Origin of the sequence: Mycobacterium mantenii (assembly GCF_010731775.1) — a bacterium.
Lineage (GTDB): Bacteria > Actinomycetota > Actinomycetes > Mycobacteriales > Mycobacteriaceae > Mycobacterium > Mycobacterium mantenii.
Genome location: NZ_AP022590.1, coordinates 4,071,042 through 4,183,760, shown reverse-complemented (window position 1 = coordinate 4,183,760; position 112,719 = coordinate 4,071,042). Strand labels below are relative to the sequence as shown.

110 protein-coding genes and 3 pseudogenes (2 of these 113 running past the window's edge) are annotated in these 112,719 nt (G+C 66.8%); 74 read left to right on the top strand and 39 right to left on the bottom strand.

The window, feature by feature from the left end:
- Window positions 1–1,743 carry the 3' portion of an NRAMP family divalent metal transporter gene (locus G6N50_RS18930; protein WP_083094668.1) on the top strand. Its footprint begins 57 nt before the window's first position, so the window shows 1,743 of its 1,800 coding nt (coding positions 58–1,800); its start codon lies off the left edge, out of view; its stop codon occupies window positions 1,741–1,743.
- Here the strand turns inward: G6N50_RS18930 and G6N50_RS18925 are convergent.
- Complete coding sequence (locus G6N50_RS18925) at window positions 1,735–2,679, bottom strand: NADP-dependent oxidoreductase (protein ID WP_083094766.1); 945 nt, start codon at window positions 2,677–2,679, stop codon at window positions 1,735–1,737. The genes G6N50_RS18930 and G6N50_RS18925 overlap by 9 nt on opposite strands.
- A gap of 181 nt (window positions 2,680–2,860) precedes the next feature.
- Between G6N50_RS18925 and G6N50_RS18920 the strand changes: the two genes are divergently transcribed.
- Entirely contained in the window at window positions 2,861–3,478 is a 618-nt protein-coding gene (locus G6N50_RS18920; RefSeq protein WP_142275507.1) for a hypothetical protein, read from the top strand.
- A gap of 10 nt (window positions 3,479–3,488) precedes the next feature.
- Here G6N50_RS18920 and car read toward each other — a convergent pair whose 3' ends face one another.
- Together car and G6N50_RS18910 are read right to left on the bottom strand one after the other, a co-directional pair.
- Window positions 3,489–7,070, bottom strand: a complete 3,582-nt coding sequence (gene car, locus G6N50_RS18915) for a carboxylic acid reductase (RefSeq protein WP_142275506.1) — start codon at window positions 7,068–7,070, stop codon at window positions 3,489–3,491.
- A gap of 139 nt (window positions 7,071–7,209) precedes the next feature.
- Window positions 7,210–7,965 carry a L,D-transpeptidase gene (locus G6N50_RS18910; protein WP_083094667.1) on the bottom strand — a complete coding sequence of 252 codons (756 nt, stop codon included), beginning with the start codon at window positions 7,963–7,965 and terminating at the stop codon, window positions 7,210–7,212.
- A 392-nt stretch (window positions 7,966–8,357) separates the two neighbouring features.
- Between G6N50_RS18910 and G6N50_RS18905 the strand changes: the two genes are divergently transcribed.
- The gene (locus G6N50_RS18905; protein ID WP_083094763.1) at window positions 8,358–9,290 is read left to right on the top strand and encodes a LysR family transcriptional regulator; all 933 of its coding nucleotides are present in this window, start codon (window positions 8,358–8,360) and stop codon (window positions 9,288–9,290) included.
- Here G6N50_RS18905 and oxc read toward each other — a convergent pair.
- Entirely contained in the window at window positions 9,274–11,025 is a 1,752-nt protein-coding gene (gene oxc / locus G6N50_RS18900) for an oxalyl-CoA decarboxylase (RefSeq protein WP_083094666.1), read from the bottom strand. The two genes, G6N50_RS18905 and oxc, sit on opposite strands and share 17 nt — an antisense overlap.
- A gap of 240 nt (window positions 11,026–11,265) precedes the next feature.
- On the opposite strand from oxc, the gene G6N50_RS18895 reads away from it, so the two are divergent.
- Window positions 11,266–12,870: a FadD7 family fatty acid--CoA ligase gene (locus G6N50_RS18895; protein WP_083094665.1), complete on the top strand. Its 1,605-nt coding sequence runs from the start codon at window positions 11,266–11,268 to the stop codon at window positions 12,868–12,870.
- Window positions 12,871–12,893: 23 nt separating this feature from the next.
- Here the strand turns inward: G6N50_RS18895 and G6N50_RS18890 are convergent, their stop codons facing one another.
- Window positions 12,894–15,053 (bottom strand): elongation factor G-like protein EF-G2, encoded by a 2,160-nt coding sequence (locus G6N50_RS18890; RefSeq protein ID WP_083094664.1) that lies wholly within the window; start codon window positions 15,051–15,053, stop codon window positions 12,894–12,896.
- A gap of 143 nt (window positions 15,054–15,196) precedes the next feature.
- Window positions 15,197–15,622 carry a TIGR03668 family PPOX class F420-dependent oxidoreductase gene (locus G6N50_RS18885; RefSeq protein ID WP_083094663.1) on the bottom strand — a complete coding sequence of 142 codons (426 nt, stop codon included), beginning with the start codon at window positions 15,620–15,622 and terminating at the stop codon, window positions 15,197–15,199.
- Window positions 15,623–15,795: 173 nt separating this feature from the next.
- Here G6N50_RS18885 and G6N50_RS18880 point away from each other — a divergent pair, with 173 nt between their 5' ends.
- The 4 genes from G6N50_RS18880 to G6N50_RS18865 all read left to right on the top strand — a co-directional run bounded on the left by G6N50_RS18880 (window position 15,796) and on the right by G6N50_RS18865 (window position 20,881).
- On the top strand, window positions 15,796–16,878 hold the full coding sequence (locus G6N50_RS18880) for a S1C family serine protease (RefSeq protein WP_083094662.1): 1,083 nt from the start codon (window positions 15,796–15,798) through the stop codon (window positions 16,876–16,878).
- A gap of 121 nt (window positions 16,879–16,999) precedes the next feature.
- Window positions 17,000–18,772: a maltose alpha-D-glucosyltransferase gene (gene treS / locus G6N50_RS18875; protein WP_083094762.1), complete on the top strand. Its 1,773-nt coding sequence runs from the start codon at window positions 17,000–17,002 to the stop codon at window positions 18,770–18,772.
- The gene (locus G6N50_RS18870) at window positions 18,769–20,124 is read left to right on the top strand and encodes a maltokinase N-terminal cap-like domain-containing protein (RefSeq protein WP_083094661.1); all 1,356 of its coding nucleotides are present in this window, start codon (window positions 18,769–18,771) and stop codon (window positions 20,122–20,124) included. Before treS ends, G6N50_RS18870 begins: the two co-directional genes overlap by 4 nt.
- Window positions 20,125–20,194: 70 nt before the next feature.
- Complete coding sequence (locus tag G6N50_RS18865) at window positions 20,195–20,881, top strand: YoaK family protein (protein ID WP_083094761.1); 687 nt, start codon at window positions 20,195–20,197, stop codon at window positions 20,879–20,881.
- Window positions 20,882–20,939: 58 nt separating this feature from the next.
- Here G6N50_RS18865 and ag85C read toward each other — a convergent pair whose 3' ends face one another.
- The 7 genes from ag85C to G6N50_RS18830 form a co-directional block, all read right to left on the bottom strand.
- The gene (ag85C, locus tag G6N50_RS18860; protein ID WP_083094660.1) at window positions 20,940–21,965 is read right to left on the bottom strand and encodes a diacylglycerol acyltransferase/mycolyltransferase Ag85C; all 1,026 of its coding nucleotides are present in this window, start codon (window positions 21,963–21,965) and stop codon (window positions 20,940–20,942) included.
- A 234-nt stretch (window positions 21,966–22,199) separates the two neighbouring features.
- Window positions 22,200–23,018 carry an ABC transporter permease gene (locus G6N50_RS18855; protein ID WP_083094659.1) on the bottom strand — a complete coding sequence of 273 codons (819 nt, stop codon included), beginning with the start codon at window positions 23,016–23,018 and terminating at the stop codon, window positions 22,200–22,202.
- On the bottom strand, window positions 23,008–23,838 hold the full coding sequence (locus tag G6N50_RS18850) for an ATP-binding cassette domain-containing protein (RefSeq protein WP_083094658.1): 831 nt from the start codon (window positions 23,836–23,838) through the stop codon (window positions 23,008–23,010). The genes G6N50_RS18855 and G6N50_RS18850 overlap by 11 nt, the downstream gene beginning before the upstream one ends.
- On the bottom strand, window positions 23,835–24,287 hold the full coding sequence (locus G6N50_RS18845) for a MarR family winged helix-turn-helix transcriptional regulator (protein WP_083094657.1): 453 nt from the start codon (window positions 24,285–24,287) through the stop codon (window positions 23,835–23,837). Before G6N50_RS18845 ends, G6N50_RS18850 begins: the two co-directional genes overlap by 4 nt.
- Before the next feature lie 67 nt (window positions 24,288–24,354).
- Window positions 24,355–24,852, bottom strand: coding sequence for a metallophosphoesterase family protein (locus tag G6N50_RS18840; protein ID WP_083094656.1), 498 nt, complete (start codon window positions 24,850–24,852; stop codon window positions 24,355–24,357).
- Between the two features lie 24 nt (window positions 24,853–24,876).
- Window positions 24,877–27,795, bottom strand: coding sequence for an MMPL/RND family transporter (locus tag G6N50_RS18835; RefSeq protein WP_083094655.1), 2,919 nt, complete (start codon window positions 27,793–27,795; stop codon window positions 24,877–24,879).
- Window positions 27,792–28,223: an MmpS family transport accessory protein gene (locus G6N50_RS18830; RefSeq protein WP_083094654.1), complete on the bottom strand. Its 432-nt coding sequence runs from the start codon at window positions 28,221–28,223 to the stop codon at window positions 27,792–27,794. Before G6N50_RS18830 ends, G6N50_RS18835 begins: the two co-directional genes overlap by 4 nt.
- A 233-nt stretch (window positions 28,224–28,456) precedes the next feature.
- Here G6N50_RS18830 and G6N50_RS18825 point away from each other — a divergent pair, with 233 nt between their 5' ends.
- The 4 genes from G6N50_RS18825 to G6N50_RS18810 all read left to right on the top strand — a co-directional run bounded on the left by G6N50_RS18825 (window position 28,457) and on the right by G6N50_RS18810 (window position 30,624).
- Window positions 28,457–28,777: a metal-sensitive transcriptional regulator gene (locus G6N50_RS18825; protein WP_083094653.1), complete on the top strand. Its 321-nt coding sequence runs from the start codon at window positions 28,457–28,459 to the stop codon at window positions 28,775–28,777.
- Between the two features lie 32 nt (window positions 28,778–28,809).
- The gene (locus G6N50_RS18820) at window positions 28,810–29,424 is read left to right on the top strand and encodes a mycothiol-dependent nitroreductase Rv2466c family protein (RefSeq protein ID WP_083094652.1); all 615 of its coding nucleotides are present in this window, start codon (window positions 28,810–28,812) and stop codon (window positions 29,422–29,424) included.
- A gap of 58 nt (window positions 29,425–29,482) precedes the next feature.
- A complete protein-coding gene (locus G6N50_RS18815; RefSeq protein ID WP_067913956.1) occupies window positions 29,483–29,884 on the top strand; it encodes a DUF302 domain-containing protein in 402 nt (133 codons plus the stop codon).
- A 77-nt stretch (window positions 29,885–29,961) separates the two neighbouring features.
- Window positions 29,962–30,624, top strand: a complete 663-nt coding sequence (locus G6N50_RS18810; protein ID WP_083094651.1) for a GAP family protein — start codon at window positions 29,962–29,964, stop codon at window positions 30,622–30,624.
- Window positions 30,625–30,652: 28 nt separating this feature from the next.
- Here G6N50_RS18810 and G6N50_RS28865 read toward each other — a convergent pair whose 3' ends face one another.
- Together G6N50_RS28865 and G6N50_RS29915 are read right to left on the bottom strand one after the other, a co-directional pair.
- A complete protein-coding gene (locus G6N50_RS28865) occupies window positions 30,653–30,826 on the bottom strand; it encodes a hypothetical protein (protein ID WP_169926952.1) in 174 nt (57 codons plus the stop codon).
- A gap of 85 nt (window positions 30,827–30,911) precedes the next feature.
- A pseudogene (locus tag G6N50_RS29915) lies at window positions 30,912–31,499 on the bottom strand (alpha/beta fold hydrolase); the annotation flags it as partial.
- Between the two features lie 162 nt (window positions 31,500–31,661).
- On the opposite strand from G6N50_RS29915, the gene G6N50_RS18800 reads away from it, so the two are divergent.
- Window positions 31,662–32,117, top strand: a complete 456-nt coding sequence (locus G6N50_RS18800) for a MaoC family dehydratase (protein ID WP_007769381.1) — start codon at window positions 31,662–31,664, stop codon at window positions 32,115–32,117.
- Window positions 32,118–32,127: 10 nt separating this feature from the next.
- On the opposite strand, the gene G6N50_RS18795 is transcribed toward G6N50_RS18800, so the two are convergent.
- From G6N50_RS18795 to G6N50_RS18785, 3 genes are all read right to left on the bottom strand, one after another.
- Window positions 32,128–33,420 (bottom strand): acyl-CoA dehydrogenase family protein, encoded by a 1,293-nt coding sequence (locus tag G6N50_RS18795; protein ID WP_083094760.1) that lies wholly within the window; start codon window positions 33,418–33,420, stop codon window positions 32,128–32,130.
- 94 nt (window positions 33,421–33,514) lie between these two features.
- Window positions 33,515–34,216 (bottom strand): GAF and ANTAR domain-containing protein, encoded by a 702-nt coding sequence (locus tag G6N50_RS18790; RefSeq protein WP_083094650.1) that lies wholly within the window; start codon window positions 34,214–34,216, stop codon window positions 33,515–33,517.
- 282 nt (window positions 34,217–34,498) lie between these two features.
- Window positions 34,499–35,596, bottom strand: coding sequence for a F420-dependent hydroxymycolic acid dehydrogenase (locus tag G6N50_RS18785; RefSeq protein WP_083094649.1), 1,098 nt, complete (start codon window positions 35,594–35,596; stop codon window positions 34,499–34,501).
- 51 nt (window positions 35,597–35,647) lie between these two features.
- Between G6N50_RS18785 and G6N50_RS18780 the strand changes: the two genes are divergently transcribed.
- Together G6N50_RS18780 and G6N50_RS18775 are read left to right on the top strand one after the other, a co-directional pair.
- Complete coding sequence (locus G6N50_RS18780; RefSeq protein ID WP_083094648.1) at window positions 35,648–36,253, top strand: GNAT family N-acetyltransferase; 606 nt, start codon at window positions 35,648–35,650, stop codon at window positions 36,251–36,253.
- A gap of 64 nt (window positions 36,254–36,317) precedes the next feature.
- Window positions 36,318–36,671, top strand: coding sequence for a hypothetical protein (locus G6N50_RS18775; RefSeq protein ID WP_083094647.1), 354 nt, complete (start codon window positions 36,318–36,320; stop codon window positions 36,669–36,671).
- A 34-nt stretch (window positions 36,672–36,705) separates the two neighbouring features.
- Here the strand turns inward: G6N50_RS18775 and G6N50_RS18770 are convergent, their stop codons facing one another.
- Window positions 36,706–37,380, bottom strand: a complete 675-nt coding sequence (locus G6N50_RS18770; RefSeq protein ID WP_067834473.1) for a TetR family transcriptional regulator — start codon at window positions 37,378–37,380, stop codon at window positions 36,706–36,708.
- 70 nt (window positions 37,381–37,450) lie between these two features.
- Between G6N50_RS18770 and G6N50_RS18765 the strand changes: the two genes are divergently transcribed.
- Genes G6N50_RS18765 through G6N50_RS18750 form a run of 4 tightly spaced genes read left to right on the top strand, consistent with a single transcriptional unit; the run spans window position 37,451 to window position 41,321 of the window.
- Window positions 37,451–38,554: a ferredoxin reductase gene (locus tag G6N50_RS18765; protein WP_083094646.1), complete on the top strand. Its 1,104-nt coding sequence runs from the start codon at window positions 37,451–37,453 to the stop codon at window positions 38,552–38,554.
- Between the two features lie 42 nt (window positions 38,555–38,596).
- The gene (locus G6N50_RS18760) at window positions 38,597–39,703 is read left to right on the top strand and encodes a fatty acid desaturase family protein (protein ID WP_083094645.1); all 1,107 of its coding nucleotides are present in this window, start codon (window positions 38,597–38,599) and stop codon (window positions 39,701–39,703) included.
- Window positions 39,704–39,747: 44 nt separating this feature from the next.
- Entirely contained in the window at window positions 39,748–40,272 is a 525-nt protein-coding gene (locus tag G6N50_RS18755; protein ID WP_179970034.1) for an SRPBCC family protein, read from the top strand.
- On the top strand, window positions 40,272–41,321 hold the full coding sequence (locus G6N50_RS18750) for an LLM class flavin-dependent oxidoreductase (RefSeq protein ID WP_083094643.1): 1,050 nt from the start codon (window positions 40,272–40,274) through the stop codon (window positions 41,319–41,321). Before G6N50_RS18755 ends, G6N50_RS18750 begins: the two co-directional genes overlap by 1 nt.
- A gap of 52 nt (window positions 41,322–41,373) precedes the next feature.
- Here G6N50_RS18750 and G6N50_RS18745 read toward each other — a convergent pair whose 3' ends face one another.
- Window positions 41,374–42,489: a DUF1214 domain-containing protein gene (locus G6N50_RS18745; RefSeq protein ID WP_083094642.1), complete on the bottom strand. Its 1,116-nt coding sequence runs from the start codon at window positions 42,487–42,489 to the stop codon at window positions 41,374–41,376.
- Window positions 42,486–43,061 (bottom strand): TetR/AcrR family transcriptional regulator, encoded by a 576-nt coding sequence (locus G6N50_RS18740; RefSeq protein ID WP_083094641.1) that lies wholly within the window; start codon window positions 43,059–43,061, stop codon window positions 42,486–42,488. Before G6N50_RS18740 ends, G6N50_RS18745 begins: the two co-directional genes overlap by 4 nt.
- A 28-nt stretch (window positions 43,062–43,089) precedes the next feature.
- Between G6N50_RS18740 and G6N50_RS18735 the strand changes: the two genes are divergently transcribed.
- Window positions 43,090–44,319, top strand: coding sequence for a sulfotransferase family protein (locus G6N50_RS18735; RefSeq protein WP_083094640.1), 1,230 nt, complete (start codon window positions 43,090–43,092; stop codon window positions 44,317–44,319).
- A 29-nt stretch (window positions 44,320–44,348) separates the two neighbouring features.
- Window positions 44,349–45,233: an alpha/beta fold hydrolase gene (locus tag G6N50_RS18730; RefSeq protein WP_083094639.1), complete on the top strand. Its 885-nt coding sequence runs from the start codon at window positions 44,349–44,351 to the stop codon at window positions 45,231–45,233.
- A 1-nt stretch (window position 45,234) separates the two neighbouring features.
- On the opposite strand, the gene G6N50_RS18725 is transcribed toward G6N50_RS18730, so the two are convergent.
- Together G6N50_RS18725 and G6N50_RS18720 are read right to left on the bottom strand one after the other, a co-directional pair.
- Entirely contained in the window at window positions 45,235–45,447 is a 213-nt protein-coding gene (locus tag G6N50_RS18725; protein ID WP_083094759.1) for a TOBE domain-containing protein, read from the bottom strand.
- 105 nt (window positions 45,448–45,552) lie between these two features.
- Window positions 45,553–46,170, bottom strand: coding sequence for a TetR/AcrR family transcriptional regulator (locus G6N50_RS18720; protein ID WP_083094638.1), 618 nt, complete (start codon window positions 46,168–46,170; stop codon window positions 45,553–45,555).
- Window positions 46,171–46,312: 142 nt separating this feature from the next.
- Between G6N50_RS18720 and G6N50_RS18715 the strand changes: the two genes are divergently transcribed.
- Window positions 46,313–47,632 (top strand): cytochrome P450, encoded by a 1,320-nt coding sequence (locus G6N50_RS18715; protein ID WP_083094758.1) that lies wholly within the window; start codon window positions 46,313–46,315, stop codon window positions 47,630–47,632.
- A 12-nt stretch (window positions 47,633–47,644) separates the two neighbouring features.
- Here G6N50_RS18715 and G6N50_RS18710 read toward each other — a convergent pair whose 3' ends face one another.
- The 3 genes from G6N50_RS18710 to msrA form a co-directional block, all read right to left on the bottom strand.
- On the bottom strand, window positions 47,645–48,010 hold the full coding sequence (locus G6N50_RS18710) for a PucR family transcriptional regulator (RefSeq protein ID WP_142275504.1): 366 nt from the start codon (window positions 48,008–48,010) through the stop codon (window positions 47,645–47,647).
- A 160-nt stretch (window positions 48,011–48,170) separates the two neighbouring features.
- Window positions 48,171–49,784: a benzoylformate decarboxylase gene (gene mdlC, locus G6N50_RS18705; protein WP_083094636.1), complete on the bottom strand. Its 1,614-nt coding sequence runs from the start codon at window positions 49,782–49,784 to the stop codon at window positions 48,171–48,173.
- A 181-nt stretch (window positions 49,785–49,965) separates the two neighbouring features.
- Window positions 49,966–50,478 (bottom strand): peptide-methionine (S)-S-oxide reductase MsrA, encoded by a 513-nt coding sequence (gene msrA, locus G6N50_RS18700; RefSeq protein WP_083094635.1) that lies wholly within the window; start codon window positions 50,476–50,478, stop codon window positions 49,966–49,968.
- A gap of 73 nt (window positions 50,479–50,551) precedes the next feature.
- On the opposite strand from msrA, the gene G6N50_RS18695 reads away from it, so the two are divergent.
- The 4 genes from G6N50_RS18695 to G6N50_RS18680 are packed head-to-tail and all read left to right on the top strand — an operon-like array spanning window position 50,552 to window position 53,392.
- A complete protein-coding gene (locus G6N50_RS18695; RefSeq protein ID WP_083094634.1) occupies window positions 50,552–51,058 on the top strand; it encodes a nuclear transport factor 2 family protein in 507 nt (168 codons plus the stop codon).
- A gap of 14 nt (window positions 51,059–51,072) precedes the next feature.
- Window positions 51,073–52,116 (top strand): NAD-dependent epimerase/dehydratase family protein, encoded by a 1,044-nt coding sequence (locus G6N50_RS18690; RefSeq protein ID WP_083094633.1) that lies wholly within the window; start codon window positions 51,073–51,075, stop codon window positions 52,114–52,116.
- A gap of 53 nt (window positions 52,117–52,169) precedes the next feature.
- Complete coding sequence (locus G6N50_RS18685; protein WP_083094757.1) at window positions 52,170–52,952, top strand: class I SAM-dependent methyltransferase; 783 nt, start codon at window positions 52,170–52,172, stop codon at window positions 52,950–52,952.
- 59 nt (window positions 52,953–53,011) lie between these two features.
- Window positions 53,012–53,392 (top strand): DUF427 domain-containing protein, encoded by a 381-nt coding sequence (locus tag G6N50_RS18680; RefSeq protein WP_083094632.1) that lies wholly within the window; start codon window positions 53,012–53,014, stop codon window positions 53,390–53,392.
- Here the strand turns inward: G6N50_RS18680 and G6N50_RS18675 are convergent.
- Window positions 53,386–53,787 (bottom strand): nuclear transport factor 2 family protein, encoded by a 402-nt coding sequence (locus G6N50_RS18675; protein ID WP_067834502.1) that lies wholly within the window; start codon window positions 53,785–53,787, stop codon window positions 53,386–53,388. The genes G6N50_RS18680 and G6N50_RS18675 overlap by 7 nt on opposite strands.
- 58 nt (window positions 53,788–53,845) lie before the next feature.
- Between G6N50_RS18675 and G6N50_RS18670 the strand changes: the two genes are divergently transcribed.
- Both G6N50_RS18670 and G6N50_RS18665 read left to right on the top strand, forming a co-directional pair.
- Complete coding sequence (locus tag G6N50_RS18670) at window positions 53,846–54,757, top strand: DNA-3-methyladenine glycosylase family protein (RefSeq protein ID WP_083094631.1); 912 nt, start codon at window positions 53,846–53,848, stop codon at window positions 54,755–54,757.
- Window positions 54,758–54,844: 87 nt separating this feature from the next.
- On the top strand, window positions 54,845–55,393 hold the full coding sequence (locus G6N50_RS18665; protein ID WP_067834506.1) for a Dps family protein: 549 nt from the start codon (window positions 54,845–54,847) through the stop codon (window positions 55,391–55,393).
- Window positions 55,394–55,403: 10 nt separating this feature from the next.
- Here G6N50_RS18665 and G6N50_RS18660 read toward each other — a convergent pair whose 3' ends face one another.
- Window positions 55,404–57,365 (bottom strand): chloride channel protein, encoded by a 1,962-nt coding sequence (locus tag G6N50_RS18660; protein ID WP_083094630.1) that lies wholly within the window; start codon window positions 57,363–57,365, stop codon window positions 55,404–55,406.
- A 270-nt stretch (window positions 57,366–57,635) separates the two neighbouring features.
- Here G6N50_RS18660 and G6N50_RS18655 point away from each other — a divergent pair, with 270 nt between their 5' ends.
- The 7 genes from G6N50_RS18655 to G6N50_RS18625 all read left to right on the top strand — a co-directional run bounded on the left by G6N50_RS18655 (window position 57,636) and on the right by G6N50_RS18625 (window position 65,414).
- Complete coding sequence (locus tag G6N50_RS18655) at window positions 57,636–58,628, top strand: pirin family protein (RefSeq protein WP_083094629.1); 993 nt, start codon at window positions 57,636–57,638, stop codon at window positions 58,626–58,628.
- Between the two features lie 2 nt (window positions 58,629–58,630).
- Window positions 58,631–59,266: a TetR/AcrR family transcriptional regulator gene (locus G6N50_RS18650; protein WP_083094628.1), complete on the top strand. Its 636-nt coding sequence runs from the start codon at window positions 58,631–58,633 to the stop codon at window positions 59,264–59,266.
- 76 nt (window positions 59,267–59,342) lie between these two features.
- The gene (locus G6N50_RS18645; protein WP_083094627.1) at window positions 59,343–60,314 is read left to right on the top strand and encodes a class I SAM-dependent methyltransferase; all 972 of its coding nucleotides are present in this window, start codon (window positions 59,343–59,345) and stop codon (window positions 60,312–60,314) included.
- Complete coding sequence (locus G6N50_RS18640) at window positions 60,311–61,252, top strand: class I SAM-dependent methyltransferase (RefSeq protein ID WP_083094626.1); 942 nt, start codon at window positions 60,311–60,313, stop codon at window positions 61,250–61,252. The genes G6N50_RS18645 and G6N50_RS18640 overlap by 4 nt, the downstream gene beginning before the upstream one ends.
- Window positions 61,253–61,340: 88 nt before the next feature.
- Window positions 61,341–62,906, top strand: coding sequence for an LCP family protein (locus G6N50_RS18635; protein ID WP_083094625.1), 1,566 nt, complete (start codon window positions 61,341–61,343; stop codon window positions 62,904–62,906).
- Between the two features lie 152 nt (window positions 62,907–63,058).
- On the top strand, window positions 63,059–64,492 hold the full coding sequence (locus G6N50_RS18630) for an aldehyde dehydrogenase family protein (protein WP_083094624.1): 1,434 nt from the start codon (window positions 63,059–63,061) through the stop codon (window positions 64,490–64,492).
- Window positions 64,493–64,550: 58 nt separating this feature from the next.
- On the top strand, window positions 64,551–65,414 hold the full coding sequence (locus G6N50_RS18625) for an SDR family oxidoreductase (protein ID WP_083094623.1): 864 nt from the start codon (window positions 64,551–64,553) through the stop codon (window positions 65,412–65,414).
- A 27-nt stretch (window positions 65,415–65,441) separates the two neighbouring features.
- On the opposite strand, the gene G6N50_RS18620 is transcribed toward G6N50_RS18625, so the two are convergent.
- Window positions 65,442–66,266 (bottom strand): tyrosine-protein phosphatase, encoded by an 825-nt coding sequence (locus G6N50_RS18620; RefSeq protein ID WP_083094622.1) that lies wholly within the window; start codon window positions 66,264–66,266, stop codon window positions 65,442–65,444.
- A complete protein-coding gene (locus G6N50_RS18615) occupies window positions 66,259–67,479 on the bottom strand; it encodes an acyl-CoA dehydrogenase family protein (protein WP_083094756.1) in 1,221 nt (406 codons plus the stop codon). Before G6N50_RS18615 ends, G6N50_RS18620 begins: the two co-directional genes overlap by 8 nt.
- A 116-nt stretch (window positions 67,480–67,595) precedes the next feature.
- Between G6N50_RS18615 and G6N50_RS18610 the strand changes: the two genes are divergently transcribed.
- The 4 genes from G6N50_RS18610 (at window position 67,596) to G6N50_RS18595 (ending at window position 71,216) form a co-directional block, all read left to right on the top strand.
- Complete coding sequence (locus G6N50_RS18610) at window positions 67,596–68,057, top strand: nuclear transport factor 2 family protein (protein ID WP_083094621.1); 462 nt, start codon at window positions 67,596–67,598, stop codon at window positions 68,055–68,057.
- A gap of 227 nt (window positions 68,058–68,284) precedes the next feature.
- Window positions 68,285–69,421, top strand: a complete 1,137-nt coding sequence (locus tag G6N50_RS18605; protein ID WP_083094620.1) for a Re/Si-specific NAD(P)(+) transhydrogenase subunit alpha — start codon at window positions 68,285–68,287, stop codon at window positions 69,419–69,421.
- Between the two features lie 20 nt (window positions 69,422–69,441).
- Window positions 69,442–69,783 carry an NAD(P) transhydrogenase subunit alpha gene (locus G6N50_RS18600; RefSeq protein ID WP_083094619.1) on the top strand — a complete coding sequence of 114 codons (342 nt, stop codon included), beginning with the start codon at window positions 69,442–69,444 and terminating at the stop codon, window positions 69,781–69,783.
- A complete protein-coding gene (locus tag G6N50_RS18595; protein ID WP_083094618.1) occupies window positions 69,780–71,216 on the top strand; it encodes an NAD(P)(+) transhydrogenase (Re/Si-specific) subunit beta in 1,437 nt (478 codons plus the stop codon). The genes G6N50_RS18600 and G6N50_RS18595 overlap by 4 nt, the downstream gene beginning before the upstream one ends.
- Window positions 71,217–71,279: 63 nt before the next feature.
- On the opposite strand, the gene G6N50_RS18590 is transcribed toward G6N50_RS18595, so the two are convergent.
- The gene (locus G6N50_RS18590; protein WP_003874194.1) at window positions 71,280–71,405 is read right to left on the bottom strand and encodes a hypothetical protein; all 126 of its coding nucleotides are present in this window, start codon (window positions 71,403–71,405) and stop codon (window positions 71,280–71,282) included.
- A 158-nt stretch (window positions 71,406–71,563) separates the two neighbouring features.
- Between G6N50_RS18590 and G6N50_RS18585 the strand changes: the two genes are divergently transcribed.
- Window positions 71,564–72,199 (top strand): TetR/AcrR family transcriptional regulator, encoded by a 636-nt coding sequence (locus G6N50_RS18585; RefSeq protein WP_083094617.1) that lies wholly within the window; start codon window positions 71,564–71,566, stop codon window positions 72,197–72,199.
- Here the strand turns inward: G6N50_RS18585 and G6N50_RS18580 are convergent.
- Entirely contained in the window at window positions 72,196–73,095 is a 900-nt protein-coding gene (locus G6N50_RS18580; protein ID WP_083094616.1) for an alpha/beta hydrolase, read from the bottom strand. The two genes, G6N50_RS18585 and G6N50_RS18580, sit on opposite strands and share 4 nt — an antisense overlap.
- A 106-nt stretch (window positions 73,096–73,201) precedes the next feature.
- Between G6N50_RS18580 and G6N50_RS18575 the strand changes: the two genes are divergently transcribed.
- The 4 genes from G6N50_RS18575 to G6N50_RS18560 all read left to right on the top strand — a co-directional run bounded on the left by G6N50_RS18575 (window position 73,202) and on the right by G6N50_RS18560 (window position 77,822).
- The gene (locus tag G6N50_RS18575; protein WP_083094615.1) at window positions 73,202–74,302 is read left to right on the top strand and encodes an NAD(P)H-dependent amine dehydrogenase family protein; all 1,101 of its coding nucleotides are present in this window, start codon (window positions 73,202–73,204) and stop codon (window positions 74,300–74,302) included.
- A 17-nt stretch (window positions 74,303–74,319) separates the two neighbouring features.
- On the top strand, window positions 74,320–75,060 hold the full coding sequence (locus G6N50_RS18570; protein WP_083094614.1) for a glucose 1-dehydrogenase: 741 nt from the start codon (window positions 74,320–74,322) through the stop codon (window positions 75,058–75,060).
- Window positions 75,061–75,081: 21 nt separating this feature from the next.
- Complete coding sequence (locus G6N50_RS18565) at window positions 75,082–76,422, top strand: FAD-binding oxidoreductase (RefSeq protein WP_083094613.1); 1,341 nt, start codon at window positions 75,082–75,084, stop codon at window positions 76,420–76,422.
- Between the two features lie 299 nt (window positions 76,423–76,721).
- On the top strand, window positions 76,722–77,822 hold the full coding sequence (locus G6N50_RS18560; protein WP_197748028.1) for a patatin-like phospholipase family protein: 1,101 nt from the start codon (window positions 76,722–76,724) through the stop codon (window positions 77,820–77,822).
- Between the two features lie 28 nt (window positions 77,823–77,850).
- On the opposite strand, the gene G6N50_RS18555 is transcribed toward G6N50_RS18560, so the two are convergent.
- The 4 genes and pseudogenes from G6N50_RS18555 to G6N50_RS18540 all read right to left on the bottom strand — a co-directional run bounded on the left by G6N50_RS18555 (window position 77,851) and on the right by G6N50_RS18540 (window position 80,677).
- Window positions 77,851–78,396 (bottom strand): TetR/AcrR family transcriptional regulator, encoded by a 546-nt coding sequence (locus tag G6N50_RS18555; protein ID WP_083094611.1) that lies wholly within the window; start codon window positions 78,394–78,396, stop codon window positions 77,851–77,853.
- 52 nt (window positions 78,397–78,448) lie between these two features.
- Entirely contained in the window at window positions 78,449–79,279 is an 831-nt protein-coding gene (locus tag G6N50_RS18550) for a thioesterase family protein (protein WP_083094610.1), read from the bottom strand.
- A gap of 15 nt (window positions 79,280–79,294) precedes the next feature.
- The gene (locus G6N50_RS18545) at window positions 79,295–80,122 is read right to left on the bottom strand and encodes an SMP-30/gluconolactonase/LRE family protein (RefSeq protein ID WP_083094609.1); all 828 of its coding nucleotides are present in this window, start codon (window positions 80,120–80,122) and stop codon (window positions 79,295–79,297) included.
- A gap of 70 nt (window positions 80,123–80,192) precedes the next feature.
- A pseudogene (locus G6N50_RS18540) lies at window positions 80,193–80,677 on the bottom strand (SRPBCC family protein).
- A 131-nt stretch (window positions 80,678–80,808) separates the two neighbouring features.
- On the opposite strand from G6N50_RS18540, the gene G6N50_RS18535 reads away from it, so the two are divergent.
- The 4 genes from G6N50_RS18535 to G6N50_RS18520 all read left to right on the top strand — a co-directional run bounded on the left by G6N50_RS18535 (window position 80,809) and on the right by G6N50_RS18520 (window position 84,626).
- The gene (locus tag G6N50_RS18535; protein ID WP_179970033.1) at window positions 80,809–81,690 is read left to right on the top strand and encodes an acyl-CoA thioesterase; all 882 of its coding nucleotides are present in this window, start codon (window positions 80,809–80,811) and stop codon (window positions 81,688–81,690) included.
- A gap of 15 nt (window positions 81,691–81,705) precedes the next feature.
- Window positions 81,706–82,626, top strand: coding sequence for an LLM class F420-dependent oxidoreductase (locus G6N50_RS18530; protein ID WP_083094607.1), 921 nt, complete (start codon window positions 81,706–81,708; stop codon window positions 82,624–82,626).
- Window positions 82,626–83,783 carry an acyl-CoA dehydrogenase family protein gene (locus G6N50_RS18525; RefSeq protein WP_083094606.1) on the top strand — a complete coding sequence of 386 codons (1,158 nt, stop codon included), beginning with the start codon at window positions 82,626–82,628 and terminating at the stop codon, window positions 83,781–83,783. The genes G6N50_RS18530 and G6N50_RS18525 overlap by 1 nt, the downstream gene beginning before the upstream one ends.
- A gap of 114 nt (window positions 83,784–83,897) precedes the next feature.
- Window positions 83,898–84,626, top strand: coding sequence for a ZIP family metal transporter (locus G6N50_RS18520; protein WP_083094605.1), 729 nt, complete (start codon window positions 83,898–83,900; stop codon window positions 84,624–84,626).
- A 13-nt stretch (window positions 84,627–84,639) separates the two neighbouring features.
- On the opposite strand, the gene G6N50_RS18515 is transcribed toward G6N50_RS18520, so the two are convergent.
- The gene (locus tag G6N50_RS18515) at window positions 84,640–85,317 is read right to left on the bottom strand and encodes a DUF427 domain-containing protein (protein ID WP_083094604.1); all 678 of its coding nucleotides are present in this window, start codon (window positions 85,315–85,317) and stop codon (window positions 84,640–84,642) included.
- A 112-nt stretch (window positions 85,318–85,429) separates the two neighbouring features.
- On the opposite strand from G6N50_RS18515, the gene G6N50_RS18510 reads away from it, so the two are divergent.
- The 11 genes from G6N50_RS18510 (at window position 85,430) to G6N50_RS18460 (ending at window position 94,915) form a co-directional block, all read left to right on the top strand.
- A complete protein-coding gene (locus tag G6N50_RS18510) occupies window positions 85,430–86,599 on the top strand; it encodes a CaiB/BaiF CoA transferase family protein (protein ID WP_083094603.1) in 1,170 nt (389 codons plus the stop codon).
- 159 nt (window positions 86,600–86,758) lie between these two features.
- On the top strand, window positions 86,759–87,322 hold the full coding sequence (locus G6N50_RS18505; protein WP_083094602.1) for a hypothetical protein: 564 nt from the start codon (window positions 86,759–86,761) through the stop codon (window positions 87,320–87,322).
- 3 nt (window positions 87,323–87,325) lie between these two features.
- Window positions 87,326–88,030: an NIPSNAP family protein gene (locus tag G6N50_RS18500; protein WP_083094601.1), complete on the top strand. Its 705-nt coding sequence runs from the start codon at window positions 87,326–87,328 to the stop codon at window positions 88,028–88,030.
- 62 nt (window positions 88,031–88,092) lie between these two features.
- Entirely contained in the window at window positions 88,093–89,268 is a 1,176-nt protein-coding gene (locus tag G6N50_RS18495) for a cytochrome P450 (protein WP_169926954.1), read from the top strand.
- Window position 89,269: 1 nt separating this feature from the next.
- Window positions 89,270–90,238, top strand: coding sequence for a zinc-binding dehydrogenase (locus G6N50_RS18490; protein WP_083094599.1), 969 nt, complete (start codon window positions 89,270–89,272; stop codon window positions 90,236–90,238).
- 7 nt (window positions 90,239–90,245) lie between these two features.
- Window positions 90,246–91,004, top strand: a complete 759-nt coding sequence (locus G6N50_RS18485) for an HpcH/HpaI aldolase family protein (RefSeq protein ID WP_083094598.1) — start codon at window positions 90,246–90,248, stop codon at window positions 91,002–91,004.
- Complete coding sequence (locus G6N50_RS18480; RefSeq protein ID WP_083094597.1) at window positions 91,001–91,411, top strand: nuclear transport factor 2 family protein; 411 nt, start codon at window positions 91,001–91,003, stop codon at window positions 91,409–91,411. The genes G6N50_RS18485 and G6N50_RS18480 overlap by 4 nt, the downstream gene beginning before the upstream one ends.
- A complete protein-coding gene (locus G6N50_RS18475) occupies window positions 91,408–92,124 on the top strand; it encodes an SDR family NAD(P)-dependent oxidoreductase (RefSeq protein ID WP_083094596.1) in 717 nt (238 codons plus the stop codon). Before G6N50_RS18480 ends, G6N50_RS18475 begins: the two co-directional genes overlap by 4 nt.
- Entirely contained in the window at window positions 92,106–93,626 is a 1,521-nt protein-coding gene (locus G6N50_RS18470) for a flavin-containing monooxygenase (protein WP_083094595.1), read from the top strand. The genes G6N50_RS18475 and G6N50_RS18470 overlap by 19 nt, the downstream gene beginning before the upstream one ends.
- Window positions 93,623–94,552, top strand: a complete 930-nt coding sequence (locus G6N50_RS18465) for an alpha/beta hydrolase (RefSeq protein WP_083094594.1) — start codon at window positions 93,623–93,625, stop codon at window positions 94,550–94,552. Before G6N50_RS18470 ends, G6N50_RS18465 begins: the two co-directional genes overlap by 4 nt.
- A gap of 75 nt (window positions 94,553–94,627) precedes the next feature.
- On the top strand, window positions 94,628–94,915 hold the full coding sequence (locus tag G6N50_RS18460; protein WP_083094593.1) for an enolase C-terminal domain-like protein: 288 nt from the start codon (window positions 94,628–94,630) through the stop codon (window positions 94,913–94,915).
- Here the strand turns inward: G6N50_RS18460 and G6N50_RS18455 are convergent.
- Window positions 94,912–96,024, bottom strand: a complete 1,113-nt coding sequence (locus tag G6N50_RS18455; RefSeq protein WP_083094592.1) for an alcohol dehydrogenase catalytic domain-containing protein — start codon at window positions 96,022–96,024, stop codon at window positions 94,912–94,914. The two genes, G6N50_RS18460 and G6N50_RS18455, sit on opposite strands and share 4 nt — an antisense overlap.
- A 14-nt stretch (window positions 96,025–96,038) precedes the next feature.
- Here G6N50_RS18455 and G6N50_RS18450 point away from each other — a divergent pair, with 14 nt between their 5' ends.
- Together G6N50_RS18450 and G6N50_RS18445 are read left to right on the top strand one after the other, a co-directional pair.
- The gene (locus G6N50_RS18450) at window positions 96,039–96,536 is read left to right on the top strand and encodes an acyl-CoA thioesterase (RefSeq protein WP_142275502.1); all 498 of its coding nucleotides are present in this window, start codon (window positions 96,039–96,041) and stop codon (window positions 96,534–96,536) included.
- An 85-nt stretch (window positions 96,537–96,621) separates the two neighbouring features.
- Entirely contained in the window at window positions 96,622–97,062 is a 441-nt protein-coding gene (locus G6N50_RS18445; RefSeq protein ID WP_083094591.1) for an SRPBCC family protein, read from the top strand.
- A 199-nt stretch (window positions 97,063–97,261) separates the two neighbouring features.
- On the opposite strand, the gene G6N50_RS18440 is transcribed toward G6N50_RS18445, so the two are convergent.
- Window positions 97,262–97,939, bottom strand: a complete 678-nt coding sequence (locus G6N50_RS18440) for a GntR family transcriptional regulator (RefSeq protein ID WP_179970032.1) — start codon at window positions 97,937–97,939, stop codon at window positions 97,262–97,264.
- Window positions 97,940–98,122: 183 nt separating this feature from the next.
- Between G6N50_RS18440 and fadD5 the strand changes: the two genes are divergently transcribed.
- The 13 genes and pseudogenes from fadD5 to G6N50_RS18375 all read left to right on the top strand — a co-directional run.
- The gene (gene fadD5 / locus G6N50_RS18435) at window positions 98,123–99,718 is read left to right on the top strand and encodes a fatty-acid--CoA ligase FadD5 (RefSeq protein WP_083094754.1); all 1,596 of its coding nucleotides are present in this window, start codon (window positions 98,123–98,125) and stop codon (window positions 99,716–99,718) included.
- Between the two features lie 293 nt (window positions 99,719–100,011).
- Window positions 100,012–100,827: an MlaE family ABC transporter permease gene (locus G6N50_RS18430; RefSeq protein ID WP_083094589.1), complete on the top strand. Its 816-nt coding sequence runs from the start codon at window positions 100,012–100,014 to the stop codon at window positions 100,825–100,827.
- Between the two features lies 1 nt (window position 100,828).
- Complete coding sequence (locus G6N50_RS18425; RefSeq protein WP_083094588.1) at window positions 100,829–101,698, top strand: ABC transporter permease; 870 nt, start codon at window positions 100,829–100,831, stop codon at window positions 101,696–101,698.
- Between the two features lie 5 nt (window positions 101,699–101,703).
- Window positions 101,704–103,009, top strand: a pseudogene (locus G6N50_RS18420) (MCE family protein).
- Window positions 103,006–104,046 (top strand): virulence factor Mce family protein, encoded by a 1,041-nt coding sequence (locus G6N50_RS18415; RefSeq protein ID WP_083097591.1) that lies wholly within the window; start codon window positions 103,006–103,008, stop codon window positions 104,044–104,046. The pseudogene G6N50_RS18420 and the gene G6N50_RS18415 overlap by 4 nt, the downstream one beginning before the upstream one ends.
- The gene (locus G6N50_RS18410; protein WP_083097593.1) at window positions 104,043–105,608 is read left to right on the top strand and encodes a virulence factor Mce family protein; all 1,566 of its coding nucleotides are present in this window, start codon (window positions 104,043–104,045) and stop codon (window positions 105,606–105,608) included. The genes G6N50_RS18415 and G6N50_RS18410 overlap by 4 nt, the downstream gene beginning before the upstream one ends.
- Window positions 105,605–107,218, top strand: a complete 1,614-nt coding sequence (locus G6N50_RS18405; RefSeq protein ID WP_083097595.1) for a virulence factor Mce family protein — start codon at window positions 105,605–105,607, stop codon at window positions 107,216–107,218. Before G6N50_RS18410 ends, G6N50_RS18405 begins: the two co-directional genes overlap by 4 nt.
- Before the next feature lie 44 nt (window positions 107,219–107,262).
- On the top strand, window positions 107,263–108,420 hold the full coding sequence (locus G6N50_RS18400) for a virulence factor Mce family protein (RefSeq protein WP_083097715.1): 1,158 nt from the start codon (window positions 107,263–107,265) through the stop codon (window positions 108,418–108,420).
- The gene (locus tag G6N50_RS18395; protein ID WP_083097597.1) at window positions 108,414–109,964 is read left to right on the top strand and encodes a virulence factor Mce family protein; all 1,551 of its coding nucleotides are present in this window, start codon (window positions 108,414–108,416) and stop codon (window positions 109,962–109,964) included. Before G6N50_RS18400 ends, G6N50_RS18395 begins: the two co-directional genes overlap by 7 nt.
- Window positions 109,934–110,683, top strand: coding sequence for an Mce protein (locus G6N50_RS18390; protein ID WP_083097599.1), 750 nt, complete (start codon window positions 109,934–109,936; stop codon window positions 110,681–110,683). Before G6N50_RS18395 ends, G6N50_RS18390 begins: the two co-directional genes overlap by 31 nt.
- On the top strand, window positions 110,680–111,651 hold the full coding sequence (locus G6N50_RS18385; RefSeq protein WP_083097601.1) for an RDD family protein: 972 nt from the start codon (window positions 110,680–110,682) through the stop codon (window positions 111,649–111,651). Before G6N50_RS18390 ends, G6N50_RS18385 begins: the two co-directional genes overlap by 4 nt.
- Window positions 111,648–112,202: a mammalian cell entry protein gene (locus G6N50_RS18380; RefSeq protein ID WP_083097717.1), complete on the top strand. Its 555-nt coding sequence runs from the start codon at window positions 111,648–111,650 to the stop codon at window positions 112,200–112,202. The genes G6N50_RS18385 and G6N50_RS18380 overlap by 4 nt, the downstream gene beginning before the upstream one ends.
- On the top strand, window positions 112,169–112,719 hold the 5' portion of the coding sequence (locus G6N50_RS18375) for a mammalian cell entry protein (protein WP_083097603.1). It continues 196 nt past the right edge of the window; the window shows 551 of its 747 coding nt (coding positions 1–551); the start codon lies at window positions 112,169–112,171; its stop codon lies off the right edge, out of view. The genes G6N50_RS18380 and G6N50_RS18375 overlap by 34 nt, the downstream gene beginning before the upstream one ends.

Sequence of the window (112,719 nt, the reverse complement as noted above, 5' to 3'; positions counted from 1 at the left end):
GCGCCGGAAGGCGTACCCGGCGAGACGCAGAGCTGGACGGTGCTGGATTCCGGACACGTTGGCGACATCGTCGGCGCGTTCGGGCGCATCCGGCGCGATGGAGACGGCACCTACGGGGCGTTCAGCGGGCGTTGGCGCCGCCTGCGCACACTGGCCGTCATCACCGGTCCCGGACTGATCGTCATGGTGGGCGACAACGACGCCGGTGGCGTCGCGACCTATGCGCAGGCCGGCCAGAACTACGGCATGGGCCTGTTGTGGACGCTGGCACTGCTGATTCCGGTGCTGTACGTGAACCAGGAAATGGTGCTGCGGCTCGGTGCCGTGGCCCGGGTTGGGCACGCGCGCTTGATATTCGAGCGGTTCGGCAAGTTCTGGGGCGCCTTCAGCGTGGGTGATCTGTTGGTCCTGAACGCCTTGACGATCGTGACCGAATTCATCGGTGTCTCATTGGCTCTCGGGTACCTAGGTTGCCCGAGGATCGTCGCCGTGCCGGCCGCGGCCGTGCTGCTGTTCGCGGTGGTGGCCGGCGGGTCGTTCCGCCGCTGGGAGCGGTTGATGTTCCTGCTGATCGCGGTCAACGTGCTGATCTTCCCGATGGTTTGGCTGGTGCACCCGACCCCGAAAGCGACCGTGGCCGGCCTGATACCGCAGTTCCCGGGTGGGCTCAACTCGACGGTGCTGCTGCTGGTGGTCGCGATCGTGGGCACCACGGTCGCCCCGTGGCAGCTGTTCTTCCAGCAGTCCAACGTGGTGGACAAGCGCATCACCGCCCGCTGGATTCCCTATGGGAGAGCGGATTTGGCCATCGGAATCGTCGTGGTCATGGTCGGCGCGACGGCGCTGATGGTCGTCGCGGCGTTCGGATTGACCGGCACCGCCGATGCGGGTCACTTCACCGATGCGGGCGCGGTCGCTTCGGGATTGTCGAGGCACCTGGGCGGCACGGTGGGTGTGTTGTTCGCGATCATCCTGCTGGACGCGTCACTGATCGGCGCCAACGCCGTCGGCCTGGCGACCACCTATGCGGTCGGTGACGCCATGGGCAAGCGGCACTCGTTGCATTGGAAGATCAGCGAGGCCCCGCTGTTCTACGGCGGCTACGCGATACTGCTCGGCGTTTCGGCGGCGGTCTCCTTCAGCCCCGACCACATCCTGGGCCTGGTGACCCAGGGCGTCCAGGCGCTCGCCGGTGTCCTGCTTCCCTCGGCCACCGTGTTTCTGGTGCTGCTGTGCAACGACCGGGCGGTGCTGGGCCCGTGGGTGAACACCGTGCGGCAGAACATCATTGCGTGGACCATCGTGTGGTGTCTGGTGCTGCTGTCGCTGGCTTTGACGGCCGCCACGTTCTTCCCGGACCTGTCCACCGCCACTCTCGAGGAGGGCCTTGCCGGCGGAGCGGTGCTAGGCATCGTCGGCGGCACGATAATGATCATCGCCGGCCGGCGATGCCGCAACCTGTCCGACGCCAACGCCATCGTGCGCACGCTCGGCCTGGACCCGGAGGAGGTCGACGAACTCGACGGCGCCTCGTCGCTGACGCGTGCCGAGCGGCGGGCCATCCGTCGCCAGGACCGGGCCGGCTGGCAGACCCCCCACCTCGCGATGCTCGATCGGCCGACGATGTCGCCGATGCGCCGGGCGGGGCTATTCACGCTGCGGGGGTACCTGGTGGTGGCGGTCGCTTTCGTCATCATCAAAATCGTCCAAGCCGGTGTGGTCGGGCCGGCCACCTCATTGTGAGTTGGTCGGCAGCAGAACGATTTTCCCGTGGGTGTGCCGCTGCTCGAGCTCGGCATACGCGTCGGCGACCCGGTCCAGCGGGTAGGTCGCGGCGATGTCGAAGTCGATGGCGCCGGACGCGATCAGGTCGGCCATCTCGGCGAGCACCTGGGGTGTCGAGGCATCCATGCTGCCTTCGGTCTTGGCGCCGACCTCGCCCGCCTTCTGGAAGGAGATGATGGTGTCGATCCGCTGGGGCGCCACGCCGAGATCGACGGCGAGCTGGACGTAGTCCGGGCCGAACAGGTCGATGAACGCGTCGATTCCGTCCGGCGCCGCCTCACGCAACCGCTCGGCGAGCCCGTCACCGTAGGCGATCGGGACAACGCCGTGCGCGCGCAGCCAGTCGGCGTTACCCGGCCCCGCGATGCCGAGCACCCGCGCCTTGCGTAATACCAGAAGCTGCACGACCAGGCTGCCCACCCCGCCCGCGGCGGCCGACACGGCAATCGTCTCACCCGGTTGAGGCGCCACCGCGCGGACGGCCGCGTAGGCAGTCACACCGGCGACATAGAGTGAACCCGCTGCCTCCCAACCGAGTTGGGCGGGCTTGCGGATCAATTGGTCGACCGGAACCGCGGTGTGGGTGGCGTGGCTGGACCGGCGCAGGCTGAACCCCAGGACTTCATCGCCGACCGAGAACTCGGTGACCCCGGGGGCGACGGCGGTGACGACGCCGGCCAGATCACTGCCTTCACCGGAGGGAAAGGTGGCCGGGAACATTTCGTGCATTGCCCCCACCCGGATGCCGGCCTCGCCGGGGTTTATCCCGGCGGCGCGCACTTCGACGACCACCTCATCCGGCCCGGGGGAGGGCATCTCGATGTCGGCCACGTACAGGACCTCGGGTCCCCCGTACCGGTCGAACCGTACCGCGCGCGCCGCCGCAGCCGTCATACCGATTCCGTTCCGCGCGAGGATGCTGTCACCCACGCCAGCATAGGCACGTCAAAGCGCTACCCACCGGGGGCGCGGTGGGCATATGTTCGTAGCACGCCTGGTTCACACCAGCATTTCGCCGGCGGCGTCGGGAGCCGCGGTGCGAGCCGGATACCGATGACATGTGGAAGGAAAGTGCGTGGAGGTTGATCGGATCGGCATGGCCGGCTGGGCCGTTGTCGTCGTCGTGGTCGGCGCCGCGAGCGCCGGATGCGGCAGCGCCGACAAAGCCTCGCCGTCATCGGCGACGGCGTCGAGCACCGCCGCTTCGACCAGTTCGAGCGTGGTCACTGGGCCGCCGTCGGGCCAGCCCTCGGACTACGGCTTCTTGTTGATCAAGCCGAACGACGTCGGGGGCGGCCTCACGGCGCCGCAGTCGCCGATGCTCAATCCCAACAACGCGCCGGGGGTCGCCCAGCTGTTCGCCAACACCGACAGCAGCCGTCGGCTGTGGGACACCATCGTGGTCGCGGCGGATCCATCGTCGGCTGCGGCCGAATTGGCCACCACCCAACGCAGTTACAACGGCAAGGTGAGTGGGAGCTGGCAACCGCTTGCCGTCGGCGCCAACGGGACGATGATCTCGGGTACCTCACCGGACAACTCCCAAGCGATGACGGTCCTGGTCTTCACCGAGGGTAAGGCACTGGTCACCCTGGAATTCGACAGCGCGCCCAACGACCCGATCGATCCGGCCTTCGCCCTCGACGTCGGTCGCAAGCAGGATGCCGCGATCAAGAACGGGCTGCCCGGTTAGCTCCTCGTGATTACACCAAGCCCAGCAAGCGAAGATCCGTGACGTACTTGTCGATCAAGGCCGCCGACAGATGCGGAATATCGGCTTCTGCGCCGATTTTCGCGGCCTGCACCGCGCCACGGAAGACCTCGGTGGGGGCGGGCGCGCCGCGCAACGGTGTCTCGGGTTTCCGGTAGGCGTCCAGCAGCGGCAACACCGAATGCTGACGCTGCTTGTCCGGCAGGGCACGAAGGGCCGTGGTGAACCGGCTCAGCCATTCGTCGTAGTCGTCGATGCGCCGGATGCCGTGCCCAGCGGCGATCAACCAGTCGACGAACACATCCAGCGAGATTCCGTCGTCGTGCGGGTTCATCACGTCGAAGGAGCGGTAAGCTGCGGAATCTCCAGCGGCCGTGGCGATCTGCTCACCGAGGGTGGTCACCGCTTCGGCCACGAAGTCGGCGGGTAGGCCGTCGTAGTGGGCCACCGACCGGTTTCCCTGCGGATCGGTCTGATAGAAGGATGCCGGTGCGATCCCGGTGGTCAGCAGGCTGAATATCAAGCGGGTGAACGCATCTGGAACGTTCAGCTGCCCGGCGTACCGGCTGTGCGCCAGGATCATGTCGGACCGGAACACCGCGACCGGCAATCCGCACAGGTCGTGCGCCTCGCGCAGCAACACCTCACCGGCCCACTTGCTGGTCGCGTACCCGTTCGCATAGCTGTCATCGACCGGCCGTAACGCGCTGACGCTGCGGATGTCGCCGTCCTCGGCGAACGCGGCGGGATCGACCGACAGGGCCACCGCTACGGTCGACATATACGTGACGGGTTTGATCCGTGTCGTCACCGCCAGGCGAATCAGCTCGGCGGTCCCCACGACATTGGGGCCGAAGAGTTGGTCGTAGGGCAACACGTGGTTGACAAGTGCGGCGGGGTGCACGATCAGATCCACATCCCGTGCGAAGCGTTCCCAGGTCGCTTGTGCCAAACCAAGATTCGGCTCGCCGATATCGCCGACGATGACCTCGAGGTGGTCGGCGGCCAGCGTGTGGAACCGCTCCAGCAGTTGCGGATCCCCGCTGTCGAACACCGCCTCCAGTCGTTTGGCGGCGCCCTCGACATCGGCGGCGCGGATGATGGAGATGAGTTTCCCGCCGGTCTCGGCGAGCCTTTCCAGCCACTCCAGAACCAGGAAACGTCCGAGGTAGCCGTTGGCGCCGGTGAGCAGCACGGTTTGCGGTACGCCGGTCGCGCGCGGCAGCGCGGGGGCCGCGGCCAGGGTGGCCGCATCGATGAACTTGTCCAATGTGAGATCCGCCGCGCGGACCTGCGTTGCCCCGCGTCCGTGCACCGTTGCGAAGGTGGGTCGTCGCGACCCGGACTCGCGCTCGGACTCGATGTATTCCGCGAGCTGACCCAGATCGGTTGCCGGGCCGGTGATCATTCCCACCGGCACGTCGACGCCGAAGATGTCGTGCAGCAAGTTGGAAAAGGTCAGCGCCGACAGGGAATCGCCGCCGAGCTCGATGAACAGGGCGTTCGGCCCGGGCGGACCGCCGGCCAGGCCCAGCAGCGCCTCGGCGGCGCGGGTGAGGGTGAAGATCACCGGGTGGTCGGCCGCGCCCTCGCGCAGGGCGCGCAACTCGGTGACCCGGTTTTCGGCCAGCTCCGTGTATAGCTGTTCGAGCCGAGCGCCGTAGTGTTCCTTGAGTTTTGGCCGCAGCAGCTTGCCCACCCCGGAGAGCAGGCCGTTGTCCTCGCTGAACGGCTCGGTCTCGACCAGAAAGTCGACGGGCGCCTCGTAGGACTGCAGGTCGGCGAGTTTGGCTGACTGGCGCAGGGATGCGCTGAGCGCGGCCTTCAGTCCGGCGGCGTCGCCGGCGTACTTCGCCGCGGCATCGTCGGTCGGGACGACAACCGCCAACAGATAGGGGCGTTCGCTGTTGCCGTAGACGAAGATCTGGCGCACGAGGGCCGCACTGGAGAACACCGCCTCCAGGCGCGCCACGGCGACGAACTCACCCTGGGCCAGCTTCAGGACGTTGTTGCGACGGTCGACATAGGCGAACCGGCCCGGCTCCAGCTCGGCCATCACGTCACCGGTGCGGTAGTAGCCGTCGGGATCGAACGCCTTGGCGGTGACGTCGGGTCGCTTGAAGTATCCGGGTGTGGCGGTCAGCGACTTCACCAGCAATTCGCCTCGCGGATAAGGCTTGTCGGTGAGGAAATAACCCAACTCGGGAACATCGAGAAGCCTGTAGTCCAGCACCGGGGGCTGGGTGATCCGGCCGTCCTTGGTCACCATGCCGACCTCGGTCAGGCCGTACCCGTCCAGAACGTGCACGTCCAAACAGGTTTCGATGAACGTTCGCATCTCCGCCGCCAGTGGTGCCGTGCCACAGAAGGCCGTCACGATGCGTCCACCGAGGACCCGCTCGCGCAGCTCGGCTTGTGCCTGCGCCTCGGCGGCGGCGGTATCCGCACCCGAAACTTCGAGTCGATCGACCGCACTTTGGTACCGCTGGTACAGCATCTCCGCTACCCGCGGCACCAGCCCCAATTCGGTGGGCCGCACCAGGTTCCAGTCTTCGAACAGGGTCGACAAGTCGCTTTCCGGGACGAAATAACTGGTTCCGCCCGCCTGGAACGCCGTCGACAGCGGTATCCGGCCACCCAGATGATTCAGCGGCATGAAATTCACGTTGATCACCGGAGTGTCCGCGAAGTCGGGCATCAGTTCGGTGGTCCACAGCTTGCACAACATCCGCTCGGTGTACATCGCGCCCTTGGGCAATCCGGTGCTGCCCGACGTGTACATGATCATGGCCAGCCGCTCGTCAGTGTCGCCGGTGAACATCGGCTCCGGCGGCAGGGTTCGCCCGCGTTCGATCACCTCATCGAGGGTCTCGATGGTCACCGTGATGCCGGCACTCGACAGCTTCGCCTGCGCGCGTTCGACGGCCTCGCGCTGATCGTCGACCTCGGGCTGGTAGTCGAAAACCACCAAACGCCGCAACGACGAGCTACCCAGCGCCGCTTCGACGGCGAGGTCGAGATACTCCACGCCGGCCGCCAAAATCGATGGCTCGACCTCCTCGACGATCGGCGTCAGCCGTGACACCGTCGTGTTGTGCTGCAGTGGCACGGCCACCAGCCCGAGGTAGGCGCACACCAGATCGATGGTGAGGTACTCGGCGCTCGAGAAACCGACGGTGGCGACGAAGTCGCCGGGCGCAACGGGATTGGTGACGTCGTGTCGCCAGGCGCCAGCGATGGCGCGGACATTGGCCCACAGTTCGCGATAGGTCATGGTGTCGAAGCGGGTCAGCAGCGGCGCGCTGGTGCGGCCGGTGGCGGGGTCGGTGCTCAAAGAGCGGGCGCGCCAGCCCAGTGCTGGGCGATCGGCGTAGCCCTCGGCAAAGATTTCCAGGATGTGCGGGAGTCGAAGGCCGGGTTGGCGTGCCGCGCGCTGCAGGCCGGGATCGGGCGTGCCGGCACGGAACTCGCCGTCGTGGGCGTTCAACTCGCGAATGCGTTGGGTCACCTGTTGCCGCGTTGCGCTGATCGGGCTTTTAGAGCTAACTTTCGTGCGCTTCGCGTCATCGGTCATGGCCGGCCTCTCGTTGCGATCTGTCGTTCTACCTGAACGAACCCTCGCGGGTCAGGCTTCCGTTCGACGGACGTGACGGTTATCACACCGCGACGGAGGCGCGACGTTAAGGCTGGAGAGCGCCGGGGGCGGGTGTTGCTTAGGCCACGACCTGAATGGGATCGCCGACATTCACCTCGTTGAAGTACCAGGCGGCGTTGTCGGGGCTGAGGTTGATGCAGCCGTGGCTGACGTTGGAGTTGCCCTGGGAATCGACCGACCACGGGGCGGAGTGCACGTAGACGCCGCTCCAGGTGACGCGAACGGCGTATGAGGCGGTGATCTTGTATCCCTCCGGGGAGCTGAGCGGGATGCCGATGGTCCGCGAGTCCATCACCACGGTCCGCTGCTTTTCCAGTGCTGTGAAGCTGCCGATCGGGGTGGGCCGGCTGGGCTTGCCCATCGACGCGGGCATGGTGCGCAGCACCTCTCCGTCCCTGCTGACGGTGAAGGTGTGTTTGGAGATACTGGCAACCCCGAGAAGCGCATCACCGGTGTCGAAGCCCGTCGTCAGGGCCTGGATGCCGACCGACACGTGGGTGTGGGCGGGCCAGTACTGGTTCGGCACCCATTGCACGACGTTGTTCTGGACCCACTGGAAGTGTCCGGGGGTGCCGCTGGGCGACGTAACGTGGATCGACCGCTCTGCGGCGGCCCGATCGGCCACCGGGGCGGTGAACGTCACCACCACCGGATGGGCGACGCCTACCACGGCGCCGTTGGCGGGCAAAATCGAGTCGACTTCGGGCGTGGGTTGCGGCAGGGGCACGGCGGCGGTGCTACGAGCGACCGGTGCCACCAGGCCCACGGCCGTGATCGCGACCATAACAAATAAATAACGAACACCCCGACGCATAGCGTCCACCCTTCGAGATGGTGCGACCAACACACCGATATTCTACTGGTTACCCACTGATCACCCGTTTCAGCAAACAATGACAGGTTGGCCCGGCCACCACGGTAACGATTCGATCACTGATTGAGTTCAACCGTGTTGGAATTGAGGCGAATGGGTACCGCCGCGTGGTCCGCCATCCGCGACCATATCCCGAGTCCGTGCCGCAGTTGCGTGAAAGTGGCAGCGATAGCGCGATTTTCGCGGTCATCGTGTTCGGCCGGCCCGCACGGCCGAATACATAGGAATAGCCGCCACGGTCGTGACTAAACCTGGCTTGGTCCGCCCGCGGGCGACGCGCTAGCCTCAGCGAGATCGGTGCCCAAGACCGAGCCCGAACACGAGGAGTGCGGGTGCTCTTCCGTCAACTGGAGTACTTCGTTGCGGTCGCTTCCGAGCGGCACTTCGCCCGGGCGGCCGAAAAGTGCTTCGTATCCCAACCGGCGTTGTCGGCCGCAATCGCGAAGCTGGAACGGGAGCTGAATGTCACGCTGATCAACCGCGGGCACAGCTTCGAGGGCCTCACGCCCGAGGGCGAGCGGTTGGTGGTGTGGGCGAGGCGGATTCTCGCCGAGCACGATGCGTTCAAGTCCGAAGTGGACGCCGTGCGCTCAGGCATCACCGGGACGTTGCGGCTGGGTACCGTTCCCACCGCATCCACGACGGCGTCCCTGGTGCTGTCTGCGTTCTGCTCTGCGCACCCGTTGGTGAAGGTGCACATCCTCTCTCGGCTCGCGGCCACCGAACTGTTCCGGCGCCTGCGCGAATTCGAGCTCGATGCCGCCATCGTGCATGCCGGGCCCGGCGAGGCGCACGAGGTGAACTTGGTTCCGCTGTATAAGGAGCGCTACGTGCTGCTGGCGCCGACGGACATGGTGGGATCCGGTGCGGCGACGATCACCTGGGCCGAGGCGGCGCAGCTGCCGCTGGCGTTGCTCACCCCCGACATGCGCGACCGACAGATCATCGACAAAGCCTTCGCCGATCATTCCATCACCGTCAGTCCGCAGGTCGAAACCGATTCCGTCGCGTCCCTGTTCGCGCAGGCGTCCGCGGGTAACTGGGCGTCCATCGTGCCGCACACGTGGCTGTGGACGTCGCCGTTGGGGCCCGACATCCGGGCGGTGGAGATGGTCGATCCGGTGCTCAAAGCCGATGTCGCCCTGGCCACCAACTCGGCCGGGCCCGGATCGCCGATCGCCCGCGCGCTGGCCGCGTCCGCCGGACAGCTGGCGCTCGACGAGTTCTTCGAAGCGCAGCTGTTGGGGATCACGCGCCGGCGCTGACCGCGGCCGGCGCCGGGGTGGCCGCGCTGGCCGGGTTCAGGTTCGACAGATGCCCGCTTTCCACGCCCGCCGCCGGGTCGAGTTCACAGTCGATGACCGACGGTGCCCCAGAGCCGATCGCCTCGGTCAGCGCAGCGCGCAGCTCCGATGGAGTGGTGACATGATATCCCTTGCCGCCGAACGCTTCCGCGAGCAGCTCGTGGCGCGCCCGGGCATTCAATACTGTCGGTGCCGGATCCGATGCCGTCGCGGCGGTGCCGGGTGTGGCCTCGTCGCCGCGGTAGACGCCGCCGTTGTTGAGGATCACGACGGTGACCGGCAGCCGGTAGCGGCAGATGGTCTCGATCTCCATGCCGCTGAAGCCGAATGCGCTGTCACCCTCGATCGCGACCACCGGCCTGCCGGTCTCGACGGCGGCGGCGATGGCATAGCCCATCCCGATGCCCATCACACCCCAGGTTCCGGTGTCGAGCCGGTGTCGCGGCAGCTCCATGTCGATGATATTGCGCGCCAAGTCGAGCGCGTTAGCCCCTTCGTTGACGACGTACACATCGCGGTTATCGTGCAGCACAGCGCGAATCGCGCCGAGGGCGTTGTAAAAACGCATGGGGTGCGGATCTTCGGCCAGCCGAGCGCTCATCTTGGCGTCGTTGCGTGCCGTGCGCTCAGCCAGTTCGCCGGCCCACTCCGGCGGCGCGGTGATCGGCCGGGCGGCTACACCGTCACACAGCGCGGACATCACCGAGCCGATGTCGCCGGCCAGCGGTGCCGCGATCGGTTGGTTGCTGTCGAACTCGGACGCGGCGATGTCCACCTGCACGAATTTGGCGTCGGGGCGCCATTGGGGTGACTCGCCGTGGCCCAGAAGCCAATTCAGCCGCGCGCCGACCAGCAGCACCGCGTCGGCGCGGGCGATCGCCAGTGAGCGGGCAGCCGCCGCGGACTGCGGGTGGGAATCCGGCAGCAGGCCCTTGGCCATCGACATCGGCAGGAACGGAATGCCGGTGGACTCGACAAATTTCCGAATCACGTTGTCGGCCTGGGCATACGCCGCGCCCTTGCCGAGCACGATCAGCGGCCGCTCGGCGTGGGCCAGCACGCCCAGCGCACGATCGACCGCGTCCGGTGCCGGCAGCTGCCGGGGCGCGGGGTCGATGACCCGCCAGATCGTGTCCGCCGCGGCGACGGCGTCCATGACCCGACCCAGTACCTCACCGGGGATGTCCAGGTAGACGCCGCCGGGCCGTCCGGAGACCGCGGTGCGAATGGCGCGCGCGACGCCGCGCCCGATGTCCTCGATCCGGCTGATCCGATATGTCGCCTTCGCGAACGGCTTGGCCGCGGTGAGCTGGTCGAGGTCCTGGTAATCGCCGCGCTGCAGGTCTACCAGGGCGCGATTGCTGGATCCGGAGATCTGGATCATCGGAAAGCAATTCGTCGTGGCGTTCGCCAGCGCGGGTAGGCCGTTGAGGAAGCCGGGTCCCGACGTGGTGAGGCACACGCCGGGCCGGCGGGTGAGGAATCCGGCGGCGGCCGCGGCGTTGCCGGCCGAGGTCTCCTGCCGGAAACCGATGTAGCGGATCCCCGACGCCTGCGCGACGCGGGCGAGGTCGGTGACAGGGATGCCGACGATCCCGTAGATGGTGCCGACGTCGTTGGCCTTGAGGGCGTCCACCACGAGATGGAAGCCGTCGATCAGGCGTGTCGGGTTAGGAGATGCCGAAGCGGTGGACATGTGGCGACTCCTCGGGATGCATGCGGTACTGCCTTGGCCATCACTGTGGCCCCAGCGTCGACCACATGTCCAAGACGGAGCCGCTATCCGACGATTGACTTTGTCTATCGTCCCTGTTCAGGTCGACGCTACCGCGGATCGATAGTCGGCGGTTATCGATCGTGAGCGAATCGATATTGGACGGACGAGATGGCCGCCCGGCAGGGTGGCATCGGCAGCAGAAGGGGAAGGAGTGCGGAGATGAGGTCTGACGCGATCGACAGCGGCGCGGGGTCGACGGAATCCGAGAGCCCGCGCATCGCCGATCTGGTCGAGGCGGCGGCTCGCCGGTCGCCGGAGGCACGGGCGCTGGTCGTCACCGCCGAGCGCATACCGGTCAGCTACCGCGAGGTGATCGTATTGGTCGACGATCTGGCCGCACGGCTGAAGGCCGGAGGCCTGCTGCCGGGCGACCGGGTCGCGCTGCGCGCCGGCAGCAATGCCGAATTCGTCGTCGGGCTGCTGGCGGCGTCGCGAGCGGATCTCGTTGCGGTTCCGCTGGATCCGGCTTTGCCGATCGCCGAGCAGTATGCCCGCAGCGAGGCGGTGGGGGCTCGGGCGGTGCTCGTCGACCAATCCGGCGACGCGGACAGCGACGCGACCGCGCCGGGCGGCCCGCCGCGGTGGCCGATCGCGGTGACCCTACGGTCTGGCGGGACCGCCCCGGCGGTCAGCCTGAATCTGACTGCGGCACCCCGCACCGATGTGTCGACACCGGAGGGGCTGCGCGACGACGACGCCATGATCATGTTCACCGGCGGAACCACCGGTGTGCCCAAGATGGTCCCCTGGACGCGCCACAACATGGCCAGCTCGGTGGCCGCGATCATCGCCGGGTACGGGCTGGGCCCGCGCGATGCGACGGTGGCGGTGATGCCGCTCTACCACGGGCACGGTCTGCTCGCCGCGCTGCTGGGCACCCTGGCGTCCGGGGGAGCGGTGTTGCTGCCCGCGCGCGGCAAATTCTCGGCGCACACGTTCTGGGACGACATCGGGGCCGTCGGCGCCACCTGGTACACCGCCGTCCCGACGATTCACCAGATCTTGTTGGAACGCGCCCGAACCGAGCACCCGGGCGGCACGCCGAGCCTGCGATTCATCCGCAGTTGCAGCGCGCCGCTGACCGCCGAAACGGCTCAGGCACTGCACGACACGTTCTCGGCGCCGGTGGTGTGCGCATTCGGGATGACCGAGTCGACTCACCAGGTGGCGACGACGGCCATCGGCGGTGCTGGCGGCAGCGAAAAACCTGGCGCCACACCGGGTCTCGTCGGCCGGTCGACCGGGCCGGAAATCCGGATCGTCGGGTCCGACGGGCATACGCTGCCCGCGGAGACCGTCGGGGAGGTCTGGCTGCACGGCCCCACCGTGGTGCGCGGCTACCTCGGCGACCCGTCCATCACCGCTGCCAACTTCACCCAGGGTTGGTTGCACACCGGCGATTTGGGAACCTTGTCGCCGTCCGGTGATCTCGTCATCCGCGGCCGGATCAAGGAGCTCATCAACCGGGGCGGGGAGAAGATCTCGCCGGAACGTGTCGAGGGTGTGCTGGCCAGCCATCCCGACGTGCTCGAGGTCGGCGTGTTCGGCATGCCGGACAAGTTGTACGGCGAGACCGTGGCCGCGGTCATCGTCGCCCGCGGCTCCGCCGCACCGACGGCCGACGAACTGACGGCGTTCTGCCGTGACCGGTTGGCGCCCTTCGAGGTGCCTGCCGAGTTCCAGCAGGCCGGCGAGTTGCCGCACACCGCGAAAGGCTCGCTGGACCGCCGCGCGGTGGCCCAGCAGTTCGGCCGCAAGGCGTGAGACTCCGGTGGGCGCCTGCGGTCCTAGACGGTGGTGTTCACCCGCGCGGCCGCGGATTCCGGCATCGGTTCGTAGCGGGCGAACGACCGGGTGAACGAGGCGGCCCCGTGCGCCAGGGACCGCAGGTCGATGGCGTAGCGCGTCAACTCCACCTGGGGCACCTCGGCCTTGACCACGGTGCGCTCGCTGCCCGCGGTGTCGGAGCCGAGGACCCGGCCGCGCCGGCTGGACAGATCACCCATGACCGCCCCGACGAAGTCGTCGGGTACCAGCACCGAGATCTCGTCGATGGGCTCGAGCAGCGCCACCTTGGTCGCCGCGGCCGCCTCCCGCAGCGCTAGCGAGCCCGCCATCTGGAACGCGAAGTCCGACGAGTCGACGCTGTGCGCCTTGCCGTCGAGCAGGGTGACGCGGATGTCGACCACCGGGTAGCCCGCGTGCACGCCCTTCTCCATCTGGGTGCGCACGCCCTTCTCCACGCTCGGAATGAACTGTCGCGGAATGGCTCCGCCGACCACCTTGTCGACGAACTCGAACCCGGCGCCTTCCGGCAGCGGCTCCACCTCGATGTCGCACACCGCGTACTGCCCATGCCCGCCGGACTGTTTGACGTGGCGGCCATGGCCTTTGGCCTTGCCGCCGAACGTTTCTCGCAGCGGGACCCGGAGTTCCACGGTGTCGACGGTGACGCCGTACCGATTGGCCAGCGCGTCGAGCACCACACCGGCGTGGGATTCGCCCATGCACCACAGCACGATCTGGTGTGTTTCGGGGTTCTGCTCGATCCGCAACGTCGGGTCTTCGGCGGCCAACCGTCCCAGTCCCACCGAGAGCTTGTCCTCGTCGGTCTTGGCGTGGGCGGCAATGGCGATCGGCAGCAGGGGCTCGGGCATGGTCCACGGCTTCAAGACCAACGGTTCCGACTTGTCCGAAAGGGTGTCACCCGTTTCGGCGCGGCTCAGTTTGCCGATCGCGCAGATGTCCCCCGCCACCACGGTCGGGGCCGGGCGCTGCTGCTTGCCCAGCGGGAAGGACAGCACCCCGATGCGCTCGTCCTCGTCGTGATCGGGGTGCACATGGCCATTGCCGTTGGTAGCGCCGAAGAACGACGCAAAATGGCCCGACACATGAACCGTCGTGTCGGGCCTGATGGTGCCGGAGAACACCCGGACCAGGCTGACCCTGCCCACGTAGGGGTCCGACGTCGTCTTCACCACCTCCGCGAGCAACGGCGCGTCCACGTCACATGTCAGGGCGGCGTGTGGCGCACCCACGGGCGTAAAGACCTCCGGCAGCGGGTGTTCCCGCGGAGACGGAAACCCGCGGGTGGCGACCTCAAGCAATTCCAGGGTGCCGACGCCGCTGCTGCTGCAGACCGGGATCACCGGAAAGAACGACCCCCGGGCGACTGCCCGCTCCAGATCGGCGATCAGCACGGATTCGTCGATGGCCTCGCCCTCGAGATAGCGATCCATCAGCGACTCGTCCTCGGACTCCTCGATGATTCCTTCGATCAGGGCGCCGCGCGCTTCCTCGATCTGCTCGGCGTCGGAGGGATTCGGTGGCTGCACGGTCCGTTTGCCGTCGCCGTACTCGTAACGCTTCTGCGACAACAGTCCGATCAGGCCGCTGCAGGTGGGCAGGCCGGTGGGCAGGTATAGCGGTAACACCTTGTCGCCGAATGCGTTCTGCGCCGCGGCCAGCGCTTCGGAGTAATTCGCGCGGGTGTGGTCGAGTTTGGTGATGACCACCGCGCGGGGCATGCCGACCTGGTTGCATTCCCGCCACAGCGATTTGGTGGGCTCATCGACGCCCTCGTTGGCCGCGATCACGAACAGCGCGCAATCCGCCGCCCGCAGCCCGGCCCGCAACTCGCCGACGAAGTCGGCGTACCCGGGTGTGTCGACCAGGTTGACCTTCACGCCGTCGTGCGACAGCGACGCCACGGCGACGCCCACGGACCGCTGTTGGCGGATCTCGGCCTCGTCGTAGTCGCAGACGGTGCTGCCGTCGGCGACGGAACCGCTTCGGGTCAACACGCCGGCCGCGACCAACAGGGCTTCTACGAGTGTGGTTTTGCCGCCACCCGACGGGCCCACCAGCACCACGTTGCGAATCTCGTCCGGACCGTTGGCGGTCGGAACGGTCCCCGCTCCTTGGGAAGTATTCGTCCTGTCGGCCATGACTTTCCTCCAGGTTGCCCGGGCGCACCGTTGCTGACCTAGCAAGCACCTATCTAGCTACCATTCACCCAACCTCGGTAGACCACAAGACCGTCGGGCCAGATCGGGTGCCCACGTCCGCCGCAAGCGCCGGCGGCCACCGGTTAGTGATGCCAGCTGGACCACCGCTGCACGGCTACCTCGATGACCGGGCCGTCCAACGAAACCGATTGGTACTGAGGGTATTTCGTGCGCAGCAGGTGATATCCCAGATCAACGGCGGCCCCGTCGGTGTGGACCGTGGCGACACCGTCGACGCGCACCCACCACAGCTGGGTCCAGTCGTCGGCGTAGTGATCGACGAGCAGGCTGACTCGGGGGTTGCTGTCGATGTTGGCCAACCGGCGCAGCCGCCGCGTCGCCTTCGGTTTCGCGTCGACGGCCGTGTACACCAGGTCGGATCCGCCTCGGGGCTCGGTGGCGACCGCGAAGACCACCGGCACCAGGTGGGGTTGGCCGCCGGGCGTGACCGTGGCCAGTCGGGCTACGGGGGATCGGGTGAAGCAGGCCTGGGGGTTGAATTCGCCCACCGTGTCAGCTTAGGACGCGGCAACCACAGGCGCCGGAGCCGATGAGGTTGATCAGAACCTGACACATGCCGTGCATAGCTACCTGCATTACGGTTATATACACACAAATGTGCCGCCAAGAGCCTGAGGCCGGGACAGTTAGTTCGCTACCGCGAAGCAGGAGGGTGACACCGATGAGCAAACCGCACCACCGCTCGGCCTGGTGGTCATGGGCGGTCAGCGTGCTGACCGTGGTCGGACTGGGCCTCGGCCTGGGATCCGGTGTAGGCCTCGCGCCGGCCTCGGCGTCGCCCTCGACTCTGGCCCTGGACCGGTTCACCGACCGTCCCCAGGCGCCGCTGGATCCGTCGGCGATGGTCGGTCAGGTCGGGCCGCAGGTGGTCAACATCGACACCAAATTCGGCTACAACAACGCGGTGGGCGCCGGAACCGGCATCGTGATCGATCCCAACGGCGTCGTGCTGACCAACAACCACGTGATCTCCGGGGCCACCGACATCAGCGCGTTCGACGTCGGCAACGGGCAGACCTACGCCGTTGACGTGGTGGGCTACGACCGCACGCAGGACATCGCGGTGCTGCAGCTCCGCGGGGCGGCCGGCCTGCCCACGGCCGCGATCGGCGGCGAAGCCACGGTCGGCGAGCCCATCGTCGCGCTCGGAAACGTCGGCGGCCAGGGCGGCACCCCCAACGCGGTGACCGGCAAGGTCGTCGCGCTCAACCAGAGCGTCTCGGCAACCGACACGCTGACCGGCGCGCAAGAGAGCCTGGGCGGCCTGATTCAGGCGGACGCCCCGATCAAGCCGGGTGACTCCGGCGGGCCGATGGTGAACAACGCCGGTCAGGTGATCGGCGTGGACACCGCCGCCACCGACAGCTACAAGATGTCCGGCGGGCAGGGCTTCGCCATTCCCATCGGACGCGCGATGGGGGTCGCCGGGCAGATCCGGTCCGGCGCCGGGTCGAACACGGTGCACATCGGTCCCACCGGCTTCCTCGGCCTGGGTGTGGCGGACACCAACGGCAACGGCGCGCGGGTGCAACGGGTGGTCAGCACCGGTCCCGCCGGGGCGGCCGGCATCGCGCCCGGCGACGTGATCACCGGCGTCGACAACGTCGCCATCGACGGGGCGACCTCCATGACCGAGGTGCTCGTCCCGCATCACCCGGGAGACACCATCGCGGTGCATTACCGGTCCAACGAGGGCGGCGAGCGCACCGCGAACATCACACTGGCGGAGGGACCGCCGGCCTGATATCCGCGCCGGCGAGACTCGATTGGTGGCCAATTCGTTTGCTGCCGGGCGTGTTTCGGCGTAAGCGCGGGGGCGTGATTCCGAAAGTCGCGCCCAGGGTACCCGTGGCATCGTGGATTTGATGAACGACGCAAGAGAAGCTGTCGAGCACCATCCCGAGGGCGGCAGTCACGTCCAGGACGGGGTCGTCGAGCACCCCGACGCCGAGGACTTCAACAACGCCGCCGCGCTGCCCACCGACCCGACGTGGTTCAAGCATGCGGTGTTCTACGAGGTGCTGGTTCGGGCATTTTTCGACGCCAACGCCGACGGCGCCGGCGACCTGCGTGGGCTGTTGGGGCGCCTCGACTATTTGCAATGGCTGGGCATCGACTGCATATGGCTGCCGCCGTTTTACGACTCGCCCCTGCGCGATGGCGGGTACGACATCCGGGACTTCTACAAGGTGCTGCCCGAGTTCGGCACGGTCGAGGATTTCGTCGCCTTGCTCAACGCCGCGCACGAGCGGGGCATCCGGGTCATCACCGACCTGGTGATGAACCACACATCGGATTCACACCCCTGGTTTCAGGAGTCGCGGCATGACCCCGACGGCCCGTACGGCGACTTCTACGTGTGGAGCGACACCAGCGAGAAGTACACCGACGCCCGGATCATCTTCATCGACACCGAGGAATCGAACTGGACCTTCGACCCGGTGCGCAAGCAGTTCTACTGGCACCGGTTCTTCTCCCATCAGCCCGACCTGAACTATGACAACCCGGCCGTGCAGGAAGCCATGATCGACGTGCTCCGCTTCTGGCTCGAGCTGGGCATCGACGGTTTCCGGCTGGACGCGGTGCCCTACCTGTTCGAGCGGGAGGGAACCAACTGCGAGAACCTGCCCGAGACGCACGCCTTCCTCAAGCGCGTACGCAAGGTCATCGACGACGAATTCCCCGGCCGGGTGCTGCTGGCCGAGGCCAACCAGTGGCCGGCCGACGTCGTCGAGTACTTCGGCGAGGCGACCACCGGCGGCGACGAATGCCACATGGCGTTTCACTTCCCGCTGATGCCGCGCATCTTCATGGCGGTGCGCCGGGAATCACGTTTTCCGATATCGGAGATCCTGGCCCAGACGCCCGAGATCCCGGACATGGCGCAGTGGGGGATCTTTCTGCGTAACCACGACGAGTTGACGCTGGAAATGGTCACCGACGAAGAGCGCGACTACATGTACTCCGAGTACGCGAAGGATCCGCGGATGAAGGCCAACGTCGGCATCCGCCGCCGGCTGGCGCCGCTACTGGACAACGACCGCAACCAGATCGAGCTGTTCACCGCGCTGCTGCTGTCGCTGCCCGGTTCGCCGGTCCTGTATTACGGCGACGAGATCGGCATGGGCGACGTGATCTGGCTGGGTGACCGCGACGGGGTGCGCACCCCGATGCAGTGGACACCGGACCGCAACGCGGGCTTTTCCAAGGCCAACCCGGGCCGGCTCTACCTGCCGCCCAGCCAGGACTCCGTCTATGGCTATCAAGCGGTCAACGTGGAGGCACAACGTGACACCTCCACCTCGCTGCTCAACTTCACCAGGACGATGCTGGCCGTGCGGCGCCGGCACGAGGCCTTCGCGATCGGGACTTTCGAAGAGTTGGGCGGCTCGAACCCGTCGGTACTGGCATTCGTGCGGCAATCATCCGACGGCGATCACACCGTGCTGTGCGTCAACAACCTGTCGCGTTTTCCCCAACCGATTGAACTGAATCTGCAGCATTGGAGCGGTTGCACGCCGGTCGAGCTGACCGGGCAGGTGGAGTTCCCGCGCATCGGACACCTGCCCTATCTGCTCACACTGCCCGGACACGGGTTCTACTGGTTCCAGCTGACCGGATGCGAGGAGGACACATGACAACGACCCAACCGGCCAGGCTGCCCTGGTCGGACTGGCTTCCGCAGCAACGTTGGTACGCCGGACGCAACCGTGAACTGTCCAGTGCCGAGGCGAGCGTGGTCGTCCCGCTCGACGACGATCTTGACCTGGTGCTCGTCGACGCCGACTACGCTGACGGCTCCCGGCACCGCTACCAGGTGATCGTCCGGTGGGATGCCGCTCTGTTCTCCGAGTACAGCAGCGTCGCCACCATCGGTTCGGTCGACGACCGGACGGGCTTCGACGCGATGTATGACGCCGATGCGCCGCAGTTTCTGCTCTCCTTGATCGACTCGTCCGCCACACGCAGCGCGTCGGGTGTCGAGGTGAAATTCGCCAAGGAGCCGGACGCGGAGCTTCCGCTGGAGGCGATGGCGCACGTGTCCGACGCCGAGCAGTCCAACACCAGCGTCATCTTCGACCGGGACGCCATCTTCAAGGTGTTCCGCCGGGTAAGCAGCGGCATCAACCCCGACATCGAACTGAACCGGGTGCTGGGCCGGGCCGGCAACCCGCACGTGGCGCGGCTGCTGGGGACCTACGAGATGACGGGTTCCGACGGTAGTGCCGACGCGGCGTGGCCGTTGGGCATGGTGACCGAGTTCGCCGCCAATGCCGCAGAAGGCTGGGCGATGGCCACGGCTAGCGTGCGTGACCTGTTCGCCGAAGGCGACCTGTACGCGTACGAGGTCGGCGGCGACTTCGCCGGTGAGTCCTACCGCCTCGGCGAGGCCGTGGCCTCGGTGCACGCGACCTTGGCGGAGACCCTCGGAACCTCCCAGGCCGCATTCCCGGTGGACAACGTGCTGGCGCGGCTGTCGTCGACCGTGGCCCTGGTTCCCGAGCTCAAGGAGCACGCGGCGACGATCGAAGAGCGCTTCGGAAAGTTGGTCGCCGACACTATCACCGTGCAGCGCGTCCACGGCGATCTTCATCTGGGCCAGGTGCTGCGCACGCCGGAGCGCTGGCTGCTGATCGATTTCGAGGGCGAACCGGGACAGCCCCTCGAGGAGCGCCGCGCTCCCGATTCGCCGTTGCGCGACGTGGCCGGCGTGCTGCGGTCGTTCGAATACGCCGCGTACGGCCCGCTGGTCGACCAGGCGGACGACAAGCAGTTGGCGGCCCGCGCCCGCGAGTGGGTGGAGCGCAACCGCACCGCGTTCTGCGACGGCTACGCGGCCGCCTCCGGGATCGACCCGCGTGATTCCGCGCACTTGCTGGCCGCCTACGAGCTTGACAAGGCCGTCTATGAGGCCGGCTACGAGGCGCGGCACCGGCCGGGCTGGCTGCCGATTCCGTTGCGCTCCATCGCTCGTCTCACCGCCGCCTAGCGGGTCGCCGCCATCGGGGCCGAGCTCACGTCCGCTGCGCGTGCTGCGGACGTCTGACAGCATGTGCGGTGTGCCAAGTGAGATAAACAACAGCGAGTCGCGGTTGTCGTGGGTGCTGGCGGCGCTCGCGGGCGTGCTGGGGGCCACCGCGTTCACCCACTCCGCCGGCTACTTCGTGACGTTCATGACCGGCAACGCCCAGCGCGCGGTGCTCGGGTATTTCCGCGGCGACGTGCTGCTGTCGGTGACGGCTGGGGTGTTGATCGTTTGCTTCGTCGCGGGCGTGGTGGTCGCCTCGGTCTGCCGGCGGCATTTCTGGGTGGCGCACCCGCACGGCCCGACGGTGCTGACGACGTTCAGCCTGGCGGCCGCCACCGTCGCCGACGTCATCGACGAGGGCTGGGAAGAGAATCTGCTCGACTTCGCGCCAATCATGCTGGTGGCCTTCGGGATTGGCGCCTTAAACACGTCGTTCGTCAAGGACGGCGAGGTGTCGGTCCCGCTGAGCTATGTGACCGGCACGCTGGTGAAGATGGGCCAGGGGATCGAACGCCACATCGCCGGCGGCTCGGCGGCCGACTGGCTGGGCTACTTCCTGCTGTTCGCCGGCTTCGCGGCGGGCGCAACGGTGGGCGGGTTCATCAGCACGCTGGTCAACGGGACATGGATGCTGGTGGTGGCCACCGTCGTGTGCGCATGCACCACCGGCTACACGTACTTCCACTCCGACCGCCGGGCCCTGCTCAACGAGGCGTGAAAAACAGCATCGGCAGTAGCGCTGACCGGTGCGCTACTGCCGATGCCGGCTTGCGGGCTCAGGTCGCGGGCTGGGTAGCCGCGGGTGGGCTAACCGGTGCGGCGTTGACCGTGTTGAGGGTTTGCAGCATGTCGGGCTTCATCGCGAGCAACTGCTGGTTCCAGTAGGGCCACGAGTGCGTCCCGTTGGCCGGGAAGTTGAACACACCGTTGCGTCCGCCCGCGGCCACGTAATTGTTCTGGAATTGCTCGTTGGTGCGCAGCGTCATGCCCTCCAGGAATTTCGCCGGCATGTTGTCGCCGCCGAGGTCGCTGGGCGTGCCGTTACCGCAGTAGACCCAGATGCGGGTGTTGTTGGCGACCAGCCGCGGAATCTGGACCATCGGGTCGTTTCGCTTCCACGCCGGGTCGCTGGACGGACCCCACATGCTGTTGGCGTTGTACCCGCCCGCATCGTTCATCGCCAGGCCGATCAGGGTGGGCCACCAGCCCTCGGAGGGGTTGAGGAAGCCCGAGAGCGCGGCGGCGTACGGGAACTGCTGCGGGTAGTAGGCCGCCAGGATCAGTGCGGAGCCGCCCGACATCGAGAGCCCCACCGCGGCGTTGCCGGAGGGGGAAACCTGCTTGTTGGCCTGCATCCACAGCGGCATTTCCTGGGTCAGGAACGTCTCCCACTTGTAGGTGTAGTTCTGTCCGTTACCCGAGGACGGCTGGTACCAGTTGCTGTAGAAGCTGGACTGGCCGCCGACGGGCATGATCACCGACAGGCCGGACTGGTAGAACTCCTCGAAGGCGGGGGTGTTGATGTCCCAGCCGTTGTAATCGTCCTGCGCGCGCAGGCCGTCGAGCAGGTACACGGCGTGCGATCCGCCGCCCTGGAACTGGACCTTGATGTTCCGCCCCATCGACGGCGACGGCACCTCGAGGTATTCCACCGGAAGCCCCGGCTTGGAGAAGGCCCCCGCGATGGGGGAGCCGCCGGAGGCGACGGCGACACCGGACAGCAGGGAGGCCCCCATAGCCGCGATCGCCAGTCGGCGCGGCATCGTAGCCGCTGCGCCACGCAACTTTTCGAAGAACGACATAGCTCTCTACCCATCCCAACTTTCATCTGCCGCATGGTGCGGTCGAATCTGTTCTCGGGGAGTGAAACACAGCGAGAGGGTCGAATTCGGTTGTCGCGGCCGGGATGACAGATCGCGGTTAGCTAACGATTGAGCGTCGCCCAGAAATCGTCACAACCGGGTCACGATCGGCTCTCGGAACCGTGCTGACATCTTGCGAAGCGTCAGCTCATGCGCTATCGCACCGGCAGCGGTCTAGGCGACCAGGCGGCGCAAAAGCGTTGATGCCGTGATGATTCCGAGCACGGCGGCCACCACCAGCACCACGATGTCTGCCGGATTGAAGGGGGTGCCGATCAGCAGCGCCCGCAGCGCGTTCACCTCGTAACTCAGTGGATTGACCTTGCTCAGCACGTGCAGCCACGCTGGCATCACGTCGACCGGGTACAGCGCGTTGGACGCGAAGAACAGCGGCATGGTGATGGCCTGTCCGATCCCCATCAGGCGATCGCGGCTGCGCACCAGACCGGCCAGGGTCATCGACAGGCAGGCGAAGAACGCGGCGCCGAGCATGACGATGGCCATCGCAGCCACGATTCGCAGTGGGTTGACCGTCAGGCCGACGCCCATCACGTATGCCAGCGCGAGCACGCCGACCACCTGGGCCCCCGAGCGGACTCCCGCGGCAAAGGCCTTGCCGGTGATCAGCGCCGACGCCGGGGCGGGCGTCACCATAAGTTTGGCCAGGACGCCGGCGTCGCGGTCCCAAATGATCTGTATGCCATAGAAAATGGAGATGAACAGCGCCGACTGGGCGATGATCCCCGGCGCAAGAAACGCCAGATACGACACCGATCCGGTGGGGATGACGTGCAGGTGGCTGAACGTGGTCCCGAAGATCAACAGCCACAGCGCGGGCTGCACCATCCGGGTGACCAGTTCGGTCCGGTCGTGTTGCAATTTTTGCAGTTCGACGATCGCGAATGCCCCGATGCGACTGGACAGCGCGCCGACTCGCTGCCAGCCGCGCGGGGCGCGAATCAGCATTCCTGCCATGGCGTTATCAACCGACACGGCGCGCCACCCTTCTGCTGGACCGGATTTCGCGAAGGGACCCGTTGGTCTCCGACGATTCATCTTCTTCGTCGAGACCCGATGCCGCGTAGTGGCGAAACACATCCTCGAGCGTGGCCGACGGCGACACTGTCGCCTTCAACTTGCCGGGGGTTCCGACGGCCCGCAATTGGCCGCGGTGCATCAGCGCAACACGGTCGCACAGCGCGTCGGCTTCCTCCATGTAGTGGGTGGTCAGCAGCACGGTCATGCCGAACTGGGCCTGCATCTTTTGCACCTGCGCCCACACGCCGTCACGCGCGATGGGATCCAGGCCGACGGTTGGTTCGTCGAGCACCAACAGCGACGGCCGGTTGACCAGCGCCTGCGCCACCTCGAGGCGGCGGACCATGCCGCCGGAGTAGGACGACGCCAGCCGGTCGGCCACGTCGATGAGATCCATGGCGACCAGCGCCTGATCGACGCGGTCGGCGCGCTCGGCGCGGGGCACGCCGTACAACCGCGCGAACCACTGGACATTCTGCCGGCCGGTCAATGCGGGCTCGATCGAAAGCTGTTGCGGCACATAGCCGATGTTGCTTCTGATGTCGGTTGTTTGGCGACGGGCGTCCATTCCGAAGATGCGCAGTTCGCCGTGTTGCACCGGGGTCAAGGTGGTCAGCATCCGGACCATGGTCGTCTTGCCGGCGCCATTGGGCCCCAGCAAGCCCATGGTCTCGCCGGGCCGCACCTGCAATGTCACATCATCGACCGCGGTGAACCGGCCGTAGCGATAGGTCAGATGGCGGCCGTCGACCGCCATCGGCAGCGATCCGCTCATAATCGCCGCTCCCGCAGTTTTCGGGTCATCGTGTCGAGGACCTCCAATCCCTTTGTCAAAGACTCGATTTGGTCGTCGTCGAGTTCGTCGATCACCTCGGACAACAGCGCTCGCCGGGTGGCACGGGATGAGTCGACGATCTGCTGGGCGGGCTCGGCGAGCCGGAGTTGGCACACCCGGCGATCGGTGTCGCCGGCCGTCCGCAGCAGCAATCCGCAGGACACCAGCTTGGTGACCAGGGTCGAGGCGGTGTTGGGCACCAGCCCCAACTCGGCGGCGGCCGCGCTCACCGAGATCCCGGGTCGCCGGCCGACCAGCCACAACAGCTCGGACTGCGACTCGGAAAGCCGCGACGTATCGAACCCACGACCGGCCGACCTGCGGAGTTGCCGGCGGAACCTGCCGACCACGCCGAACAGCTCGCCGGCAACATCAGTGCGTGATCTCATATGCACCCATAATACCTCTGTAGCCGAGCTATCTATGTGTGGAAGCTGTACGTTCGGTATGTACCCGTTACTTAGGGAGGCGATGCAGCGCGACGTCGCTCAGCTCGCCCGCCTCGACGTGCGCGGTCATGTAGGTGCAGAACGGTTGCCGGCGGCGATCCGTCGGTGACCCGGGATTGAGCAGACGCAACCCGGTCTCGGTGGTGCTGTCCCACGGGATGTGGCTGTGCCCGAACACCAGCACTTGGCTGTCGGGGTAGAGCCGTGACATGCGCGTTTCGCGTCCGGCCGCGGCGCCGGTCTCGTGCACGACCGTGAACCGCACCCCGGCCAGCGTCACGTCCGCGCGCTCGGGCAGTCGCGCCCGCAACGCCGGGCCGTCATTGTTGCCCCAGCAGGCCACCAGCCGGGCGGCGTGGCCTTCGAGCTCGTCGAGCAACTCCGGTGCTATCCAATCGCCTGCGTGGACGACGACGTCGGCGCCGGCCACCTCATCCCACAACTGGGCGGGCAGGTCGCGGGCGCGTTTGGGGATGTGGGTATCGGCAATCAGCAGCAGCCTCACACGCCCATCTTGCGCCCGCGGTTGTCACCTCGCCGACGGAGCCAGGGCCTTTTCGGGCTTGGCGGTCGGCGCGTCCGCGGGCTCACCCAGCAGAAGCGAGCGAACCAGGCGACGCGGACCGAAGGGCCGGAGCATCGAACTGGCCGGGCGTGGCCGCACCCGTTGCGGCCACCAGAACCACCGCCCGAGCAGCGCCGCGATCGACGGCGTCATCAACGAGCGCACGATCAGCGTGTCGAACAGCAGGCCAAGACCGATCGTGCTGCCGGCCTGGCCGATCGAGCGCAGGTCGCTGGCGACCATCGACATCATCGTGAAGGCGAACACCAGGCCCGCCGAGGTGACCACCCCACCGGTCTCGCCCATCGAGCGGACGATGCCGGTTTTCAGCCCCGCCCCGATCTCCTCCTGGAACCGCGACACCAGCAGCAGGTTGTAGTCGGACCCGACGGCCAGCAGGATGATCAACCCGAAAACCGGTGCGATCCAGTTCAGTTCGAGGCCAAACAGGTGTTGCCAGACCAAAACCGACAGGCCGAAGGCGGCACCCAGTGACAGCAGCACCGTGCCGACGATCGCCAGGGATGCGACCAGCGCACGGGTGATGATCAGCATGACGACGAAGATCAGCGTCAGCGCCGCGAGTCCCACGATCAGCAGGTCGTAATGGGAGCCCGCTTGGATGTCGCGATAGATGGCCGCGGTGCCGGCGAGGTAGAACTTGGCGCCGGTCAGGGTCGTCCCCTTGACCGCTTGATGCGCGGCGGTCAGTTCCGGCATCACCGCGGAGATGCCCGGCGGCGTCGCCGGGTCCGCGTCATGGGTGATGATGAAGCGCGCAGCCTGACCGTCCGGCGACAGGAACAGCTTCAGACCGCGCTGAAAGTCGGGATTCTGGAACGCTTCTGGCGGCAGGTAGAAGTAGTCGCCACCGCGCGAGGCGTCGAAGGCCTGGCCCATCGCGCTGGCCGTGTCGGTCATCTGGGACATTTGCGTTATCAGACCGGAGAAGCTGCTGTGCATGGTGAGCAGCGTCCCCTGCATGGATCTGGCGACGGCGATGATCGGCGGGAACTCGGCGAGCATCTGGGGCAATATCGCGTCGACGTCGTTCACGTCCTTGATCAGCGTGCTCATGTTCTCGCTGAACTTGTCCACACCGTCGATCGCCTCGAACACCGACCTCGACGCCCAGCACACCGGGATGTTGAAGCAGTGCTGCTCCCAATACAGGTAGTTGCGGAACGGCCGCGCGAAGTCATCGAAATCCGCCAGGTGGTCCCGCATCTCGTCCAGTGTGGCTTGCATCTCGTGCATGTCGCCGACCATGCGATGGGTCGCGCCGCTCATCTGCCCGAGCAGGCCCTGCATCCGCTGCATCGAGGTGATCATGGCGCCGAGGTCGTCGCTCATCTTGAGCATGTCGTCCGAGCGGTCCTTCATGAACTGAATGTTCTGCCGGATCGGAATCGATTGAGCACTGATCTGGAACGGTATGGACGTGTGCTCGATCGGGCCACCCAGCGGCCGGGTGATGCTCTGCACCATTGCGATTCCGGGCGAATTGAAGACGTTCTTGGCGATCCGATCCAGGATGATCATGTCGCCGCTGTTGCGCATGTCGTGATCGGCTTCGATCATGAGGATGTCGGGATTCATTGTGGCGGCGCTGAAATGGCGCTCGGCGGCCGCATAACCGACGTTCGACGGCAGGTTGTGGGGTATGTAGAAGCGGTCGTTGTAGCTGACCTTCATGCTCGGCATGATCAGGATGCCGACGATCGCGATGACCAGTGCGGCCGCGAAGACCGGACCGGGCCAGCGGACGGTGGCGGTGCCGATGCGGCGCCACCCGCGCGTCTTGATCATCCGTCTAGGGTCGAGCAATCCGAACCGGGTGGCCACCGCAACGACGGCGGGGGCGGCGGTCATCGCTCCCGCCACGACGACGAGCAATCCCAGGGCGGACGGGATGCCGAGCGCCTTGAAGTACGAGAGGCGCGCCAAGTGCAGGCAGAACGTGGCCCCGGCGATGGTCAACCCGGAGCCCAAAATGATGTGCGCGGTTCCGCGAAACATCGTGTAGTAGGCGGCTTCTCGATCTTCGCCGGCCTGACGCGCCTCCTGGTAACGCCCGATGAGGAAGATCGCGTAATCGGTTCCCGCCGCGATCGCCAGCGACGACAGCATCGCGACGACGAACGTCGAGAACCCCAACAACTCGTTGTTCCCAAGGAGCGCGACAAGCCCTCTGGCCGTGCCCATTTCGAACCCGACCATGACGAGAACCAGAAGCACCGTGCTGATGGATCGATAGGCGATGAACAGCATGATCATGATGACCACTCCCGTGACGCCCATCATTTTGAACATGCTCTTGTCGGCGGCCTCGTTCATGTCCGTGTTCAGCGGGGCCGGACCGGTGACGTAGACCCTGAGCCCTTTGGGGGGCTCGGACTTGTCGACGATCTTGCGCACCGCGTCGACGGACTTGTTGCCCAGGGTGCTGCCCTGGTTGCCGGCCAGGTTGAGTTGGACGTAAGCGGCTTTGCCGTCGCGGCTCTGGACACCGGCGGCGGTAAGTGGATCTCCCCACACGTTCTGAACGTGCTGCACGTGCTTGGTGTCGGCCTGTAGCTTGCTTACCAAGCCGTCGTAGTAGCGGCGCGCCTCGTCACCGAGCGGACTGCTGCTCTCCAGGACGATCATCGCGATGCTGTCGGAGTCCGACTCGCGGAACGTTGAGCCGATGCGCTTGGCGGCGATCATCGCCGGTGCGTCTTGCGGTGACATCGTCACCGCGTGGTTACGCGCGACCGACTCGATCGGCGGCACAAGCACATTGAGGGCGACGGTCAGTAGTAACCATGCGATGATGATGGGCCACGCGAACCTGCGGACGAACCGCATGAACCTCGGACGGGCGTCGGTGCCGGTGCTCATCCGGCTTTGACCAGACAGGAAGTTTGGGCGTGACGCCCGGCCGTGGAACGCTCGTCCTTGACCTCGCCGTTGACGGTGATGCGGCACCCGATGTCGTCGCTGTTGCCTTGTGCCACCAAGCTGGCGATCACGGCCGGCACGGTTGTGGTGACCGTGAAGGTCCAGGGCAGGGTGGTGAAGTCCGCTTGTTCCGGCTGCGCATTCTTGTCGAGGTAACTCACGCTTCCGGCAGTGCCGCTGGGTCCGTAGACCTCGTAGGTCACGCGCTTGACATGCGAGGGCTCAAGGGGTTCGGCGCTGCTGCCGGTCGCGGTGAAGATCGCGTCGGATCCGAAAACACCGCGGAGCCGGTCGACGGCAATACCGCCGAGGGCAACCGCCACCACGACGACGACCGGCACCCAAGCCCGTTTGAGAAACGTGGACATTGAGTTTCCTTTCCCTCGTGACCTGGTCTTTCTGGTTCGGAGTCTCGACCCGCACCGGCGGAGCCAATAGGGCCATTTGGCCCCCGCCTTTGGGGCGGCAGACATACATTGCGGGTATCGCGTGCCGCGTACCCGGGGGCCGTGGCGTGAACCGCAGCTCAATTTTTACCATACCCCAGGGGGTATCGGTCAAGCGGCGGCATATACCCCGCCGGGTATGGTATGAAGGAGTCATGGCAAACGAAGTACGCGGCGGTGCGCCGATTGACGGCGGCATCGCCGGGCATAACCAAGGTGACATCGATGCGGTCCTTGCCCGGTTGCGTCGGGCACAGGGTCAGCTCGGGGGCGTCATCTCGATGATCGAGCAGGGGCGCAGCTGCAAAGACGTCGTCACCCAGCTGGCAGCGGTATCGAAGGCCCTGGATCGCGCGGGATTCAAGATCATCGCGTCCGGCCTGCGGGACTGCATCACGTCATCAGAAGACGGGCCGGCCGGTGTGCCACCGGTGTCGATGGATGAGCTGGAAAAGCTGTTCCTGAGCCTGGCCTGACCGCCCGGCTGCTAGGAGAAGAGGAAAGGTAGATGTCTCCCACCCAACGTGATCAGACCGAACCGAAGGTGACGCTGTGGCTGGACCCGGTGTGTCCATTCTCGTGGAACACCGCTCGTTGGCTGCGCGCCGTCGCCGAGCGGACGGGAATGGCCATCGACTGGCGACTGATGAGCCTGGCGGTCCTCAACGAGGGACGGGAACTACCGCCCCCGCAGCAGGCCCGGATGCGTGACTCGCAACAAATCGGCCGACTGATGGCCGCCATCGCCCGCGACGGGGGCGCCGACGGATGGACCGCCGCCTATTTCGCCTTCGGCGAGCGATATTTCGACCATTCCGAGCCCGTCGATGCCAAACTCATCGCGCACGTCTTGATGACGGTGGGGGTCGGCGGCGGCGCAGCGGCCGCGGTCTCGGATGAATCGTTGGACGCGTGGATCCGGCATCAGCATCAGGCTGCGCAAGACACGCTGGGTGAGACGGGCGGCAGCCCGATTCTGCGGATCGGCGGACACACGTTTTTCGGGCCGGTCCTGACCGGTGTACCGGCCGAGGAGGACGCCGCCGCAGTGTTCGATGCGGTCGCCACCCTTGCTGCAACCCCGCAGTTCACCCAGTTGCAACGGCCACGCACCGCGGCCTAGCCCTTTCGGGGCCCTTTCGGGCTATTCCGGGGTAGTTCAACGCTGAAATGAGGAACAGATGACATCAGGATTGACCACCACACTTCACACCTCGTTCGAGGACGCGGTGGACCGGACGACAAAGGCACTGGCCGAGCAGGGATTCGGCGTTTTGACCACAATCGACGTGAAAGCCACGCTGAAGCAAAAGCTCGGCGAGGATATGGAGAACTATCTCATCCTGGGTGCCTGCAACCCGGTGCTGGCGCATCGCGCGCTGGGCATCCACCGCCAGATCGGCCAGCTATTGCCGTGCAACGTGGTGGTGCGTTCAGACCCCGCCGGCGACGGCGATGCGGTACTGGTCGAGGCGATGGATCCCCAAGTCATGGTCAAAGTGACCGAGGAGGCGGGGGCGTTGCAGGACGTCGCGGACCAGGCCACCGCCAAGCTGCAGGCGGCGATCAGCGCGTTAGGCTAGCCCGCTGCCGCACCCCCGGCGTGGCCTGGACATCGCGCGCGCGGCGCCCTGTCCACCTGAAAGGTGTTGACCTGTCCATGCTTTCAGGGCTGGTGTTGGCGAAGTTGACCGCACCTGCGATGGTGGTCGCGCTGTCGCCCGTGCCCATGGTGGTGTCGTTGGTGCTGCTCGTTCACCATGAGCGGCCGTATGTGTCCAGCGTCGCTTACGTCGCCGGCAGGCTGGTTTCACTTGGTGCGCTCACGACCGCGTCTATGCACGTTCCGCGTTTGTTTGACGTGCTGCTCAGCCCGGGTCCCTCGTGGGCCGATCGGGCGGTCATGGTTGTGGGTGCGGGCGTCGTAGCTCTGGGGGTTCGGCTGTGGTGGCGCGGCGCCCGAACGGCTGACCGCTCGCTGCGGGATTCCAAGGCCGGCGGGGTAACTCCGTTGGTGGCGACCAGCATGGGACTGTTTCCGATGCCGGCCAATCCGAAGGTGCCGGCTGCCGGCGCGGCGGTGGGGACGCAGATCGCCTCCGCCCGCTTCACCGGCGCGAGTGCGGTGATCGCCGTCGCTTACTACGCCCTCCTGGCGAATTCGACTGTGGCAGCACCCATCCTGGCCTACTTGGTTGTGGGGCCAGGCATCGAGCAACGACTCGAGCGGCTGAGAGGGTGGATCCAAGATCGGCATCGGGCGATAACGGCCCTGACACTCGTGATCGTGGGTATCGCGGTGGTGCTGTACGGCCTGTCATAAGGCTGCCGCCGGCTCGCCCGGCCCCGGATCAGTCCTGTTCGCTGCGCGCTTCGGCACCGGTTTCTCCGGCGTCGAAGCTGTCATCGGAACCGGCGGCCCCCACGTACGAGCCGTCCTCTTCGCCTGCGGCGGCGCGGGACCGAGTCTGGTGCGTCTCAGCTTCCACGTCGTCCTCGGCTTTGTGGCCCTTGTGCTCTGGCATGGCGGATTCCTTTTCTGTGGACGCGGGTTCCCCGAAGGATTCCCCCGACAGCCCACGCGAAACGGGGGACTGCGCCTGTGCCCGGTCACCGCACCAGGAACTCGAGCAGGGCCGCGTTGAATTCGGCGGGGTGGCTGATGTGGCAGCCGTGCGGTCCGTCGGCGATGATCCCCAGCTCGCTGCCGGGTATCGCCGCGTGCGCACGCCGCGGCGCTCACTCTCAATTTGCCATTGGCAGAGCAGAATTCGGTCATCTGTTGGTCGTAGCAGGCGTCCTGGTCCTTGACGAACGCCGCGGTCGACCGCGCCGCGTCCTTCATGGTGAGCGGCCCGTCCGGGTTGTCGGTCGTCTGTAGCAGGTACGGGGTGACCGACGAGGCGAACACGACGCTGCGCACCCGATCCGCACCGTAGGCCGACAATTAACGCGCGACCTCACCGCCGCCCGGGAGGAGCCGACGAGCGTGATCTCCCGCAGGTCGAGAGCCTCGATGAGGGAGTTCAGATCTTTGGTGAGGTTCTCGTAAATGTACCCGGTGAGGGGCTTGTCGCTGCGCCCGAACCCGCGCCGGTCGTAGCTGACGACCCGGTAGCCGGCCGCGCTCAATGCCGGGATTTGCGCCGACCAGGTGCGGGCCGACAGCGGCCACGGGTGCATGAGCAGCGTGGTGCGCGGTCACATCGGGCATGCGGTGGCCTTCCGTGAGGTTGGAGATTTGTGTCCACCGGCTACTACGCGCGGCGGCCCCGGACAAACTGGGGTGCCGCGGCCGGATCGTCGGGGCACCCGATGCCCGGCGCTATTGTTAGCAGCCGAAACCAAGGAGAAACTGCAATGCGCACCTTCGAATCAGTCACCGAACTCGCCGCGGCCGCGGGCGAGACCCTCGGGCACAGCGATTGGGTCACCGTCACCCAGGAAGACGTCAACCTATTCGCCGATGCGACCGGCGATCACCAGTGGATCCACGTCGACCCGGAGCGGGCCGCGTCGGGTCCGTTCGGCACGACCATCGCCCACGGTTTCATGACCTTGGCGCTGCTGCCGCGGCTGCAGCACCAGATCTACACCGTTAACGGGATCAAGCTCGCAATCAACTACGGCCTCAACAAGGTTCGTTTCCCCGCCCCGGTCCCGGTCGGCTCTCGGGTGCGCGCGCAGAGTTCGTTGGTCAGCGTCGACGACGTGGGTAACGGCGCCGTGCAGGCGACCATCTCGACCACCGTCGAGATCGACGGCTCGGCCAAACCGGCGTGTGTGGCCGAAAGCGTGGTTCGTTTCGTCGCCTGACGCGGCGCCTCTAGAACTCGGCGACCGCGTGTTCCAGCCGCTCGGCCAGTCGTGCCTCTGCTTCGGCGCGCCGGGTCGGGATATGGGCTGAGGGGAAAGGCGTTGTCACCGGCTCGTATTCGCGCAGGGTCCGGCGGGCGACGGTCATCTTGTGCAGCTCGGTGGCCCCGTCCGCGATGCCCAGCGACTCGGCGGCCACCAGCATCTTGACGAACGGCATCTCATCGGAGACGCCGAGCGCGCCGTGCAGGTGCATGGCCCGCTGCGCGACGTCGTGCAGCACCTGGGGCATCGCGACTTTCACGGCCGCGATGTCGCGGCGCACCTTCTGGTAGTCGTGGTGCTTGTCGATTAACCACGCGGTCCGCAGCACCAGGAGCCTGAACTGCTCGATCTGGATCCAGCTGTCGGCGATCTTCTCCTGCGTCATCTGGAAGTCGGAGAGGTGGCCGTGCCTGGTCTTGCGTGACACGGCGCGTTCGCACATCATGTCGAAAGCCTTGCGTGCCAAGGCGATCGTGCGCATCGCGTGGTGGATGCGGCCGCCGCCGAGGCGGGTCTGCGCGATCATGAACGCCGCACCTTCACCACCCAGCACGTGATCAGCCGGCACCCGGACGTCGTTGTAACGGACGTACCCGTGCGAACCGTGCTTCGACTCGCCTCCCACCCCGACGTTGCGGAGGATCTCGATCCCCGGCGTCTCGCCCGGGACGATGAACAGCGACATCTTGTCGTACGTGCGTGCATCGGGCTTGGTCACCGCCATGACGATGAAGAACGACGCGTGCCTGGCGTTGCTGGAGAACCACTTCTCCCCGTTGATGACCCAGTCGTCGCCGTCGCGGGTTGCGCTCGTCACGAACATCCCTGGGTCAGAACCACCTTGCGGTTCGGTCATCGAATAGCACGAGGTGATTTCGCCGTCCAGCAGCGGCTGTAGGTAGCGGGCCTTCTGTTCGTCGGTGCCGAACAGGGCGAGGATCTCGGCGTTACCGGAATCCGGTGCCTGACAGCCGAACACCGAAGGCGCCCAACGGGACCGCCCGAGGATCTCGTTGAGAAGTGCGAGCTTGACCTGACCGAAGCCCTGACCGCCGAGCTCGGGGCGCAGGTGGGCGGCCCACAGTCCCTGATCCTTCACTTGCTGCTGCAACGGACGCAGGATCGCCATCATCTCGGCGCTCTTCTTATCGTAAGGGTCGAGCGCGACCAGGTCGAGCGGTTCCAGCTCTTCGACCATGAACTTTTCGACCCAGTCCAGCTTTGCCTGGTATTCGGGGTCTGTTTCGAAGTCCCACACCGTGGCCAACCAATCCCCGGCGCAACGCCGCGCCGGACTCGTTGATGAAGCCACCCCATCCTAGAGCGGAGCGATCGCCTGTGTCCCCAAGGACCTATTCACACTCGCCGCGGGTGTCGATGATCCGCTGGGCGATGTCCACCAGTTTCGTCTGGTTCTCCTGCGAGAGCATCCGCAGCAAGTCGAAGGCCCGCACGTCGTCCACGCCGAAGCGTTCCATGATGATGCCTTTGGCCTGACCGATGCGGTCGCGAGTCGATACCGCCGAATACAGTTGTTCCGCATGGCTTCCGGCCAGGATCGCCGCGGCGGCATGCGCGGCGAACACCGAGCCGATGGTCTCGGCTTCGGTGTCCCACGCGTTGGCTTCGTGACCGAACAGGTTCAGCGCGCCGGCGGTGCGGTCCGCGGTGTACAGCTTGAAGGACATGCTGCTGAGCACCCCGAGCTGCACGGCCGCGGGCGCGTATTTCGGCCAGCGCGGTTCGTTGCGCAGGTCATCGCTGCGCACGATCGTTTGCTGCAGAGCCGCCTCGGCGCAGGGCCCCTCACCGAAATCGTGCTGCAGCTTGTCGAGCTGCGACGCCAGGTCGTCGGTGTCGGCGAGGGATTCGAATTCGCCGCCCTTTTTCACGAGCAGCACCCCGGCGATGTCGGCCCCCGGTATCACCTCGACCGCCGCCGCGGTCACGTCGGCCAGCACCTGCTCGAGGCGGCGCGGGGCGGCCATCCCGCGGACCAGCTCTGCCATCCGTACGGCGAGCTTGTATCGGGATTCTGGGTCTGAAGCGTCCATAAGCCCCCGATTCTGCATGATTTGCCCACCACTCGTAACCCGCGCAGCCCCCTTTAGGGGCATCTGTCGCACGTTCTCAAGGATCCGGCGCCGCGGGTTTGGCCGCAGAGCCCCGGTTACCCGAGGTCGACGACCCGATCGCAAACCCGAGGGAAGCGACATTCGGCGCGCCGTCGGGCGTCTTTGAACAACCGTGCGGACTCGGGTGGTCCCGGCCGTCACTCGGAGTCGGGGGTGGATACCCGGGTTAGCGGCGCCGAAACGGTGACGGCGGCGGTGCGCTCAGCGCAGCTTCGGTAAGACGTTGGCGCGGTAGAACTCGATGGCGGCGAGGGGATCGTCTTGGGGAAAGTGCAGAAACGGGACGGCACCGGCGTCGAGGACGCGCTGCACGGCGTCGACGTGGGTGGCCGGGTCGGTGCCCACGGTCCAGCCGGCCAGCACTTTGTCGATGGGGTTGATCTCGGCGGCGCGCTGGATCTCAACGGGATTGGGCTGATCGACCGCCCCGGCCGTGAAACGCCACAGCGTGGCGGCCCGGGTCGCCACGGCGGCATCGCCGACCACCGCGAACAGTTCGGCGCGCTTGCCCAGCGTGGCCACATCACGGCCGGCGGCTTGCGCACCGGCAGCGAAGGCCGCCAACAGTTTTGGATTCGTTACGTCGTGCGCCTGCGTGATCCACCCGTCCCCGTGTTGTCCGGCCAGCTTCGCGCTTTTCGGGCCGCCGGCGGCCACAAAGATCGGTGGAGGCGTAGTCGGAACATCGTAGAGTTTCAGCGAATTCGTTTGGAAATAGCGGCCGGAGAAAGAGATTCGCGAACCGCTCCACAGTTGGCGGATGAGGTCGATCGCTTCGACCAGCCGGTCGTGGCGCTCGGTGTAGTTCCCGTAGGTGTTGGTGGTGGCCTGTTCATTGAGCCGCTCGCCGGTGCCCACACCCAGAAACACCCTGCCCGGGTCGAGGATCGCCAGGGAGGCGAATGCCTGGGCGACCGTGGCGGGGTGGTAGCGGTAGGTCGGGCAGGTCACCCCGGTGCCGAATGAGACGCGGCTGGTGTTGTTGCCGACCAGCGCCAGCGTCAACCACGGAAACATCGCATGGCCCTCGTTGTCCTGCCACGGCTGAATGTGGTCGCTGGCCCAGACGTATTGAAAGCCGGCCTGTTCGGCCGCCTGAGCCTGTGCCACCAGCCGATCGGTGCGGAACTGCTCGTGCGAGAGGACGAGGCCAACGCCCTTGCCCGCCGGCGTCGGTGGGCCGCTGGATTTGTTGTGGTCGCCAGCCGGTTTCGCGCATCCGTCCGCCAGACCGACGGACCCGAGCACGCCCGCGCCGGCCGCCGCCCGCGCGAATACTCGCCGCGAGATGCCGGTCACCGGGTGGGCATACCCACCAGGCGGTGTGTCATACCCACTAGCCTGGCACAGGTGACCCCGCACGTGCGCCCGGCAGTCAGAGGCGACGTCCGCGCGCTGTCGCGCACCCTGGCCCGCGCGTTCTACGACGACCCGGTGATGATCTGGCTGATTCCCGATCACGACAAGCGGACCGCGCACCTGTCCCGGTTGTTCGCCACAATGACGCGCCACCACCACCTCGGTCGCGGCGGTGTGGAGGTGGCGTACGCGGATGAGGGTATCGGCGCGGCGGCGCTGTGGGATCCGCCCGACCAGTGGCGAGAGACGACCGGTGGGCAGCTGGCGATGACACCGACGTTCATGCGGGTGTTCGGCATCCGCTCGATGCGCGGACGCGCGGTGCAGGAATTGATGAAGAGCGTGCACCCGGAGGAACCGCACTGGTACCTCGCCGTGATCGGCAGCGATCCCGGGGTCCGCGGCACGGGATTCGGTCAGGCGCTGATGAGGTCGCGCCTGGATCGCTGCGACGCCGAATACTGTCCGGCCTATCTCGAGTCGAGCAAGCCCGAAAATGTGCCCTACTATGAGCGTTTCGGCTTCAGCGTCACCCGCGAGCTGGTGCTGCCGGACGGCGGTCCGAGCCTGTGGGCCATGTGGCGCCCGCCCCGGTAGCGGCTTGACGGAATCGCCCTCCGCCCGCGTTTAGCCCCCCGACGCGGCGGGCAATCGTCCTGGCATGAGCGATGACCCACAGGCCGACGAGCTGGTGGATCCCGCGGACTTTCCCGAAGAGGGCGGGCCGGGTGACACCTTGAACCCGAGCGAAGGTACCGACTCGGACGAATTGCGCAACGACGACGGCGACATCGTGGTCGACCCGCCCGAGGACTGGAGCGAGGCCAACCGGTTCGGCGTGACGGCCCGGGAAGAACGCGAGGGTGAGTCCCTCGACGCACGGCTGGCGGCCGAAGAGCCCGACGTTCCCGATGCCATGGAGCCGGTCGACGACGGACCCCGGCGCGCCCACCGGGGCCAGGTGGACGGCACGCCCGAAGACGGCGACTCGCTCTACGACGTCGTCGACGAGTAAGTCAGTGCTCGGCTGTTTACTGCAGCCGACGCGATCAGGGTGTGCTCTGCCAGCCGGCGATGCCGGTGGCGATCATCCTCAGCTGCTTGACGGCGAGCCGGCGGATGTCTTCGGTCGCCTCGATGCTCTGCGAATCCTCGATGGCCTCCGCGACGACGATCATGGCGTTGACGAACAGGGTCGCCAGCACGTTGAGATCCTCGGTGGTCCACTTGTTCAGCCCGGGGAATCGCGCCAGGTCGGTGGCCAGCTCGGAGGTGATCAGCCGGATCTCGGTGCGAATGGCATACCGCAGCACCGACAGGCCGCTGTTGCGTTCGCGGCCGATCAGCCGCCAGTGTTCGCGCCTGTCGGCGACGCTGGCGACCAGGATCTCGACGGACGACTCGATCACCCGGTTCGGGTCGAGCTTGCCGGCACGCGCATCACGCAGGGTGTCACGCAGACTTCGGAAGGACTCGTCGATCAGGACCAGGCCGAGGGCCTCCATCGATTCGAAATGCCGGTAAAACGCCGCCGGAACGATCCCGACCTCCCGGGTCACCTCGCGCAGGCTCAGGCTGGAGAAGCTGCGGTCCTGCAGGAGCTTGAGCGCCGCGGCGATAATGGCCCGGCGGGTCGCCTCCTTGCGCTCCTCACGCGACTGGCTCTCGCGTGAGCGTTCGCGGCCAGAGCCCCGCGCCCGTGAGCTGGGAGTACGGCTGTTCACTATGTGAACCCTACCACAGAGCGGCAGTAAACCCTTGACGAGTTGGCCGTTCCAGTCGCACAGTGTACATATGTTCACTCAAACCGCTCAAGTTTCCGGTCGAGTTCTCGCGAGGACCCTCCGGCAGCGCGTCTTGGGTTCAGAGCTATTAAACCTGCTGACCGGTCCGCACGGCGTCGACCGTTACACCGAACTCGTGGCGCCGACGTGGACGCTGGGCGAAGCCCGCGCCAAAGTGACCGACGTACGCCGGACCACCCCACGCAGTGTGACCCTCACCCTGACCCCCAACGACACCTTCCTGTCCGCTTACACCCTCAAGGCCGGCCAGTACGTCAACCTCACCGTCGAGATCGACGGCCGCCGGCACACCCGCTGCTATTCGCCCGCCAACGTCGAAGGCGCGGCCACCCTCGAGCTGACCATCGGCCGGCACGAGGGCGGCCTGGTCTCGAACTATCTGTACGAACACGCCCACCGCGGCATGGTGGTCGGTCTGACGGGTACCGGCGGCGACTTCACATTGCCGGCCGGCGGACCGCGCGGCCCGCGGCGCATCCTCTTCATCTCCGGGGGAAGCGGTATCACCCCCGTGCTGTCGATGGCGCGCACCTTGATCTCCCAGGGCCATCCGGGCGAGATCGCGTTCATCCACTACGCACGCACGCCCGCCGAGGCCTGCTACCGCAACGAGCTGGCCGCGATGTCCTCGGTGCGGGTGCTGCACGGCTACACCCGATCCGACGACGGCGACCTCGCCGGACGTTTCGGCCCGGAGCACCTAGCCACCGCGATGCCGTCACCCGATGCGGTATTCGTCTGCGGGCCACCGGCTCTGGTCGAAGCCGTGCAAGCGCACTGCGACAACGTCTACACCGAAAGCTTTGTGCCGCCCGTGTTCGATGCACCGGCAACTCCGTCGGGCGGACGGGTGACGTTCGCCGACAGTGGTGTCGGCGTCGTCGACGACGGACGGTCGCTGTTGGAACAGGCCGAGTCGGCGGGACTGTCTCCCGAAAACGGATGCCGGATGGGCATATGCCACACCTGCACGCGGCGCAAAACCGCCGGTACCGTGCGAAACCTGGTCACCGGCGCGGTCTCGACCGCTCCCGATGAGGACGTGCAGATCTGTGTGTCCGTTCCGGTCGGTGACGTGGACCTGTCGCTGTAGCGACAAGCCGCCCAGCCCACAGAAACGCTTGGAGGACAAGCAATGTCGAACGACAAGATCACCCTCACACCCGAACAGGCCGACGCGTTCGGCCGTGAACTCGATGCCATCAAGGAACGCGTGATGGCAGAACTCGGCGAACAGGACGCCGACTACATCCGCCGGGTCATCAAGACCCAGCGTGCGCTTGAAGTCGGTGGCCGGGCGTTGTTATTTCTGCCGCCGGCCTGGCTGCTGGGCACCACCATGCTGGGCCTGTCGAAGATCCTGGACAACATGGAGATCGGGCACAACATCATGCACGGCCAGTACGACTGGATGCGTGACCCGGCCATCTCCGGCCGCGCCTTCGAATGGGACACGGCGTGCCCGGCCGATCAGTGGCGGCACTCGCACAACTACATGCACCACACCCACACCAACATCGTGGGCATGGACCGCGACATCGGCTACGGCATCCTGCGGATGAGCGAGGACCAGCCCTGGGAGCCGTACTTCATCGGCAACCCGCTCTACGCATTCCTGCTGATGGTGTTGTTCCAGTACGGCGTCGCGCTGCACGAGCTGGAAACCGAGCGCATCCGCTCCGGCGAGATCCGGCTCGAGGACAAGCGCGAAGTCCTTCGGGCCATCTGGCGCAAGACCCGTCGGCAGGCCCTCAAGGACTACGTCGCCTTCCCGCTGCTGGCCGGACCGTTTGCGCCGTTCGTCTTCACCGGCAACCTGACGGCTAACCTGATGCGCAACGTGTGGTCGTACATGATCATCTTCTGCGGCCACTTCCCGGACGGGACACAGGAATTCACCGTCGAGGAAACCAAGGACGAGTCACGCGGCATGTGGTACTTCCGCCAGGTCCTCGGCTCGGCAAACCTCACCGGTGGCAAGCTCTTTCACCTGCTATCCGGCAACCTGTCGCACCAGATCGAGCACCACCTCTTCCCCGACGTGCCGGCGCGCCGCTACTCCGAGATCGCGCCCGAGGTGCAGGAGATCTGCGAACGCTACGGCATTCCGTACAACCGCGGTCCGCTGCTGCGCCAGTTCGGCACCGTCGTGCGCAAGATCGTCCGGCTGACCTTCCCAGATTCGTGGGTGCCCAAAGCCAGCGCCGACAAGGCCACCGAGTCTGAGCCGGTCGCCGCCTGAATCCACGCGGTCCGGGCATTGCCTCGCGCCGGGACAGGGGCACAATGAGGTCCGTGGAATGGACCGGCGCGCGGTATGCGGACACCCCGACAGTGGAAGCGTCGACGTGGATCGACGCGGACGCGGACCGGGTCTGGAGCTTGGTCTCGGATATCGCGCTGATGCCGGCGTTCAGCAGCGAGCTGAAGGCGGTGGAATGGGCCGAGGGATCCGACGGCCCGCGGGTCGGCGCCCGCTTCATCGGACACAACGAGCACGACGCTTTCGGGCAATGGAGCAGCACCTCGCAGATCGTCGCCTGCGATCAGCCGCGCGAATTCGCCTGGGCTGTCGGCGAACCCGACGACCCCGCCGCGAAGTGGCGATTCCGGTTGACACCCCGTGACGGCGGCACCGTCCTGAACTACTGGATGCAGATGGGGCCGGGCCGCTCGGGGCTGTCGGTGGCCCTTGAGTCGATGCCCGACAAGGAACAGAAAATCGTCTTCGTGCGGCTGCGCGAGTTCGAGGGCGCGATCGAAAAAACCCTGGTGGCGATCAAACGGCTGGCCGAACACGGGGTCCATTGATGCGGACCGCCACGACGGTCGAGCTGTCCGGTGCCGGCGCCGAGGTCGCCGGGGTCGTGGCGTTGGTCGTCGAGGCGGAGAAGCTGGGCCTCGACGTCTGCTGGGTGGCCGAGGCGTGGGGCGCGGACGCGCCGTCGGCGCTGGGCTACCTGGCGGCGAGGACTGGGCGGATGCTACTGGGTTCCGGCGTTTTTCAGGTCGGCACCCGGTCGCCGGTCATGGTCGCCCAGACCGCGATCACGCTGTCCAATCTGTCGAACGGGCGATTTCTGCTCGGTTTGGGTGCCTCGGGCCCGCAGGTCATCGAGGGCCTGCACGGTGTCTCGTTCAGCCGGCCGCTGGCGCGCATCTCCGAAACGGTCGACATCGTGCGGCACGTCTTCACGGGCGGGAAAATCTCGTATGCGGGAAGCGAATTCGAAATTCCGCGGCCCGGCGGGGCGGCGGTACCGATGCGTTTGTCGACCCGCGCCGAGCACGCTATTCCGGTGTACCTGGCCGCCCTGTCACCCGCGATGTTGCGGCTGACCGGACGAGTCGCCGACGGCTGGCTGGGCACCAGCTTTGTTCCCGAAGGCGCCGGCGACGCCTACTTCGCCCACCTCGACGACGGGCTGGCGGCCGCGAACCGCACCCGCGGCGACATGGACATCTGCCAGGGCGCCGAAGTCGCTTTCGCCGCAGACGAAGACGAATTGCGGGGCATGGTCGCGGGCCGCAAGAAAGAGCTGGCCTTCAGTCTTGGCGGCATGGGATCGTCGAGCACGAATTTCTACAACCGGGCCTACAGCCGACAGGGCTGGGCGGACGTCGCCGCCGAGGTCAGCGAGCGCTGGCAGCGCGGCGACCGGGACGGCGCGGCCGCCCTGGTGACCGACGACATGGTGCTGGCCACTACGCTCATCGGGACGGTGGAGATGGTCTCCGCGCGCCTTGCCGTGTGGCGCGATGCCGGGGTGAACACCGTGCGCCTTTATCCCGCGGGCGACACGCTGGACGCCAAGCTGGAGACGTTGGGCCGGGCGATCGAGCTGGTCCGCGAAACCTAGTGGCGATCGCGAGCGCGGCGTAGCCGGGTGAAGCGGGTCGCCACCATCCAACTCAGGTCACCGCGGTCGGTGCGTCAGCCGCCTTGACGAGTTTCACGTCCGGCCGCTGCGGTACGCCGTCGGCGAGGAACCACCGGAATGCCAGGTTGCCGCGCGGATAGCCCAGCGTGGTAAGCGAATTCGGGTGGGCCGTCTCGACGGGGGACAGGACCACCGTCACGGAGCCATCGCTGTTGGCGACGGCGCTGTGGCCGTTGAGGGAGCACTGGGCATCGCCCGCGCCGAAAGTCGCCATGAACTGGTTCCACACCACCAGGTTCCAGAATCGGCACGACGGCGGCCGGTGCGTGATGACCAGCGCCTCGTCCTCGTCCAGCACGAAACTGCCGTAGGAGTAGCAGGCGTCGCGCGCCGACCAGCCGAAGTTGGCGTCTGGCACCTGGTAGGGCTCTGCGAATGCGTTGGCGGCATGGGCGGTTTCGTGTCCGAGGGTGTGCGCGGCCCCATTCTTCTCGCGGACCCTCTCCGCGACGGCTAACGGCACGATGGCGAACATGGTGCGCAACCAGGTGGCGGCGGCCCGCAGACGCGCCGCGGTTTCGGCGTCGCCGTGCCGTATCGGGTCTGGCTCGTCGATCGCCTCGATCCGCCACGTCACCGGGCGCCCGGTCAGTGGGTTGGCCTGGTAGTCGCGGGTCATCAGCACCATGGCGTCGGGCGTCGCCGGGAAGTCGAAGGTGAAGTTGCCGTCGGCGTCGATGTCGAGATCGGTATCGCGGACGATCGAAACGACCCGATCGGACCAGGCGCCGGGCGAGGGTTCGTTGTAGGCCGTCACCGAAAAATACACGCTGTCGCCCTTATTGCCGCTGATGCGGTACCGCCGCTTCTCATCGACCGGGCAGATGAAGTAGTACGCGTCGGTGTTGTCGCCGCCCCACCGGCGATCGCGACGGAACGGGGTGTTGACGGCGACGAACTGGGGGCGACCGGGCTCGGGGAACAGGTAGGTGTCAAACGCGACGCCCAACGTGGTGGCCAGCATGCGGTAACCGTCGGCGACGTGCCGGTCGTCGGTGACGGCGCGGTCGCCCTCGAGGAACGAGTGATCCAGTTCGCCAAGCGTTTTCAGCAATTCCTGCCACGCGTCCGTCGATTGGTGCGTCATGCGCTGATTCCTTTCAGGAGCAACCCGGTGGTGCGATCGACCCACGCTTCGTCGAGTTCGCCGGGGCGGGTGAGCAGGCCGATCAGCGTGATGCCCGCAATCGCCTCGGTCAGTTCCGTGGCGCTCACGTCGGCGCGCACCTCGCCGCGGGCGCTAGCCCGCTCCAGCAATTCGCCGAGGCCGCCGCCGATGATGCCGGCGAAGCGCTCCAGCAGCGCCGAATGCAAGGTCGGATCGGCAGCCATCTCGCCGACGAGCCCGGGCAAGGCCGCCCTGGCGGCCGGTGTCGTCAGGAAAGCCATTGCGCGACGGACCATCTCATGCAAATCCTCGGGCAGCGATCCGGTGTCGGGGATCTCCGTCGCGGCGCCGATCGGGAACACCGCTTCGTGCACCAGATGCGCCTTGCTCGGCCAGCGGCGATAGATCGCGGGCTTGCTGGTGCCCGCTCGTTGGGCAATGGCGGAGACTAGCAGCGCGGAATAACCCGTTTCGGCGAGCAGCTCCACGGTGGCGCGCAACACCGCACCATCGATGCGCGGATCACGGGGCCGGCCAAAATCTACTACCATTACGAAACTCAGAGTAACATAAGTCGCCGTGACCGTTCGCCTCGACGACCTTGCCCGGCCCCGATTCAGCGCCGAGGGACAGCAAATCCTCGACATGATGGCCACGATGGCCCCGCAGTGCCCACTGGATGCCGACGCGCTGCACGCGCAGGCCTGCGCCGACACCGATCTGCACGACTTCGGCCCCGAAGATTACCGAGAACGCCTCGACGTCTATCTCACCGCGTTACGCGAGATCGACGGACTGCACGACGCCGGGGTCGTGAACTTCTACGGACAACTGCTGCAGCTGCTCAAGAACAGGCTGCTGCTGACGGACCTACTGCGCAGCCATCCCGAGATCAACGACATCGAACTACGCTCGCCGGTGGTCATCGCCGGACTGCCCCGCACCGGCACCACACACCTGCACAACCTGCTGGCCGCGCCGCCGACCTTCCGCACCATGCCGTACTGGGAAAGTGCCGAGCCGTTCCCGATGCCGAATGAGGTTGGCGTCGAACCGGATCCGCGGCGCGCTCGGATGGACGTCGCGGTCGGGGTGATCAACATGGTGATGCCACATTTCGCGCTCATGCACGAGATGACCACCGATCACGTGCACGAAGAGATCCAGCTGCTGGCCAATGACGTGTCCACGATGCTGCTGGAGACCCTCGCCGATGTGCCCCGCTGGCGTGACTACTACCAGGCGCACGACCAAACGCCGCATTACCAGTACCTCGCGACGCAACTCAAAGCGATGCAGTTCCTGCGCGGCGGGCGGCGCTGGCTGCTCAAGTCGCCCCAGCATCTCGAGCAGGTCGTGGTGCTGGATCGGGTCTTCCCCGACAGCATCGTCGTGTTCACCCACCGCGACCCGGTGCCGGTGGCGCTGTCGATGATCGCGATGATCACCTACTCCGCCCGCATGCACCGCTCGCCGGTGCCGGTGGAACAGATCGCCAACTCATGGATCGATCGTCTCGATCAGATGCTCACCGCCCTCGTCCGCGACCGCGACGCCATCGGACCGGAACGCTCGATCGACGTTCGGTTCGACGACTTCATGGCCGACGAACTCGGTGTTGCCGAGCGGGTCTACGCCCTGGCCGGCGAACCGTTCACCGACGAGGCGCGCCGTTCGATCGGCGACTATCTGTCGGGCCACCGGCGCGGCCGACTGGGCAACGTCGAGTCGTCCGCTGCGATGTTCGGGCTGGACGAGGACAGCCTGCGGGAGCGCTTCGCGCCGTATGTCGAGCGGTTCCTGGCCTAACCACTGCCGAGCCGCTACGTTCTCAATTCATGGTCACTATGCCCGAGCTCGACGGTGTCGAACACAGATACATCGAACTGGGAGACGGCGTGACGATCCATGTCGCGGACGCGGGTCCGGCGAGCGGACCGGCGGTGATGCTGGTGCACGGCTTTCCGCAGAACTGGTGGGAATGGCACGAGCTGATCGGGCCGCTGGCCACCGACGGCTACCGGGTGCTGTGTCCGGACCTGCGCGGCTCGGGTTGGAGTTCGGCGCCGCGCTCGAGCTACACCAAGGATGAGATGGCCGACGATCTGGCCGGGGTGCTGGAGCGGTTGGGCGTCGCTACGGTCAAGCTGGTGGCCCACGACTGGGGCGGGCCGGTCGCGTTCATCATGATGCTGCGCCATCCCGAGAAGGTGACCGGGTTCTTCGGGGTGAATACCGTTGCGCCGTGGGTGAAGCCGAGCCTTGCGACGCTGCGTAATATCTGGCGGTTCTGGTATCAGATCCCGATTTCGCTGCCGATCATCGGGCCGCGGGTGATCAGCGATCCCAACTCCCGGTTCGTCCGCATGCTCGGGTCATGGGTCGGCGGTGGTTACACCCTGCCTGAGGATGACACCCGCATGTACCTCGAGTGCATGCAGCAGCCCGGCCACGCGGAGGCCGGTTCGCGGTGGTATCGCAGCTTCCAAACCAAAGAGATGCGGCGATGGATGCGCGGCGAATACGACGGTGCTCGGGTCGACGTCCCGGTCCGCTGGCTGACGGGGACCAAAGATCCGGTGATTACGCCCGATCTCACCGACGGATATGCCGATCACATCAATGATTTCGAGGTCGAGCTGGTCGACGGCGTTGGCCATTGGATCGTCGACCAGCGGCCCGACCTGGTCCTGGACCGATTGCGCGCGTTTCTGAAACTTTGAGCTAGTCGACGCCTATGGTCACTTCCGTCGACTTGATGAACACGGTCGCCGGTTGCCCCACCTTGAGTCCGAGGTCGGCGGCCGCATCCTTGGTCACCGACGACGTGACGACCTGATCGCCACCGTCAAGCGTCACCTTCACAACGGCCATCACGGTGCCGAGTTCGACCTCGGTGATGGTCCCCCTGAGCTGGTTTCGGGTCGAGAGCCGCATCGCAGGATCCTCCATGTCGGAACGGGTGGGGTCTGCGGAGAGCGTAGCGCTGCCAGGCGCAGGCCGGATGGCTTGCGACACCTTCGGATTACGGGGATCGAGGGGCTAGTGCCGCGGCCCGAGCAGGGCTAAGGACGCATCGACGGCCGGTTCCACGATTTCTCGGACCGGCTTCCCGTCTTCGACCGCAAGCGCGGTCAGCTCCCGGAGACCGCCCAACAGGATCACGGACAACGGCGGGGTCAACGGAGGCAGCTTTGCGCGCCGGAACCCGGGACTGGCGCTGAGGTCGATCAGCAGGCTGGACAGCAACTGCAGTCCGCGACGCTGGACGGGCCGAGCGGCCGCACCCAGCGAGGGCAATTCACGGATCCAGCTCAACGTAATGGCCGGCCGAGCCTCGATGTATCCGACGTAGGCCTCGACCGCCTGCCGGATCTGCACGTGCCAGTCCGCCTCGGGATCGACCGAGGCCGTGATCTTCGCGCCCAGTTTCTCGATGTCGACGGCCAGTAGTTCGAGGAAGCATTCTTCCTTGCCGGCGAAGTGGTCGTAGAAGGTGCGCTTGGACGTGCGTGCGTAGCGGACGACGTCGGCGACCGTGCTGGCGCGATAGCCGCGCTCGCTGATCGAGGTGGCGAGGCCGTCGAGCAGCCGTTGCCGAAACGGATCCGGCTCGGCTGGTGCGTCATCCGCAACCGCGTCGGCGGCGGTCGCTGTCACCGCTGGTGTCACGCGGGCGCCCCTTTCGGTGGGTGCGGCACCTTGTCAGGCTTGGTACTTCAGAGTACCGTGCCGGGAAGAACCTGCGGTACATTGCCGTACCACCCCGGTGCCGGGCCATATGTTGGGAGAAGTCATCGTCATGAGCCAACAAGTCACCGCCCCGCCGGCCGCAGTCAAGTTGCCTCCGGCGGCCCGAATTCCCAAGGTATTTCAGGGCCTTGGATTCGCGGTGTCGCGGCGCACGATGATGCGACGACTGTCGCGCCGCTATGGCAGTGTCTTCACGTTGCGGCTTCCGATGTGGGGGCGCGTCATTGCGGTCAGTGACCCCGAGCTGGCCAAGCAGATCTTCACCACCAGCCCCGACGAGCTAGGCAACATCCAGCCCAATTTGAGCAGATTGTTCGGTTACGGCTCGGTATTCGGGCTCGAGGGCGACGAACACCGCCGCCGGCGGCGGCTGTTGGCGCCGCCGTTTCACGGCAAGAGCATGAAGAACTACGAGAGCATCATCGAAGAGGAGACGCTGCGCGAGATCGCCGGCTGGCCGCAGGGCGAGTCTTTCGCAACGCTGCCACCGATGATGCGGATCACGCTGAACGCCATCCTGCGCGCGGTCTTCGGGGCCGACGGCGCCGAACTCGACGAGCTGCGCCGGCTCATCCCGCCCTGGGTCACCCTGGGCTCGCGTCTGGCGTCGCTGCCGAAGCCGAAACGGAATTACGGCCGGTTCAGCCCGTGGTCCCGCCTGGACAAGTGGCGGCGTCAGTACGACAAGGTCATCGACACGTTGATCGCGGCCGAGCGCGCGGACCCCAATTTCGCCGAGCGGACCGACGTGCTCGCCCTGCTGCTGCGCAGCACCTACGACGACGGTTCGGCCATGTCGCGGAAGGACATTGGTGACGAGCTGCTCGCCCTGCTGGCGGCCGGGCACGAAACCACCGCGTCGACGTTGGGCTGGGCGTTCGAGCGGATAAGCCGGCACCCAGACCTGCTGAGGGCACTCGTCGAGGAGGCCGACAGCGGCGGCAGCGAGCTTCGCCAGGCGACCATCCTGGAGGTCCAGCGGGCGAGGACGGTGATCGACTTCGCCGGTCGCCACGTTTATCCAGAGACCTTCCAACTCGGCGAGTGGCTGATTCCGCGCGGTTATTCGATCATCGTCGGCATCGCGCAACTACACGACAACCCCGAGCTGTTCCCCGATCCCAAGCGCTTCGACCCCCAGCGCTTTATTGGAACGAAACCGTCGGCGCTGTCCTGGGTGCCGTTCGGCGGCGGGACCCGCCGATGTGTCGGGGCGGCATTCGCCAACATGGAGATGGATGTGGTGCTTCGAACGGTGTTGCGCCACTGCACTATTGAAACCACAGACGCACCGGATGAGCATTGGCATTGCCGCGGGGTGGCGTTCACGCCGAAGGACGGCGGCCGGATTGTGATGCACCGGCGCTGAGCCTGACCCAGGTCAGCCTTCGCCTCGCGGCGTGCCGGTGCGCCGGGTCGTTTCCAACGCAACACACAATTCCGCGGCGGCACGCGGTTCGGTAACCGGGCGTCCCGTCCGCTGCTCGATCTTGCGTAGCCGCTGGCGCACCGTATTGGGGTGGACATACAGGGCCTGCGCGGCACGCTCGGCCGAACCCCCGTGGTCGAACCACGCCTCCAGCGTGTCGAGCAGTGCTTCTCGTTCGTGCGCGGGCAATTCATCCAGCGCACCGAGAACGTTGGCCGCGACGCGGTCCATCACTTCGGGGGCGGCCACGGCCGTGATGGCCATGACGTCGCGGTCGAAGACGGTGATCGGGCCGCGATCGGGCCGCGACGCCGTCATCGCGATCCTCGCGTAGTGCAAGGCGCCGGCCGTTTGCCCGAGGTCAATTATCGTTGGGCTGACGTTCGCCCGTGGTGACGGTTATCGACCCGGCCCGGATGGCTTCGAAGAGTTCACCGGAGCGCCAGGACAATTCGTTGTAGTCGCGCGCATCGGCTTCTCAGCCCAGATGCGCGACTTGGGGTTTCGTGGGCACCACGATGACGGTGGGTCCGTCGGCAGAAAGTGCAACGTCGAATTCCTTGACCAACTGCTCCGTATCGCCCACCGTGACAGCATGGCAGCCGAAGCCGGTCGCCAGCGATTCGATATCCAGGCCGGGCAGGTCTAACCCCGGTACCCCTGGCGTTTTTTCAAGTAATGCAAAGGATTTCAAGACGGCGTACTCGCCGTTGCGCATCACCACGAACACAATCGGCAGTTTGTGCTGGGCCGCCGTCCAGATCGCTTGAATGGAATACTGAAACGATCCGTCGCCGATCGTCGCCACCACGGCCCGCTTGCGGCCACTGGCACGGTCGCCCAGCGCGACGCCGACCGCGCCCGGTACGCCCCACCCGATCCCCCCGCTGCCGGTGGCGAAGAACGAGTTCGACCGCACGGTTGGCAGCCAGCGCGCCTGCTCGGCCAGTGTCGACGTCGATTCGTTGACCAGCGCCGCCCCAGGCGGCTTCACCGTGTTCAAGGCGGAATACACCTGAGCCGGGGTCAACGGGGCGCCGGCCGGCTCCACCGTTCCCGGGGTGCGGTCCAGCGGGCTGGGTGTTGGCCTACCCGAACCGGTTTCGATCAGCGGGGTCAGCTCCTGCAGGGCAAGCCGTGTGTCGCTCAACAAGCTGTCGCCCACCGGTGCGGCACCCGTCAGCCACGGATCGGCGGTGATGTGCAACAGGTCGGTGCCGTCGGGTAGGTAGTCCCCGGCCACATACGGGTAGTAGCGGAACACTTGCGCGCCGATGACCACCACGAGGTCATGCCCGCGCAACACCTCGGTCACCTCGGCGATGGTCATCGGCAACATGCCCTGATACAGCGGATGATCCTCGGGGAACGACAATCGGTCCGGCAGCGCGCTTGCATGTACAGGCGCGTTGACCTTCTCGGCGAACACAACGGCGGCATCCCAGGCGCCGGCCCGATCGACCTCGGGGCCGAACACCAGCAGCGGCCGCCGCGCCCGGTTGATGCGCTCGGCGAAAGTCCTGAGGCGAGCGGCTTCCGGCGCACAGCGCTGACTTGCTGTGCGGATCACGGCCGGACCGAGCGCCGGCTTCTCCCAGTCGTCAAGCGGGATGGACAGATACACCGGGCCCGACGGCGGCTGCACCGCGAGGGTGTAGGCCCGCATGAACGCCGCCGGCACGTCCTCGGCACGGGCGGGCTGATACGCCCACTTCACCCACGGCAGTGGCAGCTGGGTCTCGCTGGTGTTGGTCAGATATGGCTCGCAGAGCACCATTTCGCGAGTTTGCTGACCCGCCGTGACGATCAGCGGGGTGTTGCTCTTGTACGCCGCGATAAGGCTCCCCATGGCGTTACCGGTGCCCGCCGCGGTGTGCAGGTTCACCAGGGCGGGCTTGCCGGTGGACTGTGCGAAACCGTCCGCCATGGCCAGCACCGACGCCTCCTGCAGTCCCAGCACGTAGCTGAAGTCGTCGGGAAAGTTCTTCAGGAACGTCTGCTCGGTCGATCCCGGATTGCCGAACACCGTCGTCAACCCCAACGAGCGCAGCAGGTCGTAGGTGACATCCCAGACGGTAGGTGAAGACGACATGAGCCCAAGTTCCCTTCGCGAGCGGACTTTTCACGCATATGAAAAGCGCACCCACGATGGCGCGCACTCGCGTTAGATCTTGCGCCTGCTGGACCGCGATGTCGATGTTGTGAGCGACATCGTTGCGCCCCGTTAACGGTGGCGCCGCACAGCGCCGGAAGGGCGCCGGACCCGACTCCTACTACTGGTCCGCGGTGGCGCGGCGCGGCAGCTTCCAGCCGGGGCGGATGTAGTGGCAGGTGTATCCGTTGGGATAGTGCTGCAGGTAGTCCTGATGTTCGGGCTCGGCTTCCCAGAAGTCGCCGGCCGGACTGACCTCGGTCACCACCTTGCCCGGCCACAGCCCGGACGCCTCGACATCGGCGATGGTGTCCAGCGCGATCCGCTTCTGCTCATCGTCGAGGTAGAAAATGGCCGACCGGTAACTGGGTCCCCGGTCGTTGCCCTGCCGGTCTTTCGTTGTCGGATCGTGAATCTGGAAGAAGAACTCCAGCATCGTGCGGTAATCGGTGAGCGTCGGGTCATAGACGATCTCGATGGCTTCGGCGTGCGTGCCGTGGTTGCGATAGGTCGCGTTAGGGACCTCACCGCCGGTGTAACCGACCCGGGTGGACACCACGCCCGGCTGCTTGCGGATCAGTTCCTGCATTCCCCAAAAGCAGCCGCCGGCCAGAATTGCTTTCTGGTTGGTCATCGTTCGTCCTCCTAACCGGCAACAATGACGCCAGGCTACACTCCGCCGATGAGTTGCAACGGGCCGCGAAATCATGAGCACGCCGAAGTTCTCCCGTAGCGAACTGGCCGCCGCCTTCGAAGAATTCGAAGCGACCGTCGATGCGGCGGCGCGATCGCAGGACTGGGACGCGTGGGTCCAGCACTACACACCCGACGTCCTGTACATCGAGCACGCGGCGGGCACCATGCACGGCCGCGACGAGGTCCGTGCGTGGATCAGCCGGACGATGAGCAGCTTTCCCGGCAGCCACATGGTGGCGTTCCCGTCGCTGTGGTCGGTGATCGACGAGCCGACGGGGCGCATCATCATGGAACTCGACAACCCGATGCGCGATCCCGGGGACGGCAGCGTCATCACCGCGACCAACATCTCGATCATCACCTACGCCGGTGAGGGCCTGTGGTGTCGGCAGGAAGACATCTACAACCCGTTGCGCTTCCTGCGGGCCGGGATGAAGTGGTGCCGCAAGGCGCAGGCCCTGGGCACGTTCGACGACGAGGCTGCGCGCTGGATGCGGGAGAACGGCGGCCAACAGTGAGGGAAGAGGGATCCGTGAGCACGAAACCAAAGCTGGTCATCGGCGCCAACGGCTTCCTGGGGTCGCATGTGACCCGCCAGCTTGTCGCCGACGGCGCGGACGTCCGGGCGATGGTGCGGTCGAACGCCAATACCCGCGCCATCGATGACCTCGCGCTGACCCGATTTCACGGCGACGTGTTCGACACCGCCGTGCTGCAGGAGGCGATGGACGGCGTCGACGACGTCTATTACTGCGTCGTCGACACCCGCGCCTGGCTGCGCGACACCTCGCCACTGTTTCGCACCAACGTCGAAGGGTTGCGCAACGTTCTCGATGTGGCCGTCACGCAACCCGACCTGCGCCGGTTCATCTTCACCAGCACCTACGCGACCGTCGGCCGGCGCCACGGGCACGTGGCGACCGAAGAAGACATCGTCGGCACCCGGGGGTTGTCGGACTACGTCCAGTCCCGGGTCCAGGCCGAGAACCTGGTGATGCGCTACGTGGCCGAGGCCGGGCTGCCCGCGGTGGCGATGTGCGTGTCGACGACCTACGGCAGCGGCGACTGGGGTCGCACCCCGCACGGAGCGTTCATCGCCGGCGCGGTCTTCGGCAAGCTGCCCTTCACGATGGAGGGCATCGCGCTGGAAGCTGTCGGCGTCACCGACGCCGCCCGGGCCATGATCTTGGCCGCCGAACACGGGCGCATCGGCGAGCGGTACTTGATCTCCGAACGAATGATCGCGCTGAAAGAGGTGGTCCGGATCGCGGCCGACGAGGCCGGGGTGCCGGTGCCGCGGCGCTCGATCCCGGTCCCGATGCTGTATGCGCTGGGGGCGCTGGGCAATCTGCGGGCCCGACTCACCGGCAAGGACGCCGAACTCAGCCTCGCGTCGGTGCGCATGATGCGTGCCGAGGCGCCCGTCGACCACAGCAAGGCCGTGCGCGAATTGGGCTGGCAGCCGCGCCCGGTCCAGGAATCCATCCGCGAGGCGGCCCGCTTCTGGGCCGCACTGAAGACCGCGCAGGCCGGCCGAAAAGCCACCCAGGACAGCGGCGCCGCCCGCGCCGAATAGGCTTCGTTCGCGTGGGACGCCTTCAGCTCGATCTGCACGGGCCGCCGCAGACCATGCTGGCGACGTTGTACGCCAAGGCCCTCGACGCCGATCTGCCCAAGCCGATCCTGGGTGATCGCTACGCCAAGGAAATCGTCGGGCGAATCGACTACGACTGGTCGAAAACCACCATCACGCCGCGTAATTCGACGTCGGTGACGACGCGCACGGCGCACTTCGACATCTGGGTGCGCCAATTCCTCGCCGCGCATCCAAGCGCCGTCGTTCTCCATGTGGGCTGCGGGTTGGACAGCCGCTACTTCCGGTTGCAGCCGGGGCCGCACGTCGAGTGGTACGACATCGACTACCCCGATGTCGCCAGGCTGTGCACCCAGCTCTACCCCGCGACCGATAACCGCCGGGTGATCGCGGCGTCGGTCATCGACCCGGCCTGGGTCGCCGAGACACCCAACGACCGGCCCACGCTGATGATCGCCGAGGGACTGACCATGTATCTCGACCCCTCGGAGGGCGTTGCGATGCTGCGCCGAATCGTCGATCGCTTCGAAGCCGGCGAGCTTCAGTTCGACGCCTTCAACCGGTTGGGCATCAAGTCGCAGTGGATGAACAAGGTGGTGCGCCGCTCGGGCTCAAAGCTGAGCTGGGGTATCGACGGACCCGCCGACATCCTGTCCGCCGTGCCCGGCACCCGCTTGCTGTCCTGGCAGCGGTGGTTCGAATCGGAGACGTTCACGTGGCTACCGCGCAGGTATCGGGTGCTCGGCAGGACCATGGCGCTGGTACCGGCCGTGGCGAACATGTCGCAATACCACCGCTACGCATTCGGCCCCGCCTGATCGGGAAGTGATGGGCGCAGGCTGGTGTTGCAATCGTTATCCGCGTCTGAGGAGGATCCATGAGCCACCCGGAAATCAAAGAACCCAGCGCCGGGCACCCGATCACCATCGAGCCGACCAAGGGCCGCGTCCAGGTCACGGTCAATGGCGAGCTCGTCGCCGACAGTACGGCCGCACTCGAGCTGCGTGAAGCCACTTTGCCTGCGGTGCAATACATTCCGATCGCCGACGTGGTGCAGGAGCGGCTCACCCGGACCGACACCACCACACACTGCCCCTTCAAGGGCGACGCCAGCTACTACAGCGTGACCACCTCGGCCGGTGACACTGTCAACGACGTGATCTGGACGTATGAGCAGCCGTATCCGGCGGTCGCGGCGATTGCCGGGCATGTCGCGTTCTACCCCAACAAGGCCGACATCATCGTCTCGGCTCAGTAGGGGAGCCACCCGGGAAGTGCGCTCGCTACCGCGCGGGTGTCGCTGTACAAACGCATCGCGACGATCAGCCCGTCGCGGGTATCGAAGATGCACACGAACGGGCTGTCGTACTCGATGCCGGCGGAGGTGGTGCCGGTCGCCTGCGCCTCTACCACCACCGTCTCGCCCTCGTTGACGCAGCGCTCCAAATCGATGGTCAGTTCGAGATCTTGTTTGCGCCGCTCGACCGCCCGCCGAAATGTCTGCTTGTCGCAGGAAGTACGCGTGTAGAGCGTCCAGTAGGTGAAGTCTTCGCTGAGCAGGGCGAAACCCTCGTCAAGATCGCCGCCGTCGCTGGTGCTCTGCAGGAACATCCAGGCCAGTTCGCCCTGCGGGTCATCGAACGGCGTCATCACACCGCAATATTGACTTGGGACGCAGTTCACGGTCAATCAGTTCAGTCGGAGGTCACAGGTGAAGAGCACGCGCACGGTCGTGTTCCCCGGAGCCGTCAGCTTCGGGCACACGCTGGCGCCCCTTCGCCGTGGCCGCGGGGACCCGTGTTTCCGGGCTCCCGGTGACGGATCGATCTGGCGCACTAGCCTGCTGCCCACCGGACCCGTCACGGCCCGGATCAGCCGCGTCACCCACAATGCCGCACACGGTGTGGCGTGGGGCAGCGGCGCACCGGAGTTCATCGAAATGCTGCCCGGCATGTTGGGTCTCGAGGACGACGACTCGGACTTCGTGCCGCGGCACCCGACGGTTGCCGCCGCGCACCAAAGGGTTCCGCACTTGCGCCTGGGCCGCACCGGGCTGGTGCTGGAGGCGCTGATCCCGGCGATCATCGAGCAGCGGGTGCCCGGCGCCGACGCGTTTCGCTCGTGGCGGGTGCTGGTGTCGAAGTACGGGACCCCGGCGCCCGGGCCGGCACCGGAGGGGATGCGGGTCATGCCGTCCGCGCAGGTTTGGCGGAACATCCCGTCGTGGGAGTTTCATCGCGCCAACGTCGATCCGAGGCGGGCCCAGGCGGTGGTGACGTGTGCGCGGCGGGCCCCCTCGTTAGAACGGCTGGTGTCTCGGTCGACGGAGCAGGCGCGTGCGGCGCTGATGTCGCTGCCCGGCGTGGGGGAATGGACCGCCGCCGAGACGGCGCAACGCGCCTTCGGCGATGCCGACGCCGTGTCGGTGGGTGATTACCACATTCCGAAAATGATCGGGTGGACGCTGTTGGGGCGGCCCGTCGACGACTCGGGCATGCTCGAACTACTCGAGCCGATGCGGCCCCACCGCCAGCGTGTGGTGCGGCTGCTCGAAGCCAGCGGACTGGCATACGAACCCCGCCGCGGGCCGCGACTACCGGTGCAGCAAATCCACTCGCTTTGATCGCCGCGTTTTTCAACTGGGCCATCGGGTACTCAATAAGGCAAGTAACTTGTGCCAACCCCATGGAAGGAAGCTAGGAAACAAGCGATGACTCAGTTCACAATTCCGGGATTGACCGACAAGCAGGCAGTGCGGCTCACCGAACTGCTGCAAAAGCAACTGAGCACCTACAACGATCTTCATCTGACGCTGAAGCACATCCACTGGAACGTGGTCGGCCCCAACTTCATCGGCGTACACGAGATGATCGACCCGCAAGTGGACGCAGTCCGCGGGTTTGCCGATGATGTCGCCGAACGCATTGCGGCCCTTGGTGCTTCGCCGCAGGGTACGCCAGGCGCCATCCTCAACGACCGTTCCTGGGACGACTACTCAGTCGGCCGCGACACGGTCCAGGCGCACCTGGCCGCGCTCGACCTCGTCTACAACGGCGTCATCGAGGACATCCGCCAATACATCGACGAGACGGACGAACTCGACCAGGTCACCCAGGACCTGTTGATCGGCCAGGCGGGCCAGCTGGAGAAGTTCCAATGGTTCGTCCGGGCGCACCTGGAAAGCGCCGGCGGCGAGCTGGCGCACAAGGGCAAGAGCACCGAAAAGGATGCTGCCAGTAGCGCTCGCGGCAAATCCTGACGCCAGCGTTCTACCGTCCTGGTGACGACTCGGTGCCGCGTGAACCGTTTTTGGGCACGAGGACATTGATCCGGTCGCCTGCCGAAAGCCGTACGGTGGGCTGCGCGTCGACGAGCCGTCGATTGTGCACGACGGATACCGGGACGTGGCCCGCCGGCCATTCGAAATCGTCCAGGTTGCGCCCGACTGCTACCGAATCGGCTGTGAGGGTGTGCTCGACGATGCAGTACCCGTCGAGCTGACTTCGCGGATCGTGTTCGGGGCCGGGTGTCCCCGGGTCGGCCGTGACGTGGGTAGCGACTGCGCGCAGCACGTTCTGGTTGGTCAGCCAGCCCTGAACGCGCCGTGCGTCGGTGTCGATCACCGGTAAGCCGTCGCGGCCGTAGAGGACGAGCTGACGCAAGGCCTGGGCGAGGCTGTCATTGGCAAACAGCGCCTGAGGTTCACGGACGCGGGTCACGGGGCCGAGCAGTGCGGTCCAGTCATGCGTCGCGTCACCCGTCGGGTCGGTCAGGTTGAGTGGGGCGGCGAACGGGTGCATGGCGTCAGCCACCGTCAGGCCGGCGAAGGCGTGCGTGGGTGTTGGCCGGTCGATGTCGATGCCCCGGCGTAACAGCTTGGCGGTGTAGATGGTGCCGTAGGAGAGACCGCGCGACACGGTGGTGCCGACGGCGACGGCCAGCATGACCGGCAGGGTAAGGGTGAAGTCGCCGGTCATCTCGACAGTGCTGGCCAGTGCCGTGAGCGGGGCCCGCGAAGCAGAAGCGAACACCGCGCCCATGCCGACAATGGCGTAGAGCGCCGGATGCCCGACCGCCGTGCCGATGACGTGCTGAACGATGAGGCCGAAGGCCATGCCCGACGTGGCCCCCACGAACAACGACGGAGCGAATACGCCGCCGGAGCCGCCGATCCCAATGGTCAAGCTGCACGCCAGCATCTTTCCGGCGGCGAGGATCACCAGAAACCACAAGGCGTAATGGCCGGCGAAAGCGGCATACATGACCGGGTAGCCGACCCCGTAGAGCTGGGGCACGGCGAGCAGCAGTAGGCCCAGCACGATTCCACCGACAGCCGGGCGCGCCCAGTCCGGGCGGCTTCCCCATAGCCGGTCGCACACGTCCTCGGTCTTGTACAGCAGGTTCTTGAAGACGATCCCGAGCAGCCCGGCGATCGCCGCGAGGAGCGCCACCAACAAATAGTTGGCGATGTGATTGAGTTCGATGCCTTCCGGCAGCTGGGTGAGGAAGGGGGCCGAGCCGAAGAAGACGCGGGCTATCACGTCGGCCACCATCGCCGAAAGCATGATGGTGAATATCGCTTCGACGGAGAGTTCGCGCAGGATCAGTTCGACGGCGAAAAACACGCCGGTGATCGGGGCGTTGAACGTTGCCGAGATGCCGCCGGCGGCGCCGCAGGCCACCAGCACCCTGAGCCGGTTCTCTGGCATCCGCACCCATTGGCCCAAGCTCGACGCCAGGGCGGCGCCAATCTGCACGATCGGTCCTTCCCGACCAACCGAGCCGCCGGTGCCGATGCACATCGCTGAGGCCAGCGCCTTGACGACTGTCACCTGAGGCCGGATGCGGCCGCCGTTCTCTGCGACCGCGATCATGACTTCCGGCACGCCGTGGCCCCGCGCCTCTCGCGCGAACCGGTTGATCAGCGGCCCATAAAGCAACCCGCCGATTACGGGGATGACCGCATAGAACCCGACCCCCAACCACGGTAGGTGAGCGCTGGCCACCCAACCCTGCTGGCCGAACTCGTCGTGCCCGGTTGCCAGCCAGGTGAAGCCAAAGATCAGATACCGGAATGCCGCAGCGCCGAGCCCGGCGCCGATCCCCACCACGATCGCCACGCAGAACAATCCGAGGCGGTTCGCCCGCGCCCAGCTGGCGACCTGCCCGACGGCATTGGACACCCTCGGCCGCGTCCGGGCCGGTTTGGCCGCCGCCCTGTTTTGCTCCATCCCCCGGTCACCTTTCTCAGCGGCCTTCTCGCGTCGGCGTTCGAGGTCATTGCGACGCCGCATCGAACATCGCGAGACGGGCACGACGACGATATTTACCTCGGCAAATATTGCCTTATCAAACTATCGTTCGCACGGCGGCCGTCCTGGCCGGGGCCGATCGAACGTGTCCTCTGCCGACGACGCCGCCTGCAGCCGCATGTGACGAGGTTGCGGAATAAGTGGACCCGAGTCCAGTTATATAGGCCATCCGCTATATGAGGAGGCCAGATGCCTGCAGTCACGGCTAACACGCTGACGTTGCCACGAGTGAGCGGTCCCGGTCCCGCCGACACCGAACGGCCGGTCCGATCGATCACGATCGGGCCGCGGGGGTACGAGGGCGAGGGTTTCCCGGTCGTGCGTGCTTTCGCGGGAGTCAGCGCGGCCGCGCTCGACCCCTTCGTGCACATGGACCAGATGGGTGCGGTCGAATACGCACCGGGGGAGCCCCGGGGCACCGACTGGCATCCGCACCGCGGTTTCGAAACCGTGACCTACATGCTCGACGGGAAGTTCGCACACCAGGACTCCCACGGCGGTGGCGGCCTGATCACCGACGGTGCGACGCAGTGGATGACGGCAGGCTCGGGGATCCTGCACATCGAGACGCCGCCGGCCGAACTGGTCGACAGAGGAGGACTCTTTCACGGCGTCCAGCTCTGGGTGAATCTGCCGAAGAAAGACAAGTTCGCGCCCCCGCGGTATCAGGCCCTCGCGGGCGGCGACGTCGCGTTGCTCGCATCCGACGACGGTGGGGCGCTGATCCGCATCATCGCCGGCGAGATCGCCGGACACCGCGGGCCCGGTGTCACCCACACCCCGATCACCCTCGCGCACGCGACGATCGAAAACGGGGCCCGGCTCAACATGCCCTGGCCGCGAGACTTCAATGCGCTGGTGTATGTGCTGTCCGGTAGTGGGTACGTCGGTCCGGTAGCCCATCCGATCCATGAAGGGCAGTTAGCGGTCCTGGGGCCCGGTGATCGGATCACCGTGGGGGCCCGGCAGGTCGCGGATTCGGATCACGCGCCGGTTCGCCCCGCCATTGATGTGCTGCTTTTGGGCGGTCGGCCGATTCGTGAGCCGGTATTCCACTACGGGCCTTTCGTGATGAACACGCGCGTGGAATTGATCGAGGCGCTAGAGGACTACCAGGCCGGGAGATTTGGCACCATTCCGCCGAATGCGCTAATGCCGCACCGCAGCGGTGGCACACTTTAGCAATGCTTCCACGGGGGAATCGCCGGCCCGGGCGCCCGCCTGCGGCGAAGGCCGACGAGACTCGCCGACGGATCATCCAAGCGGCTCGTTTGGTATTCAGCGAGCGGGGCTACGACGGCGCGACCTTCCAGGCCATCGCGGCGCGCGCCGACCTCACCCGCCCGGCGATCAATCACTATTTCTCGAGCAAGCGGGTGCTGTATCAGGAAGTGCTGGACGAAACAAATGAATTCATTATCGGGACCGGCATTAAACGGGCGGACCGGGAAACCACGCTGGTGGCGCGGCTGACGGCGTTCATCTCCGCGGCGGTGAAAGCTAATTCGGAAAATCCCGCGGGGTCAGCATTCATTATCGGTGGCGTTCTTGAATCGCAGCGGCACCCCGAATGGAGCAAAACCGAAAATGAGTCCGTACGGATGGCTCGGGAATTTTTGTCGCGCGTCGTCAACGACGCGATCCGGTCCGGCGAGGTCGTCGCCGACGTCGATGCCTCGGCGTTGGTCGAAACCCTGCTCGTGGTGATCTCCGGCGTGGGTCTGTACGCGGGGTATATCCGTGGCCAAGACGCGATGCTGGCGGTCACCGGCATGCTGCGCCAACTGCTGGAAGGCGCGCTCTTCCGCCCAGAGGGATAAGGGCGGTTCGGGGCGCAGTGAAGTTGCGCACAAAGCGTATAGGCTAACTAACTTATCCCGGTACCATGGTCGGGTTATGACTGATCTGGACGCTTCGTTGCCGCCTTCTGTACGGTCTGCCGGCGACAGCTGGACCATCACCGAACTCGTCGGCGCCACCGCGCTGGGCGTCGCCGCGTCACGCGCCGCGGAATCCGCCGGACCCGATCCGCTGATTCGCGACGACTTCGCGCGCCTGCTGGTGTCGCCGGCCGGTCCGGCATGGGCGCGGCTGGCCGACCCCGAGCTCGCCTGGCTCGACGGCGATCAGCACGGACAGCGCTCGCATCGATGCGGCATCGACTACCAGGCCGTGCGCACCCACTTCTTTGACGAGTACTTCGCCGACGCCATCGGCGCCGGGATCCGCCAAGCGGTGATCCTGGCGGCCGGGCTCGACTCCAGGGCCTACCGGTTGGACTGGTCGGCCGGCACCGCGGTCTACGAGATCGACCAGCCCCAGGTGCTGGAGTACAAGGCCGGGATCCTGCAGCAGCACGGGGCCGTGCCCTCGGCTATCCGGCGCCCCGTCCCAGTTGACCTGCGTGACGATTGGCCCGCCGCCCTGACCGCCGCAGGCTTCGACCGCACCCAACCCACCGCGTGGCTGGCCGAAGGGCTGCTGCCGTATCTGCCCAGCGACGCCCAGGACCGGCTGTTCGAGATGGTCACCGCGCTCAGCGCGCCGGAGAGTCAGTTCGCGATCGAGATGTTCGGCATGAACTCCCGAAGCAATTCTTCGCGCTGGCTGCGGATGCGGGAACGGCTCGGCCTGGATGTGAACGTCCACGCCCTGACCTATCACGAGCCGGACCGTTCGGACGCCGCCGCGTGGCTGGCCGACCACGGCTGGCACGTGCACAGCGTGAGGAATCGCGACGAGATGGCCCGGCTGGGTCGTCCGGTACCCGACGACCTGGCCGACGAGGCGGTCCGCAGCACACTGCTGCGTGCGCGTCTTGCCAAGCCCACCCCTGACCAAGGATCGACCAAGGAGCACCGCCCATGAGTTCACTGCGCACCCACGACGACACCTGGGACATCAAGAGCAGCGTCGGCACCACCGCGGTGATGGTGGCCGCCGCCCGCGCCATCGAGACCGAGCAGCCCGACGCGCTGATCCGTGACCCCTACGCGCGACTGCTCGTGAACAACGCCGGTGCCGACGTTTTATGGGAGGCCATGCTCGACCCGGACGTGGTGGCCAAGATCGAAGCCATCGATGAAGAATCCGCCGCTCGCATGCAGCACATGCGCGGCTATCAGGCGGTTCGGACCCACTTCTTCGACTCATACTTCGCCGACGCCGTCGCCGCGGGGATCCGGCAGATCGTGATCCTCGCGTCGGGACTGGACTCGCGGGCTTACCGCCTCGACTGGCCGGCCGGCACCACGGTTTACGAGATCGATCAGCCGCAGGTGCTGGACTACAAATCCACCACGCTGGCCGAGAGCGGCGCCAAGCCTTCCGCCGATCGTCGCGAGGTGGCGATCGACCTGCGTGAGGATTGGCCGGCCGCGCTGCGCGCCGCCGGCTTCGACCCGGCCCAGCCGACCGCCTGGCTGGCCGAGGGATTGCTGATGTATTTGCCCGCCGAGGCCCAGGACAAGCTGTTCACCCAGATCGGCGAGCTGAGCCCGGCCGGCAGCCGCGTCTCCGCGGAAACCGCACCCATGCACGCCGAGGAGCGGCGCCAGCAGATGCGGGAACGGTTCAAGAAGGTGGCCGACCAGCTCGGGCTGGAGGAGACTGTCGACGTCGGCGAGCTGATGTACCGCGATGAGCACCGCGCGAACCTCGCCGACTGGCTCAACGAAAACGGCTGGCGCGCCACGGCGCAGAACTCGATCGATGAGATGCACCGCCTGGGCCGCGGGGTGCAAAGTTCTGCGGTGGACGAAGACCGGGACGCCTTCTCCGACTTCGTGATCGGCGAGCGCCTGTAACGGCACACGCCGGCGGCACGTTCACCGTTGGCTCGCGGCTGCGGTTACCGGGAATTCGCCTGGTCATCGGGGACAATGGTCACTCATTATGGCCAGCGGTGGATCCGATCAGTCGCGCCGCTGGGTGCTGTTGAAAGGCCGGCTGGTCGCCGGCATCGCCTCGGCGTTCGTCATGGCCATCACCGGTATCGGCTGGACGGGTTACCACACGGCACTGGGCAAGATCTTCATTTCCCATGCGCTACCGAACGCGGCGACAACCCTGGACGGCAACCAGAACATCCTGCTGATGGGGTTGGACAGCCGGTTGGACCAGAACGGTAAGCCGCTGCCGCAAGAGATCTACGAGGCGCTGCATGCCGGCGACGAAAGCTCGGGCGGCTACAACGCCAATGTCCTTATCGTGGTGCATATTTCGGACGGGGACGGGCCGGTCACCGCGATTTCGATTCCGCGCGACGACTACGCGGACCTGCCGGGCTGCCCGGGGTCTGTCTGCGCCGGCAAGATCAAGCAGGCCTACGGCCTGGCTTACCAGCAGTCGCTGAATTCGCAGGCGGCCGGGAACTCGGGTGGGGCGGGCGCCAACAATTTGACGGCTCGCGAGCAGACCGCCCGCGAGGCCGGCCGCAAGGCCGAAATCAGCGCCGTCAACGACTTTCTGGGCATCTCGGTCGACCACTTCGTCGAGGTCACGCTGGGCGCGTTCTTTCAGATAGCCAAGGCCGTCGAACCGATCACCGTGTGCCTCAACGCGGATACGCGGGACAGCTACTCGGGTGCCGACTTCCACCAGGGGGTTCAGCGCATCGACGCCGCCGACGCGATGGCGTTCGTCCGGCAGCGGCGCGATGAAAACGACGGCTCGTTCACCGATTTCGACCGCACGCGACGGCAGCAGGCGTTCCTGGTGTCGTTGGTCAAGGCGGCGCGCAGCGGTGGCGTGCTGTCCAGCGTGAGCGGGCTGCGCAAATTGCTGCAGGTCGCCCGCGACAACGTCGCCGTCGACGACGGGCTGGACATCATGGAATTCGCTTCGCGGGCCGCGCAACTGAGCGAGCGGCCGCTGTCGCTGTACACCCTGCCGATTTCCGGCTTCGGCAAAGACGCCAACGGATCCGACATCAACCAGGTCGACCTTCCGACCATCCGGCGCATCGTCAACGAGCGCTTCATGTCGGACACACCGGTCGCGCTCGAGGCCGCATCACCGCCCACCCAGGCACCGCCCGCGTTGGCCGAACCGGCGATTCTCGACGTCGTCAACGCCACCTCACGTGACGGACTCGCGGCCGCCCTCGAGGAGGCCTTCGCGGGCCGCGGCTTCACCCGCGGCAGCGCCACGACCGCGGCGGTCCCGGCCGACGACAGCATCATCGAGTACGGCCCTGGCGCCGACCGGGCCGCGCAGTCACTGGCCGATCAGCTGCATCTGCGGTCGGCGGCCAACGATACCGTCGCCGCCGGCACCGTGCGGCTAACGGTAGGCGCGCGGTTTCCCGCGGCGGATTATCTGGCTCACCCCGGTGCGACGCCCGACCCGTCCGGGTCCGCGCAGGTGAGTGCCGTGGCCGCCACCGGAACCGGCGACCGCGCTCCCGCGCCGACCGACCTCAGCCAGATGACCTCGGCCAACGTCCCCTGCGTCAAGTAACCGCGCGGGCCCGCCCCGGTTCCGGGGCGATCCGTCTCGGCGTTGCCGGGGTGAGCCGGATCCTTCCCACTGCTCTCCCAACCGGATGGTTAGTATCGCGGTTATCACCGATGAGCGGCCGCCACGCTGCGCGACTCTGCTCGGGAAGGACAATGATGACCACCGAATCGGTTGCATCGACGACATCGCCCGCCAAGGACTCGACGAACGGGACCGCACCCGCCGATATCGCCGCCACGGTCGCCCGGCTACGCCAGACCTTCGCCACCGGACGCACCCGCGACGTCGAATGGCGCAAACGCCAGCTGCTGCAACTGGTGAAGCTGATGGAGGAGAACGAGGCCGCGATCGCCGCCGCTCTCGCCGAAGACCTGGACCGCAGCCCCTTCGAGGCCTACATCGCCGACATCGCCACCACCGCCGGTGAGGCCAAGTACGCGGCCAAGCGGGTGCGCAGGTGGACGCGGCGCAAATACCAACTGCTGGAGGTGCCGCAGCTGCCGGGCCGCGGCTGGGTGGAGTACGAGCCCTACGGCACCGTGCTGATCATCGGCGCCTGGAATTACCCGTTCTACCTAACGCTGGGTCCGGCGGTCGGAGCGATCGCCGCGGGCAACGCCGTCATCCTCAAGCCCTCGGAAATCGCCCCGGCATCCGCGCACCTGATGGCCGACCTGGTGCCGAAATACCTTGACACGGACGCCATCACGGTGGTCGAGGGCGACGGCGCGACGAGCCAGGAACTGATCGCGCAGGGCCTGGACCGCGTGCTGTTCACCGGCGGCACCGAGATCGGCCGCAAGGTCTACGAAGGCGCGGCGCCGCACCTGACCCCCTGCACGCTGGAGCTCGGCGGTAAGAGTCCGGTCATCGTCGCGGCGGACGCCGACGTGGAGGTGGCGGCCAAGCGGATCGCCTGGATGAAACTGCTCAACGCCGGGCAGACCTGCGTCGCACCCGACTACGTCTTGGCGGACGCCACGATCCGCGACGACCTGGTCAACAAGATCGGCGCCGCCATCACTAAATTCACCTCCGACAAGCCGGACGGCATGCGGGTGGTCAATCAGCGTCAGTTCGACCGGATCAGTTCTTACCTGTCCGGGGGCGACGGCAAGGTCATCGTCGGCGGGGCCTGCGACGCATCGACCCTGCGTATCCAGCCCGCCGTCGTGGTGGACCCCGACCCGGACGGCCCGCTGATGCAGAACGAGATCTTCGGTCCGGTGCTGCCGGTGATCACCGTCAAAAACCTGGACGAGGCAATACGTTTCGTGAACTCACGGCCCAAGCCGCTGTCGGCGTACTTGTTCACCAAGCGGCGCGAGACCCGCGAGCGGGTGATCAAAGAGGTGCCGGCCGGCGGCATGCTGGTCAACCACGTTGCCTTCCAGGTGTCGACGGCCAAACTGCCGTTCGGTGGCGTCGGCGCGTCAGGAATGGGTGCCTACCACGGCAAGTGGGGCTTCGATGAGTTCAGCCACCGCAAGTCGGTCCTGACCAAACCCACTCGGCCCGATCTGTCGAGCTTCATCTATCCTCCGTACACCGAGCGGGCCTTCAAGATGGCCCGCCGGATGTTCTGACACCTGGCTTCACTGAAACCGTTGCCAGACCGAGATTTTCACAGCAGAGAGGAAACTTATGCCCGGAGTGCAGGATCGCGTCATCGTCGTCACCGGAGCCGGTGGAGGACTGGGCCGTGACTACGCCCTGACCCTCGCCAAGGAAGGCGCCAGCGTCGTGGTCAACGACCTCGGCGGTTCACGCGACGGCACCGGCGCCGGCCACAACATGGCCGACGAGGTCGTCAAGGAGATCAAGGACGCCGGCGGACGGGCGGTCGCCAACTACGACAGCGTCGCCGAGTCCGAGGGCGCCGAGAACATCGTCAAAACCGCGCTCGACGAATTCGGCGCCGTGCACGGCGTGGTCAGCAACGCCGGCATCCTGCGCGACGGCACCTTCCACAAGATGTCCTTCGAGAACTGGGACGCCGTGCTCAAGGTGCACCTCTACGGCGGCTACAACGTCATCCGCGCAGCGTGGCCGCACTTCCGTGAGCAGAGCTACGGCCGGGTGGTCGTCGCCACCTCCACCAGCGGCCTGTTCGGCAACTTCGGCCAGACCAACTACGGCGCTGCCAAACTCGGCCTGGTCGGTCTGATCAACAGCCTGGCGCTCGAGGGTGCAAAGTACAACATCCACGCCAACGCCGTCGCCCCGATCGCGGCGACCCGGATGACCGAGGACATCCTGCCCAAGGAGGTGCTCGAAAAGCTGACGCCCGAGTACGTCGCACCGGTGGTGGCCTACCTGTGCACCGAGGAAAACCCAAATAGCGCTTCGATTTTCGTGGTCGGCGGCGGCAAGGTGCAGCGCGTCGCGCTGTTCCAGAACAAGGGCGTCAACTACGACAAGCCGCCGACGGTGGAGGACATCGCCGCGCATTGGGGTGAGATCACCGACCTGTCCGCGGCGAAGCAGGCCGAATTCAAGCTGGGGTGAACCAGTTGCGACCGGGTGGTCAGCGAGTCAGGCGAGCAGCTCGCTGCGCAGACGTTCCACGTCCGCCTCGCTGACACCCGCGTCGCGCAGGTAGGCGCGCAGCGACCCGAATTGCTCGTCGATCGTTTGGCGCGCGGCGTCCAGGTACTCCGGACGTACGCCCAGGACTCCATCCCCCAGCCGGGCCTTGGTGAATGTGACCACCTCGGGGGTCAATTCGACGTCAGACCGTTTCTGGATCATCTCGTAGATGTGGTCGCGTAGTTCGGGGACCGCTGCGTTGCTGCGCAGGTAGTCCGCGACGATGGTGTCTCGATCGACGTCGAGCACTTCCAGCACTGTGGCGATCACGAAGCCGGTGCGGTCCTTACCCGCGAAGCAGTGCGTGAGCACCGAACGCCCGGCGGCCAGCAACGAAAAGACTTGCCGCACAGCGCGTTGCGCTCCGTTGCGGGTCGGGAACTGCCGGTACTCGTCGATCATGTGCAGGATGGCGGCCTCATTGACCTCTTCGTCGGATTGGCTCGCGTCGCCCTCGAACAGCCGCCGGAATGCGTGCTCGTGCGGGGCGTCGTCGTCGCTCGGCGCGTCGTCACCGAGGTCGGGCAGGGGGAGCCGATGGATCTCGACGCCGTGGGGAACCAGTCCCGGACCGCGCCGCGCGACTTCCTGGTTGGCGCGCAGATCGGCGACGTCGGTGATGCCCAACTCGCTCAGCGTGGCGCGGCCCTGGTCGTCGAGGCGGCTCAACTCGCCGGACCGGAACAGCCGCCCGGGCCGCAGCCCGGGCGCGCCGTCGGAGACGTCGCGAAAGTTCCACGCGCCGGACAGTTCTCGCAGAGCCTCAGTCATGCGCGGTGACCGCCGCGGCGAGCGCAGACTTTTCCCGGCCGAGCTCGGCGCGCGCGATGGTCCGCATGTGCACCTCGTCGGGCCCGTCGAAGAGCCGCATGGCGCGATGCCAGGCGTACAGCCGGGCCAGTGTCGTGTCCTCGCTGACGCCGGCGGCCCCGTGCACCTGGATGGCGCGGTCGATGACGTTGCACGCCACCTGCGGGGCGACCGCCTTGATCTGCGAGACCAGCGTGTGGGCGGCCTTGTTGCCGTGTTGGTCGATGGTCCATGCGGCTTTCTCGCAGAGCAGCCGGGCCTGGTCGATCTCGTTGCGGGACTTGGCAATCTGCTCGCGCACCACGCCCTGCTCGGCCAGCGGGCGGCCGAACGCCACCCGTTTGGAGGCCCGGTCCACCATGAGGGCCAGCGCACGTTCGGAGCCGCCCAGCGCTCGCATGCAGTGGTGGATGCGGCCCGGCCCCAGCCGCGCCTGCGCGATCGCGAAGCCCCCGCCCTCCTCGCCGAGCAGGTTGGTGACGGGCACCCGGACGTTGTCGTAGATGATCTCGCAATGCCCGGGCTGGTCCTGGAAGCCGAAGACCGTGGTCGAGCGGACCACCGTAACGCCCGGGGTGTCCATCGGCACCAGCACCATCGACTGCTGCTGGTGGCTGGCTGCGTCGGGGTTGGTGCGGCCCATCACGATGAGGATCTTGCAGCGCGGGTCCGCCGCCCCGGAGGTCCACCATTTGCGGCCGTTGATCACGTAGTCGCCGCCGTCGCGGACGATGGAGGTCTCGATGTTGCGGGCGTCGCTGCTGGCCACCGCCGGTTCGGTCATCGAGAAGCCGCTGCGGATCTCGCCGGCCAGCAGGGGCTCCAGCCACTGCTTGCGCTGGTCCTGGGTGGCGAACAGGTGCAGGGTCTCCATGTTGCCGGTGTCGGGTGCCCCGCAGTTGAGTGCCTCGGGGGCGATCTCCAGGCTCCAGCCGGTGATCTCAGCCAGCGGCGCGTATTCCAGGTTGGTCAGGCCGGACTCCGCCGGCAGGAACAGGTTCCACAGACCCTGCGCCCGGGCCTTTATCTTGAGCTCCTCGACTATTGGCGGCACCGTGTGATCGTGCGGGCCGGCTTCGTCACGGAATTTGTCGTACTCGGCCTCGGCCGGAAAGACATGCTCGGTCATGAAGTCGGACAGTCGCTTGTGGTAGTCGCTGGCTTTGGCCGACATCGCGAAGTCCATGCCCGTCACGATAGGACACGTGTCGAGTCGCTGCGTTTCCGGTCGTCAGCGCGATGCTTACACCGCGGTGAAAACGCGCCGCCGCCGGGCGCACGATAGACGGCATGAGTGAATCCCGCCCCCCGTTGCCTCCGTTCACCCACGAAACCGCGCTGCAGAAGGTCCAGGCGGCCGAGGACGCCTGGAACACCCGCGATCCCCAGCGCGTCAGCCAGGCCTACACGCTCGATTCGCACTGGCGGAATCGAGACGAGCACATCGTCGGCCGCAACGAAATCGTGGCGTTTCTGACTCGCAAGTGGCAGCGCGAACTGGACTATTCGCTGCGCAAGAGCCTGTGGAGTTTTCACGGCAACCGCATCGCGGTGCGGTTCCAGTACGAGTCCCGCGACCAGTCCGGCCAGTGGCATCGCAGCTACGGCAACGAGCTGTGGGAGTTCACCGAGGCGGGGCTGATGGCGCGTCGCGAAGCCAGCATCAACGACGTGCCGATCGACGAATCGCAGCGCCGCTTCTTTGGGCCCCGCCCCGAGTCCGAACAGGGCCAAGAGATCCCGCTGTGGTAGCCGGAAGCCACAACGCCTTCTTGTGACTTCACAACGCAGCGGCCGCTACTGCGTCCGCGTCGGGTGACGAACCATCGACGGGAGTTGATCGGCCGGTCGCGGGTATCCCGCCCCGGTCGATCGCACGTCTGGGCCGAATCCCGGCAGGCGTTAAGGTAGCGAAGCGTGCTGGCCAGCCAGCGGCACATTCAAACGGCAGGAAAGTACGGAAAGTAGATGTACGCGCCATGACAGATGCGCAGACGACGGTAGGAGTGGTCGCCGAATCCGGCGCCGACGAGCGGCGGGTTGCGCTGGTGCCGAAGGCGGTGGCGTCGCTGGTGAGCAACGGCGTCGCGGTGGTGGTCGAGTCCGGCGCGGGTGAACGGGCCCTGCTGCCCGACGCGCTCTACACCGAGGCCGGGGCCACCATCGGCGACGCGTGGGCCGCCGAGGTGGTGGTCAAGGTCGCGCCGCCGACCCAGGCCGAGGTCGGCAAGCTACGCAGCGGCCAGACGCTGATCGGCTTCCTCGCGCCGCGCAACGCCGAGAACTCGATCGGGGCGCTCAAGCAGGCCGGCGTGCAGGCGTTCGCACTCGAGGCCATTCCGCGGATCTCGCGCGCCCAGGCGATGGACGCCTTGTCGTCGCAGGGCAACGTCTCCGGGTACAAGGCCGTGCTGCTGGCGGCCTCGGAATCCACCCGCTTCTTCCCGATGCTGACGACGGCGGCCGGAACCGTTAAGCCCGCCACCGTGCTGGTGCTCGGGGTGGGCGTGGCCGGGTTGCAGGCGCTGGCGACGGCCAAGCGGCTGGGCGCGCGCACCACCGGCTATGACGTCCGCCCCGAGGTGGCCGACCAGGTCCGTTCGGTGGGGGCGCAGTGGCTCGACATCGGCATCTCGGAAACAATCACAGCCTCCGGTGAGGGCGGGTACGCCCGTGAGCTCACCGATGGGGAGCGCGCCCAGCAGCAGAAGGCGCTGGAGGAGGCGATCGCCGGATTCGACGTCGTGATCACCACGGCGCTGGTCCCGGGACGCCCGGCGCCGCGTCTGGTCACCGCGGCGGCGGTGGAGGCGATGAAGCCGGGCAGCGTGGTGGTCGACCTGGCCGGGGAGACCGGGGGCAACTGCGAGCTCACCGAGCCCGGGCGCACGGTCGTCAAGCACGACGTCACCATCGCCTCGCCGTTGAACCTGCCGGCCACCATGCCCGAACACGCCAGCGAGCTCTACAGCAAGAACATCACCGCACTGCTGGACCTGCTGCTCACCGACGGCAAGCTGGCCCCCGACTTCGACGACGTGGTCGTCGCGGACTCCTGCGTGACGCGCGCCGGCGACGATGCGGAACGAAGTGACGCTGAGAAGCGGCGCACATGACGAGGGCCTGAGAGGACGACATGTACGACGAACTATTGGCCAACCTGGCGATCCTGGTGCTGTCCGGATTCGTCGGGTTCGCGGTCATTTCCAAGGTGCCCAACACGCTGCACACGCCGCTGATGTCGGGCACCAACGCCATTCACGGCATCGTGGTGCTGGGCGCGCTGGTGGTGTTCGGCTCGGTCGAGCATCCCTCACTGGCGGTGCAGATCATCCTGTTCGTCGCGGTGGTGTTCGGCACGCTGAACGTCATCGGCGGGTTTATCGTCACCGACCGGATGCTGGGCATGTTCAAGGGCAAGAAGAAACCCGTAGCGGCCGTTAAGGCCGAGAAGGCAGAAGGGCCGGCGACCAAATGAACTACTTGGTAATCGGCCTTTACATCATTTCCTTCGCCCTTTTCATCTACGGCTTGATGGGCCTGACCGGTCCCAAGACGGCGGTGCGCGGCAACCTGATCGCCGCGGTGGGAATGGCGCTGGCGGTGACGGCGACCCTGATCAAGATCCGCCACACCGACCAGTGGGTGCTGATCATCGCCGGCCTGGTGGTGGGCGTGGTGCTCGGCGTCCCGCCCGCCCGCTACACGAAGATGACGGCGATGCCGCAGCTGGTGGCGTTCTTCAACGGCGTCGGCGGCGGCACTGTCGCGCTGATCGCGCTCTCGGAATTCATTGAGACAAGCGGCTTTTCGGCCTTCCAGCACGGCGAGTCACCGACCGTTCACATCGTGGTGGCCTCGTTGTTCGCCGCGATCATCGGCTCGATCTCGTTCTGGGGATCGATCATCGCGTTTGGCAAGCTGCAGGAAATCATCTCCGGCTCGCCGATCGGCTTCGGCAGGGCGCAACAGCTGATCAACCTGCTGCTGCTGGCCGCCGCCGTGGTCGCCGCGGTGGTGATCGGCCTGCACGCCCACCCCGGCCCTCCCGGCGGAACCGCCGGAGCATCACTGTGGTGGATGGTCGGGCTGCTCGCGGCCGCGGGTGTGCTGGGCCTAATGGTGGTGCTGCCCATCGGTGGTGCCGACATGCCCGTGGTCATCTCGCTGCTGAACGCGATGACCGGCCTCTCGGCCGCCGCGGCGGGCCTGGCGTTGAACAACACCGCGATGATCGTCGCGGGCATGATCGTCGGCGCGTCCGGCTCGATCCTGACCAACCTGATGGCCAAGGCCATGAACCGCTCGATCCCGGCGATCGTCGCCGGCGGCTTCGGCGGCGGCGGGGTCGCCCCGAGCGGCGGCGACGGCGGCGACAAGACCGTCAAGGCCACCTCGGCCGCCGATGCCGCGATCCAGATGGCCTACGCCAACCAGGTGATCGTGGTGCCCGGCTACGGGCTGGCCGTCGCGCAGGCCCAGCACGCCGTCAAGGACATGGCGAGCCTGCTGGAGAACAAGGGCGTGACGGTGAAGTACGCGATCCACCCGGTGGCGGGCCGGATGCCCGGGCACATGAACGTGTTGCTGGCCGAGGCCGAGGTCGACTACGACGCCATGAAGGACATGGACGACATCAACGACGAGTTCGCCCGCACCGACGTCGCGATCGTCATCGGCGCCAACGACGTCACCAACCCGGCGGCCCGCAACGACGCGTCCAGCCCGATCTACGGCATGCCGATCCTCAACGTGGACAAGGCCAAGTCGGTGATTGTGCTCAAGCGGTCGATGAACTCGGGCTTCGCCGGCATCGACAACCCGCTGTTCTACGGCGAGGGCACCAGCATGCTGTTCGGCGACGCGAAGAAATCGGTGACCGCGGTCGCCGAGGAACTCAAAGCGCTATAACCAGCGTGGTGATCGCAAGCGCAGCCGGGGTGGGCGCAGCGGGTCACCACGAAAAAGATGGGGCTAGACGGGCGGGTACGCCGGGGGCGGGTATCCGTTGCCGTCAGTCACCCCACGCAAACCCCAGGTCAGGTACCGCATGAAGAACTCGATCTCGTCGCTTCCGTCGTAGTCCGGACTCGGATCCATCGGCCCCACCTCTCGACTCATCGCGTTCGAGAAGGAGTCTAGTCGCATACGCCTGCACGTGACACCCGGCGTTTTGCTTAAACTGTCCAACCAGTTGATTGATAGCTATTCTGGCCGAACTGGCCCTGGCCAGGCCATACCGACGATAGTGAGAACAGATGCCCACCGACAGCATCACCCCGAATGGGCTGACCCGGCGCGAAGAGCTGCTGGCGGTTGCCACCAAGCTGTTTGCGGCGCGCGGCTATCACGGCACCCGGATGGACGATGTGGCCGACGTGATCGGCCTGAACAAGGCGACCGTCTATCACTATTACGCCAGCAAGTCGTTGATCCTGTTCGACATCTACCGTCAGGCCGCCGAGGGCACGCTGGCCGCCGTCCACGACGACCCGTCCTGGACGGCGCGCGAGGCGCTCTACCAGTACACGGTCCGGCTGCTGACCGGTATTGCCAGCGACCCGGAGCGGGCCGCGGTGTACTTCCAGGAGCAGCCGTACATCACCGAATGGTTCACCAGCGAGCAGGTCGCCGAGGTCCGCGAGAAGGAAGCCCAGGTCTACCACCACGTGCACGGCCTGATCGACCGCGGGATCGCCAGTGGCGAGTTCTACCAGTGCGACTCGCATGTGCTGGCGCTGGGCTACATCGGCATGACGCTGGGCAGCTACCGCTGGCTGCGGCCCAGCGGACGGCGATCGGCCAAGGAGATCGCCGCCGAGTTCAGCACCGCGCTGCTGCGCGGGCTGATCCGCGACGAGGCCATCCGCACAACCTCTCCGCTGGGGCCCTAGGCGCGCGCACCTTTGAGGTGCTCGTCGAGGAACGCGACCTGGTCGGCGACCACCCGGTGGAAGGCGTCGTCGACGTAGATCGCGAAATGACCCTCGGGATACAGCCTGACCTCGCCGCGGGGCGCTTTGGCCGCGTGCCGCAGCGTCGCCGAAGCGGGTGCCACCGAGTCGGCTTCGCACACACAGAACAGGATCGGGCACGCGATCTTGGAAGTGGAGCGACCCGGGCGATAGCTGAAGATCTGCAACGCGATTCGGGCGGCGACCTCATTACGGAATCCGGCCCCGTCGGGGACCAGCCGCAGATAGCCCGCATACGCGTCGGGCGTGTTCATCAGTGCGACCTCGCCGGGCTTGCCGGCCGTCGCGACCATCACCGGCGGCCTGCCAAGCCGGCCTGCGAGCGCGTCGCGCAGCGCCCGCGCGGTCATGCGTGCGGCGGTGAGCGGGTTGGTGATGGTGCGCGCCGACGCGAGGCCGTCGGTGAACGGGCATTGGGCGACGGCCGCGGCGATGCCCGGCAGCTTGGCCGCCGTGGCGATGACGTGCCCGCCGCCAAAAGAGGTGCCCCACAAGCCGATCCGGTCGGGATCGATGCCGGGCAGGGTGCGGGCGTAGGCGACGGCCGCGGCCCAGTCGGCGAGCTGCATGCCGACGTCGACGACCTGACGCGACCGGCCCTCGCTGTCGCCGAAGTTGCGGTAGTCGAACACCAGGCACGCGTAGCCGGCCGCGTTGAACCGCTCCGCATACGCGTCCAGTCGCATGCTGCGCACCGCGCCCAGGCCGTGCGCCATCACCAGCAGCGGCGCGGGCCCGTCGCCCGGCGGCCGGTAGAGCCAGGCGCTGATCAGGTCGTCGCCGGACGGGAACCGAAGGTCTTCGCGTGGTGTCATCAGCGATCGATTCTGCCTCGGTCGATCGTTACCAGCCAGGTATGCGCTTCCAAATTAATGGACTAGTGTCTAGAAAAGTTTGAGCGCTCAACGGACGGAGACTCTCATGGCGATCCGCGTCGCGCACGTCGGTACCGGAAATGTCGGAGGGCTGGCCCTCGCCGAACTCATCGCCAACCCGCAGTACGAGCTGACCGGGGTGTGCGTCTCCACGCCCGAAAAGGTGGGCAAGGACGCCGGGGAGCTGTGCGGCGTCGGCCTGGACGCCGGCGTCGTCACCGGTGTCACCGCCGTCAACGACCTGGACGCCATCATCGCCGCCAAGCCCGACTGCGTCGTCTACTGCGCGATGGGCGACACCCGGCTGCCCGAGGCGATGGCCGACGTCATGCGCATCCTGGCCGCGGGCATCAACGTCGTCGGGTCGTCGCCCGGCCTGCTGCAGTACCCGTGGGGTGTCATGCCCGGCAAATACATCGCCCGCGTGGAAGACGCTGCCAAGCAAGGTAATTCGAGCATCTTCATCAGCGGCGTCGACCCCGGATTCGCCAACGACCTGATCCCGTTCGCGCTCGCGGGCACCTGTCAGCGCATCGAGCAGGTGCGCTGCATGGAGATTCACGACTACGCGTCGTACAACGGGACCGAGGTCATGGACTACATGGGATTCGCCAAGCCCATGGACGAGATCCCGATGCTGCTGCAGCCGGGCATCCTCAGCATCGCCTGGGGGACCGCGATCCGTCAGCTGGCTGCGGGTCTGGGCATCGAGGTCGACGAGATCACCGAGTCCTATCAGCGCGAGCCCGCCCCCGAGGATTTCGACATCGCGGTCGGCCGCGTGGCCAAGGGCACGGTTGCCGTGCTGCAGTTCGAGATTCGCGGCATGGTCAAGGGTCACCCCGCGATCGTCATCGAGCACGTCACCCGGCTGCGGCCGGACCTGCGCCCCGATCTGCCCCAGCCCGCCTCCGGCGACGGCTCCTACCGCGTCGAGATCACCGGCGAGCCGTCGTATGCCGTGGACATCATCCCGAGCAGCCGCAGGGGCGACCACAACCACGCGGCGATCGCGGGTGCCGCGGGCCGCGTCGTCAACGCCATCCCCGCGGTGATCGCGGCGCCGCCGGGCATTCGCACCACCCTGGACTTGCCGTTGGTAACCGGCAAAGGCCTTTACGCACCAAGCACTTTGGTGACCACTTAAATCGAAAGGAGACCCACGTGGGTCGGGTAGACGGCAAGGTAGCGCTGATCAGTGGTGGCGCCGGCGGTATGGGAGCCGAAGATGCGCGCCTGCTGGTCGAGGAAGGCGCCAAGGTCGTTATCGGCGACATCCTGGACGACCAGGGCAAGGCGCTGGCCGACGAGCTCGGCGACTCCGCGCGCTACGTGCATCTCGACGTCACCCAGCCCGACCAGTGGGATGCCGCCGTGGCCACCGCGATCGGCGAATTCGGCAAGCTCAACGTGCTGGTCAACAACGCCGGCACCGTCGCGCTCGGCCCGCTGAAGAGCTTCGATCTGGCCAAGTGGCAGAAGGTGATTGACGTCAACCTGACGGGGACGTTCCTGGGCATGCGGGTTGCGGTCGAGCCGATGATCGAGGCGGGGGGCGGCTCGATCATCAACGTGTCGTCCATCGAGGGCCTGCGCGGCGCGCCCATGGTGCACCCCTACGTCGCGTCCAAGTGGGGCGTGCGCGGGCTGGCGAAGTCGGCGGCATTGGAGCTGGCGCCGCACAACATTCGGGTGAACTCAGTGCACCCGGGGTTCATCCGCACCCCGATGACCGCCCACCTGCCCGAGGACATGGTGACGATCCCGCTCGGGCGGCCGGGCGAGGTTCGGGAAGTCGCGACGTTCGTACTTTTCCTGGCCAGCGACGAGTCGTCCTACTCCACCGGCAGCGAGTTCATTATGGACGGCGGGCTTATCACCGACGTGAATCACAAGGAGTTCTAGGGCGGTGCTATAACCGCGAGCATGCTGCGCAGCCTGGCGGGCCTGGTCGGATCGAACCACGTCGTCACCGATCCCGATGTGCTGGCGGCGCGCAGCGTCGACCACACCGGCCGGTACCGGGGCAAGGCGAGCGCGCTGGTGCGGCCGGGTACGGCCGAGCAAGTCGCCGAGGTGCTGCGGGTGTGCCGCGACGCCGGGGCGCACGTGACGGTGCAGGGCGGCCGCACCTCGCTGGTGGCCGGCACCGTTCCCGAGCACGACGACGTGTTGTTGTCCACCGAGCGGCTGCACGCCATCGGTGACGTCGACTCCGTCGAACGCCGCATCCAGGCCGGCGCCGGGGCCACCCTGGCCGCGGTGCAACGGGCCGCGGGCGCGGCCGGTTTGGTGTTCGGCGTGGATCTGGCGGCCCGCGACACCGCGACGGTCGGCGGGATGGCGTCGACGAACGCCGGCGGCCTGCGCACGGTCCGCTACGGCAACATGGGCGAGCAGGTGGTGGGCGTGCAGGTGGCGCTGCCCGACGGCACACTGCTGCGCCGGCACAGCCGGGTGCGCCGGGACAACACCGGCTACGACCTGCCGGCGTTGTTCGTGGGCGCTGAGGGCACGCTGGGCGTCATCACCGAGCTGGACCTGCGGCTGCACCCCACCCCGTCGCACCGGGTGACGGCGATCTGCGGGTTCGCCGACCTCGAGGCGCTGGTGGAGGCCGGCCGGCTGTTCCGCGACGTCGACGGCATCGCGGCCCTGGAACTGATCGACGCCCGCGCCGCCGCGCTGACCGGCGAGCACCGCGGAGTCGGTTCACCGGTCAACGGCGATTGGCTGCTGTTGGTCGAACTGGCGGCCGATCACGACCAGACCGAGCGACTCGCCGAGCTGCTCGACGGCGTGTCGATGTGTGGCGAACCCGCGGTCGGTGTGGATCCTGTTGCGCAGCAACGGTTGTGGCAGGTCCGCGAATCACTGGTCGAGGTGCTCGGCGTGTACGGGCCGCCGCTGAAGTTCGACGTCTCGTTGCCGCTGTCGTCGATCGTCGAATTCGAAAGGCACGCAGTCGATTTGGTGCACAACCATGCACCCGACGCGCTGCCGGTGCTGTTCGGCCACATCGGCGAGGGCAACCTGCACCTGAACGTGTTGCGCTGCCCGGCCGACCGGGAGCGGGCGCTGTATGAGCCGATGATGGACCTCATCGCACGCTGCGGGGGCAACGTCAGTTCCGAACACGGCATCGGCAGCCGCAAGCGGCCCTACCTCGGTATGTCCCGCGAGGCCGCGGACATCGCCGCGATGCGCACGGTCAAAGCCGCGCTGGATCCGACTGGATTCCTCAATGCCGCGGTACTTTTCGATTAGGCGAGCATCAGACCGGAAGAAGGTACACGCTGCCCGGCTGGTGTACGCCGAAACTGCTGTGGTCCTTGATTCAGGCTGGCCCAGGGGCTGCCCCACTGACACGGTCACCGTTGGGCCATCGCTGTAGCTGTAGCTGTAGCTGTCGCGGTTAGCGGACAGAACTGGGCTCTCTTTCGCGTTGGAGCATTGCCAGCACCCTCACCCGCGCCGAAAAGCGGCATTCGCTGGACAGCGGGCGGACCTGCGGCCTGTACTTAGGCCATATCTTCACGGGTTATCGGGAGTTCGCGGAGGCAGGAATGACAACTGCGGGCGGTCAGGCGGGTCAGGGCATGACACTGGAAGAGCAAGCGCTGGCCGGCTCGGGCGCGGATCTTGTTCTCGAGGGCGGGGGAGTCAAGGGGATCGCCCTGGCCGGGGCCGTCCTGACCCTGCATAACGCGGGCTTTGTCTTTCCCCGGATCGGCGGCACGTCGGCCGGCGCCATTGCGGCCGCCCTTATCGCCGCATATCAGGTCAGGAGCGTCCCGCTTACCCAGCTACAGACGGATATGGCCGAGCTGGACTACACCCAGTTCATGCAGAAGACCTGGGCCGAGAAGCACCTGGGCCTGATCGGGAACGCCACCGCGCTGGTGAGCCACCAGGGCCTGTACGCCAGTTCCTACGTCCAAGAGTGGCTGACCTCGAAGCTGGAGCCGCTGGGCATCCGCACTTTCGCCGACCTCAAGATCACCAGGGACGCCGGCACCGCCCTGGCCCCGTACCAGCGCTACCGGCTGGTCACCCACACCTCGGACCTGACGCGCGGCGCCCTGGTCCGGCTGCCCTGGGACCTGCCCTATTACCTGCTGAGCAGCAAGGATCAGGGTGATCCGGCCCGGCAGATCGAGGTCATCGACAGCTATCCGATCGTGGACGCAGTCCGCGCGTCGATGTCGATCCCGTTCTTCTTCCAGCCCTTTGAACAGAAGACGGTCCTGGGCGCCTGCACCTGGGTCGACGGCGGGCTGCTGCAGAACTTCCCGGTGACCGTCTTCGACCGGACCGACGGCCGGCCTAACCGGTGGCCGACGTTCGGTATCAAGCTCTCGTCGCGGCCGGCGCTGAACACCCCGGACGTGCCGGTGCAGGGCGATCTCCGCGAGGTCGTCTCGATCGCGCACACGGCCATGGGCGAGTGGAACCGCTACCCGCTGGCCGATGAGGGCGTCGGCGCCCGGACGGTGTTTGTGGACACGATGGGCATCGCCAGCACCGATTTCGGGCTGACGACCGACCAGCGCGACAAGCTGTTCGCCGATGGCGAGGCCGCGGCGGGCAAGTTCCTGGCCGCCTGGACCGAGGCTCACCGCGACCCGGGTCACGACCGCCGAACTAGCCGCCGACGCCGCGGGTGAGGTCCAGCCGTGACTTCCGCAGGTTCGACTAGCTGCCCCTGATCCCGACGGCGTGCCGCAGCTGCGCCAGGAACTGCTCGGCGTCGTCGCTTGGCACGATGTAGTGCGATATCGCAATCCGGATCACCGTCGCGGCCTTGACCGCGGCGTTGGGCCCGGGCAGGTGGCGCTGCAGGCCCTCGCGCATCTGCGGGATGACCCAGGAGAACTGGGCGATGGTGTGCTCGGGCTCGACGTCGACCATGCGCACACCGGAGTACGAATGCTGGTATTCGACGATGAACCGCAGCACGGCGTCGAGCTTGTCCACGCCCTTGAGGCCGGCGGTGGCCTTCACCAGACCGCTTTCGAAGATCTGACGCTCATAGCTCGAAAACGCCGACAGCAACTCCTCTTTGGACGCAAACCAGCGATACAGCGTCGGCCGGGAGACGCCCGCCTGGGTGGCGACGTCGGACAGGCTGAGCTTGGTCTTGCCGTTTCGGCCCAGCACCTCGGCGGTGGCCGCCAGAATCCGCTGACGGGTCGAGGTGTCGGTGTCGGCGATCGTCGTCGCCCGGACCGGGTGGCTCATGAGTCAAGCTTTTCGAAGTATCGCCGAGGTGTCATGGTCATTCGCTCCCACGTTAGGCCCGAGGAGGGCGCCGCCGCACCAGTACCGACTGCTGGATGGCGCCGACCGCGCCCTGCTCGTCGAACAGCGTGCCGATCGTCGTCCCGATGCCGTCCGGCCCGTAGCTGGTTTCCGCACGAATGCCGATCCAGTCGCCGTCGGGAACACGAAACACGTGCACGGCCAGGTCGGTGTTGAGGAACGTCCACTTGGTGATGTCCAGCTTGCTGCCGATGCCGTTGGCGCAGTCGGCCACCGCGAACAGCCGTTCCAGCTGCGTCATGGACTCGCCGTTGACCAGGTCGACGGTCGGGTTGATCCAGGATTCGCCCGGGCCCTCGCTCAGCGGCTCGGTCAGCCACAGCCACTGAAGGCTGTGCACGTAGTTGCGGTCCCAGTCCCGTGCCTTCAGGTTGCGGTTGAAGGCCTCGGCCCGGGGCCCCGGCAGTGGCGCCGCGGCGTGCGCCAGGGTCTGCGTGTCCTGGTGCTGCAAGCGCCATCCGGTGGCGCGCGCGACCGGTCGCGGAGTGCCGTCGGGTCCGGGGGACAGCATCTCGGCGCTGAGCAGTTCGATCTGCTTGCCCGGGCGCTGCACCTCCGAGCGCACCCACAGATCGCCCTCGGCCGGCACCCCGCCCAACAAGTCGATGACGACCCGGGACAGGCGGGTGTCGTCGCGCTGTTCGCACCGCTCCAGCGCCCGGACCAGCAGCGCCGACACCGGACCGCCGTGCTGGATGGCCGCCGACCAGGTGCCGCGCGCGAGATCGGTCGCCCGGAACTTCTCGCCCATCGCGGCGTCGTCGCCGGCCGGATCGATCAGCTCGTAGTAGGCGTCGGTCATCGTCAACCTCTCGGGTCAGGGCAGGCCGGCGCCGGGAGTGGTCACTGTGACGACATCCAGCCGGGAAAGCCGGGTGCCGACCAGGCGTTGAGGATAGGCCTCCGTGCTCGACAACAGAAACAGCGTGCGCCGCTGCGGACCGCCCAGGGCGCAGGCGATGGCGACCCGGTCGCCCATGTCAATGCGGTCGGTCACCGTGCCGCCCGCCACGATCCGCTCGAACTGATGGGCCAGGGTCATCGACACCCACACCCCACCCTCGGCGTCCAGGGCGATGCCGTCGGGCGGCCCGTCCAGGCCGTCGGCGAACACCCGGCGATCGGACAGCCCGCCGTCGTCGCCGATGGAAAACGCGGTCAGCCGCCGGCCCGTCGATTCGGCGACGATCAGCGTCGTGCGATCCGGTGTGATCGCCATGCCATTGGGGAAGTCGAGGTCTCGGGCCACGATAGTGGCCCTGGTCGCACGGTCGTCGGGATCGAGACGAATGATGACGCCGCCGCGCAGCGCCTGGCACCCGATGTAGGCGCGGCCCGCGTCGTCGACGACCATGTCGCCGAGGTTGGCCGGCGCCAGGTCGGTGAGATCGGCGATGGTGACCACGGTTTCGCCGTCATAGCGCAGCACCTGCCGGTCCTCGGTCGAGGCGATCAGCAGCGACCCGTCGGGACGGAAGCCCAGCCCCGACGGCGAGTGCCCGGGCAGCGGCAGCGTGGTCAGCGAGCCGCCCATGGTCGCGGTGTGGACCGCTTCGCCCAGCATGTCGGAGAACCACAGCAGGCCCTCGAACCAGCGCGGGCCCTCGCCGAAGCAGAACCCGTTGGCCAGCGGCTCGGGAATCATCCTCGCACTCCGGCAAATCGGTCCGCTTTACAAAACACCGAAAAAGTGTCATGCACCGCGGGTACCGGTGTCAATCTGCCGATCGGGCGAGTTCCCGCGCTACGGCCTCGTGGTACGCGTCGATGTTGGCCGGGTTGGCCGAGGCGATGAGCTGATCGGTCAGCGGGGCGTGTTTGTACGCCTCGATCGTCATGGTCCGGGAGAACAGCGTGACGCCCTGCCCGGGCCGGGTGAAGTGGTAGGAGACCGTAATGCGGCCCTCCATTCCGCCTTGAAAAATACCGCCGTCGCGATCATGGCCCAGGCGCCCGATCGAGGTGAACACGAACAGTGTTGGGCGCACGGCGGCGGCCAACTGCCAGCTGAAGATCCGCTTGCCGTCGGGCCCGGCTTCCTCCCAAGTGTCACCGCCTTGAGCGGGAGCTCCGGCAATTTGCCGATGTGCGCGCTGCCGGGGTAGGTCTTCGTCCAGTTTTGCGGATTGGTGACGAAGTCGTACACCGTCTCGGCGGACTGGGTGAACGCGGTCTCTGAGGTGGTAGTCACGATACCCAATGGTGTTGTCTCCCTTAGCGTCCCGCTGTCCGACGGACCTGCCGGGCCGCCGTCTTGTTAGCCAAGCTTTACAAATCCTACTCAAAGTGTCACGCTGAGCGCTGAGCCGCGAGCGCGAGAGGTGGAGTGGATTGACCACGGAATCTGAGCAGACTGAGTGGACGGTGCAGGGCCTGCTGGATCTGTTCGACGTGCAGGAAGACGGGCAAGACCGTTTCACCGGTGAGACCGGCATCGCGGTGGGCGACGAACGCCAGGTGGTAGAGGGCACCCAGGTGCTCGCGCAGGCGATCGTCGCCGTGGCCAAGCGGTTCCCGGACAAGTCGGTGCGCTCGGCGCACGCGGTCTTCTCGCGCGCCGTCACCGTCGGCCCGCCCATCGAACTGGTTCTCGACGTCGTATCCGAAGGCCGCTCCACCGCCACCGCCGTGGTCGCCGTGCACCAGAACGGCCGGCGCTGCCTGAGCATTACGGTGCTGGCCGACGTCCCGACCGACGACGTCATCCGTCACCATCTGCCACGTCCGCAGGTGGCCGCCCCGGCCGACGCGCACCACTCACCGATGCCGATGGTCGGCCGCGAGCTGCGCCTGGTCGACGTCGTCGACGTCAACAGCCCCGACGAGGTCGGCCCGCCGGAGCTCTACGCGTGGCTGCACTACGACCCGATCCCGACCCGCGACGAGTTGGCCAAGGCGCTGCTGGCGTACTTCACCGGCCATCTCGGAATCTCCACCACGATGCGGGCGCACGAGGGCATCGGCACCGCCCAGGCGCACCTGACCGTGTCCACCGCACCCATGAGCATCTCCGTGGCGTTCCACGAACCGGTGGACTGGACGGGGTGGCTGCTCTACACCCACGAGAGCACCCAGGTCGGCGCGGGCATGTCGTATGTGCGCGGCACCGTGCACTCGGAAGAGGGTGAGCTGCTGGCCTCGTTCGCGCAGGAGGCGCTGATCCGGCCGCTGCGCACCAGCGACACCGCGATCGACTCGCGCGCACGGTTCTAAACGCCGGAGGCAGCGATGCGGTTCACCATCACCCACCCGATGCACAGCCATCCCTACAACCCGGAGCTGGTGAGCGGGGACGGCATCGGCAAGGTGGCCGCCGCGACGGAAGCGGCCGGGATCCACGGCTTCGGCTTCACCGATCACCCGGCCCCCTCGCAGCGATGGCTGGAGGCCGGTGGGCACGATGCGTTAGATCCTTTCGTCGCACTGGGTTTCGCGGCCGCCACCACGTCAACGCTGCGGCTGATCCCGAACATCGTGGTGCTGCCCTATCGAAACCCGTTCGTGGTGGCCAAGTCCGGCGCCACCCTGGACCTGCTCTCCGGTGGCCGATTCACGCTCGCGGTGGGCGTGGGCTACCTCAAGCGCGAATTTGCGGCACTGGGCGTCAGCTACGACGAGCGCGCCGAGCTGTTCGAGGAATCCCTACAGGTGATCCGGGCCATCTGGACCGGTGACGACATCTCCTTTGAGGGAAAGCATTTCAGCGCGCGGGGCATCACCGCACATCCCCGGCCCGTGAGCGATCCGCATCCGCCGATCTGGATCGGCGGCAACACGTCGTCATCGCGGCAGCGGGTGGCCCAGTACGGCGACGGGTGGTGCCCGTTCCCCGCGCCGCCGCAGTTGGCCCAGACCGCGGGCACGGCCGTCATCGACTCCATGCAGAAGCTCGCCGATGGCATCGACGACCTGCGGCGTAGATGCGATGCCGCGCAGCGGGATTGGTCGGCGATCGACATCACTTTCACCAACTTCGAGGGCGGCAGCCCCGGGAATGACGACTTCAACGCCGACGCCTACCTCGACGGCCTGGACAAGCTAACGAAGCTGGGCGTGACGTGGGTCAGCATCCACCTGCCCGGCGACAGCATGACGCACGCGCTGGAGACCCTCGACCGGTTCCGCACCCTGGTGATCGACGCGGCCTGATGGACTTCTCTCGCGTCGAACTTTCGCCCGAGGATCAGAAATTCTTCGATGAGACCCGGGCCTTCCTCGCCGAACACGTCACGGACGAGGTGCGCCGCCGCGATCGCGAGACTGGCGAAAACTTCAGCGAGCCGGTGCATTTGGCGCTGGGCGAAGCGGGGTATCTGACATCGGACTGGCAGCTGGAGTCCGAAGGGGGATTCGACCCGGTGCGCCGGCGAATCTTTCACCTCGAAATCGGCCGCGCCCATACGCCGTGGTTCCACTGGGGCACCACCGCGGTCGTCGCGCGCCTGGTGCAGCAGTTCGGGGCTCCCGAACTCGTCGAGTCGTTGCTGCCCGGCGTGCTGTCCGGCGAGACCCGGCTGTGTCTGGGATACACCGAGCCCGAGGGCGGCTCGGACGTGGCCACCTGCAAGACCCGCGCGGTGCGCGAGGCGGATGGATCGAGTTGGGTCATCAACGGCTCCAAGATGTTTACCTCGAACGCGCAGAATGCCAAATATGTATTCCTGCTTACCAACACCGATCCCCAGGGCCCGAAACACAAGAACCTGACCATGTTCCTGGTACCGCTGAATACACCCGGGATCGAGATCCAGGGCATCCGCACGGTCGACGGCGACCGCACCAACATCGTCTACTACAGCGACGTCCGGGTCGATGACCTCTACCGGATCGGCGAGGTCAACGGCGGCTGGACGGTGATGCGGTTCGCCCTCGATGCCGAACATGGCATCGCCGACCCGGCAGACCATGGCCTGCAGAATATTTCGATGCTGTCCGAGCATGGCCACCTGATGGCCGAGGCGGCCGACGGGGTCGCGGCACGCGTAGCGGGGCTCGACGACGACTCGGTGAAATACCGGCTGGGGCGCAGCATGGCCCGCATCGAGGCGGCGCTGTCGACTCCCGGCATGTACGGGCGCGTCGCGATCATCCAGACAATGCGTGACGTCTCACCGGAATTGATGGACATCCTGGGAGCCGCATCCGCGTTGCCCACCGAAACACCGGGTTCCGCCGACGACGGCGCGATGGAATTCATCTTCCGGCACGGGGTTCCCGCCGGCATCTACGGCGGCACCATGGAGGTGTTTCGCAACATGATCGCCCAGCACGAGCTGGGGCTTGGGCGGCCTAGCTACGGCAAGTAGGGCGCACTCCACCTGCGGTGAGTCCGTTCTGGCGCTACCTTTTCGGAGAAGCGCAGCCTATCCACCCGGGCCGCGCTGCTCCGCCGACTCGATGCCGGAAAGGTGGGCCGCGCAGTGGCCGTTCTCGTGGCCTTGGGCTCGTTCATCACCACATTGCTGGGCGGCTATGCGGCGCTGCGCATCGGTTCCTACCGCAATCTGGTTCTCGGCCTGGCCGCCGGGTTGATGCTCGGCGCGGTGGGCTTCGATCTGCTTCCGGAAGCCCTGAGCCGAGGGTCCTGGGTCCTGTTCGGAATTCGCAGTCCGCTAGTGGCTTTCGTTCTCGGTTTTCTGACACTGCACATCATCGAACGCAGGATCGGCATTCATGGCGGCCAAACGCCAGGTGAGGGTGATAATCCGCAAGCGCCCAGCGTGGGTCTCCTGGCGGCGACGGGTCTAGTGGGCCATAGCGTCATGGACGGGTTCGCCATCGGTGCCGCGTTTCAGGCGGGGACGGGGGTGGGCGCGGTGGTCGCGGTGGCCGTGATCGGCCACGACTTCGCGGACGGGTTCAACACCTACACCGTCACATCGCTCTATGGGAACGGACGTCGAAGGTCCTTGACGCTGCTGGCCGCAGATGCTGTCGCGCCGGTTGCCGGTGCGGCTCTGACCCTGGCGATCACGATTCCCCATCGCGTGCTCGAGGTATACCTCGGCTTCTTCGCGGGTTTCCTGATGTATCTGGCGAGCGCTGACATCCTGCCGCGAGCCAACACCGGGCGCCGCACCGTTGCGGCCTTGGCGTGCACACTGGGCGGGGTGCTGTTCATGCTGGTGATCGTCGGGCTGGCGAGCTAGCCCCGATCGCGGATCAGCCGGGCGGCAGCTCGGCCATCACCTCGACGCGGTTCTCGTCGAAACTCAGGAATCCCTTGATGGGCAGGCTTTCCGGTGGCGGGCCGGGATAGCTCCAGGCTACGTCCTCGACGACGTCGCCACCCGAGACGAACGACCAATACGTCGCAAAGCCCTTGTAATTGCAGTAACTCGACGTCTCGGAGCGCCGCAACAGATCGGTGCGCACGTGAGCGGGATCGACGTAGAGCCGCGGGGCGAGCGCGGTCTCGAAAAGAATCACCGTGTCGTCGGTGTCCACCAACGTGGTGCCGGCCACGCGGACGCGCAGGCGGCGTTGCGTCGGACGGCAATCGACGCGGTGATAGGGATTGGGCGGGTAGTGCACGAGCTTGCGTCCCTCTTCCAGCCAGGTGTCGACCGCGTCCCAGGGCACTCGGACGAAACCCGGCGCCTCGGGTTCCGGCTCGCTCGGTAGGTCGCCGACCTCGTCGGCTGCGAAGACGTAGCTCAGCGGCCGGCCCCGGCGGTGCACCATCAGCGCCCGTTCAGTGTCGATCACCACCTGCCCGTCCTTGACGGCCTGGACGCGTCGGGGATGCGGTTCGACGTAGACGACGTCGTCGGGTATCGCGGGGGAGAAGCGCCCCGCGGGATCGCTGCTGAGCGGACCACGCCCCGCTACCAGAGTCATGTGTCGTCCTTCCATCGCGCGCAAACGCCGCCGAACGCCACGCTAGCGTGGCACACGGAATGCGGCGTTGCGCTGGCGTGACGCTCGAGCGGCAGAGAGTGGGAATTTACCCATGGCGGGACCAATGGAGGGCGTCAAAGTCGTCGAGCTCGGGGTCTGGGTGGCCGGGCCGGCCGCCGGCGGCATCCTGGCGGACTGGGGCGCCGACGTGATCAAGATCGAACCGCCGACCGGTGATCCGGCGCGGATGTTCGGGCGGATGCTGGGCTGCGATCTGGGTCTGAATCCGCCGTTCGAGATGGACAACCGGTCCAAGCGGAGCGTCGTACTGGACCTCGGCACCGAGGAGGGCCGCGGCACCGCGCTCGAATTGCTCACTGGCGCCGACGTTTTCCTGACCAACGTGCGCCCCGGTGCGCTGCAGCGCCTCGGGATGGACTTCGAGGCGGTGTCGGCCGCCAACCCCCGCCTGGTCTACGGGCTCATCACCGGCTACGGCGAAGACGGCCCCGACGCCGACCGCGCCGCCTTCGACGTGGCCGCGTTCTGGTCCCGGGCCGGGGTGGCCCACCTGCTCACCCGGCCCGGCGACACGCCCCCGTTTCAGCGCGGCGGCATGGGCGACCACTCCGCCGGGATGACGCTGGCCGCGGCCGTGTGCGCGGCGCTGCTCGCGCGCGAACGCACCGGGACGGGCCAACTGGTGACCACCTCGCTCTACCGGCAGGGGGCCTACACCGTGAGCTTCGACCTCAACACCTATCTGATGAGCGGGCAGCCGATCGCGATCGGTCAGCGCGAAACGATGGGCAACCCGTGCATGAACAACTACACCGCCCAAGACGGGCGGCGATTCTGGATCGTCGGCCTGGAACCGGAGCGGCATTGGCCGGCGCTGTGCCGCGCGGTGGGCCGGCCCGAGTGGCGCGACGACCCCCGGTTCGCCGATGCCCGTGCCCGCGCCGTCAACTCGACCGTGCTGATCGCCGCGCTGGATGAGATCTTCGCGACGCGGCCCCTCCACGAGTGGGCACAGGTCTTCGCCGGCGAACCGGATTTTTTCTGGTCACCGGTCAACACCCTGGAGGACGTCGTCGCCGACGAGCAGTTCCACGCCGCGGGGGGCATCGTCGACGTGCCCGACGGCGAAGCCGCCGTGCCGATGGTGGCCACTCCGGCGGATTTCCACGGGACTCCCTGGGCACCGCGTTCTGCGGCACCGGAACTCGGCCAGCACACCGAGGAAGTCCTGGCCGACCTCGAGGCGCGCCGCGGCTCCTGACAGGCCGCCGGAACCTTTACAAATTTGACTAGAAGTGTCACGCTGTCCGGTGAGCCGCTTCGCCCTGCGCGTGACGCGGCCGCAGTCCGTGAGAAAGCCCATGACAAGCGTTTGAGACCCGCACCGACCAGGCGGCGGGTGGTGGTGAGGAATGGATCGATGGTCGCTCCGACGTTCGACATCAGCAAGAGCAGCGCTGCGAAAGCAACCGGCGCGAACGGCGAGGGTCTGCGTTATCGCCTCGACGTAGTCGCGGCCAGCGCCGCCGATGTCGTGCAATCGGCCGGAGGCTGGCTCTACGACCGGGCCATGGCCGGCTGGGAAGTGACCGTGCTGCTCCCGCGGGGTTGTGACACCCGGTCGTTGCGAATCCTGGGGGTGCGGGTCGCAGACCTCGAACCGGAGCTTGCCCAATTGGGCGCGGGCACGGCGAGCCTGGCCGTCAGCGCCGAGGCGTTCACTGCCGACCCCCGGGTGCGTGGCGCGGTGCTCGAATCGCTGAACAACCGGGTGACCGAGGTCGCGTTGTGGGGTGACGGGTGGCCCCTGGGCGTCAATCGCGCGACGGCCCGAGCGCAGCACCTGCTGAGCGGCGCGGCCCGCATGTTCAAGGGTTATGCGCTTGCGGCGGAGGGCATTCCGGGTGCGACGGTCCATGCCACCGAGGCCCTGCTTTGCGACGTGGGATCGGGGACCGACTCAGAGCTCATCCGGCTCGATTAGCCCATGAAGAAATACTTCCGACACACGCTGCTCTACTTGCACGAGACGATCTCGCTGGGATCCGGGCGAAGCGACCGCTTCACCGAGACCTTCGCAGACACCTATCAACCGATGATGGAGCAACTCGGGGCCCGGCTGTTCGCGATCTGGGAATCGACGCCCTACAACGGTCACTGGCCACAGGTGACGGTCATCTGGGAGATCGACGGCTTCGCCGACTACGCCAGGATCGGCGCCGCGCAGGCCCGCGGCGGCAGCCACGAGGCCGCGTCCGGTAAATGGGCCGCGTTTCTGGCTGACATCGGCGCCTCGGGGGAGGGGCGCATCATGTACCCCGGTCCCAGCAACAAGACGCTCGCCCAACTGCAAGAGGCGAATTTCACTGCGCCGCTGGTGATTCAGGAGATCATGCAGACCAAACCGGGACGCCAGGACGACTATATCCGCGAGCTGGAGCGGCTCTACGTCCCGTGGTCGGAACGCACCGGTAAGCGCTGGCTCGGATCATTCACCACGACCTTCCGCTATAACGAAGTCATCCACTACTGGGCGCTGGACGGCGGCTGGGACTGCTTCGCCGAGCACTATCCGTCCTGGAAAGAGAGCCCACCGGCGGAGATCGTCACCTGGATGAGCGTGGCGCCCGCGTTGCGCGACGGCTGGGAGGATTCCATTCTGCAGGCCCTCCCGCCCTCGCCGCTGCAGTGACGGAGTTACGAAACACTTTGGACACCAACGACTTCAGCTACGATCCCTTCGACGCGGCGGTGATGGCTAATCCATTGCCGTACTACCGGATCCTGCGCGACCACCACCCGGTGTACTACATGCCGCAATGGGACACCTTCGCGTTGTCGCGTTTCGAGGACATCTGGACGGTGCTGGAAGTCAACAACGGCACGTTCGTCGCCTCGGAGGGCACGCTGCCGCCGGCGTCGGTGCTGGCGCAACATAACAGCGGCCCCGTCGACGACCCGCCGCTGCACCCGCTGCCGTTTCACGCGATGTTCGACGCGGACCTGTACGGCGAGATCCGGCGCACCCACTCCCGGCCGTTTCGGCCCCGGGCGGTCACGGACCTGGAGGCCCGGATCCGCGCCCTGGCCAACGAACGCCTCGACGCGCTGCTCCCGGGCGGATCGTTCGACCTGACCCAGGACTACGGCGGGATCGTGGTGGCCGCCATCGTCTGCGAACTCCTGGGCATCCCAACCGATCTCGCACCGCAGGTGCTGGCCACCGTCAACGCGGGCAGCCTCGCCCAGCCGGGCGTCGGCGTGGACACCGGGCAAGCGCGTCCCAACTATTTCGAATACCTGCTGCCCGCCGTTGCGCGCCGCCGCGCCGATTCGTCCGGGGGACCGCTCGACGTGGTCGATGGTCTGCTCTGCTATCACCTGCCCGATGGCAGTGCGCTCGATGACATGGAAGTCGCGACGCAGATGCTGTGCATCTTCATCGGGGGGACCGAGACCGTGCCCAAAATCGTCGCCCACGGCCTTTGGGAGCTCAGCCGGCGGCCCGACCAACTGGCGGCCGTGCGCGCCGACGTCGAGAACAACGTGCTCGTCGCGCGTGAGGAGATGCTCCGATACTGCGCGCCGGCGCAGTGGTTCGCGCGAACGGTGCGCAAGCCGTTCGAGATTCACGGCCAGAACCTGAATCCCGGCCAGCGCGTCATCACTCTGCTCGCATCGGCCAACCGCGACGAGCGGGAATACCCCCAGCCCGACGAATTCATCTGGGACCGGCCCGTCCGCCGCTCGCTGGCGTTCGGCCGTGGCCAGCACTTCTGCATCGGCTACCACCTGGCGCGACTGGAAGTGGCTGTGCTGCTGGCCGAATGGCTTCGCCGGGTGCCCGACTACGAGATCCAAGGCGAAGCCGCCACCCGGCTGCCGTCCAGCTTCCAATGGGGCTGGAACAACATTCCGGTGGAGGTCTGACGTGTGGTCCTACCGGATCGTCGCCCCATATCTGTTCGAGCGCAACACGATCGGCGACAAGACACCCGATCACCTGGCCGACGGGCAGGTGCTGCTGCGGTTCCTGGCCGCGGGGGTTTGCGGCAGTGATCTGCCCGCCTTTCGCGGCGCCAAGGGCCGGCTGCCGGGTGACGACGGCCGCAGTGGTCCCGACAAGGACGGCTTTCCCATCCACGAGGTTGCCGGCGAGGTGATCGCCAGCCGGCATCCCGCACACCGCCCCGGAGATCGCGTGGTCGGCTGGGCGTCCGGGTTCGACGGCCTGATGGAACGCGTTGTCAGCGACGGCGAAGGATTGGCGCCGTACGATCCGGCGCTGAGCGCCGCGCAGGCGGTTGGGCTGCAACCGCTGGCCTGCGTGCTCTACGCCTGCGAGCAGCTCGGGGACCTGGCCAGCCGGCACGTCGCGATCATCGGCCAGGGATCGATCGGACTGTTGTTCTCGTACGTCGCCAAGGCGGCGGGTGCGCGGCGCGTCACCGGGGTCGACCCAATCGACCGACGGAATCTGGCAAGGGCTTTCGGCGTCGACGATGCGGTGCGCGCGACCAGCGACCGCTGGGTGAGTCAAATTCGGCCAGCGGACCGCGCCGACGTCGTCATCGAGGCCGTCGGCCACCAAGTCGCCACCCTGAACCACGCCATCGATGCCGCCGCCCCCGGCGGCACCGTGTTCTATTTCGGTGTCGCGGACGACGAGATGTACCCGATCAGCATGCGGGCGATGCTGCGCAACAACCTCACCCTGAAATCCGGTGTGACGCTGGACCGGCGGCGCATGCTGGAACTTGCCGGCAAGTTCGCCGCCGAGCATCCCTGGCTGCTCGGCGCCTACCTCACCCATACGTTCGGCATCGACGAGGTGCCGGACGCCTTCGACCTAGCCTGCCGGCCGGTCGCCGAACGCATCAAGATCGCGATCGCCGGATGAGTCGACCATGACGGAGCCTTCGCCGAGCAGTCTGCAGCTGGCACTGAGCCGCAAGACCCCGATTTTCGGCGGCTGGGTCACCGGTCCGACGGCGCTGGGCCCCGAGGAATTCGCCCGCGCCGGTTACGATTACGTGGGCTTCGACGCCCAGCACGGCTATCTCGACGACGCCGATATCGCCGGCATCTTGCGTCGCATCGAGCACGTGCCGGTCGGCACAGTGGTGCGCCTGCCCAACGCCGACGCGGCACCGATCGGGCGGGTGCTGGACGCCGGTGCCGACGCGGTCGTCATCGCGATGATCGAATCGGCGGACCAGGCAGCGGCGGCCGTGGCCGCCACCCGCTACCCACCGAGGGGCGTGCGCAGCTTCGGTCCGCTGCGGGCCAGCTTGGGCCACGACCCCGCCGCCCACGAATCTCGGGTCGCCGTGTTCGCGATGATCGAGACCGCGGCCGCGCTGTCCGGCATCGACGAGATCTGCGCCGTCGACGGCCTGACCGGAATCTACGTCGGCCCAGCCGATCTGGCCATTTCGCTGGGCGCCGCCGTCATCGGCGCGACCCGGCACCCGGACGTGCTCGACGCGATCGTGCGCATCCAGCGGGCGGCGGCGGACGCGGGCCTGGTCACCGGTATTCACGCCGGGGACGGCAAGGCGGGTCAAGCGATGGCGCAGTTGGGATTCGGGATGATCACCCTGGCCGCCGAGTCGCAGGCGCTGCGACGGGGAGCCGCGGAGCACCTGCGCGAGGCGAGCCGATGACGCACGACACCAACGAGGATCGGGCCGCGATCCGCGATCTGCTGGCCGGCTACGCCCTGGCGCTGGACGCCGGCGACTTCGACGAGTGCGCCCAGCTGTTCGCACCCGACGGCGAATTCCTGGTCTACGGCAGGACCTTTGCCGGCCATGACGGCATCGCCGGCATGTTCCGCGACGCGGCCCGCGGCCTGCACCTGACCGGAAGCGCCCGGATCCAGGTCGACGGAGAGCGCGCCACGGCCAGATCGCAGGTGTTGTTCGTCCGCGCGGGCGACCTGCAACTGCGGCCAGCGATCTACGACGACGAACTGACCCGTATCGCCGGGCGGTGGCACTTTGCGCGACGCCGGTGCCGCTTCATCACCACCGCCGGATTGGCCGACAGCCCCGAGGTGAGTCCCGCATGAACCAACGCGTCGCACTGGTGACCGGCGCCGCCGGCGGACAGGGCCGAGCCATCGCCAAACGCCTACGCGACACCGGGTTTTCGGTGGCCGCCTGTGACCGGCTGGTCGACGAACTCGGCGACGCGGGCGACGACGGCGTGCTCACCCTTGAGCTCGACGTCACCTCGCCGGAGCAGTGGGACTCCGTCGTCGCGGACGTCGTCGGCCGCTTCGGGTCGCTGAGCACGCTGGTCAATTGCGCCGGTGTGCTCCACCGAGCGTCGCTGACCGAGGAGACGGCCGAAGGCTTCGAAAGCGCCTGGCGGGTCAACTGTCTTGGGCCATTCCTCGGTATACGCGCGGCGCTGCAACACCTCCGAGAGGCGCCCAACGCGTCCATCGTCAACATCTGCAGCACCGGCGCGATCCGTCCGTTCCCTCAGCACAGCGCCTACGGATCATCGAAGTGGGCACTGCGCGGCCTGACCCAGACCGTCGCGGCCGAACTCGCCCCCTCCGGCATCCGGGTCAACGCCGTCTTCCCCGGGCCGATCGCCACACCGATGCTCGACGAGGTCACCCAGACCCGGCTGGCCGCGGCATCGATGTTCGGGCGGATAGGCGAGGCCGGTGAAGTCGCCGACGCCGTAGCGTTCTTGGTCTCCGAGCAGGCGTCGTTCATCACCGGCTCCGAACTCGTCATCGACGGTGCGCAATGCCTGCAGATCGGGTGAGCGACTTCTCGGTCGGCATCATCGGCGCCGGCCCCGGCGGGCTGGCGCTGGGAATCATGCTGTCGCAAGCCGGGTTTGACCGCTTCACAATCTTCGACCGAGAAGACGGCGTCGGGGGAACCTGGCAGATCAACACCTATCCGGGGCTGGCGTGCGACGTGAAATCACACCTCTACTCCTACTCGTTCGACCTCAACGCCCAATGGTCACGCCTGTGGTCGGGGCAGCCCGAGATCCTGGACTACTTCCAGCGCTGCGCCGACAAGTACGGTCTGCGGCCACACCTGCGGCTGCGCACCGAAATCCGCGCAGCACAGTGGGATTCGGACACCCAACTGTGGTGCGTGACCACCGCGCCCGGCGAGCAGCACCTTTTCAATGTGGTCGTGTCGGCCGTCGGCCTGTTCACCCGGCCGCTGCTTCCCGACCTGGTCGAGGAGGAGCCGTTCACCGGAACCGTGATGCACTCGTCACGCTGGGACCACTCGATCCCGCTGGAGGGCCAGCGGATTGCCGTGCTGGGCACCGGATCCACGGCCTCCCAACTGATCCCGGAGTTGGCCAAGGTGGCCGGCAAGGTGTACTCGGTGCAACGATCCCCGACCTGGATACTGCCCAAGCCGGACCGGCGCTACACGCGACGGGAGCGCTGGCTGTTCGCGCACCTGCCGCTGGCCAAGAGGCTCTATCGGACCCGGCTGTGGCTGCGCAGCGAATCCAACATCGGGGTGATCGAGCACGGGAGTGAAAAGGCCGAGGAATTCAAGGCCGTCGCCTTGGGGCTCCTGGCGAAGACCGTCGACGACGAGGACTTGCGGCGCAAGCTCACCCCGGACCACCCGATGGGGTGCAAACGGTTGGTGTTCTCCTCGGATTATCTGCCCGCGCTGACCCAGCCCCACGTCGAGGTGGTGACCAGCCCGGCGCGCGCCCTGCGCTCCCGATCCCTGGTCACCGCGGACGGCGCGGAGCACGAGGTCGATCTGGTGGTCTGCGCGACCGGTTACGCCGCCGCGGACTATCTCGGGGAAATGGACGTGTCCGGCGAACACGGCATCACCCTGAAAGAGGTGTGGCGCGACGGGGCGCACGCCTACTTCGGCATGGCCGTGCCGGAATTCCCCAACTTCTTCATGCTGTACGGACCGAACACCAACGTCGGCTCCAACAGCGTCATCTTCATCCTCGAAGCCCAGGCACGCTACATCGTGCGCGCACTGAAACACCTGCGGCGCAAGGAAAAACGCTACATCGCGGTACGCCCGTCGGCGTTGGCCGACTTCGTCGGCAAGATCGATCGGTGGATGGTGGGCACCGTGTGGACCACCCAGTGCAACAACTACTTCCGCGCCCCCAACGGGCGGGTGGTCACCCAGTGGCCGCGCAGCGCGCGTACCTTCTGGGGGATGACGCGCAGGTTCAAGCCCGCCGACTTCCTACTCGAAGCGCCGATCGCCTCGACGTCCGATGCCTACACCGCGCCGCAGCGGGGCAGCCGATGACGGATCTGGACGGTGCGGATCGCCTGGACCCCGCGTTGCGCGCCGTCGCGACGACGCGGACCGACTTTTCGCTGGCCGCAATCCAACTCATCCGCGAACCGTTCAACGAGCGACGCCGTCTGGCGGCCGAACAGACCGATACGCAAGGGGTCCGGATCGTCGAGGACACCGCGCCGGCTGAATCCGGCGATGTGAAGGTGCGAATCTACCGCGGCGGCCCGGCGGCGGAGCGGGCACCCGCGGTGGTGTACTGCCACGCCGGCGGGTTCGCGCTGGGCAACCTCGACACCGATCACCGCCAGTGTGTGGAGCTCGCGCGCCGCGGCCGCTGCACGGTGGTGTCGGTGGGCTACCGGCTGGCACCCGAACACCCCTACCCGGCCGCGCTCGAGGACGCGAGTGCCGTGCTGCGCTGGGTGGAGGCCAACGCGGGCGACCTGGGGGTCGATCGGGCCCGGCTGGCCGTCGCGGGCAGCAGCGCCGGCGCCACCCTTGCCGCGTGCCTGGCGCACGGTTCCACGGACGGGTCACTGCCGTCGGTGGTGTTCCAGTTGCTGCACCAACCGGTGCTCGACGATCGGATCACCACGTCGAAGGCGGAATTCCGCACGAGTCCGGCGTTCGACAGCGAGGCCGCCGAGCTGATGTGGCGCCATTACCTGGGCGCGGCCGCCGGATCGGCAGCCACGGTGCCGGCACGGCGATCCGGATTCGCCGGCCTGCCAGCGGCTTTGATCACCTGCGCGGAGGTCGACCCGTTCCGCGACGAGGCGGTCGACTACGCGTTGCTGCTGCTGCGCGCCGGAGTGTCGGCCGAGCTGCAGGTGTTCGGACGTACCTGCCACGGGTTCGATTCGCTGTTGCCCGATTGGTCGACCTCCGAGCGGCTGTTCGTCCTGCAGGGTCACGCGCTCGCGCGCCTCTGATCTGAGCCCGGGCCGCTTCGGTGTAGGACCTTTGCCCCTACTGCCGGTATCCGGGGCGCCGGAACAATCTGCTGAATGCAGATCACCGGCCTCGAGGTTGTGCCGTTCGAGACATTCGTCCCGGTCTGCTCACCCGAGATCGCGGAGGGCGGCATCTACACCCGCGCGGACTGGATTCTGCGCCGCGCTTCCGACATCAGCCGCATCGACGTGTTGCGCGGAGGTATCAGCGGAGTGATGAAGCTGGCCGGCATGTGCGAGGCGGTCGGCATCCGGTGCGAGCTGCACATGAGCGGTTTCGGCAACCTGCAAGTCCTCGGCGCCACAAGCGAAGACTGCATCCGAGGTAGCGGCGGTGACTAACCGTCGAATCTGATCAGCTGCCGCACGGCGGTGCCGTCGGCCAGGTTGTCCATCGCCTCGTTGATGTTTTCCAGCGGAATCGTCGACGACACCAGCGATTCCACCGGCAGCCGGCCCGACTGCCACAGCTCGACAAACCGGGGGATGTCTCGGCTGGGCACCGCCGAGCCGAGGTAACTGCCGATCAGCGATCGGCCTTCGGCGACAAAACCTAACGGAGACACGCTGATTCGCGCCGCCGGCGGCGGCAGGCCCACGGTGATGGTGCGCCCGCCGGGTGCGGTCAAGCCAATCGCGGTCTCCAACGCGGCGGGGTGGCCGACGGCCTCGATGACCACCGCCGCCTTCACCCCGGCGTCCGCGGCCTGCTGCGGTGTGTAGGTGTCGTGGGCGCCCAGCCGGCGGGCGGCGGCCAGCTTCTCCGGCAACTGATCGACGGCGACGACGCGGACGTCGTCGTAGGTCAGCGCGGTGAGCACCGCCGCCATCCCCACCCCACCGAGCCCGACCACGGCGACCGTCTGGCCCGGCCGCGGATGCCCCACGTTGAGCACCGCGCCGCCTCCGGTGAGCACCGCGCAGCCCAGCAGCGCGGCGACGTCGGGGGGCACCTCGCGGGGCACCGCGACCGCGCTCGCCCGATTGACGACCGCGTGCGTCGCGAACCCCGAGACGCCCAGGTGGTGATACACCGGGTGGCCGGCCCGGCTGAGGCGAATGTCGCCGCCGAGCAAGGTGCCGGCGCCGTTTGCCGCGCTGCCCGGCTCACACGGTGTCAGGCCCTCGGTCGCGCACGCCGCGCAATGGCCGCACCGCGGCAGGAACACCAGCACCACGCGCTGGCCGACGGCCAGGTCGTCGGCGCCCTCGCCGACCCGCTCGACGATCCCGGAGGCCTCGTGGCCGAGCAACATCGGCACCGGCCGCACCCGGTTGCCGTCGACCACCGACAGGTCGGAGTGACAGATGCCGGCCGCCTCGACGCGGACCAGGACTTCGTCGCGGCCCGGCGGTGCGAGGTCGAGTTCGGTGACGGCGATCGGCCGCGACTGCGCGTAGGGCCGGGGTGACCCGATGCGCTCCAGGACCGCGCCCCGAATTCCAGACATGCTGGAATACAACCATGGCGTCGGCTTCCGTAGTTCCGCCCGCACCGGACGGGCTGACCAGCAACGACTTTCCGGTGCTGTGGCCGGTCGGAACCCGGTGGGCCGACAACGACATGTTCGGCCACCTCAACAACGCGGTGTACTACCAGCTGTTCGACACCGCGATCAACGCCTGGATCAACACCAGCACCGGGCTGGACCCGATCACCACGCCCGCACTGGGCATCGTCGCCGAATCGGGTTGCCGCTATTTCTCCGAACTGCAGTTCCCCCAGAATCTAGCGGTGGGCCTGGCCGTCACGCGGTTGGGCCGCAGCAGCGTCACTTACCGGCTCGGGGTATTCCGCGCGGACCAGAACGAGGCCGCGAAGAACCAGGGGCGCCCCATCACCGCGCTGGGGCACTGGGTACACGTTTACGTCGACCGGGTCACCCGCAAGTCCGTCCCGATTCCCGACGCCGTTCGCGCGTTGCTGGCGACGGCCGCCGTGGATCCGCCAGGGGACCAATAAGCGTCTGGCATCAGGGCTTTCGCCGGCAAACGGGCCGCGCGACGGCATCGCGAGGACCCGTCGCGGGTCCGGCTATGCTTCGCGCATGCCAGTCATGAGCAGGACCGTCGAGGTGGACGCCGACGCCGCATTGATCATGAGGATCGTCGGCGACTTCGAGGCCTACCCGCAGTGGAACGAGGAGATCAAGGGCCTCTGGGTGCTTGCCCGCTACGACGACGGGCGCCCCAGCCAGCTGCGGCTCGACACCGATTACCAAGGCATGCAGAGCATGTTCATCCAGGCCGTCTACTACCCCGGGGAAAACCAGATTCAGACCGTCCTGCAGCAGGGCGACCTGTTCACCAAGCAGGAGCAGCTGTTCAGCGTGGTGGCGATGGGAGGCTCGAGCTTGCTGACGGTGGATCTGGACGTCGAAACCTCGATGCCGGTTCCGGCGCCGATGGTCAAGCAACTCCTCAACAACGTGCTCGATCATCTGGCCGACAGCCTCAAGCAGCGCGCCGAGCAGCTGGCCGCCACCTAGCTCAGGTTGATTGCGGCGACCCGCTTCGCCCGGCTTCGCCGCCCTCGCGATCGCCTCAGGTTGATTGCGGCGACCCGCTTCGCCCGGCTTCGCCGCCCTCGCGATCGCCTCAGGTTGATTGCGGCGACCCGCTTCGCCCGGCTTCGCCGCCCTCGCGATCGCCTCAGGTTGATTGCGGCGACCCGCTTCGCCCGCTAGCTCAGAAGATTCCGGTGCGGTCGCGCATCTCGGTCAGCCGGGTCGCCGCGTCGGTGAATTGCCACACCGTGTATTCGATCACCGCGGCGGTGTCGCGCCGCCGCAGCGCGGCGATCAGCTGCCGGTGGTTGGCGACGGCGGCTTCGCCCCACTGCGGATCGGCGGCGTAGACCAGCACCGGCATGTAGCGCGCGGCATTGAGCAGGAACCAGGCCAGTTTGATCCGGCCGCTCGCCTGGTTGAAGACCCGGTGGAACGCGAACTCGATGCCGGCGATGGTCTCGGCGTCGCTGGATCCGACGGCCGCGGCGAGCGAGTCGTTGATCCGGTCCAGCTCGTCGATCCCGGCGTCGGTGATGTGGTCGGTGGCCGCGGCCGCCAGCTCGCGGGCGATAGACGCCTGCAGCCAGAAGATGTCCTCGATGTCCTGTCGGGTCAGCGGCAGCACGACGTGACCGCGGTGCGGTTCCAGCTGCACCATGCCCTCGCCGCGCAGCTTCAGCAGGGCCTCCCGCACCGGGGTGACGCTGACCCCGAGCTCGGCCGCCGTCTCGTCCAGACGGATGAACGTCCCCGGACGCAGCGTGCCGGCCATGATCGCCGCCCGCAACCGACCCGCGACCTCGTCGGACAACTGCGCCCGGCGCAGCGGCCGCCGATTCCTCGGCTGCATTGACATCGGTGCGTTCACAGGGGCTGCCAGGGCTTTCGTGGGCTTGGCGGGACGGGGTTTAAGTTTTGACGGGTGTTGACGGGGACTTGTCAGTAGAGTGTCAACGCCATAATGTGACCCAGACAACACTAAGTTTTATCAAATATCAACCTGGCGCAAGCGGTGCGCGAGTGAAGGGAAGTGTGGGGCTTGACCGCGCAATTGGCGAACAATCAGACGCAGGCGAACGAGCAGCCGTACCTGGCCCGGCGACAGAATTGGGTGAACCAGCTCGAACGGCATGCCTTGATGCAACCCGGGGCGACGGCGATGAGGTTCTTGGGCAAGACCCTGACTTGGGGTGACCTGCGCAGCCGGGTGGCGGCGCTGGCCGACGCGCTGAGCCGCCGGGGTGTCGGCTTCGGCGACCGGGTCATGATCCTGATGCTCAACCGCACCGAGTTCGTCGAATCGGTGCTGGCCGCCAACATGCTCGGCGCCATCGCGGTTCCGCTGAACTTCCGGCTCACTCCGGCCGAAATCGCTTTCCTGGTCCAGGATTGCGAAGCGCGCGTGATCATCACCGAACCGGTGCTGGCCCCGGTGGCCGCCGGAGTTCGCGACATCGAGTCGATGCTGGGCACCATCGTGGTGGCAGGCGCTTCGACCGATGACAGCGTGCTCGGTTATGAGGACCTGATCGAGGAGTCCGGGGACGCGCACCAACCCGTCGACATCCCGAACGACTCGCCGGCGCTGATCATGTACACCTCGGGCACCACCGGCCGGCCGAAAGGCGCCGTGCTGACCCACACCAACCTGACCGGCCAGACCATGACCGGGCTGTACACCAACGGCGCCGACATCAACAGCGACGTCGGATTCATCGGTGTGCCGTTCTTCCACATCGCCGGCATCGGCAACATGCTGACCGGCTTGTTGCTCGGCATCCCGACGGTGATCTACCCGCTCGGTGCATTCGAACCCGGGCAACTGCTCGACGTGCTGGCCGAGGAGAAGGTCACCGGAATCTTCCTGGTGCCCGCCCAGTGGCAGGCGGTCTGCGCCGAACAGCACGCTCGCCCGCGTGACCTGAAATTGCGGGTGATCTCGTGGGGGGCCGCGCCGGCGCCCGACGCCCTGCTGCGGGAGATGTCGGAGAGGTTCCCCGGCACCCATATTCTGGCCGCGTTCGGCCAGACGGAGATGTCGCCGGTCACCTGCATGTTGCTGGGTGAAGACGCCATTCGTAAACGGGGCTCGGTGGGCAAGGTGATCCCCACCGTCGCCGCCCGCGTCGTCGACGAAAACATGAATGACGTGCCGATCGGTGAGATCGGTGAAATCGTTTATCGCGCACCAACTTTGATGAGCGGCTACTGGAACAATCCGGAGGCCACGGCAGAAGCGTTCGCGGGCGGCTGGTTTCACTCCGGAGACCTCGTCCGCATGGACTCCGACGGCTACGTGTGGGTGGTCGACCGCAAGAAGGACATGATCATCTCCGGTGGCGAGAACATCTACTGCGCCGAGGTGGAGAACGTGCTCGCCAGCCACCCCAGCATCGTCGAGGTCGCCGTCATCGGCCGCGCGCATGACAAGTGGGGCGAGGTGCCCATCGCGGTCGCCGCTGTCGCGGGCGACAATCTACGGCTCGACGAGCTGGACGAGTTTTTGACCGAGCGGCTGGCCCGGTACAAGCACCCGAAGGCGCTCGAGATCGTCGACGCGCTGCCGCGTAACCCGGCCGGGAAGGTGCTCAAGACTGAACTGCGCGTCCGTTACGGAGTTGGAGAAATCGACTAAATCCATTCTTGGGCAAGAGATTTTGGGAGCAGGGAGGAAAGCCGACGGGACCTGTAACGTTTGCCAGCTGTTGACGAAGGGTTAATTGTGCGGATGCGGTTCACACCTGGAAGACCATCGGGTACATTCCTGTGGTCTCCGTTACTACTTGCCAGTAGGGAGCCGATGGTCACAGGCATCAAGCCGGGGCGAGGTGGGGGCACCCCCAGCTGCACAGCGGCAAGGGGGCGAGGCGTGCTACATGATCCGTCGCGACGCCGGCAGGCGCGCGGTGACGGCCGGAGGGGGCAGCGGTGACTTCAACGTCGACGAGTCGGCGGGGTCCCTACTTGGTTAGCTATGTGCGCGACCAGCTGGAGACGCCCCTGACGCTCGTCGGGGGATTCTTCCGGATGTGCGTGCTCACCGGAAGGGCGCTGCTCCGCTGGCCGTTCCAGTATCGGGAATTCATCCAGCAGTGCTGGTTCATCATGCGGGTCGCCTTCCTGCCGACCATCATGGTGTCGATCCCGCTGACCGTTCTGCTGATCTTCACGCTCAACGTCCTGCTCGCCCAGTTCGGCGCTGCTGACCTGTCCGGCGCCGGCGCGGCGATCGGCGCGGTCACCCAGCTCGGTCCGCTGACCACCGTGCTGGTGGTCGCCGGTGCCGGCTCGACCGCGATCTGCGCCGACCTGGGCGCCCGCACCATCCGCGAAGAGATCGACGCGATGGAGGTGCTCGGCATCGACCCGATCCACCGGCTCGTGGTGCCCCGGGTGGTCGCCGCGACCCTGGTCGCCACCCTGCTCAACGGCCTGGTGATCACCGTCGGCCTGGTCGGCGGCTACCTGTTCGGCGTCTACCTGCAAAACGTGTCCGGTGGCGCGTACCTGGCCACCCTGACCACCATCACCGGCTTGCCCGAGGTCATCATCGCGACGGTCAAAGCCGCGATCTTCGGTCTCATCGCCGGGCTGGTCGGTTGCTACCGCGGGCTGACCGTGCGCGGCGGCTCGAAGGGCCTGGGCACCGCCGTCAACGAGACCGTCGTGCTCTGCGTCGTCGCGCTCTACGCCGTCAACGTCGTGCTGACCACCATCGGCGTGCGGTTCGGGACGGGGCACTGACATGTCGACTGCCGCCGTCTTTCGCTCCCGCTTCCCGCGGGCGGCAGAGAACCTCAACCGCTACGGCCTCGCCGCGGCCCGCGGTCTCGACGACATCGGTCAGATGGCGTGGTTCGGCACCATTGCCGCCGGGCACATCCCGCACGCGCTGCGCAACTATCGCAAAGAGACCCTGCGACTGATCGCCCAGATCGGCATGGGCACCGGCGCCATGGCGGTCATCGGTGGCACCGTCGCCATCGTCGGCTTCGTGACGCTGTCCGGTAGCTCCCTGGTCGCCATTCAGGGGTTCGCCTCGTTGGGCAACATCGGTGTCGAGGCGTTCACCGGCTTCTTCGCCGCGCTGATCAACGTGCGCATCGCCGCGCCCGTCGTCACTGGCATCGCCATGGCCGCCACGGTCGGCGCGGGCGCCACGGCGGAGCTGGGCGCCATGCGCATCAGCGAGGAGGTCGACGCCCTGGAAGTGATGGGCATCAAATCGATCTCGTTCTTGGCCTCCACCCGCATCATGGCCGGGCTGGTCGTGATCATCCCGATCTACTCGATGGCGATCATCATGACCTTCCTCTCCCCGCAGATCACCACCACGGTGATCTACGGCCAGTCCAACGGCACCTACGAGCACTACTTCCGGACGTTCCTGCGCCCCGACGACGTGTTCTGGTCGTTCCTGGAAGCCATCATCATCACCGCGGTCGTGATGATCACCCACTGCTTCTACGGCTACAACGCCGGCGGTGGTCCCGTCGGCGTGGGTGAGGCCGTCGGTCGATCGATGCGTTTCTCGCTGGTGTCGGTACAGGTTGTCGTGTTGGCCGCCGCGTTGGCGCTGTATGGCGTCAACCCCAACTTCGCGCTCACGGTGTAACCGCCATGGCCCGACCGATCCAGATCAACGCCCCGCGGACCCCGCCGTACAAGCTGGCCGGGGTGGCGCTCCTGGTCGTCGGCGCCCTGGCGCTGGCCTTGGTGTACGGGCAGTTCCGCGGAGGTTTCACCCCCAAGACCGAGTTGACGATGTTGGCGGCGCGGGCTGGGTTGGTGATGGATCCGGGTTCGAAGGTGACTTATAACGGGGTGGAGATCGGCCGGGTGGGGTCGATTTCGGAGACGGTGCGTGATGGGAAGCCGGCGGCGAAGTTCGTTTTGGAGGTGTATCCGCGCTACCTGAAGCTGATTCCGTCGAATGTGAATGCCGATATCAAGGCGACGACGGTGTTCGGTGGCAAGTATGTGTCGTTGACGACGCCGGCCAATCCGTCGCCGCAGCGGATCTCGCCGCACACGGTGATCGATGCGCGCTCGGTGACGACGGAGATCAACACGTTGTTTCAGACGATCACTTCGATCGCGGAGAAGGTTGATCCGGTCAAGCTGAATTTGACGTTGAGTGCTGCGGCGCAGTCGTTGACGGGTTGGGGAGAAGTTCGGTCAGTCGGTGACGAACGCCAACGCGTTGCTCGATGATGTGAATCCGCAGATGCCGCAGGCGCGCAAGGACATTCAGCGGTTGGCGGCACTCGGAGACACCTACGCGAACGCGTCGCCGGATCTGTTCGACTTTTTGAACAATGCGGTGGTCACCGCGCGCACGATCAACGCCCAGCAAAAGGATTTGGATCAGGCGTTGTTGTCGGCGGCCGGGTTCGGCAATACGGGTGCGGAGTTGTTCAACAAGGGTGGGCCGTATCTGGCGCGCGGCGCCGAAGACCTGGTGCCCACAGCGCAGCTGCTGGACACCTACAGCCCCGAGCTGTTCTGCACCGTGCGCAACTACCACGACATCGAGCCCAAGGCCTCGTCGTTCCTGGGCGGCAACGGCTACTCGCTGGTCGCCCACACGCAGGCGCTGTCCGGGCTGGGGCTGGTCGCCAACCCGCTGTCGCTGGTCGCCGTCGCGGCGCTCACGCTCGGGCTCGGCGCCACGGCCGGACTGGTCGGCGGCGCGCCCAACCCCTACGTCTACCCGGAGAACCTGCCGCGGGTGAACGCCCGCGGCGGCCCCGGCGGCGCGCCGGGCTGCTGGCAGCCGCTCACCCACGACCTGTGGCCCGCACCGGAGCTGGTGATGGACTCCGGTAACAGCCTCGCGCCGTACAACCACCTGGACACCGGATCGCCGTATGCGATCGAGTACGTCTGGGGCCGCCAGGTAGGGGATAACACGATCAACCCATGAAAATCACCGGAACCCTTGTCAAACTCAGCATCTTCTCGGTGGTGCTGCTGATCTTCACCGTGATGATCATCGTGGTGTTCGGTCAGATGCGCTTCGACCGCACCAACGGGTACACGGCGGAGTTCACCAACGTCAGCGGCCTACGCGCGGGCCAGTTCGTCCGCGCCTCGGGGGTCGAGGTCGGCAAGGTCGACAAGGTTGAGCTGATCGACGGTGGCAAGCGCGCGCGGGTGAAATTCAACGTCGACCGCTCAATCCCGCTCTACCAGTCGACCTCCGCCCAGATCCGCTACCTCGACCTGATCGGCAACCGCTACCTGGAACTCAAGCGCGGCCAGGGCGAGGGCGCCGACAAGGTCCTGCCGGCCGGTGGGTTCATCCCGTTGTCACGCACCCAGCCGGCGCTGGACCTCGACGCGCTGATCGGTGGATTCAAACCGCTGTTTCGGGCGCTGGATCCGCAAAAGGTCAACACCATCGCGTCATCGCTGGTGACCGTGTTCCAGGGCCAGGGCGGCACCATCAACGACATCCTCGACCAGACCGCGCAACTGACCACCCAGCTCGGCGAGCGCGACCAGGCGATCGGCGAGGTCATCAAGAACCTGAATATCGTGCTGGACACGACGGTTCGGCACCGGCAGCAGTTCGACCAGACCGTCAACAACCTCGAGGTGCTGATCACCGGGCTCAATAACCACCGCGACCAGCTGGCCGGCGGGATCGCTCACATCAGCAACGCCGCCGGAACGGTTGCCGATCTGCTGGCCGAGGACCGCGGACTGCTGCACAAGACGATCAACTACCTCGACGCCGTGCAGCAGCCGCTGATCGACCAGCAGGACCAACTGCAGGACTACCTCAAGAAGGTGCCGACCGCGTTGAACATGATCGGGCGCGCCATCGGGTCCTACGGGGACTTCGTGAATTTCTACGCCTGCGACATCACCCTGAAGATCAACGGTCTGCAGGCCGGTGGTCCGGTCCGCACGGTCCGGCTGTTCCAGCAGCCGACGGGTAGGTGCACGCCGCAATGAGAACGCTGGAACCACCCAACCGGGTCCGCATCGGGCTGATGGGCATCGTCGTGACGATCCTCGTCATCGGTGTCGGGCAGAGCTTCACCAGCGTCCCGATGCTGTTCGCCAAGCCCAGCTACTACGGGCAGTTCACCGACACCGGGGGCATCAACTCCGGTGACAAGGTGCGCATCGCCGGCGTGGACGTCGGCAAGGTGGAGGGCCTCAAGATCGACGGCGACCACATCCTGCTGAAGTTCTCCATCGGGACCAGCACGATCGGCACCGAGAGCCGGCTGGCGATCAAGACCGACACCATCCTCGGCAAGAAGATCCTCGACATCGAGGCCCGCGGCAACCAGCCGCTGCGGCCCGGGGCGACGCTGCCGATCGGCCAGAGCACCACGCCCTACCAGATCTACGACGCGTTCTTCGACGTCACCAAGGCCGCCCAGGGCTGGGACATCGACACCGTCAAGCAGTCACTGCACGTGCTGTCGCAGACCATCGACCAGACCTACCCGCACCTGAGCCCGGCCCTCGAAGGGGTGGCCAAGTTCTCCGACACCATCGGCAAGCGCGACGAAGAGGTCAAGCACCTGCTTGCCCAGGCCAACCAGGTGGCCAGCGTCCTCGGTGACCGCAGCGATCAGATCGACCGGGCACTGGTCAACGCCAACACGCTGCTGGCCGCCTTCAACGAGCGCGGCCAGGCCATCAACGCCCTGCTCGCCAACGTCGCGGCGTTCTCCGAACAGGTCAAGGGCCTGATCAACGACAACCCGAACCTGAACCACGTGCTGGAACAGCTGCGCACGGTCAGCGACATCCTGGTGCAGCGCAAAGACGACCTGGCCAACGGTTTCACCGAGGTCGGCAAGTTCCTGCCGTCCCTGAACGAGGCCATCGCCTCGGGACCGTTCTTCAAGGTGGTCCTGCACAACCTGGCCCTCTACCAGATTTCGCAGCCATGGGTCGACGCCGCCTTCAAGAAGCGCGGCATCGATCCGGAGAACTTCTGGCGCAGCGCCGGGTTGCCGGCCTACCGGTTCCCCGACCCCAACGGCACCCGGTTCCCCAACGGTGCGCCGCCGCCGGCGCCGCCGGTGCTCGAGGGCACGCCCGATCACCCGGGTCCGGCGGTGCCGCCGGGGTCTCCCTGCTCGTACACGCCGGCGGCCGACGGGATTCCCCGTCCGGACAACCCGCTGCCCTGCGCGGGTGCGACGTCCGGGCCGTTCGGCGGGCCGGGCTTCCCGGCGCCGGTCGACGTGATGACGTCGCCGCCAAACCCCGACGGTCTGCCGCCCACGCCGGGCATCCCGATCGCGGGCCGCCCGGGCGATCCGCCTCCCGACGTTCCGGGAACACCGGTGCCGTTGCCGACGCAAGCGCCGCCGGGTGCCCGCACCGAGAACCTCGCGCCGGCCGGACCGCCTCCGCCGCCGTCGACGTTCGCGCCGGGACTTCCGCCGGGACCGCCGGCGCCACCCGGGCCGGGCAACCAGCTGCCGGCACCGTTCATCAACCCCGGCGGAGCCGGAGGCAGTGGCGCAGCCGGGGGAGGTAGCCAGAATTGAGCACCATCTTTGATATCCGGAACATCCGGCTACCGAAGCTGACCCGGGCATCGGTAATAATCGGATCGCTTGTGATCATCTTGGCGCTCGTCGTCGGCTACGTCGGCTGGCGGCTGTACGAGAAGCTGAGCAACAACACCGTGGTGGCCTACTTCCCGGCGGCCAACGCGCTCTACCCGGGGGACAAGGTCCAGATCATGGGCCTGCGGGTGGGCGCGATCGACAAGATCGAGCCGGCCGGCGACAAGATGAAGATCACCTTCCACTACGAGAACAAGTACCGGGTTCCGGCCAACGCATCGGCGGTGATCCTCAACCCGACCCTGGTGGCGTCGCGTGCCATCCAGCTCGAGCCCGCCTACAAGGGCGGTCCGGTGCTGGCCGACAACGCGGTGATTCCCGAAGAGCGCACCCAGGTGCCGGTGGAGTGGGACCAGCTGCGCAACAGCATCACCAACATCATCTCCAAGCTGGGCCCGACACCCGAGCAACCGAAGGGCCCGTTCGGTGAGGTCATCGAGTCCTTCGCCAACGGGCTCGCAGGCAAGGGCAAGCAGATCAACAACACGCTGAGCAGCCTGTCGCAGGCGCTGACCGCGCTGAACGAGGGTCGCGGCGACTTCTTTGCGGTGGTGCGCAGCCTGGCGCTGTTCGTCAACGCCCTGCACCAGGACGACCAGCAGTTCGTCGCGCTGAACCAGAACCTGGCGGATTTCACCACGCGGCTCGCGCATTCCGACGACGACCTGGCCAACGCGATCCAGCAGTTCGACAGCCTGCTCACCACCGTGCGGCCCTGGCTGGACAAGAACCGCGGCGTGCTGACCTACGACATCAAAAACCTGGAAACCGTGACGAACGCGCTGCTGCAACCGGATCCGCTGAACGGGCTGGAGACCGCGCTGCACGTGCTGCCGACGGCCGCGGCGAACATCAACCAGATCTATCACCCGTCGCACGGTTCGGTGGTCGCCATCCCATCGATCACCAACTTCGCGAACCCGATGCAGTTCATCTGCAGCGCGATCCAAGCCGGCAGCCGGTTGGGCTACCAGGAGTCGGCCGAACTGTGTGCGCAGTACCTCTCGCCGATTCTCGACGCGATCAAGTTCAACTACCCGCCGTTCGGCTTGAACCTGTTCAGCACGGCCGAGACGCTGCCCAAGGAGGTCGCCTACTCCGAGGATCGGCTGCACCCGCCGAACGGGTACAAGGACACCACCGTCCCGGGCATCTGGGTGCCGGACACCCCGACGTCGCACCGCAACACCCAGCCGGGCTGGATTGTCGCGCCGGGCATGCAGGGCCAGCAGGTCGGGCCGATCACCGCGGGCCTGATGACCCCGGACTCGCTGAGTGAGCTGATGGGCGGCCCGAACATCGCGCCCGTCCAGTCGAACCTGCAGACCCCGCCGGGCCCGCCGAACGCCTACGACGAGAACCCGATCGTGCCGCCCATGGGGCTGAACGCGCCCGTGCCGATCCAGCCGCCACCGCCGGGGCCGGACGTGATCCCGGGACCGGTCGCTCCGACGCCGGCGCCGGTGGCCGCGCCCGCCCCCAACGCGGGCGGCCCGGCAGCACCCGCTGACTTTGGAGGTGGGCAGTGAGGGGCGCGACGAGCAAGCCGAACCGTCGGACCGCACGGGGCGCGCTGCGGGTGATCCGCCGCCGGTCCTGGCAAGGGCTGACGTTGCTGATCGCCGCGGCCGTGCTGAGCTCGTGTGGCTGGAAGGGCATCTCCAACGTGTCGATCCCGGGTGGGCCGGGCAGCGGCTCGGGGGCCATGACCATCTACGTGCAGGTGCCCGACACCCTGGCGATCAACGGCAACAGCAAGGTGATGGTCGCCGACGTGTTCGTCGGCTCGATCAAGGCCATCCAGTTGAAGAACTGGATCGCCACCCTGACGCTCGGCGTGGACAAGAACGTCAAGTTGCCGAAGAACGCCATCGCCAAGATCGGCCAGACCTCGCTGCTGGGCTCTCAGCACGTCGAGCTCGCCGCGCCACCGAACCCGTCGCCCGTGCTGCTGCGCAACGGCGACACCATCCCGCTGAAGAACTCGTCGTCGTATCCCACGACCGAGCAGACGCTGGCCAGCCTGTCGCTGATCCTGCGTGGGGGCGGCATCCCGAACCTCGAGGTGCTGCAGAACGAGGTCTACAACATCTTCAATGGGCGCGCCGACCAGATCCGGGCCCTGCTGGGCAAGCTGGACACCTTCACCAGCCAGCTCAACCAGCAGCGCGACGACATCACCCACGCCATCGACTCCACCAACCGGCTGCTGACCTACGTGGGCACCCGGGCAGACGTCCTGGACCGGGTGCTCACCGAGATCCCGCCGCTGGTCAAATACTTCGCGGACAAGGACTATCAACAGCATTTGATCAACGCCGTCGACTCGGTGGGACGCCTCAGCCAGGCCGCCGACCAGTACCTGTCGGAGGCGCGCGGGCCGCTGCACACCGATTTGCAGGCGCTGCAGTGCCCGCTCAAGGAACTCGGCCGGGCCTCGCCGTACCTGATCGGCGCGCTGAAGTTGATCCTTACGCAGCCGTTCGACATCGACACGGTCCCGAAGATCTTCCGCGGCGATTACATCAACATCTCGCTGACGCTCGACCTGACCTACAGCGCAGTCGACAACGCGTTCCTGACCGGAACCGGACTGTCGGGAGCTCTGCGGGCGCTCGAGCAGTCGTTCGGGCGCGATCCGGAAACGATGATCCCGGACGTGCGCTACACGCCGAACCCGAATGACGCGCCGGGCGGACCGCTTGTGGAAAGGGGGGACAGGAATTGCTGACTCCCTTCATCCGGCGCCAGCTGATCGCCTTCGGGATCCTGACCGTGATCTCGCTGCTCGTGCTCGGGGTGTACTACCTGCAGATCCCGAGCCTGGCGGGCATCGGCCGTTACACGCTGAAGGCGGACCTGCCCGCCTCGGGCGGGCTGTATCCCACGGCCAACGTGACCTATCGCGGTATCACCATCGGCAAGGTCACCGACGTCGAGCCGACCGAGCGCGGCGCCCAGGCGACGATGAGCATCGACAGCCGCTACAAGATCCCGATCGATGCGACGGCCAACGTGCACTCGGTGTCGGCGGTCGGTGAGCAGTATCTGGATCTGACCTCGAGCGGAAACCCCGGCAAGTACCTGGCGGACGGACAGACCATCACCAAGGGCACCGTGCCCGCCGAGATCGGGCCGGCCCTGGACACCGCGAACCGCGGCCTGTCCGTGCTGCCCAAGGACAAGATCGGCCAGCTGCTCGACGAGACGGCGCAATCCGTCGGCGGATTGGGCCCCAACCTGCAGCGGTTGGTCGACGCCACGCAGGCCATCGTCGGTGATTTCAAGAACCAGATGACCGACGTCAACGACATCATCCAGAACTCCGGTCCGGTGCTGGACAGCCAGGTCAAATCGGGTGACAACATCGAGCGGTGGGCGCGCAACCTGAACAGGCTGGGCGCGCAGTCCGCGCGGGAAGATCCACACCTGAAAAGCATCCTGCGCCAGGCGGCGCCGACGGCCGACCAGGTGAACTCAGTCTTCAACGACGTGCGGGATTCGCTGCCGCAGACGCTGGCCAACCTCGAGGTCGTCTTCGACTTGCTCAAGCGGTACCACACCGGCGTCGAGCAGGTCCTGGTGTTCCTCCCGCAGGGTGCGTCGATCGCCCAGACGGTGGCCGCGCCGTTCCCCAACATGGCCGCTCTGGACCTGGCGCTGTCGATCAACCAGCCGCCGCCCTGCCTGACCGGCTTCATTCCGGCGTCGGAATGGCGGTCCCCGGCCGACACCAGCATCCAGCCGCTGCCGACGGGGACGTACTGCAAGATCCCGATGGACACCCCGGCGAACAGCGTGCGCGGATCGCGCAACATCCCGTGTACGGACATTCCGGGCAAACGGGCCGCGACTCCGCGGGAATGCCGTGACCCCAAGCCGTATGTGCCGGCGGGTACCAACCCCTGGTATGGCGACCCCAACCAGATCCTGACCTGCCCCGCGCCGTCGGCGCGCTGTGACCAGCCGGTGAAGCCGGGCATGGTGATCCCCGCGCCGTCGGTGGACAACGGGCTGAACCCGGCACCCTCGGACCGGGTTGCGGGCACACCCCCGCCCACCAGCGATCCGTTGTCCCGGCCGGGGTCGGGTACCGTGCAGTGCAATGGCCAGCAGCCCAACCCGTGTGCATACAAACCCAGCGGGCCTCCCTCGGCGATCTACAGTCCCCAAAGCGGTGAACTGGTAGGGCCAGACGGGGTTAAATACTCCGTCGAGAACTCGACCAGAACAGGAGACGATGGATGGAAGGAGATGCTGGCACCAGCCGGCTGAACCCCATCGACACGGATGATTCGTTGACCACCCAGGACAAGAACGAGGATTCGACGGCACCCGAGAACGGAGCCGAGCAAACCGGTCCGCAGGATGCCTCCGAGGACCCGGTGGAATCCACCGACGGTGCTGCCGACGTCGACCCCGACCGGTCCGAGTCCGACGGCGATGCCGAGGATGACGCGGAATCCGGCCCGCCCGCGGTGGCCGTACCGCGCGGCCCGTCCCGGGTGGGCCGCGGCTGGCTGGTCGGCATCGCCGCGGTGCTGGTGCTGTGCGCCGGCGGCATCGGAGTCGGCGGCTACCTCGCGTTGCACTACCACCACGAAAGCCAACGGATCACCCGCAACGACGCCGCGGCGCTGAAGGCGGCGATGGAGTGCGTCGCGGCGACCCAGGCGCCGGACACCAACGCGATGACCGCGAGCGAGCAGAAGATCGTCGAGTGTGGCACGGACGCGTTCCGCTCGCAGGCGCTGCTGTACACCAGCATGCTCGTGCAGGCATATCAGGCCGCGAACGTCCACGTTCAGGTGTCGGATATGCGGGCGGCGGTGGAGCGCAACAACCCCGACGCCTCGATCGACATCCTTGTCGCGATGCGCGTCAAGGTGGCCAGCGACCAGAATCAGAGCGAAGCCGGGTACCGGCTGCGCGTGAAAATGGCGTTCGCCGAGGGCCAGTACAAGATTTCGAAGCTCGACCAGGTGACGAAGTGACGGTGGTGGTCGAACAGACTGCGCCCACAGCAATCCAGGAGTCACCGCGGGAAGCCTTGGCGCCCTGGCCTTCTCGTGTCAGCGCGTTCGCCGTCGACGCGCTGCCGGGCATCGCCGTCATCACCACGATGGCGTTGGTATTGCGGACGGTGCCGGCCCACGGCGTGTGGTGGTGGCTTGCGATTTCCGTCCTCGGCATGGTCACGCTGCTGGTGCTGGTCAACCGGTTACTGCTCCCGGTGATCGCCGGCTGGAGCCTGGGGCGCGCGCTGGTGGGTGTCGCGGTGACGCGGCGCACCGGTGACGCGCCGGGACCGTGGACCCTGCTGCTGCGGGACTTATTGCACGTGCTCGATATAGCGTCGATTGTGGGATGGCTTTGGCCCCTGTGGGATTCACGCCGCCGTACCTTCGCCGACATGCTGGCGCGCACCGAAGTGCGCCGCGTCGAACCAAACACGGCGCCGGCCCACATCCGGCGCTGGAGCGCGATCGCGGTGTCCAGCGCGGTGGTGCTCTGCCTGGCCGGGGTCGCGATGAGCTTCTTCGTGGTGTACTCCACGGACCGGGCGACCGATCAGACCCGCGCCCAGATCGCCACGCAGGGGCCGAAGATCGTTGCCCAGATGCTGACGTATGACCCCAAGTCGCTGCACGACGATTTCACGCGGGCGCTGTCGCTGGCGACCGACAAATACCGATCCCAGCTGGCGGCCCAGCAGGACTTGGTGCAGAAGGGGCACCCGGTCATCAACGAGTACTGGGTCACCAACAGCTCGATCGAATCGGCGGGCCCGGATCGGGCGACGATGTTGCTGTTCATGCAGGGCCGTCGCGGCACCGGTCCCGAGCAGCGCTACATCAGCGCCACGGTGCGGGTGAACTTCGTTAAGGGCAGCGGAAACGCTTGGCGCGTCGACGATCTCAACGTGCTGACCAAGCCGAAGCAGCCCGGGGGCGGCAAATGAGCCCGCGGCGCAGGTTCGTGCCCGGCGAGCGGTCCCTGCTCATCACGCGCCCGGTCGAAGCGCGCCGGCCATGGCTGGTGCCGCTCGGCGGCACGGTGGCCGCGGTGCTCATGGTGGCGGCGATCACGGCCTGCGCGCTGATGCTCGTCTCGCATGAAACCCGGGCCCGGACCACGGCGAGGGACCGCGAGGTGGTCAGTTACGTGAGCGGGTTCATGACGCAGTTCATATCCATCGACCCCTTTCACGCCAACGACTACGTGAACCGGATATTGGCCCAGGCGACCGGTGACTTCGCCAAGCAGTACCAGAAGAACGCCAACGAGATCCTGCTCCAGGTCGCCCGCGCCGAACCGGCCACCGGCAGCGTCCTGGACGCCGGCCTGGAGCGATGGAATGACGATGGCAGCGCAAACGTCATGGTGGCCACGGCAATCACCACCAAGTCGCCGGATGAAAAGCAGGTGTTGGAGAACGCCAATCGTTGGGCGGCGACCGCGACGCGGGAAGGGAACCAGTGGAAGATCAGCAACCTGCAGCAGGTGATGTGACCGCCGAGGAGAACCCAGCCGCCCCCGACGACGAGGCGACTGGTGCGGCAAAGGGCGACGGCACGGATCCCGGCGCCGAAAAAGCCGAAGCGACAACCGAATTCGAGGGCGCGGCCGGCGCTGATGCCGAGGGCACGGACGAGGGCACGGAGCAGGCCACGGATACGCCGCCGGCCGACGGTGCACGCAAGAAGCGGCGCGCCGGCAAGGCCTGGGCCGTCGTCGCCATGATTGCCGCCCTGCTGTTCGTCGGGTCCGCGGCGTTCGCCGGCGCGATGGTGCAGCCGTACCTGGCCGACCGGGCCAACGCCGCAACGAAACTCAACGTCGCGCGGACCGCCGCCAATGCGATCACCACGCTGTGGACGTACACGCCGGAGAACATGGACACGCTCGCCGATCGGGCATCGCACTATCTCAGCGGCGATTTCGAAGCGCAGTACCGTAAGTTCGTCGACGCGATCGTAGCCCCCAACAAGCAGGCCAAGGTCACCAACAGGACCGAGGTCACCGGTGC

Coding starts and splice junctions, on each gene's coding strand:
- G6N50_RS18390 (WP_083097599.1), top strand. CDS start 109,934: ATGGAAGGAGATGCTGGCACCAGCCGGCTGAACCCCATCGACACGGAT.
- G6N50_RS18415 (WP_083097591.1), top strand. CDS start 103,006: ATGAAAATCACCGGAACCCTTGTCAAACTCAGCATCTTCTCGGTGGTG.
- G6N50_RS18760 (WP_083094645.1), top strand. CDS start 38,597: ATGTCGAACGACAAGATCACCCTCACACCCGAACAGGCCGACGCGTTC.
- G6N50_RS18410 (WP_083097593.1), top strand. CDS start 104,043: ATGAGAACGCTGGAACCACCCAACCGGGTCCGCATCGGGCTGATGGGC.
- G6N50_RS18425 (WP_083094588.1), top strand. CDS start 100,829: ATGTCGACTGCCGCCGTCTTTCGCTCCCGCTTCCCGCGGGCGGCAGAG.
- car (WP_142275506.1), bottom strand. CDS start 7,070: ATGACCGATGACGCGAAGCGCACGAAAGTTAGCTCTAAAAGCCCGATC.
- G6N50_RS18765 (WP_083094646.1), top strand. CDS start 37,451: ATGTTCACTCAAACCGCTCAAGTTTCCGGTCGAGTTCTCGCGAGGACC.
- G6N50_RS18910 (WP_083094667.1), bottom strand. CDS start 7,965: ATGCGTCGGGGTGTTCGTTATTTATTTGTTATGGTCGCGATCACGGCC.
- G6N50_RS18380 (WP_083097717.1), top strand. CDS start 111,648: ATGAGCCCGCGGCGCAGGTTCGTGCCCGGCGAGCGGTCCCTGCTCATC.
- G6N50_RS18660 (WP_083094630.1), bottom strand. CDS start 57,365: ATGGAGCAAAACAGGGCGGCGGCCAAACCGGCCCGGACGCGGCCGAGG.
- mdlC (WP_083094636.1), bottom strand. CDS start 49,784: ATGTCGTCTTCACCTACCGTCTGGGATGTCACCTACGACCTGCTGCGC.
- G6N50_RS18470 (WP_083094595.1), top strand. CDS start 92,106: ATGCCTGCAGATCGGGTGAGCGACTTCTCGGTCGGCATCATCGGCGCC.
- G6N50_RS18730 (WP_083094639.1), top strand. CDS start 44,349: ATGGTCACTATGCCCGAGCTCGACGGTGTCGAACACAGATACATCGAA.
- G6N50_RS18460 (WP_083094593.1), top strand. CDS start 94,628: ATGCAGATCACCGGCCTCGAGGTTGTGCCGTTCGAGACATTCGTCCCG.
- G6N50_RS18555 (WP_083094611.1), bottom strand. CDS start 78,396: ATGAGCCACCCGGTCCGGGCGACGACGATCGCCGACACCGACACCTCG.
- G6N50_RS18815 (WP_067913956.1), top strand. CDS start 29,483: ATGACATCAGGATTGACCACCACACTTCACACCTCGTTCGAGGACGCG.
- G6N50_RS18895 (WP_083094665.1), top strand. CDS start 11,266: ATGAGGTCTGACGCGATCGACAGCGGCGCGGGGTCGACGGAATCCGAG.
- G6N50_RS18525 (WP_083094606.1), top strand. CDS start 82,626: ATGGACTTCTCTCGCGTCGAACTTTCGCCCGAGGATCAGAAATTCTTC.
- G6N50_RS18825 (WP_083094653.1), top strand. CDS start 28,457: ATGGCAAACGAAGTACGCGGCGGTGCGCCGATTGACGGCGGCATCGCC.
- msrA (WP_083094635.1), bottom strand. CDS start 50,478: ATGACCAACCAGAAAGCAATTCTGGCCGGCGGCTGCTTTTGGGGAATG.
- G6N50_RS18550 (WP_083094610.1), bottom strand. CDS start 79,279: ATGACCGACGCCTACTACGAGCTGATCGATCCGGCCGGCGACGACGCC.
- G6N50_RS18655 (WP_083094629.1), top strand. CDS start 57,636: ATGCCTGCAGTCACGGCTAACACGCTGACGTTGCCACGAGTGAGCGGT.
- G6N50_RS18775 (WP_083094647.1), top strand. CDS start 36,318: ATGAGCGATGACCCACAGGCCGACGAGCTGGTGGATCCCGCGGACTTT.
- G6N50_RS18600 (WP_083094619.1), top strand. CDS start 69,442: ATGTACGACGAACTATTGGCCAACCTGGCGATCCTGGTGCTGTCCGGA.
- G6N50_RS18725 (WP_083094759.1), bottom strand. CDS start 45,447: ATGCGGCTCTCGACCCGAAACCAGCTCAGGGGGACCATCACCGAGGTC.
- G6N50_RS18450 (WP_142275502.1), top strand. CDS start 96,039: ATGGCGTCGGCTTCCGTAGTTCCGCCCGCACCGGACGGGCTGACCAGC.
- oxc (WP_083094666.1), bottom strand. CDS start 11,025: ATGTCCACCGCTTCGGCATCTCCTAACCCGACACGCCTGATCGACGGC.
- G6N50_RS18830 (WP_083094654.1), bottom strand. CDS start 28,223: ATGTCCACGTTTCTCAAACGGGCTTGGGTGCCGGTCGTCGTCGTGGTG.
- G6N50_RS18590 (WP_003874194.1), bottom strand. CDS start 71,405: ATGGATCCGAGTCCGGACTACGACGGAAGCGACGAGATCGAGTTCTTC.
- G6N50_RS18545 (WP_083094609.1), bottom strand. CDS start 80,122: ATGATTCCCGAGCCGCTGGCCAACGGGTTCTGCTTCGGCGAGGGCCCG.
- G6N50_RS18575 (WP_083094615.1), top strand. CDS start 73,202: ATGGCGATCCGCGTCGCGCACGTCGGTACCGGAAATGTCGGAGGGCTG.
- G6N50_RS18650 (WP_083094628.1), top strand. CDS start 58,631: ATGCTTCCACGGGGGAATCGCCGGCCCGGGCGCCCGCCTGCGGCGAAG.
- G6N50_RS18480 (WP_083094597.1), top strand. CDS start 91,001: ATGACGCACGACACCAACGAGGATCGGGCCGCGATCCGCGATCTGCTG.
- G6N50_RS18610 (WP_083094621.1), top strand. CDS start 67,596: ATGAGTGAATCCCGCCCCCCGTTGCCTCCGTTCACCCACGAAACCGCG.
- G6N50_RS18715 (WP_083094758.1), top strand. CDS start 46,313: ATGAGCCAACAAGTCACCGCCCCGCCGGCCGCAGTCAAGTTGCCTCCG.
- G6N50_RS18560 (WP_197748028.1), top strand. CDS start 76,722: ATGACAACTGCGGGCGGTCAGGCGGGTCAGGGCATGACACTGGAAGAG.
- G6N50_RS18495 (WP_169926954.1), top strand. CDS start 88,093: ATGGCTAATCCATTGCCGTACTACCGGATCCTGCGCGACCACCACCCG.
- G6N50_RS18625 (WP_083094623.1), top strand. CDS start 64,551: ATGCCCGGAGTGCAGGATCGCGTCATCGTCGTCACCGGAGCCGGTGGA.
- G6N50_RS18580 (WP_083094616.1), bottom strand. CDS start 73,095: ATGACACCACGCGAAGACCTTCGGTTCCCGTCCGGCGACGACCTGATC.
- G6N50_RS18755 (WP_179970034.1), top strand. CDS start 39,748: ATGAGGTCCGTGGAATGGACCGGCGCGCGGTATGCGGACACCCCGACA.
- G6N50_RS18820 (WP_083094652.1), top strand. CDS start 28,810: ATGTCTCCCACCCAACGTGATCAGACCGAACCGAAGGTGACGCTGTGG.
- G6N50_RS18890 (WP_083094664.1), bottom strand. CDS start 15,053: ATGGCCGACAGGACGAATACTTCCCAAGGAGCGGGGACCGTTCCGACC.
- G6N50_RS18620 (WP_083094622.1), bottom strand. CDS start 66,266: ATGACTGAGGCTCTGCGAGAACTGTCCGGCGCGTGGAACTTTCGCGAC.
- G6N50_RS18515 (WP_083094604.1), bottom strand. CDS start 85,317: ATGACTCTGGTAGCGGGGCGTGGTCCGCTCAGCAGCGATCCCGCGGGG.
- G6N50_RS18565 (WP_083094613.1), top strand. CDS start 75,082: ATGCTGCGCAGCCTGGCGGGCCTGGTCGGATCGAACCACGTCGTCACC.
- G6N50_RS18880 (WP_083094662.1), top strand. CDS start 15,796: ATGAGCAAACCGCACCACCGCTCGGCCTGGTGGTCATGGGCGGTCAGC.
- G6N50_RS18445 (WP_083094591.1), top strand. CDS start 96,622: ATGCCAGTCATGAGCAGGACCGTCGAGGTGGACGCCGACGCCGCATTG.
- G6N50_RS18800 (WP_007769381.1), top strand. CDS start 31,662: ATGCGCACCTTCGAATCAGTCACCGAACTCGCCGCGGCCGCGGGCGAG.
- G6N50_RS18925 (WP_083094766.1), bottom strand. CDS start 2,679: ATGACGGCTGCGGCGGCGCGCGCGGTACGGTTCGACCGGTACGGGGGA.
- G6N50_RS18750 (WP_083094643.1), top strand. CDS start 40,272: ATGCGGACCGCCACGACGGTCGAGCTGTCCGGTGCCGGCGCCGAGGTC.
- G6N50_RS18615 (WP_083094756.1), bottom strand. CDS start 67,479: ATGTCGGCCAAAGCCAGCGACTACCACAAGCGACTGTCCGACTTCATG.
- G6N50_RS18505 (WP_083094602.1), top strand. CDS start 86,759: ATGGTCGCTCCGACGTTCGACATCAGCAAGAGCAGCGCTGCGAAAGCA.
- G6N50_RS18665 (WP_067834506.1), top strand. CDS start 54,845: ATGACTCAGTTCACAATTCCGGGATTGACCGACAAGCAGGCAGTGCGG.
- G6N50_RS18790 (WP_083094650.1), bottom strand. CDS start 34,216: ATGGACGCTTCAGACCCAGAATCCCGATACAAGCTCGCCGTACGGATG.
- G6N50_RS18500 (WP_083094601.1), top strand. CDS start 87,326: ATGAAGAAATACTTCCGACACACGCTGCTCTACTTGCACGAGACGATC.
- G6N50_RS18530 (WP_083094607.1), top strand. CDS start 81,706: ATGCGGTTCACCATCACCCACCCGATGCACAGCCATCCCTACAACCCG.
- G6N50_RS18475 (WP_083094596.1), top strand. CDS start 91,408: ATGAACCAACGCGTCGCACTGGTGACCGGCGCCGCCGGCGGACAGGGC.
- G6N50_RS18745 (WP_083094642.1), bottom strand. CDS start 42,489: ATGACGCACCAATCGACGGACGCGTGGCAGGAATTGCTGAAAACGCTT.
- G6N50_RS18710 (WP_142275504.1), bottom strand. CDS start 48,010: ATGACGGCGTCGCGGCCCGATCGCGGCCCGATCACCGTCTTCGACCGC.
- G6N50_RS18635 (WP_083094625.1), top strand. CDS start 61,341: ATGGCCAGCGGTGGATCCGATCAGTCGCGCCGCTGGGTGCTGTTGAAA.
- G6N50_RS18465 (WP_083094594.1), top strand. CDS start 93,623: ATGACGGATCTGGACGGTGCGGATCGCCTGGACCCCGCGTTGCGCGCC.
- G6N50_RS18585 (WP_083094617.1), top strand. CDS start 71,564: ATGCCCACCGACAGCATCACCCCGAATGGGCTGACCCGGCGCGAAGAG.
- G6N50_RS28865 (WP_169926952.1), bottom strand. CDS start 30,826: ATGCCAGAGCACAAGGGCCACAAAGCCGAGGACGACGTGGAAGCTGAG.
- G6N50_RS18510 (WP_083094603.1), top strand. CDS start 85,430: ATGGCGGGACCAATGGAGGGCGTCAAAGTCGTCGAGCTCGGGGTCTGG.
- G6N50_RS18605 (WP_083094620.1), top strand. CDS start 68,285: ATGACAGATGCGCAGACGACGGTAGGAGTGGTCGCCGAATCCGGCGCC.
- G6N50_RS18595 (WP_083094618.1), top strand. CDS start 69,780: ATGAACTACTTGGTAATCGGCCTTTACATCATTTCCTTCGCCCTTTTC.
- G6N50_RS18850 (WP_083094658.1), bottom strand. CDS start 23,838: ATGAGCGGATCGCTGCCGATGGCGGTCGACGGCCGCCATCTGACCTAT.
- G6N50_RS18740 (WP_083094641.1), bottom strand. CDS start 43,061: ATGGTAGTAGATTTTGGCCGGCCCCGTGATCCGCGCATCGATGGTGCG.
- G6N50_RS18455 (WP_083094592.1), bottom strand. CDS start 96,024: ATGTCTGGAATTCGGGGCGCGGTCCTGGAGCGCATCGGGTCACCCCGG.
- G6N50_RS18835 (WP_083094655.1), bottom strand. CDS start 27,795: ATGAGCACCGGCACCGACGCCCGTCCGAGGTTCATGCGGTTCGTCCGC.
- G6N50_RS18440 (WP_179970032.1), bottom strand. CDS start 97,939: ATGTCAATGCAGCCGAGGAATCGGCGGCCGCTGCGCCGGGCGCAGTTG.
- G6N50_RS18870 (WP_083094661.1), top strand. CDS start 18,769: ATGACAACGACCCAACCGGCCAGGCTGCCCTGGTCGGACTGGCTTCCG.
- G6N50_RS18640 (WP_083094626.1), top strand. CDS start 60,311: ATGAGTTCACTGCGCACCCACGACGACACCTGGGACATCAAGAGCAGC.
- G6N50_RS18485 (WP_083094598.1), top strand. CDS start 90,246: ATGACGGAGCCTTCGCCGAGCAGTCTGCAGCTGGCACTGAGCCGCAAG.
- G6N50_RS18645 (WP_083094627.1), top strand. CDS start 59,343: ATGACTGATCTGGACGCTTCGTTGCCGCCTTCTGTACGGTCTGCCGGC.
- G6N50_RS18630 (WP_083094624.1), top strand. CDS start 63,059: ATGATGACCACCGAATCGGTTGCATCGACGACATCGCCCGCCAAGGAC.
- G6N50_RS18810 (WP_083094651.1), top strand. CDS start 29,962: ATGCTTTCAGGGCTGGTGTTGGCGAAGTTGACCGCACCTGCGATGGTG.
- ag85C (WP_083094660.1), bottom strand. CDS start 21,965: ATGTCGTTCTTCGAAAAGTTGCGTGGCGCAGCGGCTACGATGCCGCGC.
- G6N50_RS18680 (WP_083094632.1), top strand. CDS start 53,012: ATGAGCCACCCGGAAATCAAAGAACCCAGCGCCGGGCACCCGATCACC.
- G6N50_RS18695 (WP_083094634.1), top strand. CDS start 50,552: ATGAGCACGCCGAAGTTCTCCCGTAGCGAACTGGCCGCCGCCTTCGAA.
- treS (WP_083094762.1), top strand. CDS start 17,000: ATGAACGACGCAAGAGAAGCTGTCGAGCACCATCCCGAGGGCGGCAGT.
- G6N50_RS18845 (WP_083094657.1), bottom strand. CDS start 24,287: ATGAGATCACGCACTGATGTTGCCGGCGAGCTGTTCGGCGTGGTCGGC.
- G6N50_RS18685 (WP_083094757.1), top strand. CDS start 52,170: ATGCTGGCGACGTTGTACGCCAAGGCCCTCGACGCCGATCTGCCCAAG.